This is a genomic window from Alteromonas sp. 5NS40-0096 (assembly GCF_057544385.1).
In genome coordinates this window covers 57,672-173,014 of sequence record NZ_BAAJLQ010000006.1, presented here as the reverse complement: position 1 = coordinate 173,014, position 115,343 = coordinate 57,672, and the positions used below count along the sequence as shown (strand labels likewise).

Sequence of the window (115,343 nt, the reverse complement as noted above, 5' to 3'; positions counted from 1 at the left end):
TGTCGTTTGAGTCAATTACGCCGTCTAAGTTCCAATCGATGTTCAAAAACTCGTCCCAATAGGGATTATTGACGCCAGGTTCGAGAGACAATGAGAAGGTTCCTCGTTGCGCGACATCATTGACAATAGCAGGAGTAAAGAGAAAGTCGTCATTCCCGGATTGCCCCGCCGACAAGATACCTGCAGAAGTAGCGGAATTAACAAGCCCCGTAATATCGGTCTCTTGATTCCCCTGTGACAAATTAGCGATGGTGATTTGTCCTGATGTTTGGCTCAGGTCAATGCCACTGCAAGAGTCATCACTATTGATTACCCATGCGTCACCATTAAAGTAATCGGCATATAGGGGAACGCGCAACGAGCTGTCTTCAGGACCGTAGGCATTCTCTAAACGCACACGACCATAACGCAACTCAGTACCGCCGATATTCGAGAAGGTAAAGGCTTCACAACCCGATGTTGGGTAGTTGCTTTGGTAGCACACCCCATCAGTATCGGTAAGAAATGTCATCGGCAACGTCAGGTCAATATCGGCATCGAATGCATTTGCGGGAGATGCGATTTTTTCGAACTGAACTTGTGAAGATCGGATGGATACCTCAACACCACCTGCCGAAACCGCATCCGAAATATTCACGACACCATTTTGCTCAACGCTTAGCGTCCCTGCATAGCTATTGTTGACACTGTACTCTAGTTGCCTTGTGTCAGGTGCTAGGCGAACCAAATCACCTCGATAGTTTTGCGTAATAACGCCTTGGGCGTTGTAAGCTATTACATTCAGTGTCGGTTCTTGCCCAAAGGCATAATCAAATGGCTGGCCAATATAGGTAAAATTGGTACATTGGTCAGCAAAACTTGGGGTTACCGCAGCGGATACATCAAAATACGCGGGAATAAAGGCCCCCAGTGACTGAGCAGACAATGCCGCAATCTGATTGCCTAAGTAACCACTGTCTTCAAATTCAAGGGTGTAGGTGCCCACATCAGATACACTGGCCTGATAGCGATAGCTGCCATTACTCCAATTGTCCAAGCTCACGTTTTGATACGTACTACCGGTTTGGCTCGTCAAAGCGACAACCGACGAGAGAGACAACTGCGCTTCAGCTGCTCCAGATACACTTGCATCTGGCAACACGCGAACGAATCTGGCACGCAAGTTCCCCGGTGAATAACTTGGCAAAACCGTTCCAGACGAACTGATTGCTGATATCGACAGCTCAAAGTCTGCTCCCGCCGTGTTTTGATTTTGTGTTGCAGCGCTCACTTCTAGCCCAAAAGGGATGCTATCAAGCACAACATTGCCCGATGAAATGGTAACGCCATCAACGGTTGCCGACGCTGAGAGATTCAGCCGGCTGGCATCTTCGTATGTCAGCCCAGACAAGGTCGTTTCACCATTGGCGTCAAATGTCAGATTCACACTTCCAGAAGAGACACCACTGCCGTCACCTGAAACGTTGATGCTCCCAAACGGCACTCTACATACGTCCGATGCATATTCGGTACCCACCGACGTTACACAATCAAAACCCAGTGAAACGGCTCGTTCACCACTGAGTAAAGCTTGGCATTGCCCGTTGTTGTTTTGCACTGCTCGTAAACCTACACGAGCGAGATTGTCCCCCGCCACAAATGCTGGAAGCGCCGAATTGTAAGGCAAACTTGCATCAAAAAACTGAAAACCGGCATTAACAAAATCGATAGTGCAATTGTTGGTACATTCGGTGACATTAGCCGCCATTGAGGCGCTATTTGCTCCCGTCACGGTAACCGTATGCTCACCTTCAGTTAGTTGCGATAGCGATACTTGCGTGCTGCCCGTAAAACTAATGGATTGTGAAGGACTCCAATCGCCATTGCTCAAGTTAACGGTGACTTCATTGCTGACGAGCTCATCGCAACTTGCATTTGCGCAGGCTCTAATCGTTACCTCTGCACTATCACATGTAAGAGATTGGCTAGGGTGAATCACGTCATAGTGACTTAACTCTACGCAGGTAGGCTCGATAGCCTCTTCGTTGTTATATTCTGTTAGTACCTCATCGGCACTGCGTCGATAGTCATAGACTTTTACGTTATCAAATTCGCCATTGGCCGCGTCATTTGTGCCATTGTAAACGCGATACGAGGAGCGATTGTCACCGATCACCAGTGTTTCAAGTTCCCCCATCACACTGCTTCTTAGGGTATTGACCGCGGTGCTGCCACCGAGTAATTGGCCATTAACATAGATATCTACGTCTCGGTTGCCAATGTTCCAAGCCAAAGTGATGTGCGTCCACACATCGGCGGCAATCGTATTGACATCACTCAAATAATGGAAGTCACCGTCGGTTTCGTCTTCCATACCAAACGAAAAGCGGCCTTGGCTAGTTATCGACAAGTAAAAATACTTAAGTGAACTGGAACTCGAAGCGTCTAATAGTTGCTTAGCACCATTGCCTACCCAGTTTTCATTGTTTTTGTACCAAAAGGAAATAGTGCCCGATGAACCCAATACATTCATATCTAAGCGAGAGTCGACGCCGTGAGTGTCATTATTAGTATTATCACCTACCGCCAGTACCGTACATGAAACTGGCGACTCTGAGGCGAAGGGTTGATTGCCGAACAACGCATTGCCGTTGTAGTTATTTAGCGTGTCAGAGACATCACCACTATTATCCCAACTGGTGTCATCAAATTCGTAATACGCCACTTGAGACCCAGTTTCTGCGGGCGCATCACCGCATATTGTTCGGTCATAAAGTTGATCAATTGAACTTATATCATAGTTAATGAAAGCGTCGCGATCGACACGGATATCTTCCGCATTCGCTGCGCCGGTCACGCGAATATTTTGCTTAAATCGAATTGAATTTTCAGCATGTAAAAAGCCATTGACTAGCATATCTCTCTCAAGAGAAATGCGGTCATAAGCCACTATCATCAGTTGTCCAGCACTCCCATTACCATTGAGGCGGACATTGCGCTGAGACGTCAGCCTATTGACGTAGATAACTACGGAATTACCGCTTTCCACTACAATATTCACGTCTCGTTCGATGGTAAAGTCACGGATATAGTAGGTGCCGCTCGAAAAATTTACGGTCGAATTTCGTCTAATTCTCAACGTGTCGAACCGATAGATTTGATCTTCGCTATTAAATGTCAGGATAGAATCTCGCTCCAGGCGAACATCATCATAATCGCCTGCGACCAAAGACACCCTAGAGTTGCGTTGAAATGTGATGTCGAAGGAAGAAGGTGAACTGTCAAAAACGGGCAAGTAAGGCCGTTTGGCTAGAACGCCTGATAGTTGGCATGCTCGTGTGACACAACTCGATCCTCTAGAATTGTCGCGAATGCGGTCGAAGTCGACCGTTCCATTGGTCCCTCCCAATATAGCGTTGCGCTCAATACGCAGCTCGCCAGCGCCAACTGATGAGGAAACTGGCCCAGTAAATATAGCTTCGCATTGATTAGCCACGACCCTGGAACTAACCAAAATCAGTACTATTGCTAACCACACTCCACGCATCAGTTTTGCTCCTGTATCGCATCGATCGCCACAGAACGGCTCACCCAAATATCACCCGATTGGCACACACCTTCACTATCAAAGCGATAAAAGTTATTAACTTGTCCTTCTTTTATCACCTCAGTCGTAGTGCAGCGGGCAACATAGCTACAATTTTCAAAGCCATCCAACTGAGAAAAATTCCCGTTACTTGTGATTGTAGTGTCACATTCCGCTATTGCACTATTAATAGGAAAGGCGGTCGCCGCAATTTGTTGCAGACCGGTTTGCGCAGCGTTAAGCGCTCTCGTCCCAAGTACCTCATAAACAACACTTTGTGAGGTGGCAGACAGCAGTTGCACCATGGTAATACCCAAAAATGCCATCACCAAGATGACGAAGATGGCAATGACTAACATGCTGCCTCGGTTTTTTTGTGGTCTCGAAAAAGGTCTTTGATTAAGGGACATTAGCTAAATGCACCTCTTGTTGATACCCGATAATTTCTTCGTTGTCTTCAAACCGCAATCGGATCTGAACGACAGCGTTGGCCTGCAGGGAAGCCTCAAAAATTCGAAACGGGTCGTCTGCGCCGGGAGCCAATGCAGGATTCGCCGACAACGTATTGACGACATGCTCAGCAATGATAGGTGAATTCACTGGCGAACTGGCTTGTGCCGCGACGATATCATTCTCGAATCGAACTAAGCGGCCCCCGGTGACACAAAAGCTCACAGAACGATTCACCAAATATGCTCTCGACGCTGGTGAAGCTTCTGGAAAGCTACTTGCCACAGTTAAATCCATGGTTTCCACACCATTTTCTTTTGTACTGCAATCCCCGTCGCCATCGTCGCTACAGGCACTAATAAGCTGACGTTTTTGGTTGCTGGCATCATACACATCACTTGGTCTTAATGGGTACACTACTGCAAAATTGTCACCGCCTGAAAACTGGAAAACGTTACCGTCTATGTCCGTTGGAAAAACAATTTCCAACAGGGTATCGGACGAAGGCTGCAATGGTAAAACGGTATAAACGGAACTCCAGTTTATCGGTACGAACTCAATACAATGCTCAGTACTATTTCCCGACAGCCGAACACTGTTTGGCACGGCAGTACGTAACTCTCTGGACAATCTTTCCAAGGCAAACCGACTTTCTGTAAGCAGCTGTTCACGTTCTCCTACATCAATGTAAATCTGCATGGAGCTTCGCACGAAGCTGGCGATACCCACTCCAACAACGCCTAGAATGACAACCACAACGATAAGCTCGATGAGTGTGAAACCTCGCGATCGGTTCATCAGAAATTCCACCTGTAGCGAGAAAACGTGATTTCTAGGTTGTCCGGTGTAGTAACAGTGATCACAACCAGCTTTGTGTTGCCGATTCCCGCATCTGCAATACCGTCAAGGTTATCATCGTAAAACACCGAAACTCTGGCGCTATACCCTTGATACAATGGCCTGCCATCCACTAGCATCGCGGTGCCCAGACTGCTCAGGATATTTCCGTCAGATTGATTGAGCCCATGGTAGTCATCGATGTCGTCATAATCCGCTCTACCACCTGCTGGAGCGACTTCATCAGCGTCTGGTCCAAGACTGCCACTAGTGGTACAGGGCGTGCCTTCATTGCACCGCTCACCACCGCCAGATAGATTCGAGTTTTCATCAAATGCTTTGGACATAATTTCATTTGTCAGTGACGATGCGAGCTCTGCTGCCCGCACCTGCCAAATCGGGTCTATGCTGCGCCGAGACTGAGACGCCACAAGATTAATCACGATGAGCATGACGACGCTAAACACGACCAAACCAGCAACGAGTTCGATCAGCGTGAAGCCAGAATGGCGCTTTTTGTGACTAACAGGCATAGATGAACCCCTGCTGCCCCACACAAACAGACACACTACTTTGACCAGTGAAAGTCAGACGGCAGTCTCCAGACTGACAGCTTGCTAGATTGGTAATAGGGCGTCCCAATGAATCAAAGCCTAGATAATTTATTCCAGAAGAAGAACCGTCTACGCCCGAAAACGATACCGATTCATCTGTAATTTCACTATCAGAGGTGCGTAAAAAATCCGCTACATTGACAAAATCAATCGTCGTCGCACAGCTGGTGGCTTGATTTGCGGGAGAGTAATCATTTGTGGGAGGGCCAAACGCGGCTGAACCCGCACCAAATTGAAAGTTAATCTGATGGCAAAACCCATCACGGGTATCTTGCATGGCGCGAGTTTGCGTGTGACGAAGTGCTGAAACCAGTCGCTTTTGAAAAGCATATTCTGGGTAACCTGAGCGCCCTTGAAAACGCGAACCTGCAGCAACAGCCAGAGTCGCAATAAGAATGAGCGTAATGATCAGCTCAATTAGAGTGAAGCCACCTTGACGTGGCTTCATCATAAACGGGGACTGAAACAGTCGATTCATTCCAACCGTTCAACGCTGTGATTAACAGCCGTCTGATTCAACAACAATAGTTGGTGATGCATTCTCAGACGCGGCCTCGGTGTACAACACTTGGCAAGCTTCTGCTTCTGTCGCGGTGTACGCTGTGCCTTGCTGCGTGATAGCGAAGAAGTCGTTGCCACCCGTGTCCGCGCCGCCATCTTGTAGTGTCAGTGTGAACTCGTTAGTAAAGTCTAAATCAGCATAGGCACCAATCAGTGCAGTTGTTGCTGCCGTCGCGTCAGGGTAACCGAAGTCTGTGGCAACGTTTTGACCATTTACTGTCACTGCAGCGCCAGTATCACCTTGTTCACCTTCAATGGCTGACTTAGCAAACACTAGCTGCGAGCCACCTTGCAAAGCCGCTCGAACCCCTTGGAGCACACCCGCATTCGCATCACTTTGTAGGTCGATAAAGCGAGGGGCTGCGGTGACAGCAAGAATACCGAGAATGACGATGACAATGATTAGTTCAATTAATGTAAAACCACGCTGTTGCATGTGCTTCTTCCTCTGGTTAGATAAGTTTATTATTCATGAAATTAGAGTTCAGTACAGTATTAACTCGTCGTATTAGACTAATTATTACTAAATACAATTACTTGCCCAATCCTAGGGTCATAAATAAATCCATTTCCCGCCGTGTTGTCCACAGGCTCGTTCACCAAATTTCTTACGGTTGCTGTTAAGTAGTAAACGCAAACGTCGTTACCACCAGCGCCAGTACCGACAGCACGGTTAGTAAAATAGCGATGCTCGTCAAAAGGTCGATTATTCCAATTCGAGGTAATCGTCGGCGCGCTTTGCATGATCAGATTGAAGATACTTTCACAATCCAAAATTGACATCACGTCATCTTCTGTACTGGCGTCTGTGTTGATTTGGCCTGTTGGATAACCCGTATCTCTGTCGACACCAACTTGAATACCTTCGATGGTCACAAATGTAATATTGGCCGCTTGGTTATCTTGAGGGCGAGACTCAATTTCCCATTGAGCACGTACCAAGCCGACCCCGGTCGCGAAGCCACCCGCCACACCTTCAACTGAAGCGTCTTCAGCATCTTCTGTCACATCCAAAAAGCGAGGAATAGCTACCGCTGCCAACAACCCTAGCAACACAACCACAATCACTAATTCAATGAGTGTAAAGCCCGACTGTGACTGTAGCTTTTGTCTACTCAATTGCTTATGTCCCATGCTCTGTGTTCTCCTACAAAAAAATGTCAATTCTGGACAGCCTTGTCGACGTTCCCAGAATATATGTGATAGTCAAAATACGCGCCCGTACTCAAGCGAAAGCGGCACCGCGAATTAAGCGGCTCATTGTTTACTAGTTCGCCTTGATAGTATTCTGGAATAATCCGAAAGCCATCAACGGTAAGGGGCAAATTCAGCAACATTTGCCACAACTTCCCACATCCCTCACTCGTTGGTTCCGTTTTTGGCCAGCCAAAATGCGCCATTTTCACTGGCCGTCTATCAGTTTCCTGATACGCGTCGTTGTAATGCACCAACATGATCATCGCCGGGCGTCCATCTGCCTGCCATTGCCAATGTGCATTTGTCACCGTGCGCTGAAACTGCTCCGCTAAGGTCAGCATAAATTGGCGATGCAAATTAGGTTCATTGCTATAAAGACGCACAATAAAAAAAACCATTAGTGCCGCAAATGCGACGATGACAAGAATATTCATCAATAATTTGCGCTGATTGTTTTCTGATTCTTCTTGAAGTTTCATACTAACGACCTTTTATCGCTCCCATCATGTCCCACATAGGCGTGAAAATGCCTAGAGCCAATACCAGCACCATTACTGCAACAACCGCTATCAGTAGAGGTTCAATTTTGGCAGTCAAACTCTTTAAATCGAAGTCTACTTCCCGCTCGTAGAATTCTGCGACTTCAGCCAGTAACTCGTCTACTCGCCCAGTTTCCTCTCCAACATTGATCATTTGCATCACCATTGGCGTGAACAAACCACTGGCTTGGGAAACTCGAGTCAGGTTTTCGCCTTTTTCTATACGTTGGCGCATTTCAATAATTCGAGCTCCCATGAACTTATTGTCTACTGCATCAGCGACCAAATTCAGGGCGGTGGTCAACGGCACACCGGAGCGCAGCATCATTGAAAAGCTTCTCGCAAATCGGCCTAATAATGAACGAGTGAAAATACTGCCTACAATCCACAGCCGTAACTTGGTTCTATCCCATTTGTAACGACCATCTGGTGAGTTGATATAGCGATAAATCGAATAACTAAATACGCCGATTCCCAAGATTAGCCAGTACCATTTAGTGGTGAAGAAATCCGACATCGCCAATAGGAATTTCGTCATCACGGGGAGTTCAGCATCAAACTTCGCAAACATATCGGCAAACTTTGGAATCACGGCCACATTCATTATGACAAATGCCGCGACAATCGCGATGATGACGAAAATAGGATACCGCGTTGCTGCTTTGATTTGTTTTCGCGTTTCTTGCTCGCGCTCGAGGTAATTCGCCAATTGTAGAAACGCTTCGTCAAGACGCCCCGTATTTTCCCCTACGTGAATCACACTGACGAACAGGTCATTAAAGATTTTAGGGTGTTGGTGTAGCGCCGACGAAAACGTTCTCCCTCGTTCGAGTTGCGAAATTACGTCCGTCAACGCCACTTTTAAGCGTAGGGAAGACGTGGACTCCGCTAAGCCACTAACCGCTCGTAAAATGGGAATACCCGCCTTGGTAAGCGAGTACATTTGTCGAGACAAAATCACTAAGTCGTCTAAGCTAACTTTTGGTGTTAAAAAATTAACGTCAGTTTGCCGTTCCGATTGACTTTGTTTTTGCGCCTGTTCTATTTGAATTGGCGTGACGTTTCTCGCCAGTAGCATTTTTGCTGCACTGGATTCATCTAACGCATCAATGGTGCCGGATGTAAGGTCTCCCGACGCCTCTCTCCCTTTATAGGTAAATTTAGCCATCAGGAATGTCCTCCAGGCTCAATCCTCCAGTATCGGGGAACTTGTCTTGTGGTTTCTCCGAAATGGGCTCACTGGCGTTAGTTGCAGACGCTTCCAAGGTTAAAGCCCCCGTTTCCGCATAGTCGTTTTGCTCCGACTGCGGTGCTTCAGCGACCATCTCTACCAGCTTCAATACTTCTTCGACGGTCGTAACGCCCATCTTGGCGTAAGTCAGAGCAACATGCGCTAAGGGTTGATAACCTGGGCTTTGTGCCGCGGCATGACCAAATTCAACGGTATCACCCGACTTGAGTGCATCCATCATTTTGTCTGTCATTTCGAGTAACTCAAAAACACCGACTCGCCCTCTGTACCCTGAGTGATTACATTTCTGACACCCAGCGCCTTTTTTGAAGGTCACATTGCGCACTTGTTTGTCGACATTACTCAACCAGAACCATTCGTCTTCCGTTGGCGTGTAGGTTGTTTCACAGTTATCACAGATTTTGCGCACCAATCGCTGTGCGACAATACCCCGCAACGAGCTCGCCACGAGGTAACCCGGGGCTCCCATATCGAGAAGACGAGTAGCAGAGCTCACCGCATCATTGGTGTGCAGCGTGGACAAAACTAAGTGACCGGTTAGCGCGCCTCGCAAACCGATTTCCACCGTTTCTTGGTCACGCATCTCACCCACCATGATAATGTCGGGGTCTTGACGAAGTGTTGTGCGCAATACATTGGAAAACGTCAGGTCTATCTTGTGATTTACCTGAACTTGGTTCACCCGTGGCAAACGGTATTCAACGGGGTCTTCAACAGTAATGATCTTGTTCTGGGGTTGATTGAGTTCGCTCAGAGCCCCATAAAGGGTTGTCGTTTTACCCGAACCGGTTGGCCCGGTCACCAATATCATGCCATGAGGACGGTGCAGTAAATTGCGAAAACGCTTGAGTAAAGGCCCGGGCATACCGGTCTGATCGAGCGTAAGCAGCCCCGCTGACTGGTCAAGTAGACGCATGACGACAGACTCGCCCGCTTGAATCGGCATGGTAGAAAGACGGACGTCAATGCGATGGCCCTTCACCCTGACGTGAGTTCTACCGTCTTGCGGCATCCTTTTCTCTGAGATATCCAAGCCCGCCATCAACTTGAGCCTGAGCACCAGAGCAGCGGCGATATTTTTTTCTGGAATGACGTTCTCTTGTAAAATACCGTCTACGCGTTGTCGAATGCGTAATTGGGATTCATCAGGTTCGATATGAATATCCGATGCCTTCGCCTGTACCGCATCCTCAAAGATCGATTGCAAAAGCCTTGCTACGGCTGTGTCTTGCTCGTTATCGACGCCAGACGTGAGGTCGAAATCCTCTTCCGCCTGATACTCCTCTGCCAATTCCTGTGCAAATGACGCGATTTCTTCGGTACGACGATACAAATCATCATAAGCATTGAAAAGCTGCTCTTCACTGACTACGGCTACTTCAATGGGCTTTGGTAAAATGTCAGACAGATTATCCACAGCGGTAAGATCCGCGGGATCACTCATCGCCACCAACAATGAGTCACCTTTATCATCAATAACCAAAGCTCGATAGCGACGAGCTTGAATTTCAGGCAACAACTTAACGGCGTTTGCATTCACGTTGTAGTTGTCGATATCAATTAGTGGTACGTCTAAGTGAGCAGACAGAATTTCGAGTAATTGATGCTCGGAAACGAGCCCCATAGCAATCAAAGTCGCCCCGAGCTTACGGCCTGTTTGACGCTGCTCGGCAAGCGCGCTCATCAACTGCTCCTCAGAAATTGCTCCCTGTTGAACCAGTAGATCACCTAAACGCACCTTCATTTTACTCACGGCTTTACCTCTGCTCGCAATTTTTTACCCAAAACGACAATGCGTTGATGCATAAAGCTCGTGACATCGTTATCGAGTTGCCCTAACGCAACGGCTTTCTGGTAGGCGTTTTCGGCTCGCTTAAGGTCGCCTTGTTTATCCGCGGTTACCGCCAAGCCAAGCCACCATTTTGCCGTCGCTGGCTGAATGTCTATCAGCCGTTGGTAGTCTGAAATGGCCTGCCCCAAATCTCCCAGTTTTTGTGCTAATGCCGCACGATTTGACAACACATCAATACCTGAGGTTGTGCCACTTGTTTGTAAAACTCGATAAGCCGCGGCATCTTCGCCTTGTCTAGTATGCAACCGCGATAACATAAGTTTTAGGGTGTCGTCTTCTGGCGCGACCGAATGAATCGCCGTTTCCAAGGTTTGCCGCGCAAGGGCCACATCACCTTGACCAAAATGCAATGCCGCCAACGATTTGTATGCTTCAACATTATCCGGTTCTTGGCGAATAAGTTGTTGCCATAATGACATTGCCACACTTGGGTTATTCTGATTTGTCGCCCTTCTTGCTCGCTGCAATAAACCAAGTTTAGGCGCACTGTCGCTATTTTTTGTAATGCTGAGCACGCTAGGTTCAGGCACCTCTTTTATTACTTCCTCATCACTATTCACTGGCTGTGAGGAGGGTGAAACCAGCGTTTGTGCAATATTGCGTGCGCTGGTATCCGTCTGTTGCTCTGCCTCTGCAGCAGGGGCTTGCGTTATCGCGCCGGTAGCATCGGGCGAAGTCTCAGGGATATCGTCATCCCCCTCTTCTGAAGCGGTTGAGACGTCAGAAGAAACCGATTCAGATTCTTCTGTTGACGCAGAAGACACGGCTTGTTGATTAATCGGCGTTACCGGCTGACTTGCCAAGGGTTGAGTATCTGAATGGGAATCATCAAATAAGTATATATAGCCAACAGTGGCGACACACAGCACCACCACCGCAATCCACACAATAGTGCGAATTGTCAGTGATTTTTTGGCAGGCGCTTGATAGTTTGCACTTGATGCTTCTTGCCCTTGGCGCTGCTCCAAGTCTTGTAGCATCTTGTTAACTACACTCACGTGATACCACCTTTCATCACTATCAAGCCTACGATTGACAAGGCAACCAAGCCGCCGAGCACCATCGCCAGTTTATACTTTGCGAGCATACCTAGCGGCTTTGCCGCTTCGGTATCTTCAGCCGCAGCCATCACGTGTCTGGGTTCAACCAGTTGTAGCCCTTCACCAAATGCCAGCATCAGCGCCTTGTGGCACAGCACGTTGACGATTCTAGGGGTTCCATCGCTCGCCTTGAGCAAAAGCTTGCAACACTGCCTGTCAAACAAGTCTTGTCCGAAGTAACCCGCAACAGACATACGATGGCGTACATATTGATAAATTTGGTCCTCATCCATCAACTTCAGACCATAACTGAACGTAATTCGCTGTTTTAATTGACGAAGCTCGGGCAGAGCGAGTTTTTCATCTAGTTCTGGCTGACCAAAAAGTACCACCTGTAACAATTTTCGCGATTCCGTTTCCAAGTTTGTCATCAGTCTTAATGCTTCGATACTTTCCATTGGCAAAGCTTGTGCTTCATCGATAATCAGTACCGCGCTGCGCTGCTCTCGATTGATAGCGATCAACTGTTCTTGAATGCGTTGTGTAAACTCTTGTTGATCACAATCTGGCGTGAGTTCTACTCCTAATTCACTGGCAACGGCTCGGCGTAATTCAACGGGAGACAAATACGGGTTAGGGATATAAGCCGTACGGAAATGATCCGGAAGTTCATTGAGCAATTTTCGGCATATCAATGTTTTACCCGTGCCCACTTCTCCTGTGACTTTGATAAAACCTTCACCGGTTTTTAGGGCCGTCATCAATACGGCCAAGGCCTCGTTGTGGCTTGGCAAACCAAAGAAATAGCTTGTATTCGGCGTGAGCGTAAAAGGTAACTCTTTGATGCCAAAATGATACAAGTACATGCTTAGTCCACGTACAACCAGTCAGCCATTTGGGCTCGACTTTTTTCGATTTCACTGGCCCAGGTACCCGGCCCCACCACTGTGGGTTTGAGCAAAATAATCAATTCCGTTTTGCGCTCTATCTCTCGGCGGTTTGTAAACAGTTCTCCCAACAAGGGAATATCACCCAGCAAGGGGGTGCGCGTATTAGCATCGGATATCGTGGTTTGCATTAACCCACCAATCACAACAATTTCGCCAGATCGCGCTCTGATAATGGTGTCAGATTCTCGAATCGTGCTCTGAGCCAATGGCAACACGATTTGTTCCTGGTTTAGCGTAACGACTTTTTCTTGCTCTTCCGTTTCGATAACTGACGGGTGAACATGCAGTAACACCGTGCCAGCTTCATCAATCTGAGGAGTAACATCTAAGGCGATACCGGAGAAAAAGGGCGTTAACTCGATATCAGGCACAACTGATGTGGTGGTGGAGGTAATTGTGTTTTGACTAGAGACATCGGTTACAAAATATTCATCGTCCCCCACTTTAATCACCGCCTTTTGGTTGTTAATTGCTGTCACCCTCGGACTAGACAGCACTTGCACATTACCTTGGCTAGACAACAGCGATAGCACCCCAGCAAAATCTTGGTTCAGAATCGACAGGCTTGAAACACCGCCTAAACTGGCTGACACCTGATTGCCAAACGTACCAGCGGTCGTAGCAAAATTAAAATTAGTACTGCCGACGTTAGCGACAATATCTGTCCAGTTGATACCTTGCTGGTACTCGTCATTCAAAATGACTTCTAGGATTCTCGCTTCAAGGATAACCTGGCGTTGCAGACTCTCTTCTGAAATGCTCAAAAAGCGCTTAATAGCTTTGATCTCATTGGGTAAGGCACGCACAGTTACCAGACCGGCTTGTGGCGTAACAAACACGGCTCGTCCCGCTTCTTCACCAATAATCCCTTTGAGACTCTCTTCTAAATCTTCCCAGAAATTGGTTTCCGTGCGGGTGCTAATGGCCGTCCCATTGTTATTGACATTGCCCGCTCCATTTCCGAAATTATTACTGTTCTGCGAGTTACCAGAGAAGTTATTAAAGTTACCTCCGCCACCATTTTGGCCATTGTTACCAGCTTGCGATACGCCGCCGGATATAATGCTGGTTTGCGTTTGACCATCTCGCTGCATTAGCAAGTAATTGATGCTAAATGTCTCCGTTTTCATTCCGGCAGGCTGTACCCGATACACAGTGCCTTTGCGCTCTATATCATAGCCATACAATTCGCTTATGAGTTCAAAAACGTGGTCCATGTCGACTTGTTTGAGACTTAAGGATACTGTGCCTTCGACTCCAGGATGTATCGCTACGCTGTAGGGCGTATCAGCAACCAAGCCGGCAAAAAAAGCTCTTACATCGACATTCTGCGCATTAATATCGTACTTCTCTGGGCCAAATAACGTCGTCTGCGCACCACCATCACCCGGAGCAGACGCCAGTGCATTCGTCACCGCACTCGGCAACGTCGCAAGCTCAGTACTAGCGGTGTTTTGTTGTTGCTCCAACGTCAGTTGTTCATCCAATTGTTGTTTGAGCGACGCTTCAACATAGGAAGGAGACGAAGATTGGCAAGCGACTAATGTCACCGTCAGTAAACTCAAAAGCGCACGTTGAAATAACTTATTGATTTTTGTCATCATCCACGACTATTTTTTTAATGTTGTCTTGCTGATTCAGAAGCAGTGTAGTGTCGGACCAATTACCATCGACTCGCTGCACAATTGTTACTTTATTCGGCTCGATAGCTTTGACCACTGCATCGAACACTTCATCACCTTCTCTTACACTGACGCCGTTAATAATAGCGCTGCGGGATTGAGGCAACACAAAGATAGCTTCAAGCACTAATGCATCGTCCCCAAGAGCCGGCACTTGGCCCTCGGTAACGAGTTTAAACGCACTGGGCCGAGTTGGATCGGATTCAGTGACTTGCTCAGCACTCAGGCTCTGAGTTGAAGTTAGCAATAGAGCGAACCACAGTATTTTATTCCACACCGATGAATGCCCTCTCCGTGCTCAAGGTATACACCTCTATTGCCACTTGGGCATTTGGATATTCCTCAACATGATATGTCATAGAGCGCCAGTAAACCTTTGTGGTTAAACGTTCCAATTGGGCGAGGAAATCCCTCACTTCGAAATACTTACCTGTAAACACTAGCTTCACGCCGTGTTGGTACAAAGCCACCCCTTCCATTTCTGGATTGTCAGCAAAAATATTCACTGGTGCTAAGGAACCCATCTCTACTAGGTCTAATGCTCTGGCTTGTTGAAAAACTTGTTCTATCAACACCGGCATCTGCGCAGGCAAAACAAGCTCTTGTAACTCTGCAGAAAACGCGTTTTCCAATTCTACTTGGCGTTTATCCAACTGGACCATAAGTTGATTTAGTTCTGCATCCGGATCTTCGAGATTGGCATCAGCAAACACCGCTTTTTGTTGTTTTAATGAATGCACTTGCATTTCAAGCCCGGCAATCTCAGAAGACATAAAACTATTGCGTTTAAATGCGGGCTCAACCAAAAAAGTGAAAAGCAAAAGGAATATCACGACGATACCCGCGACGAGTACCATTACCTTTTCTCTTTGAGAAATCGCGGCAAATTTGTCGTGAATCGTCACTGCATCACTCACCGCCTATCTCCTCTTCATCGCTGCTGCGTTCTGCTTTTAACTCAAAACGCAAAACATCATTGTCTTTGTAGACCCTTGCGGTATCGAATGTCTTTCCAGTAAAACTGCGAGTATTTGCGAGTCTTTGCAGCCATTGGGGAAAAGCTTCAGGGCGATTCACTTGGCCATCGAGTAACATATCCGTCTCACTGACTTCAATCCCACTTAACCACAAATCGCCTTTGGATTGGCTTGCCAAATCAGTTAACAGAGGGGCGAAACCTTGAGTCTTAATTACCTCTCGCTTTGCAAACTCTTGGAGCAGGCGCTCCTGTCGTTCGAGTACTTTTTGTTTGCTGGCCACTTTTGATTCGAGCACGGGGTCAGGCTTGCGATTTTCTAACGCCAATTTCAAGCTATCAACTTCAGCCTGCAACTGTCGCTGTTGGTTTTGCATCACTCTCAGTTCATCCGAAAGGCCTTGGCCGTTCCACGCTAACGCGGCCCATACCAGTGTTAGCAATATGGCAACTGCCGAACACATGCCCACTACACTGTTTAATGAAAGTAAATCGAGTTTAGGCGCTAGGTCCGGCGTATAGAGGTTTAAGCGATGCTTCATTCAGCCACCTCTTTTTTTGATTTCTTTTGCCGTTTTGCGTTGTTTGATGCCATCGCAGCACCTAATGCAACCAAATTTAAACGTGACGTATCTCCGTCAGACTCACTCTCTACATTCAATGCCAACCCGCTGACTGTCGCATTAACCGATTGCCCAATCAGATTAGCCAGGACATCAGCATGGGGGGTATCCAATCGAATAGCAATATTGCGAATTGGCGGTTGACGCAGTTGACTTTCGAAGTAGTCCATTGAACGTTGAACCTGTACACTAAGCGAATCCGCTAGTCCCATCTGCAACTCTTGACGACTAAAACTACCGAGATTCTCAAAACCTTTAAGCCGTCTGGATACATACAACTGGCCGTCTTTGACTACGTTGAGGCTTATCTCCTCGCCAGCTTCTTGAATCAACATGAGCAGTGGGTCTTTATCCGTTTCAACTAAGTCGCACGTTACAATTTCCGCTACTGAGATACTTTTTAAACACAAGCCGGCATTTATAACCGCCTCTATGACGGTTTCCACATGTGCATTGGGAATGGCCGCAACATTGACCTTCTTACTGCCCGCCAATGGCACAGGCAAATCAATATAGTCAAAAAGGAAGGGACCATCGGAACCAGAAATTTCCTTGATGGGGAAAAGGAGCGCGTCTTTTAACTCGTTGTCTTCTACTGGAGGGCGATCAATTTGCAGAAGTTGGTAGTAATCAATGGAAAACGCAACATGACAAGACGCAGGCCCAATGTTCTGACTATCAACCCACTTAGACAATTGCTCGGGCCATTTATCAACATTGAATATTTGTTCTTGGACAACGACCAAACGACCACTTTCACGTTTTAGCAAACACGCCGTGACGACTTCGTGCGCGACAGCGATTCCCACCGCATGAAACGCAGATTTCGTTCGTAATTTTTGCTTAAGAAAGGTACGCCATCCAATACGCATAAGCTTACTTGCTTTATTCTTTTAATTTCCCAATTACAACAGAGTTTTAGCCAAAGCGCCAGTGCCCCAAGGGGGGTATAAAAGGTATACTTTCGCCTAATTTTAGCAGATTAATCGACCGTACTGATTAAATTTTGCGCACCAAGCGATTTACTCCCCAATATTTGTCGTTCTTTTCAACAACATCCCAGCCTTTTTTGGCTAAGTTTTGACGAATAAAGCGGTTGATCATACCGTGTGCAAAAACCACCACTTTGCCGTGTTTATCTGCGTAAGTTTCGAGCAATTCAGCACCTTGTTGCGCTCTTTTTTTCGCATCAGCAAAACTTTCAAACGGCCCAGGCTTACCCAATATCCATCGAAGTCGGTTCCAGTAAACCCAGGTCCACGCTCGCACCCGCCAGTTCGAGGGGTAGTATGGTATGTCCATCTCTCGAAAAATCGGAAGCGATTCGGTTGGTAATCGTTGGCAATACACTTGAGTAGAGTCAATTGCCCGTTTCAAGTCGCTGGACAAAATATAGTAAGGCGTTAGATCCAACTTCTGATGGGGCTGGCTTGCCGAGTCGAGCTCACTCAAATCGTAGTCTTTGACCCATTGTTCAAAGCCGTCAGCGGTTAGTTTTTCATTGTGGGCAGATAGCGGCTTTCCATGTCGAATTAGAATAATTTCCAAAAAGAGAGTCCCTTGTTTAACATCAGGTGGCAGATTAGCGCAGTTTATTGCTGCATCCAACTCTTTGAGGAAAGTGATAGTTGTTGAAAAAAGAGCAGACCAAATCAGCCGCGCAGGCAATACATACCTTCGCGGAGAGTGATGAACATCAACCACTAAAGCGCACCCAGCTGCTCGCTCCGTACCTGCAACATTTAGGTAAGTGTTACATTGAGCAGGGCTTTGCGTTTAGTACTGGCCTCAACCTGAGTATCGAAGATGAGGTGTTTATCAACCACAATGTTTGGATTGACGACAGGCGACCGGTATCGATTGAAGCTGGAGCCTTTATCGGGCCTAACTGTGAGCTTGTAACACAAACCGATACGACTAGTGGCAGTATTTCTATTGGCCCAAGGGCATGGCTAGGTGCTAACGTGAAAGTCTACCCCGGAGTGAAGATTGGCGAAGGGGCTATCATTGGCGCTGGTGCTACACTAACTTCAGATGTAGCAGCACACGCCACGCTAATACAAGGTGACGTGGCGGTGTCATTTAAACATTCAACGGGGCATTCTGAACGTTAAGTCTGGTAGCGGTAATTGAATCGCGGTCGTGTTTAGTGCCTTATCCGCTAGAAACTGTTCAATCCGTTCGAGTACTTCAGGAGAACTCATCAACAAATTATGCCCAGCGTGCTCAACGATTATCTGAGTGGCATGGCTTAAGCCAGCAATGGCCTTGGCTTGTGATTCGGGATAGGTACGCCCGTCCAGCGTGCCACTGAACAAAATGGTTGGAATAGCCGCCTCAGGCCTCGTTCTGAATTCATCTCCTAGATCGAGATGGCCATCCACATTGATCAGTTGCGGCATTGGAAAGTTAAGCGCCAACCCCAGTGTCGCGTTTTGACTTTGAGTTTTTATCTGCGCTAAACGAGTGGGTGTTACCCCCGAGGCAATATCCATGGCTAGTGGCATTAGTCGAAAAGAGATTTTCTCATCAGCAAAGCCTACCCGTTGTAGCAGACCGACAAGCATATCAGTTACGTCGGCATCTAACGTGAGATAAAGTTGAATCAACATACTTAAGTTGATGCCGGGGTCAGCTATCATATAGCTTGAGAACCGTTGAAGTGTGTAATCACTTACATACACTTTCACCGTCTCTCCACTTTTCTTCTTCAACGTAATTTCAAAGGGCTTGGCCTGCGCTTTTTTGTGGACGCGGTGCATCAACGCTTTTAGATCGGGAACACGTTTCACTAGCGCTTGCTGATTGATAACAGCTTGCACACGCGACAGGTATACATCGGTTTGCGCGGGTAATTTAACGGTTTGATCTAGTCCTTCTGCACTGGCCAGCACCAATTTATGAATGTGATCAGGAAATAGCTTTGTTGCTGCCAATGCTAGGTGAGTGCCGTAAGAAATCCCCCACAACGTAACCTTTTCAGTACCTAGATGAACCCGTAGGTCGTTGAGGTCCATCGCATTTTGGACAGTATTGTAGCCGTATATATCTACTCCCTGAGCTTGCCAATGGGATAAGCAATGTTTAGCGGCGTCCTGATAACGGGTTAGGTAAGTGTCGGCTGAAATGTGTACGCCTTCTGGTAGTTGCTTATCAGGTTTACAGGCGTCGGCCGCTTCAGATGCGCCTGTGCCTCGTTGATCTAAAGCAATGACATCACCAAACTGTCGCAGCGCCATAAACATCGGAAAGCGCCGCCATTTGGCTGTAGCAATCCCTGAACCTCCCGGGCCACCAGATAAATAGACGATAGGAGGAGCGGTTTGCTTTCCTAAGCTTGGAAAGCGTACATAGTTGACGCGGATCTTACGGCTATTAGGGTTGTTTCGATTTTCAGCGACAAAGAAATGTCCTTCAAACGCATCCGTTTCTTCTCCACTATTGCTTTTGAACACGATTGGCTTTTCATTCTCAATGCCATGGGACACTGTCACGCCGCCCAAAAGTGTGAAAGCCGCTAGCTTGAGTAGATATAAAATTAGGGTTCGCATACTATTATTCCTCTTAACTCGTTCTTGGAATGAATGATGTTCTGGGTCGCGAAAATACCCTAGTCGTATTCGGTAAACGGTAGGCTAGGGCCCTGTTAAACCGCTAAAAGGTAGTAAATGTTCGTTAAACGGAAGGACAAAAACGGGAAGATTTTTCACATTTGCCTGCGTGGGGCAATACTCTTGTTTTGGCTACTAGCGATAATGCCATCATTCGCCGCTGACAACACGCAGCCCTACTTGAGCATCGGATTCAACCACATTGCCACTGTATGTGAGTTGGACGCACTCCCAACAGTGATAGACGTAGCGAATCAAACTCGCTGCACGGAAACGTCTCTTGGCAAGGTAAACCCTCAAGGTAAACTATTATTGGTCTCCCTGACGATAGACATTCCCACTGCTTTTACCGATGGCAGTTTCCCAGTTGGATTGTTTGTTTTTGGTAAAAACGCAAGCCATGTGTATCTCAACGACACTTTCCTTGGTGCGAATGGTATGCCGGCCCATGACCACTCAGAGATTGCCGGGCAGATGGACACAGTATATTTTGTGCCAGAAAACAGCCTTACCAAGGGAACCAATCAACTGTCTTTTGTCATGTCTGCTCAACACAGTCTCGTTGAACTGGGCAATCCATTGCACTTTGTGGCTGTAGGCATTTACCAATCGCCTCAATCGGTGATTCAGGAATTTAGCGAAATTGGATTAGTATTGATCGGCGTGTTCTTACTCGGTGCCGTCTATTTTAGCGCCTTGTGGTTTTATCGAAGAGAGCGTAAGCCTTTCGCCCTTTTCGCTTTAATGTGTATCATCGCAGCCCTGCAATTGGGAGCAGAAATATTCCGCGGACTTTTCAGTTACCCATACCCTATGCACGATGTCAGATTGATAGTGATCACTGCGTGCTCAGTTGTGTTTGGTCTCAGTTTATTGTTTTATACCGTTTCGCTTTCACGCAGCAAACACGCCCTTTTCTACTTTGCCATGGGTACGCTAGTCACGTTAAGTGCCGTATTTTTTGTGCCTGGATTTGATTTCAAAACCTTATTAGCATTGATTATTCCCATGTGTCACGGCCTAGTACTAAGTGTATCAGAAGCCTATAAACAGCAGCGCCAAGACCTATTGCATTGGGCTTTAGCACAATGCGTCTTTCTGATCACATCCTGGCTGGCAACATCAATGTTCCACGAGTTTTTGTACTATTTGTTAGTCGCAGGGCTATTGATGTTTTTGTTTTATCAACAAGCGAGAGATATGGCCCAAAAACAACAACAGCAGCAGTTGGACCAAAAAATTATTGCCAAGCTTGAATATCAGCTTGCCCAACGAGCCACTCACCAAACCCCAACTCGCATCGAAATTAGCATCGGCGGTAAAGTCGAGATGATCGAAAGTAGTCGTATTACCTTTTGCAAAGCGGCAGGAGACTACGTGGAGTTAATTTTAGAAGACGGCTCTGAGCGCCTGTACTCTGGTTCTCTAAAAACGCTAGAGACACTCTTGCCAAATACTTTTTTGCGGGTACACCGTTCGTATTTAGTTAACCTGTCTCATGTGGAGTCATTGCATGCTGCGACGCCCACTCACGCTGCGAGATTAGAACTGAAAAACAGTAGATTTGTGGACGTCAGTCGACGACTATTGCCCTCTGTAAGAGCGACGATTACCGCAAAGTAAAGAGAAAAGGCCTGATAACTTTGAAAACTTCAGGCCTGTACTCTTAGGCTAAAACGGATTACCGTCATTGAGCAAGTTCACAGAAATGCCAACGGCACTACCAGAAGAATATATGTTTTCTACGCCGCCAACGATTGGCTCAACACCGCATTCCGACGAATTCCAATATATACTGGCAAACCCATGATATGCCTGTGATGTCTTCCATACTGTAATTTTGCCGAACGAATTTGCAGGCATTATTGCTCCGTCATTGTCTAGTGGTGAATCATTCTTAAAAACACCAGCAAAAGCCTCTGGAGCTATGCTAACTTTTGAGCCCGTCGATTCGGCAAAATAAGTTGGTCTGTAATAGAAACTCACTAATCTATCAGACACATTGCTTACTTTAATACTAGCAAACCGAACATTACTGACCGACAAGTAGGGAATTTGAGAATACCCGGCGTAAAACACGGGTGTACTTTCGGTCACAAAGGTATGTACATTAGGATCGTAAACCACCAGATCGCCAGTTTGATCATAAATGTACTCAGTACCTGCGCACGCCTCTGTATCAATGACATAGGCATTCACGCTCGCAGAAAAACACACCAAACACCCCAGAGCTTTTACAACGCTTTTCATCTTATTATCCTTAATAACAATTCCACACATTGTCCTGATAACAACGTGCACATTCAAAAAATCTTGAATGTTTAGGAAGTGTAACCCTTTAATTATTTGAGAGAAATAGGCGTAAACCGAACAAGACATTATGTGAAAGATTTGCTCAAGTCGCCTTCAATCGATTTAATTGAAAGACAGTTTTGTGTTCGAAGATTTACTGTTGTGAAGGCAGTGGAGTTGATAAAAAAACCGGCTTAAAAGCCGGTACTTAAAGTCGGTAGCCCAGATGCTTGCCTTAAAACGATATCGCGTATTTTAGAACGGGATATCGTCGTCAAAATCAAAATCAGGCTCAGCCATTGGCGGCTGTTGCTGAGGTTGCTGCTGCGGTTTGTTTTGCTGTTGCTGGTATCCACCGCCCTGTTGTTGAGGTTGATAACCTCCGCCTTGCTGACCTTGTTGGTTGTAACCCTGATTGCCGCCTTGAGGACGTTGCTGATAACCGCCACCAGCGTTACCACCTTCTTGACCACGACCACCAAGCATTTGCATTTGGTCAACAATGATTTCAGTGGTGTAACGGTCTTGCCCTTGCTGATCCTGCCATTTACGGGTTTGTAATTTACCTTCTACGTAAATCTGCGAGCCTTTTTTCAAATACTCTCCCGCGACTTCAGCCAGACGTCTGTACATGGTCAGCCGGTGCCATTCAGTGCGCTCTTGCATTTGACCTTGCTGATCTTTCCAGCTTTCACTCGTCGCGATGCTCAAGTTTGCCACTGCATTACCGTTAGGCATGTATCTCACTTCTGGGTCATTACCAAGGTTTCCCACAAGGATTACCTTATTCACGCCTCTACTGGCCATGGATGTCTCCTGTAATATTATTCTGACAGAGCTAATACTGTATGGCCTTTGTCGGCGCAGAATATAGCTTTGCATTAGCCTTTAATAGCACGCCAGTATACTGCATTTAACTGCAACTGGGTATATCAAGTATGCATATAATGGCGCCAGTTTAGCACAGAATAAAAGGAACAAAACTGAACGGTTTAGCAGTGGTGCATTTAGTGAGTGACTTTACCGTCTACCACTAAAATACAATCCATTCCTGCTCTTATGGCTGCTTGTTCGCCGATGCTAGTGTCTTCAAATACCACACAGCGCGCAGGGTCGACCCCCATACGATGTGCGACTTTTAGAAAAGTCTCAGGATGCGGTTTACCATGCTCTACGTCGCTTGATGTAACGAGCACATCGAGTTCGTTCAATAAACCATGATGGCGTAATATTGTCTCAGCGTGGTAACGTTCAGCCCCAGTCCCCACACCAATATGTTTAAGTGGTCGATAGTATTGGAAGATCGCAAACGTATCATCAATCAATGGCGGATACTGGCTGTAGCTACTCCAGAGTTCTCGCTTTGTCCTTGCCACCGCCTCTGGACAATGACTCATGTCGTATTTTTGATTCAACATCTCAACGGTTTTCACTGTGGGAATTCCGCCTAGCGAATACATGTATTGTTTATCAAATGGGTAGCCAAATGCCTCACAGGCGCCTCGCCATGCGTCGAGGTGAAGGCTCATGGAATCAATCAAAGTACCATCCATGTCGAAGATAATGGCGTCATAATTGCTCAAGTCGATCATTACAGCATCCTCTATGTTGAACCCTTATTTTGCGCTCGATTAGCATGGTTTTCACCTATATAACGTATGCCGTTTTATCCATAGGAATATCTAAACCACAGTTTACTGAGCAAGGCTGGACGGTCTCTAGGGTAGATGTTAGGGTATCGCCAATTTCTATTACGTTGAACTATTCATGGATAATAACGAAAACTTCGACCAATACTCGCTTGATGAGCTAAAACAGATGCTCAAAAACTTGGATCGTCAGCGCTTTCCAGAGGACGTACGCAATATCGAAAGTGAAATTGCCAAACGCACCGGTGAGCCGTTACCCGAGCCTCTAGAATCAAACACAGAATCCAGTGACGCCGAGGCCGTAGTGACAGACACGCCGCCAGAGCCTGAACTCGTGTTTAATGTACAAGAGCCTGTTAGGCAGGAAGCACAAAGGCTTCAACGACTATTTGCCTCGATTATCGATACTTTTATTCAAATCATTGCCGTAGTTCCGCTGTTTTTATTCATTGGTGCTGAACGTTTTGAAGCCGCCCAAAACGAGTTTGATTTAGGGCTTGTCGTAGTCAGTTTTATCTACGGTATTGTCGCGATTATTGTCGTGCAAGGGTATTTTCTGCATCACTATGCCCAAACTATAGGCAAGCGATTTTTGAACATTCGCATTGAGAATCTCGATGGAACTAAGGCAACGTTCTCACGGGTACTATATTGGCGTTATATCCCCATATCCCTAGTCGCGCAAATTCCCGGTTTAGGGCCGTTGATTGGTTTAGTGGATGCCTTGTTTATCTTCCGTTCGGATAGACGCTGCTTACACGATCACATTGCGGGCACACGCGTGATGCAATGCCCACCAGAAGAACAAGAATCAGAGTAGATTAGGCGTAAGACAGGAGTTTTACGTCCATTACCATATAGTGTTGAGGGCCAACTTTGCTGCCGTTGCCCTCTTTACCCCACGCCAATTCAGGTGGAATTACAAATTCATATCGCGCACCTGTTGGCATCAATTGCAGACCTTCTTGTAGACCGTCAATGGCCTCTTCAATGTCGAATTCATCGGGTTGTTCATTTTCGTAAGTGTCATCAACAACTGTACCGTCTACCAATGAAATTTTGTGGTGCACTTTGACTTTATTTTCCGTGCTTGGCGGCACGCCATCACTGCCTTCGATCACGCGATACATCAAACCCGATTCTGTGGTTACTGTGTCGGTTTGCTTAATAAAATCGACAATAAATTGATAGTTCATAACACTAAATAGACTCTTGGGCGTTAACGACAAGCTGCGCTTGATTGATATCGAATTCAGCAGTGACTTTCAGATACACCACTTGGTCCTGACTTGCTACTGTGGTCTCTACCACGCCAGGTAGTTGCTCCAATGATTGTTTTACAACAACACTGTTGTCTTGTGAAAAATCGCCGTGCAACATTACCCGCTTCACTTTGTCGACGGGCTTCAGGCCAGCCAGTAACCACAGCCAAAACAGCGCGCCGACTATGCCCACTACGTATACCAATGACGGCGAATAGCTATCGCTGATCACACCCGATAACAATCCACCTAAAAACGCGCCGAAAAATTGAAAACTCGCATATATTCCCATCGCTGTGCCTTTCTCACCCGCTGGCGCTATACTCGAAACTAACGCGGGAAAATTGGCCTCGAGATAATTAAATCCAATAAAAAAGACCGTGACGGCAACAAAAACCCACCACCACTGCTGGGCAAAAACAAGCATGACGCCAAACGATATAGCCATCAAAGCAACGGATACCATTAAGGTTTTAGTCGGGGTCTTGCCCGGCGACATACGCATTAACACAGCCATCCCAACCACTGATAGCACCAGTGTTGGCAAGTAAAGGTGCCATTGAGAATCGAGCGTCATATCAAATGCCAGTAATGTCGTTGGCAATTGCACAAACAACAAGGTGATGTAGAGGTGCAAAATCATAACGCTCACGTTAAGACGCCATAATTGAGAAGAGAAAACCAAACTCTTGAGTTGCGAGCGCTGAGGCAGCATATCGCCACTTGCCAGTTGATTGATTGGGTTGGGTACCCCCCATTTCACCAAAGGTAAACAACACAGCGCCAAAATGCCGGTTACTGAAAAAATACCTGATAAGCCGAGGCTACTTGCCAATAAAGGCCCGACGAGAACCGCTAAATAGAATGAGAAGCCGATAGCAATCCCAATAATTGCCATCACTTTTGCGCGCTGAGTTTCTCGGCTCACATCCGAAGCCAGTGCCATAATGGCCCCAGCTATCGCGCCTGCGCCTTGCAGAATTCGCCCACAAATCATCATTGACATACTGTCGGCATAAGCGGCGACAAAACTGCCAAGAGAAAACACTACCAGGCCAAGTAAAATAACGGGTTTTCTGCCCCACCGATCAGAGAGCATTCCCATGGGAATTTGCAGCAATGCTTGGGTTAAGCCATAACCACCGATAGCCAAACCGACATACAAAGGTGAATAGTCAGGGTACGATTGCGCGGAAATGGCCAAGACAGGCATTACCATAAACAGACCTAACATTCGTAACACATAAACGACGGCAAGCGCAGATGCCGCGCGGACTTCTATCCCGTTCAACTTCCCAATACACCTCTTTTAAAATGGGGGCGAAGTGTACCACAAAATCACCTTTGTCATGAACAGGTGATCGCGTTACACCAAAAAACCGTAAATGTAGTTGTGTTCTGGGTGAGATACCCGCAACTTACATGTACAAATAAGGCTTACGTTTTGATGCGTTAAACGGAACAAAACCTTATTTTCTCCGCCGACTATGGCATACTTTCTTTTTTGGTCTGAATAGCTTTCGAATGGACAACATCGATATTCGGGGTGCTCGCACCCACAACCTCAAAAACATTGATTTGACAATCCCCAGAGACAAATTGGTCGTTATCACAGGCTTGTCTGGCTCCGGTAAGTCTTCTCTTGCGTTTGATACTCTATATGCAGAAGGTCAACGTCGTTACGTCGAATCACTATCGGCATATGCGAGACAATTCCTATCTATGATGGAAAAACCCGATGTCGATCACATCGAAGGTTTGTCTCCGGCTATTTCGATAGAGCAGAAGTCAACGTCGCATAACCCCCGCTCAACGGTGGGTACTATTACCGAGATCTACGATTACTTGAGGCTATTGTTTGCTCGAGTGGGCACACCTCGATGTCCTGATCATGACGTACCGCTCGATGCTCAAACAGTTAGTCAGATGGTTGACCGCGTGCTGGCGATGCCAGAAGGCACAAAGCTCATGTTACTCGCGCCAGTAGTCCAAGATCGTAAGGGCGAGCACATCAAAACCTTACAAGGGCTGGCCGCACAGGGTTATATTCGCGCAAGAATCGACGGCGAGGTATGCGATTTATCCGATCCGCCGGAACTGGATTTACACAAAAAACATACCATTGAAGTCGTTATCGATAGATTCAAAGTCCGAGATGACTTGCAGCTTCGCTTGGCTGAGTCCTTTGAAACCGCGCTTCAATTGTCAGGTGGAACGGCCAAAATCGCCGACCTCGATCAAGCAGACGCAGAAGAAATCGTTTTTTCCGCTAATTTTGCCTGCCCACATTGCGGCTACAGCATTACTGAATTAGAGCCGAGAATGTTCTCGTTCAATAACCCTGCTGGCGCATGCCAAACGTGCGACGGTTTGGGAACAAGGCAATTCTTTGATCCAGTGCGAGTTGTAAGTAATGGCGAGTTGAGCCTCTCCGGCGGCGCGATTCGCGGCTGGGACAAGCGCAGTTATTACTATTTCCAAATGCTGCAAGCGGTCGCAGACCACTATGAATTCGATTTAACGGTGCCCTTTGATGAGCTGGACAAGAAAGCGAAAGATGTCGTGTTGTATGGCTCAAAGGGCAAGTCAATTAACTTCAAGTATATCAACGAGCGCGGCGATATCATGGAGCGCAAACACCCATTCGAGGGCATTATCCCGAACATGGAACGGCGCTACCGAGAGACAGAATCCAACACTGTCAGGGAAGAACTGTCTAAGTTCTTAAGCCAACAGCCTTGTAATAGCTGTGGCGGAACCCGATTGCGATTAGAATCGCGCCATGTGTTTATCAATGACACCACTTTGCCGACCATTACAGATATGTCGATTGCCGACGCGCTTTCGTTCTTTGAAGGGCTTGAGTTGACTGGTCAAAAAGCTCAAATTGCCGACAAAATTCTCAAAGAAATTATGGATCGCCTGCGATTCCTAGTAAACGTGGGATTGAATTACCTAACGATGTCGAGAAGTGCCGACACACTCTCGGGTGGTGAAGCACAGCGCATCCGTCTAGCGAGCCAAATAGGCGCTGGACTTGTCGGCGTAATGTACGTCCTTGATGAGCCTTCCATTGGTCTGCATCAACGAGATAACGAGCGATTGCTAAAAACGCTCACACACCTACGAGACCTCGGCAACACTGTACTTGTCGTAGAGCATGACGAAGATGCCATAAGAGAAGCAGACTTTGTGATCGACATTGGTCCGGGTGCTGGGGTTCACGGTGGCCAAGTGATAGCCCAAGGCACTTTGGAAGACATTTTAAAAAGTGAAGACTCACTCACAGGTAAATACTTATCTGGTAGAGAAAAAATTGATATCCCTGCTGAGCGTACACCGACTCAAGACGGCAAATGGATTACACTCAAGGGTGCCAAAGGCAACAACCTAAATGACGTGACTTTGAACGTACCTATGGGTTTGATGACCTGTATCACTGGTGTATCAGGTTCGGGTAAATCCACGCTGATCAATGGCACCTTCTACAAAATCGCTCATCGCGCTTTAAACAATGCCACCACGTCAGAGCCAGCACCTTATGATTCCATCGAGGGTCTAGACCAACTGGATAAGGTTGTAGATATCGACCAAAGTGCAATAGGAAGAACACCCCGTTCAAACCCTGCAACTTACGCTGGTATCTTTACACCAATTCGCGAGTTGTTCGCTGGCACTCAGGAAGCGCGCTCACGAGGCTATAAACCCGGGCGTTTCAGCTTTAACGTCAAAGGCGGGCGATGTGAGGCATGCCAAGGTGATGGTGTCATCAAAGTCGAGATGCACTTCTTACCAGATGTATATGTGCCGTGTGATGTTTGTCATGGCAAACGTTACAATCGCGAAACATTGGAAGTGAAATACAAGGGTAAGAGCATTCATGAAGTCTTAGAAATGACAGTAGAGGATGCACGAGAATTCTTTGACCCCATCCCCTCAATCGCACGAAAACTGCAAACATTGATGGATGTTGGGCTGTCTTACATACGCCTAGGGCAATCTGCGACTACCTTGTCCGGTGGTGAAGCGCAAAGAGTCAAGTTGGCCAAAGAATTGTCGAAACGCGACACTGGCCAAACTTTGTATATCTTGGACGAGCCAACAACTGGCTTACACTTCCACGATATTAAACAGTTATTGGCAGTACTCCATCGTCTGAGAGATCACGGCAACACTGTCGTGGTTATCGAACACAATTTAGACGTAGTAAAAACGGCGGATTGGATTGTCGACCTGGGCCCAGAAGGTGGTTCTGGCGGCGGTTTAATTATTGCAGAAGGTACGCCTGAAGATATCGCTCAATCCGAGGTATCTCACACTGGTCGTTTCTTGAAGCCAATGCTGAAATAAGGATAACTATGACAACCCAATTCATGGAAGCCACTTACGATGTCCGCTTTTACGAAACGGATGCCCTGCAGCACGTCAGTAACACGGTACTCGTTGGCTGGTTCGAGTCGGCGCGAGAGCCTATTTTTCGTATGTTTACACCAGAACTCGACCTGCAAAACTGGCCGTTAATCTTAGCCAGCTACAAGGTCGATTTCTTGGAACAGTTATTTTATGGCCACTCAGTCACGGTTCGAACCATGATTGGTCGCCTGGGAAAAAGTTCGTTTGAGGTGTATCAGGAAGTCTGGCAGCAAGGTAAGTGTTGCGCTTCTGGCACCACAACCATGGTACATTTTGACTACAAAACCCAGAAGTCGGCACCAATTCCTGATAACGTCAGAACCGAATTGGAAACGTATTTAAAAAGTAGCGATTAAGTTCGGATGACAGACTTTATAGAAATTTATGATGACGCGTTGCCTGCAGCGCTATGTGAAGACATCATTGCAGCCTTTGAAACAGCGCCTAACCGCACTCAAGGGCGCACCGGCGGTGGTGTCGATACGACAAAGAAAAATAGTTTAGATGTGTCGTTTTCTGCAAGCCCGCATTTCAAAGACCAGCACCAAGCGGTGTTTAAAGCGACGGTAGACTGCCTGCTTGACTACCTCACCAAGTACTATTTTGCGCTGATTGGCCCGATAGGCCTCACAGTGAAAGACCCAAAAACGGGGCAGCCAGTTAAAGTCACGCAAGACAATTTTGAGCAAGTCGTAAAGCCACAAATTCTCTCAATCGTGAATTATCTGTTTAGAGTAGGTGATATTAACACTCAGCGCTATACCGCAAACCAAGGTGGTTACCCCTATTGGCATAGTGAAGTGTATCCCCAACTGCCTCACAATGACGCACTGCATCGCGTTTTACTGTTTATGTTCTATTTGAATGACGTTGAGGAAGGTGGCGAAACCGAGTTTTATTATCAAAACCGCAGCGTATCTCCCAAACGGGGCCGAATGGTTATTGCACCAGCTGGCTTTACCCATACTCACAGAGGCGTTATGCCCAGAAGCGATGACAAATATATTTTGACCTCTTGGGTTCTATTTAACCCTGCACAGCAAATATACACTCAGCCTAAATAATTAAAACGGTGCAACGGATTGCCCTGTTAAGCGGTAGCCGACAGAGGCAATTTCACCTGCCCATCCCTCGGTAGACAACACGCCGGTTACCCAGATCGCATCATAGATATTGTCGATAGCCACCGGCTTTTCGAATTTTACATAAACGATCTGATTCGAGGGCGGCGGAGGAACATGTATGCAAGCGCCAAAATACGGCACCAGTAAAAATTCACTGATGGTGTCGTCGGTACCTTCGAGTGGAACAACAAAACCAGGCACTTTGACTAACTTACCATTTAGTGCCTCAACGATCGGAGCGTCGGGCTGAACTTGTGTCATGTTACCACTGTGGTCAACCGAGCCGGGTAACGGCTCAAATCCAGCAGGTACAAGGTCTTCCCAGTACAGTTCCATTGGAGTTTCGGCCGCCAGTGACAATGTACTAAACATTGCCCATAAGCACAGGCCAATTATTTTCGCTTTCATGATTTTTCCGAAACAAAAAGGGCTCGCAAAGCGAACCCTCTAACGTTGTCTTTCACCCACTTAACACAAGCTAATAGGGTTAAAAGAACGATTACTCGCCTTCTTCGTAACGCGCAACACTTGCAACGATTTCCGCTTTTGCTGCAGCGGCATCAGCCCAACCATCGATTTTAACCCACTTACCAGGCTCCAGATCTTTATAATGAGCGAAGAAGTGCTCAAGCTGTTGAAGCAACAATGCAGGTACGTCAGATGTTTCTTTCACTTCGCGGTATAGAGCAGACAATTTGTCTACAGGTACAGCAAGTACTTTGGCATCTTTACCAGATTCATCCGTCATGTTTAATACGCCAACTGGACGACAACGAATTACTGAACCTGCCAATAGAGGGAAAGGCGTGATAACCAATACGTCTACGGGGTCGCCATCTTCTGACAAGGTATTCGGTACGTAACCGTAGTTCGTTGGGTAATGCATGCAGGTACCCATGAAACGGTCAACAAACAAAGCGCCTGTGTCTTTGTCTACTTCGTATTTTACTGGGTCAGCATGTGCTGGGATTTCGATGATGACATTCACTTCATCAGGAAGGTTTTTACCCGCAGGAACGGCGTTCAAACTCATTAGGAGTATCCTCGTTAAAATAAAATTTGGTCAAGTATACGGCGACTACGAGAAAATAAAAACTGATTACGACTGATGTCGCACAAGATTGAACAAATAATCGGCAGCACTCCCCTATTTACCGCTAGCCGTTTCATGCTAGCTAGCGGTTCAGGGGAAGCGTATCGTCATCCTTGACCTAGTCGAACTACTCGCCTTTTTCGTAGTAGCTCAAGCACGTTTCGACTTCTTCCTTCGAACCAATTAGAACGGGAACGCGCTGATGAATTTCCGTTGGCATGACTTCCATAATACGCCCAGCACCGGTATCCGCTAAGCCACCAGCTTGCTCCACCAAAAACGCCATTGGATTGGCTTCGTATAGCAAACGCAACTTGCCCGGCTTAGACGGGTTACGCTTATCAAACGGATACATAAAGATACCGCCCCGACACAGTACGCGGTGAATATCACCGACCATAGCCGCAACCCATCGCATGTTAAAGTCTTTGCCGCGAGGACCTTCTGAGCCAAGCATGAGATCGGCAATATAGTTTTGAATCGGCGCTTCCCAGTGACGTTGGTTTGACGCGTTTATTGCAAATTCCTGAGTTTGAGCAGGCAATTCGATATTGCGTTCAGTTACCAAGAAACCGCCATGGGTCTTATCCAACGTATACAAGTGAGTTCCGCGACCAGTAGTCATGGCCAGCATAGTCGAGGGGCCATACAGTACATAACCTGCGGCAACCATTTGTGTACCCGGCTGCAAAAACGCCGAAGGGTCATCTGCATCCATCCATTGCGGTGCATGTGCAACAGAAAAGATCGTACCAATTAAGCTGTTAATTTCTGTGTTTGACGAGCCATCTAGTGGGTCAAAACTCACCAAATACTTACCTTCTGGATTACAAGGCACTACGCTATCTTCCTCTTCTGAGGATATCGCCTTTACGTAACCTGATTCTCTCAATATGTCTTTCAAGATTTGATTAGAAATCACATCGAGTTTTTTCTGTGTTTCACCTTGAACGTTTTCACTCAACGTTGAACCCAGTACTCCCGCCAATGCTCCTTGACTTACCCTGAACGATATTTCCTTACAGCCCGCGAGAAGCGTACGGATAAGCAGAATCAATTCAAGTGGTGCGCCGTCCTTTTGCAATTGAGAATTTAAACGTTTCATTGTGTGCTATTGCCTTTTAAAATTTTGTAGGGATTTTGTCGCATTCAGTGCGCGACTCTTTATCATGCTGCTTCACACCAATGGCGTGGGTTGCGAGTCTTATTGTTAAGTGGGCATTTTACGCGGTTTACACTGCATCGCTGGTCTGCGTAGTCATCAGATAGCCTCATGCACTCAACACAAACTGCATGCCCACGTATAGATTGTAACCATGAATGACCCTAAGGGGAAATGAGATATACGCACATGGTCCTGTATTTGTTAAAGTAATTCTTCAAACAGTGTAAAAAGAAGAGCGCAGAATTTATATGCACGTCCATATCCTAGGTATTTGCGGTAGTTTCATGGGTGGCATCGCAGCAATTGCACAAGCGATGGGCCACAAAGTCACCGGTTCGGATACCAATGTTTACCCTCCGATGAGCACGCAACTTGAAGCAATTGGTATAACATTGACCCAAGGTTATGACCCCGCTCAATTTGACCCAGTACCGGATATCGTTGTTATCGGCAATGCCATGTCTAGAGGCAATCCAGCGGTAGAGTATGTACTCAATCGCAATATTCCATACACCAGTGGCCCACAATGGCTTCTTGAAAACGTACTAAAAGATCGATGGGTTATCGGCCTATCGGGGACACACGGCAAAACAACGACATCGAGTATGGTCGCTTGGCTACTAGAATATGCAGGACTAAACCCGGGATACCTCATTGGTGGCGTACCAGAAAATTTTGGTGTATCAGCCAGGCTCGGTGACAGCCCTTTCTTTGTTATCGAAGCAGATGAGTATGACAGCGCGTTCTTTGATAAAAGATCGAAGTTTGTGCATTACCGGCCGCGCACGCTAGTCATTAATAACCTTGAATTTGACCACGCCGATATCTTTGCAGACCTTGGGGCGATACAAACGCAATTTCATCACTTAATTCGCATGGTGCCTGGCAATGGTCTAATCGTCACCCCGAGTGACGTACCGGCAATTGAAGAAACACTAGATAAAGGCTGTTGGAGTGAACAACAGCAACTTGGTAAAGATTGGACTCACAAGGCGATTGAGCCGGATGGTAGCCACTTCGAGGTCTATTTTAATGGACAGAAACAGGGTGAGGTGAAATGGTCTTTGCTTGGCGATCACAATATCCACAACGGTTTAATGGCAATTGCAGCCGCTCACCACGCGGGGGTACAAATCGAAGATGCAATTGCTGGGCTAGCCGAATTTAAAAACGTTAAGCGTCGTATGGAGTTAAAAGGCACAGTAGACGGTGTTACCGTTTATGACGATTTTGCCCATCATCCAACGGCCATTGCCACCACATTGGCGGGATTGCGAAACCGCGTGGGAAACCAGAAAATTATTGCTATTTTAGAACCTCGCTCAAACACGATGAAAATGGGTATTCACCAACGCGAGTTAGTTAAATCATGGCAGCAAGCCGATCATACACTCGTGTTTGAACCGCAAAATCTCAGCTGGTCACTGGCTGACACCGCTAATTCAAGCGAGAGCCCCGCGAACTGTTTCCAGTCTATCGACGATATCGTGCAACGGGCATGTGAACTAGTCAGCCCAGGTGACCATATATTAGTGATGAGCAATGGCGGTTTCGGTGGGATTCACAACAAATTACTCGAAGCGCTGGAACAAAATAGAGGTAAATGAATGTTTAAAGGCAAAGTCACACTGGCTATTACTGGCGCATCTGGAGCTCCCTATGCATTGCGACTGATGGAGCTTTTGGTCAAGGCTGAGTATCAAGTCTACGTACTGATATCCTCAGCAGCAAAAGTGGTGTTCGCGACGGAAGAAAATGTAAAAGTCCCCAGTAAACCCGAGGCCGCGAGCGACTTTTTTATTCAACGATTTGCTGCGAAACCAGAGCAAATACGCTGTTTTGGTAAAGAAGAATGGTTTTCTCCTGTAGCATCAGGCTCAGCGGCTCCCAAACAAATGGTAATCTGTCCCTGCTCAACAGGTACGCTGTCGGCAGTCGCAATGGGAGCGAGTGACAACCTTATCGAGCGTGCGGCTGATGTTGTCATCAAAGAGCGAGGCCAGCTCATTATGGTGCCAAGAGAAATGCCACTTTCGACCATCCATCTCGACAACATGCTAAAATTGTCACAAATGGGCGTCACTATGATGCCTGCCTCGCCGGGCTTTTACCACAATCCAAAATCGATTAATGATTTGGTGGATTTTGTGGTTGCCAGAATCCTAGACCATTTAGGTGTAGACCAATCTATTATGGCTCGTTGGGGATATAGCAATGTCGAAAGGAACACACAATGAAAAAAACAACGACGAAATTAGTTGCGGCAGCAGTCGCTGGGGCAATGTCGATTGCCAGTTTACCCGCGTTAGGTTGGGGTCAAACGGGTCACCGTATTACAGGGGCAATTGCTCAGACGTACCTGAGTCCTGCGGCACAAGCGGCCGTTTCTGAATTACTGCCTTACGAATCGTTGGCAGAAGCGTCAACCTATGCCGATGAAATGCGCTCCAACCCGAGTCATTTTTGGCAAAAACAAGCGGGGCCATGGCACTATGTTACTGTACCAGAGGGTAAAGCGTATTCCGAAGCTGAGATTCCTGAAGTAGGGAACGCCGTAACCGCACTAGAGAACTTTGCCAGCGATTTGAAAAACCCCAATGCATCACGAGAGCAAAAGCAGTTAGCGCTGCGTTTTATTGTCCATATCATCGGCGATTTACATCAACCATTGCACGCTGGCAATGGTACGGATCGCGGCGGTAACGACGTGAAAGTACGCTTTTTCTGGCAAGACTCGAATCTCCACAGAGTTTGGGATTCAGAAATGTTAGACAGACGCCAACTGTCATTCAGTGAATGGACAGAACAGCTCAACCGAAAAATCACACCAGAGCAGCTCGAGGCATGGCACACCACCAATCCTGAAGATTGGATTGCGGAAAGTATTGCCATTCGAGACACCATTTACCCAGAAGACGCCAATAACATGTCGTGGCAATACCTGTACGACCATCTGCCAACAGCAAAACAGCGATTACAACAGGGTGGCATTCGCATCGCGTTGTACCTCAATGAGGTGTTTGAGGACGCAATTAAAGCGCAACAATAGCAAGTCTGAGGTGGCAGAGCATATCTGCTACCTTGCTTCTTAGTCTATATCAAGAGGCTCTGGTGACAGAATAACCCCAGTACTATCGGCGTAAAGGTGGTCTTCTGGAAGAAACGTCACGCCTGCAAAATTGACTGCAATATCAACGTCTCCCGTACTTTCTGATTCGGCATTAACCGGAATCGAAGCCACTGCAAGCACACCAATATCGATATCAGCCAACGTATCCACATCCCTAACGCTGCCAAAACACACTATGCCTTCCCAATCGTTATCAACAGCAAGTTGGACCGAAGAGGCGTCGACTAACGCGCGCCGTGTTGAACCACCGCCATCGATCAACAACACCTTTCCCGAACCCGGTTGGCCAAGTACGCGATCAATCAGCCCTCTGTCTTCGTGGCATTTGATAGTACTGATTTCCCCACCAAATGAATAACGACCACCGTAGCTAATGAAAATAGGATCAACGACATCGATACTATCAGCAAACAAATCACATAATTCTGAAGTGTTGTAGTCCATGGTAACGCCCTTTTTCTGTGACAATCAGCCTTTCACAATTCAAATTCAATGAAGTGTAAAAGCGCAGTGATACTTAGCCTAGCCATTCCATCAAGGTACGTGCAAATCACCTGTGTAAATTGCACATTTTTGCAGCAGTATTAGCATAGCATTATTTAGCACAATAGGAATCCCGCGTATTTCGACAAACTGAAGCGCAAACTGGTCAAAATTTGTCACAAAGGTTTCTTATTAATGTCACCCAATTTTCACACACGAAAATTAGCCTTATTTTCATACTGAAACAGTTATAGGCGAGTCGCTCGTGAGTATAAAATCTTTAACTAAGTTTGATACGCACCTGTTTTTCTGGCTATACAATATGACGGTTAAGCGCGATTGCCGCGGGATCATATTGCTGTCAAAGACGGGCGATGGCTACCTGTATTTAGTACTCGGCCTGCTACTTTGGGCGTTTGAACCCGACTATGGGCAGTTATTCCTATACACTGCGCTGATGGCATACGGTCTAGAATTGCCCATTTATGTGATCCTGAAAAAGCTTTTTAAACGGCCCCGTCCCTGCGATTTCCTACAAAATATGACAGCTCATGTCACGCCTTCAGATAAATTCAGTTTGCCTTCAGGTCACACTGCCGCCGCATGGTTAATGGCGTCTATAGTTGCGCACTTCTATCCACCTTTTGCCATTGTTGCTTATGTGTGGGCAACACTGATTGGCTTGTCCAGAATTTTACTGGGTGTTCACTATCCATCGGATGTACTCGCCGGCATGATGCTGGGAGTCACAATCGCATCATTGAGCTTGTCGATATTGGGGTAATATGAGAATTTTGTACGGCGTCCAAGGCACAGGCAATGGACACATTGCTCGAGCGCGAATTATGGCTCAAGCACTATCAAATAGGGATGATATTGACGTTGATTTTGTTTTCTCTGGACGAGCACCAGAGAAATACTTCGACATGGAGTGCTTCGGTAACTACCGTACCTTTGATGGTTTGAGTTTTATCACACACAATGGCCGTGTTGATCAATGGGCAACAGTCAAACAAGCAAAGCCATTGCGACTTATCAAAGACATTAGGAAATTTGACACCAATGGTTATGATTTGCTTCTCAATGACTTCGAACCTGTCACGGCATGGGCTGCAAAGAACAAAGGTCTACCCTCGATATCGATAAGTCATCAGGCTTCGTTTAGTCATAAAGTGCCAAAAGATGGCGACGGCCCAATGGATCATCTCATCATGAAGTACTTCGCGCCTTCAGATGTCCAACTTGGCGTCCACTGGTACCATTTTAACAACCCGATTATGCCGCCTTTTGTTGCCGATAAACCCGCCGACACGCCGAGCAATGCTCATGTTTTGGTTTATCTGCCATTTGAAGAAATTGAAGACATTCAACAAATGCTCGAACCGCTAAGTGATCAACTATTTCTGTGTTATCACCCAGCGCTAACTGAGGCGAAAAACCTCGGCCACATTCAATGGCATCCGCCATCGAAAAAAGGGTTTCAAAACGCACTTCAGCATTGTTCTGGTGTCATAGCCAATGGCGGCTTTGAACTATCAAGCGAAGCATTACAGCTGGGCAAAAAACTGCTTATCAAACCACTGCATGGTCAGTTTGAGCAGCTCTCGAATGTATTAACTTTGAGCAAACTCGATTTGTGTCATACCTTATTCCAACTCGATCCGGATATTGTCGAAGAGTGGTTAGTCGCTCCAGGAATCGAAGCTATCCACTACCCTGACGACCCGACACCCTTGATAGATTGGCTAAAAGCAGGTAACTGGAAAGACACACAAAGTCTGTGCGATACCTTGTGGGATCAGGTTGATTTTGGTGACAAGACTCGACAGAAGTTATTGTCACTTGCATTTTAATCTCGCGATGCGATGATACCCGCATATACAGTTAAATTTTTGCGGGTGTTGGCGTAGTGAAAAAGCGCTTTTTCTTGGGTTGTATTGTAGTTCTAAGTCTTGGGCTTTCTGCCTGTGGTTATCGAGGAGCCTTGTATCTTCCTCAAGACGCGGAGTCTTCACAATCAGACAAAGCGGAGAAAGAATCCACTACGCCTCAGCCTGAATCACCGAGAGACTCACAATAGATGGATTACTTTGCATATCGCGGGCAAGACCTGTTTGCCGAAGATGTAGCTGTTGCAGAGCTAGCAAAACAATACGGCACACCACTGTACGTGTATTCTCGCGCCACCTTAGAGCGCCATTGGCACGCGTTCGATGATGCGATTGGCGAACACCCTCATCTTATTTGTTATGCCGTAAAAGCCAATTCCAATATTGGTGTGCTGAGCGCATTGGCCAAATTGGGCTCAGGTTTCGATATTGTATCCGGTGGTGAATTAGCTCGCGTAATCGAGGCCGGCGGTGACCCAGCTAAAGTCGTGTTTTCAGGCGTTGGCAAAACCTCCGACGAAATTCGTTATGCACTAGAACAAGGTATCAAGTGTTTTAACGTTGAATCTGAGCCTGAATTACACCGAATCAATGCTGTTGCGGGTGAGCTGAGTGTCAAAGCGCCAATTTCACTGCGAATCAATCCAGATGTAGATGCGAAAACGCACCCGTACATCTCTACAGGCCTAAAAGCCAATAAATTTGGTATTGCTCGCGAAAACGCCATTGCCACGTATGAACTGGCAAACAGCTTAGAGAACCTCAATGTCGTGGGAATGGATTGCCATATTGGTAGCCAATTGACTGAAATAGGCCCGTTTGTTGACGCCCTTGACCGCTTACTCGTTCTCATTGATGAACTCGCTGATAAAGGCATCCAAATTGAACATTTGGATGTCGGTGGTGGTTTGGGTGTGACATACAATGACGAAGTCCCACCGCATCCAAAAGCCTATGCTGAAGCAATGGCTGAGCGTCTTGCTGGACGCGAATCACTCACCCTGATTCTTGAACCGGGTCGTGCGATAGCGGCTAATGCGGGTATTTTGGTCACAGAGGTTGAGTTCATCAAACAAGGGGAAGAGAAAAATTTCGCTATCGTTGATGCTGCCATGAATGACTTACTTCGCCCTTCGCTTTACGCTGCGTGGCAAGCCATTATTGAAGTGAACAAAAATAGCCAAACCCAATTACAGGTGTATGATGTTGTCGGTCCGGTATGTGAAACGGGCGACTTCTTGGGTAAAGACCGAGATCTTGCCATCTCTGCAGGTGACCTGTTAGCCGTAAGAAGTGCTGGTGCATATGGGTTCGTGATGGCGTCAAATTACAACAGTCGCTGTCGTCCTGCGGAGATCATGGTAGACAAATCTCAATCAATTGTAGTGAGAGAGAGAGAAAATCTAAAAGATCTCTGGAAAGGTGAGCACAAACTTACGTAAACTAGACAAAAAACAATAACTAGAAAGTAGTAAATGCAAGTTCAATTCTCAAAAATGCACGGCTTAGGCAATGACTTTGTTGTTATCGACAACGTCACTCAGAATGTTTTTTTCTCAAAAGAAAAAATCAAGCAACTTGCCGACCGCAATTTTGGTATTGGCTTTGATCAACTTCTCGTTGTTGAACCACCTTATGACCCCGAACAAGATTTCCACTATCGCATTTTCAATGCCGATGGTTCTGAGGTGTCTCAGTGTGGTAATGGCGCAAGGTGTTTTGCCCGTTTTGTAAAACTAAAAGGCTTAATCAACCGCAATAAAATTATGGTCAGCACCAAATCTGGCAAGATGGTGTTATACCTCGAAAAAGACGGTCACGTTACCGTCAATATGGGTAAGCCAAACTTCACCCCAAGTGAAGTCCCGATAAAAGCGAATAAACAAGAAAAAACCTACATCGTTAGAGCAGGCGAACAAACGTTTTTCACTGGCGCAGTATCCATGGGTAACCCCCACTGCGTTATGGAAGTAGAAGACGTACAGACAGCTGACGTTGAAAACATAGGACCTCTGCTAACCAAACACGAGCGGTTTCCAGAAGGCGTTAACGTAGGTTTTATGCAAATCATCTCGCCGAATCATATCAAGCTTCGTGTATTTGAACGTGGTACAGGCGAAACATTAGCATGTGGTAGTGGCGCCTGTGCCGCAGTCGCAATTGGGCAAGTTCAAGGCAAGTTAGACAAAGACGTAACCGTGGATCTACCCGGCGGTAGGCTTCGCATACGTTGGCCTGGTGAGGATTCTGCATTGAAGATGACGGGTCCTGCAGAACACGTTTACGACGGGTTGATGAACCTATGAGTGATTTTCAAAGCCAGAAAAAAGTTGCCGTTGGTATGGACACAACACTTGAAGCTTTGTCTGAGCTTTCAAGTCAAGAAGTCGCACACTACTTACAGCAACACCCTGACTTTTTTGCTCAACACCCTGAGCTATTAAACGCGCTCGTCATTCCACACAGCCACAAAGGCAGCGTGTCGTTGGTTGAGATGCAAAGTGAACAATTGCGCAAGAAAGTGCGTCACCTGACGAAAAAGCTCAATCAACTCTTCAGTGTGGCGCGTCAAAACGAAAAACTTTTTAGAGTGTATTCACAGCTCAATGTGCGCTTGTTGGGCTGTACTCAACTTGCCGAAATCGAACAAATCTTAGAAGAAGTGATGGTAGATGAACTGGGGTTGGCCTCGGTTGTCATCAAGTTGTATCACGGAGCTCATGCACTTCCGGAATTACAACAACGTTTGATCATCGAGAAGCGATTCCCCAGTGGTGTCTTTTTCTTTGGCCGATTAAGTCAACATGAACGACAACTTATGTTCGGCGACTTGACTGCCGAGTCTGTTGCACTGATGCAGCTTGGAAACGACACGCCACTCGGTATTCTTGCTGTAGGCAGCAATGATGCGGGTCATTTCACACCTGACATGGATACACTCCTGATAAAACAATTGCGAGAAGTGCTGAACCTCGTACTTCCGCCTATCCTGAATATTTAATATGACCTCTCCAGCGGCGACACCATCAGGTTTGTCTCCGAAATGCCAATTGTGGCTCGATAAGTTTTTACTCCATTTACAGGTCGAACGCGGACTGTCATCACACACCGTAGATAATTATCGCCGTCAAATCAGTTTTGTTGGCACATTTCTGCGCTTACGAGATTGGTCAGGCTTAGCCAACTCAGATATCAAGCGTGTTATGGCAGCGGACAAACGGGCGGACCAACATGCGAGAAGCATTGCCTTAAGACTGTCTGCGCTTCGCACTTTTTGTACTTTCTTACTCAACCACCAACAATTGTATACCAACCCAATGGACGGCATTCACGCGCCAAAACAAGGCAAACCCTTACCCAAACAATTGAGCGTTGATGAGATGCAGCAACTACTGGCTAGGGATGCAGATGAGGACATAGTATTTCGGGATCAGGCGATGTTCGAATTGCTCTACGGGTGCGGTCTTCGTCTTAGCGAACTCACCGGCTTGAATTTATTTGACTGTTTAGGAGATGGTACGATTCGAGTGACAGGGAAAGGCGCCAAACAACGTATTTTGCCACTGGGGAAAACCGCCACAACGTCGCTCCAAGCATGGCTAAAAGTGCGAGGGAACCTCGCCAAAGAAACGGAACCAGCAATATTCGTGAGCAAACGAGGCACACGGATATCAAATCGTCAGGTGGCTAATAGACTCAAACAAATGGCGACACATCAGGCAATAGATCAAACTGTCAGTCCACATAAACTGCGCCATTCTTTTGCAACGCACGTATTGGAATCCAGTGGGGATTTAAGAGCAGTACAAGAGTTGCTTGGCCATGAAAATCTATCGACAACCCAAGTGTATACCCACTTAGATTTTCAACACCTTGCGAAAGTTTACGACGCCGCTCATCCGCGAGCAAAAAAACGCAAAAAGCCTGGTCAGTAACATGCTAACCAGCGAATAGCTGAACTGAGGAATCAAGGTAATGAAGATATACCGAGCTTTGCGCCCGATCAAAGCCATGACATTCGATTTGGACGATACGTTTTACGACAACCGTCCCTACATACAGCACGCATATGCAACATTGGCGAATTATTTAGCCCAGTACTACCCGAAAACTGCGGCGTTGTCCGCTGGTACTTGGGCCACTATTCGGCAGGGATTCATCGACGCCGATCCTCGCTTAGAGTCTGATGTCAGCGCTTTGCGATTACTGACTCTCGAAAAAGCGCTGGCCAACGATGTGAATGACACTACACAGCGTAAACAGGCTACACAAGCTTGCTATGACGTGTTTTACGCTGCGCGAAGCGAGTTTAAAGTTAGCGACGACGTGCTCAAACTGCTTGCAACTCTGGCAGAACGTCTCCCATTGATCGCAATTACAAATGGCAACGTCGATTGTGATGCCGTGGGCTTAAGACCTTATTTTCAGGATGTTTTTCACGCCAGCGTAACGAGGCCCATGAAACCACATAGGCATATGTTTGATGAAGCTAGCCAGCGACTTGGCATCGCCAGCGAGAATATACTACACGTTGGCGATAACTTAGAGAAAGACGTAATGGGTGCTGTTCGAGCCGGTTACCAAGCGGCTTGGTATGCGGATGACAGGCCAATGAACCTCAACAATGAGACTGTTACTTTGCTACCTCATATCGAGCTAGCGTCATTGCAAGAGCTCGCGTTATTCTAGCGGGCTCTCGTCTTCGAGTACGTTTTGCATCATCGATTCGCACGGGCTTGTACACTTTGGTCTCCCTACGACCTGAGCAGGCACGCCCACCACAGTGACATGTGCAGGAACGTTGTCCAGTACAACACTACCGGCACCTACCTTTGACCCTTCACCGATCTCGATGTTACCCAGTATTTTTGCACCCGAGCCAATCATCACGCCTTGACGAATTTTGGGGTGGCGGTCACCAGATTCATTACCCGTACCGCCTAAAGTCACGTTCTGTAGGATAGACACATTGTCTTCTATTACCGCGGTTTCACCCACCACAATACCAGTCGCATGGTCGAACATCACACCTTTGCCAATTGCTGCTGCAGGATGAATGTCCACACCAAAAGCTTGCGAGTTCCGACTCTGCAAAAAAAGGGCGAGTTCATGACGGCCTTTTTTCCATAGGTAATGCGCCAATCGATGCACCTGCACAGCCTGAAAACCTTTGAAATGAATCAGTACCGTTAAATTTGCCTCTACCGCAGGGTCACGGTTAAGTACTGCTCTGATATCAGCAATGGCAGCCTCAGAAATCGCCGGGTCGACCATATATGCTTCATCAAAGACTTCGCGAATTGCCATCGCAGGCATCACATCATCCGCCATTTTATTGGACAAAATAAAACTGAGAGACGCCTCGAAGTTATGGTGTGTCAGAATGCAGGCGTGAATAAAGCTCGCAAGTAGTGGCTCTTTTTCAATAACCGACTCAGATTCGCGCTTTAAAGTCATCCAAAAATCATTTGATGGACGTTGTACTGGCATCATTCTAACCATCCTAATTAACCAAGATATCGAGCTGAAAGAGTAGACAGGAAAAGCTCAACAATCATTACATTGATGTGTGCAATTCGGATTTCAACTGAAGAGGCAGAATTTTAGCAGTAAAAATAAATAAATTCCTCCAAATACAGAGTAAAACGTCGCATTCAATGGCATACTAGGCGCATAATACTGGCTATAAACACAGGTAAAGTAACGATGGATGTATCTCGACTGCTTGACGACTTAAATGATAAACAACGTGAAGCAGTGGCAGCGCCACTTTCAAATATGCTAGTACTGGCTGGAGCTGGTAGTGGTAAAACTCGCGTATTGGTTCACCGCATTGCGTGGTTGATGGAAGTTGAGAACATAGCCCCTTATTGTATTTTGGCGGTAACCTTTACCAATAAAGCAGCCAAAGAGATGCGTGGTAGAGCGGAACATTTAATGGGCCGCGGGTTAAATACCATGTGGATCGGTACCTTCCACGGTTTGGCCCACAGACTATTGCGAAGCCATCACGCTGAGGCTGGGTTACCAGAGAATTTCCAAATACTCGATTCTGACGACCAGTACCGTCTTGTTAGACGGGTACTGAAAAGCATGAACTTGGACGAGAAACACTGGGCTCCAAAACAAATCCAATGGTACATCAACGGCAATAAAGACGAGGGCCTACGCCCGCAACACATCGAAACCCATGGCGATGCAGTACAAACTAAGATGCGTGAAATTTATGCGGCATATCAAGAGGCATGTGATCGCTCAGGTCTAGTGGATTTTGCTGAATTATTGCTGCGAGCTCACGAACTTTGGCTTAAAAACCCCGAGCTGCTGGCACATTACCAACGCCGTTTTAGAGCGGTCCTCGTCGACGAATTCCAAGATACCAACAACATCCAATACGCGTGGTTGCGCTTGTTGTGTGGTTCGGATAACAACATCATGATTGTCGGTGATGATGACCAATCAATATATGGATGGCGCGGAGCCAATGTTGAAAACATCCAGCACTTTTTGAAAGATTTTAACCAGCCAACCACCATTCGACTGGAACAAAATTACCGTTCTACCGGCACGATTCTAAAAGCGGCTAACGCCGTCATTGATCACAACGATGGCCGTTTGGGCAAAGAACTTTGGACAGATGGCAGTGACGGTGAACCTATTGCGGTTTACGCCGGCTTCAACGAATTGGACGAAGCCCGTTTTATTGTGGGTCAAATTAAAACCTGGTTGGGGCACGGCAACGCACTAAAAGACTGCGCGATTCTGTATCGCAACAATGCTCAGTCTCGTGTTTTAGAAGAGGCATTACTTCACGAAGGTATTGCCTATCGCATATACGGCGGTTTGCGCTTCTTCGAACGTCAAGAAATCAAAGATGCACTTGGCTATTTGAGAATGGTCAACCATCCCCAAGATGATGCTGCCTTCGAACGGGTTGTTAACACGCCAGCTCGCGGACTGGGAGACAAAACGTTGTCGCAAGTTAGAGAGGCCGCAAAGCAGTACAACTGCTCAATGTGGCAAGCCAGCGGCATGCTGATCGCCGAAGGCGGGTTAAAAGGTAGAGCGGCTAATGCCTTGCAAAGCTTTATTAATTTAATCAACGATCTGACTGCAGAAATTGATCAAGAAGCGCTCGAGAACCAAGCTGACAAAGCAATCAAACAATCTGGTTTATATGCGATGTATCAGGCGGAGCGAGGCGAAAAAGCCCAAGCGAGAATCGAGAACCTCGAGGAATTAGTGACGGCATGTAAGCAGTTTGTCGTACCTGAAGACGCAGACGAAATGACGCCTCTCGCGGCATTTTTGGCCCATGCTTCTCTAGAAGCAGGTGAAACCCAAGCAAAGACCGATCAAGATGCTGTGCAAATGATGACGATACACACTGCCAAAGGTTTAGAGTTCCCTATGGTTTTCCTTGCTGGTGTAGAAGAAGGCATGTTCCCCAGCCAAATGACAAACGAAGAACCGGGCAGAATGGAGGAAGAAAGACGCCTTTGTTATGTTGGCATGACACGTGCCATGCAAAAGCTTTTCATCACTTATGCCGAAACTCGTAGACTGTATGGTCAAGATAAATATCACACTGCATCCCGCTTTATACGTGAGATTCCGCCTGAATGCGTCGAAGAGATTAGACTAAAGAATACGGTATCTAGGCCTATGCCAAACCGTTTTAGTCGGGTAACATCACACGAACATTTCACTGGAACAGGCTTCCAGTTGGGACAGCGAGTGCAACATCGCAAGTTTGGTTACGGCATCGTATTGAACTATGAAGGGAGTGGCGACAGCGCTCGAGTCCAAGTTAATTTTGATGACTTTGGTACAAAGTGGCTGGTTCTAGCCTATGCTAAGTTAGAACATGCGTAACTTACGAAATAGTTGAGAAAGACAGATGTTGAAAGTCCTGATCATTGAAGACAGTTCAATGAGCATGAAGCTCATATCTAAACTGGTGAAACAAGCCAAGCTGAAGCCTGTCTCAGCTGCATCGCTTGTCGAAGCTCAGCACATATTCTCAACCAGTGCGCCAGAAGAGTTTTTGTGTGCAGTCGTGGACTATCACTTACCTGACGCACCCAATGGTCAAGCCATCGATTTCGCGATCGATGCCTTTATCCCAACGATAGTGATCACTGGGCATGTCGACGCTAAAACTCGGGACTCAGTGCTCGCCAGAGAAGTGGTCGATTACATCCCAAAAGAAAACGCACAGGTTTATGACTACCTGAGCAGATTGCTAGCTCGATTAGAAAAAAACAAGTCCATTGGCGTATTGGTCGCCGACCCTGATCGCAAGAGCCGGGGCGAAATGATATCTCTGCTTAGACGTCATAACTTTATGACGTATCAGGCAACCAATGGCGAAGAGACTCACGCTGTATTGGCCGCTCACCCCAACATCAAACTGTGTCTGGTCGATGCAGAGCTAGAGGATATTGCTGCCCCGCAGCTCGTTTCTGATTTACGCAAACGCTACGGTAAGGATGAGATGGCGGTAATTGGCCTCGCGCAAAACCATACCGATTTGTTTTCAGCGCGCTTTTTGAAAAGTGGCGCCAATGATTTTCTGCGTAAACCCTACTGTTATGAAGAGTTCTTGTGCCGCATGACGCAAAACTTGGAAATGATAGAAAACGTAGAAACCATACGCCGAGGTGCAAACTCTGATTATTTAACGGGTCTACCGAATCGCCGATACTTTTTTCATGCGACGAACGCATTTTTCGAAGCCAAGACAAAAGCCCCTTCTGCGTTGGCCATTATCGATTTAGACCACTTTAAAAAAATCAACGATACCTTCGGTCATGACGGTGGGGATGCTGTGCTTAAATCCATTGCAAAACGACTGGTTATGGATTTCAAAGACGCTGACATTGCCCGTTTCGGCGGTGAAGAATTCTGCGTATTCTTTGCCAATACCTCAGCTCGAGATGCACTCGTAAGAACAGAGAAGTTTCGCCAACATATAGAAGATTTACCGGTCAAATTTAACGGCGAATCCATCGAGGTAACAACCAGTATTGGTCTGACTGTTTATACAGCCAAGAGTATTTCACAAATGCTCTCTAAAGCTGATGACTTACTCTACGACGCCAAGACCAATGGTCGAAATTGTATTGCCAGTGATATCTCTAGAGAGAGCGCCGCTAGCTAAAGCGGCTTAACCTTGGCGCTTTGTTTGCCGATAACTGCGATACGAATCCCAACTAAATAACGCTAGTGCGCCCCAGACAAAACCAAATGTCACCAGTCGGGCATTGTCCAGCGGCTCGCCGTATAGCCAGACCGCAAGTATGAACATCAAACTTGGGCCTATGTATTGGAAAAACCCCAAGGTTGAATATCGAATGCGTCGTGCCGCCGCCGTAAAACACAGCAAGGGCGCAGTGGTAACCACACCAGCGGCAATCAACCATAAATTAAAACTCCACGTATTCGAGAACATATTGCTCGACGCGGTTCCCCATATGACCCAGTAGTAAATCGCAATAGGTAACATCATCATGGTTTCGATAAAAAGCCCAGGCATACTTTCAACCGACACTTGTTTACGCAGCAGTCCGTAAATACTGAAACTGACTGCGAGTACCAGCGCGATCCAAGGCAATTGGCCATAAGAAACGATAAGAATGACCACACCAAGGGCAGCCAAGCCAACAGCCCACATTTGTAACCGCCGCAACCGCTCTTGCAAGAAGAGGTAACCCAACAGCACATTTATCAAAGGGTTAATGTAGTAACCTAAACTGGCATCCAACAAGTGATCATTGTTAATCGCCCAGATAAACAACAACCAATTCGCACCCAGTAGCAATCCAGCAGCAAGCAATATGCCCATCACTCGTACAGAGCGCAGTGCCGTGATTACTTTATCAATTTGTTTGAGCGAAACGATGAGTATAACGAGTACCGCCGCAGACCAAACGACGCGGTGCATGAGTACTTCCATGGCCGACAATGCATCAAGGTATTTGAAGTACATTGGCGCAAAGCCCCACATGGTATATGCGGCAATCGCTGATAAAACCCCTACTTTCGCATCGTTGTTTTCAGTTTGAGACACTGACATTCTGCTCACATGGTATCGAAAAGAGGCTGATTGTGAGCCAATTCCATCAGTAGCTCAAGTGTTGGTTCGCCGTTCGCGTTAAGGTTAGGCACGACCAGCGAGCAACTGACGAAAATAAATTGCAAAGAAAGGCGCCTATCAGGTGAATCACACGCTAAAAACACGTAAAATCGCAACCGATGACTATTGCAACACTTGACGCGACAATACCTGCGAATTCTGACTCCCATTCTCAGCTACCCTCTCCACAAGATGTACTTGAGAGCGTCTTCGGCTATTCAGAATTTAGAACCGGGCAACAAGACATTATTGACAATGTGGTCAAGGGAAAAGACGCATTAGTATTGCTGCCTACAGGTGGAGGAAAATCCCTTTGCTATCAAATCCCAGCCATCTGTATGCAGGGTACTGCGATAGTCGTCTCCCCACTTATTTCACTGATGCAGGACCAAGTGGAACAGTTAAAGGAACAAGGAGTTCGCGCCGCCTATTTAAACTCAAGTCTTGATGAAGAAGCACAGCAACAAACATTGGCCGCACTTCAAAATGGCGATTTATCATTGCTTTACGTTTCACCTGAACGATTGCTGCAATATTATTTTCTCAATCAAATTAGCCAGGTAAAAATCAGCCTTTTTGCTATCGATGAAGCTCATTGCGTGTCCCATTGGGGTCACGATTTTCGCAACGATTATCGCAATTTACACCAGATCAAACAGCGCTTCCCCAATATACCGGTTATTGGATTAACCGCTACAGCAGATGTTGCCACTCAACAAGACATTATCGAGCAACTTAATCTCACTGATCCTTTTGTATTCAAAGGAAGCTTCGATAGACCCAATATTCGCTATCGTGTCATGAACAAATACAAAGCGTTTGATCAGGTACTCGATTATGTAAAACAACAAGATGGTAGCGGCATTATCTACTGCAACAGCCGCGCAAAAGTCGACGACCTGTATAAAAAGTTATACAAACAAGGGCTAAAATGCGCGGCCTATCATGCGGGCTTGCCCAATGACGAAAGAGAATATGTACAACGTCAGTTTTTGACCGACAAAATCGACATCGTCGTCGCGACCGTTGCATTTGGTATGGGTATCAACAAGTCGAACGTGCGATATGTGGTACACCACGACGTCCCGCGCAGTGTCGAAGGCTACTATCAGGAAACGGGCAGAGCGGGCCGAGACGGTTTGCCAGCAGAGGCCTTATTGCTGTTTGATGAAAAAGACAGTGCTAGAGTAAAGCAGTGGATTGAACAAGGTGATTCTTCAGAGCGCACGCCCATCGAACTTCAAAAATTTGCTGCGATGGAAGCGTTTTCTGAGGCGCAAACATGCCGCCGTCAGGTATTGCTTAACTACTTTTCAGAATACAGCGACAAACCTTGTGGTAACTGTGATATCTGCCTAGATCCGCCCCGTGAAATCGACGGCCTCGAGCTCGCGCAAAAAGCACTGTCTTGTGTACTGAGATTAAAACAACAAGCAAGCTCACAATACGTCATAGATGTATTACGAGGCAAAGCGTTAAAGCGAATTTCAGAAGCGGGCCACGACCAATTGAGTACCTATGGTATTGGCAAAGACAAATCAGATTCTTATTGGCACTCCATCATTAACCAGCTCATTCACAAAGGTCTACTGCGGGTAGATATTACTGCCTTTGCAGCGCTGAGATTGACCCCAGCAGCGAAGCCTGTTCTCAAAGCGGAAATTCCTTTGTCGCTAGCCTCACCAAGGCTGACCTTCAAGCCTGAAAAGAAAAATAGCGCACCGACCAACTACGACAAAAAGCTCTTCTCAAGGTTAAAACACTTGAGAAAAGCATTGGCAGAAGAAAATGATGTACCGCCATTTGTTATCTTTTCTGACGCTACCTTAGCTGATATGGCATCTAAACAACCCACTTCGAGTGAAACCATGCTTGAAGTCAGTGGTGTAGGCCAAACAAAACTGTCCCGTTACGGCGATGCCTTTATTCAACTGATCGATGATTACCTCAATCGGGACAGCTAAGAGAGTCAGAGCCTAGGCGTAAGCGTACTCGCCGCCTTTTTCAAGGGCAACTTTGTAAGCTGGCCGCTCATGGACTCTTGCTACATACGCTTTAACGGCCGGTAAATCGTCGGCTCGACCAGTTGCTACCAAAGACTCTAATGGGAAGATCATTTGAACGTCGGCACCCGTGGGTTGATCACCTGCAAACCATTCATTTTCACTCAAATAGCCCTCGATATAAGCCAAGCTGGTTTTTAAGTTTGGTCCGAAATAGGCACCTAAAATACCGTCCACTAGCTTGTTAACAACCCCTTTGATCAAGAAGCCGCTCGCTTTTTCTCGGGCTCTATTTAACACCAAGCTAGCCACCATTGGCGGCATCAAAGAACCTTCGGAGAAATGCAACCAAAACCAATAATTGAGTTCCGCTTCAGGCGCACTCGGCACAGCAAAAGCACCATTGCCATGGTGTTTAACCAAGTATTCAATGATGGCGCCTGTTTCTGCGATATCACCGTGTGGCGTACTCAAAATCGGGGAACGACCCAAAGGATGCACCGCCTTCAGGGAGGCTGGTGCTAAGTTAGTCGTACTATCCCTTTGATAGGTTTTTAGTGTGTAGTCGCAACCCAACTCTTCTAAGAGCCAAATAATCCGTTGAGACCGTGAATTGTTGAGGTGGTGAAGCGTTATCATTTATCGTTATCCTTCTGTTCTGACACCTGTAAACCTACACAACAATAAAGCCTACCCATCGATATTCAATTTGATTTGATGAATGAAGGTGGATAAGCAAATCATAGCGCGCGTCGTGTTGCTAATCCTGATACGGTGTGCAGTCGTATTTAGTTTAAGCGAGCATATGGCTTTTCATCGTGTTTCGGATTTGATAGCGTTCGTCGGAATCAACAGCCGCTATTGGCTTTGCGCTGAAAAGGCCCCTATTTTGAGAGAGTGATGCAGCAAATTACATTGACAGAATTTATCAATTCGATGGTAAGCCACGGCGACCACATAGTGTTGCATTTACCTCTGCCTTCTACCCTAGCTCGTGCTAGGCACTTGAGTGAGACGATTGCTCGCTTGCTCGACGCCACATTGGAAAATGAATACCTCGGAGCTGACCGATTTCAAGTCTCTATCGTGCATCCATCCTTTGCTGTGCACTTGTGCGTAGAGTGGTTGTGCGAGAGTGTTTGGTTGACACCAATTTCAGCGTCCGAGAGCGCTCTCAATGCCCTCGTCGACCATGCCAAAGCACAACAATAAGCTGTCAACGAGCTGAGGCAGGCAAAACAACACTGCGGTGACGAATTCACCAATTGCGTTTGCATTTATGCACCAGCCAGCACAATATAGTATGCAATACCGGTCGGTTAATGATCGACTTGGCCTAATAAAAAGATAGTGCTGGTAGCGCTTCAAAGTAAACGCTATTGGAAACTGACACTACTTTGCCGCATCAGGTGCAATACTGTTTTACCTAGGTGCGTGCCTAACCAATAAGTACAAGGACTGCATTGATGGCGCTCAATGGCGTAAAATATGTGCTGCTAACACTGTTACTGATTTCAGCTTTCGTGCTGTTCAACACGGTCGATAATACGAAGGAAAAGTATACCTCTGACCGCTCAGTCTCGTTGCAGGCCATTACGCTGCCGCCAGCCGAACTGAACATAGACGACGGTTTTATCGCCAAAGACCTCTACTCAGTCGCAGACATCGCCATCATTCCCAATGCCGTATCCTACGCCGATGTTTCCTTACAGTTTTTTGAATGGCCCGAGCCGCAAATCTATACGCCCATCCCCAAAGATGAACGTCAGTGGATGCGACTTAACGTCAAATACAATGGCGCTAGTTATAAGTCACTGGCACTAACGGTAGAAGACACTACCTTAGATGTGGTCGAGCTTTATGTGCTGGATGACAGGATGCGTATTCTCAGTGCATACAACACCGGTGCTTGGAAAGCCGATGCGATACACACTCATGACTCAAAAAGTTTTCATTTCCCTTTCACGATTAAACCCGGGCAAAAAGTCACCTTGTTACTTGGCATTAGTGATGGCGGGATGATGACAGCCCCAATAGCGCTGTGGGATGAAGAGGCCAGGATTGGCCATGAACGACGCTATCTATTACTCATAGGTACGCTGGTAGGCGCCTTATTTATATTGTGTGGTTACTCCCTTGTCACCTATGTGCTCAACCGAACTCAAGTACGCTTTTGGTTTGCCATTTCAAGTGTGCTGATGCTCTTCACTGTGCTCGCAACTGAAGGTTTTATTCGTGTTCCTGTGGTATCTCCAATAGCCATTGCGTCACTGAGTTTATTGTGTTTCTCACTGATGTTGGGTGCCATGGCAAAGGTTCATCACGGATTGATTGAAACTATCCCCACATGGTGCAAAGCACTCAATTTTGCATTGCCTTCCGCCCTATTTGTGTCGTCTTTTTTAAGCACAACATTTGAGCAAACTCAATTGAGTTTCTTTATTATTCCATTGGCTATCGCCACGCAATTGGCTTCCGCTCAATACTATTCCACTGGCAACAATACGACGGCTCAGCGACTGTTGTTTATCGGCTGGATGTTGTTAATTCTGGCAGGAGTCATCTGCGTTAATGATTTCCTCGGTTTTAAATCAAGCAGCAACGCTGACCGAGCGATTCTGATCGGTTTATTTGCGCTTGGTATGCTGTCGTTTGTCGTCGCGATTTCTGCTTCTGAACGTTTATCCCATCGCAACCAACTCACTGAGCAAGAACAAAAGATTCACGACCTTCATCACTTTTACGAATTATTCAAAAATTCAGCAGAAGGCCTTTACACTTCAACGCTTGATGGTGAGCTAATCAGTATTAATCCCGCTATGTGCCAGCTTTTTGGCTATGATGACGAAGCGAGTATGTTAGCCTCGGTAGGCTCAACGTCAGACTTTTATGCCAATGAAAACGACAGAGACTTATTGCTCGGGGAGCTGATTGAACAGGGCGTCGTTTTAGGCAGAGAAATCAAAGGCAAAAAACGCAATGGCGCCGAGTTTTGGTTTTCTCTTTCTTGTCAAATGCGCACAGAAAACGGCAGCAACTATTTGTATGGGTCGATTTTTGACGTTACTGAGAAAAAACAATCGAGCATTAGCCTCGAATACATGGCTACCCATGACCCGCTCACCGGCGTATACAACCGTCGGGAGTTTGAGCATCAGCTGCAATTAGCAGTCAAACGCCTACCCAATGAGACCGAGCCAACGGTACTGCTTTACTTAGACCTCGATCGCTTCAAAATCGTCAATGATACCTGTGGCCACAAGGCGGGAGATTCGTTGATCAAAGAGCTCGCCCAAATCCTACAGAATATTGTCCAAGATGCTGGCATTATGGCCCGTCTCGGCGGAGATGAGTTTGCTGTACTTTTGCCACGGCAAAATGAGGACGCCGCCTATTTAATTGCCATGCGTTTACTCAATGCCGTTCATCACTATCGATTTATCTGGGAAAATCGCATATTCACACTCGGTGTCAGTATAGGCTTAGTGGACTGTGCACAACATCGAAATTCTCCAGAACAGTTAATCAGTATGGCGGATGCCGCTTGCTACGTAGCAAAAGACATGGGCCGTAATCAGATTCATCGCTATCGCGCTGACGACGAAAGCCTGCAGCGCTATGAAGAAGAACTCAATTGGGTATCTCATATCAACGACGCGTTACAAGTCGATAAATTTGAACTGTATTACCAACATTACCGCCCGCTAAATCGTGAATTGGACGGTGACTATTTTGAGATATTGCTGCGCATGAATTTGGATGGCGACATCGTACCACCCAACGCTTTCCTGCCTTCTGCAGAGCGTTATGATTTGAGTGCAAAGGTAGATCGCTGGGTCGTAGAAAACACATTCAAGTGGATTCATAATAATCCCGAGAAGTGTGAAAATCTCCAGCGCTGCAATATCAACTTAAGTGGTCATTCATTGGCCGACAGAGACCTCAAGCTATTTGTACTCAATGCGTTTGAGAAATACGCCATACCCTACGAAAAAATCTGCTTTGAAATTACTGAAACCATGGCGATTGTAAAATTGGAAGAAACCTTACAGTTCATGCGAACCTTCCGCCAAATGGGCTGCAAGTTTGCCCTCGACGACTTCGGCAGTGGTTTCTCCTCTTATGCCTACTTAAAGTCTCTGCCCGTAGATTGCGTGAAGATTGACGGTAGCTTTGTGAGAGACATTTTAACCGACCACGTCGACTTGGCGATGGTATCCTCAATTAAAGATGTGGCAAAAGCCATGGGTATGGAGACAGTTGCAGAGTTTGTCGAAAACGAGAATGTCATGACACAACTGGGTAAGTTAGGCGTGGATTATGCTCAAGGTTATGGTGTTGCCAAACCTTCGCCCTTAGAGGACTACCAGTCTTTGTAAGACTGCACCACTTGCCTGAACCAAGAGTGCTATCTGCTATACTTTATGCAAGAACATCACAAGATTTGATAAGATAGCGACTTGGAAAAAACAAATTAGCCCCCAATTAAGTGACTCAGTTATGGGGATAGTAGTGTCATGACCAATCAACAACCAAAGTACGAATACGTTAGCTCAGCCAAATTACCTACGCGATGGGGCGATTTCCGCATTCATGGATTCGTCGAAGTCAGTGGGCAGGAGCACGTTGCCTTATCGTATGGTGAATGGTCAGACGATGACATTGTGCCTATTCGCATACACTCGGAATGTCTTACTGGCGATGCTTTGTTTAGCACGCGATGCGACTGTGGTTTTCAGTTAGAGCGAGCGTTGAAAAACATTACTGAAAATGGCCATGGCGTACTCTTGTACCTTCGCCAGGAAGGTCGAGGCATTGGCTTGCTCAACAAAATCCGCGCCTATAACTTACAAGACAGTGGGCTAGATACCGTAGAAGCCAATGAACATTTGGGCTTTGACGCTGACCTTCGCAGTTACGACATTTGTAAGTTAATGCTCGACACCCTGAATGTGAAACGCGTCGAGCTGATGACAAACAATCCTAAAAAGCTTAAAGCACTGAAAGATTTGGGTATCGACGTTGCCTCGAGAAAAGCAATCGACCACGGCCTGACAAAAGACAATAAACACTACCTAAAAACGAAAACGGAAAAGTTGGGTCACAAATTCGATCCACATATTTTCAAGTAATCGTTCCCGTCAGCTACGGTTCAGCAAAGGTTAATCTGTAAGCGCTTATAACTATAGGTAACATCACGTTACCACCAGCTTGGCTGGTATAGGAGCTTTTATGAAGGTATTAATCGCAAGTTTGCTAACAGCGACGTCGCTGGCGACACTTACCTACCCTCTCGCAGCGAATGCAACACCACCGCCCCCATCCGAGGTGGAGGTTAGAGCCTATTCCAATGCTGAATTGGATAGCTTGCTGGCTCCAATCGCGCTATATCCGGATACCCTGTTAACCCATATTTTCATCGCATCAACCTATCCGCTTGATGTCGTTGCCGCTGACAGATGGCGTCAAGACAATCAGCATATCGACGAAGATGATGTGCTTGATTATGTCGAAGATGAACAGTGGGATCCGAGTGTCAAAGCTCTAGCGCCATTTACAGACCTGCTTCACAGCATGGCCGATGACCTCGACTGGTTAGCCTCTCTGGGTGACAACGTCATTAGTGACGAAGCGCGATTGCTTGCACGTGTACAAGTGTTACGCCAACGTGCATTGGCAGCGGGTAACCTAGAAGACAATCAATACATGCAAGTTGAAGATGACGATGACGTCATTGTGATTGTTCCTCGTCGCCAAAAGGTAGTCTATGTGCCTTATTACGATCCAGCCATTGTGTACGGTAGTTGGTGGCACAGGAACCATTACCCCGTCGTTTGGCATCATCCACGACACTATCGTTGGCACAGGGGCTTCTATTGGGGGCCAAGAGTTAGCATTGGAGCCGGTTTCTATTTCGGCGGAATTCACTGGCACAACCGTTATGTTGTCGTCAGCCACCGTCCAGTAAGACACTATTACGGTGGCAGATGGAATCGTCATGTGCGCAGCCATCACTATTCACATTGGCGTCAACATCAACGTTACTCTGATCGCCGTTACGTAAGAAGCGTATCCTATAATCGCGCTCCAGTGAAACGGGTATCGTCTCGCTCGATACAACAAACGAGAACCCATCGTCCGGTAACCAGCGTAAATAGAGACAGACAAGTGAGACGTTATTCAACGAATGATCGCAAAGTTGTTCAAACACAGCGCAGTACGAGCCAACGTCCTGTGAAGCGTTATTCGACAGAACGTCAGGTGAGGCAAACCCACAAAACGGTGAAACCTCACACGATGCGCTCACAAAACGCGACAGCGACAACAAGAACTAAAGTGACACGCACCACTCGCAACAATTCGAAAACGGTCACAACGCGAAGCGTCGAAAGAACCCGTCACAGTGCTGGGAATAACAGCAGAACGCGGGCGACTCATAAAACGCAACGGCATGCGCAGCGTTAAGTTTTCTGAATGTATTGATGAAAGGCGTCCACAAATCTTTTGGGGGCGTCTTCATCTAAATTGAAATACAAGGACGGTTCAATTAATTCCAATTCCATTATTGCCCAACCACCATCCGTCCTCACAACGTCAACACGTGCGTACAAGGACGCTGATGGCATCGCATCAAGCGCTCGATTAGCCATTGCCAACACATCGGGTTGCGGCTGATATACTGCTAGCTCTCCACCGTGTTCCTCTTGCACCCTGAAATCCCCTGCTTTAGGACGTTTGACGATAGCGTGACTATATTGATTGTCAAAATAAAACAAAGAGTATTCTCCTTCTTCAACAATCGCTGCTAAAAAGGGTTGTATCATGAGTTCCCGTTGATGAAACAACGTCGTCAACGCATCGAATTGTTCAGTAAACGCCTGTCGATTCAAACGAAAAGTATCATCTGCGTTTGCGCTGAGAACCGGCTTAACAATGATGGTATCGGTTGAAAACGCCTCGAAGGCCGCATCAATTTGAGATTTATCAATTCCCGTTGCCCACAAAGTGGGTACGATAGCCACACCTTGGTTATCCAAGTCTTTTAAATACGTCTTTTTAATGTTCCAAGCCATCAGTGAGTAGGGGTTTATCAATACTGCCGAAGACGCTTCAATTTGAGCTAAACAGGTGAGAAAATCCTCCGGTGCTTGTTGGTAATCCCAAGTGCTGCGCACAATCACTGCATCATATTGGTTCCAGTTAATCGTTTTACGCCAGGGAACAGTATCAACCTCAACACCCGACGCAGCAAAATGGGGTAAAGTAAGTTCGTCATAAACAAAGAAACCTTCGAGGTCACTTGTCGATAAAAAGGCAATTTTCATTGAAGACTCTTCCGTCAAAGCACGCCATCAGGAACGACGCTATACGTAAGTAAAAAAGTACTAGAGGCGCTCTTTCCTCTAGCGGCATTGTACAAAAAAGCGCATAACAACGCTTCGGTTTGCCAGATATATTTTCTGTGTGTCACTCATCATACCTGCTTAACGGTCGATATAAGGTATTAAGTGCGCCTTAGCGCAACTAACACATAGAGTATTTTTCATCTATGTTTATAGATGAACCGAAAAAAATGCACGGATGCGCTAATTCAATACGTCAAATGAATAAGTAGAGGTAACATCTGTGATCTATCCTTGGATACTCGAAGGGCACAAAATATTCCGCATTGTTTTGGTCGTCCAATTGGTCTTGTCTATTATCATTGGTATGGTAACCGGTGAGCTGTTAGCCGCATTTCTTTTTGGTATTCCTATCGTAGCAGTTCCACTGTTTCTCAGTATTCAAAACCCCAATGCACCAATAAGCCGATACGCTATGGCGATTGGTACTGAGTTAATGGGGGCTCTGCACATTCATCAAGCATACGGCCTAATAGAACTGCATTTCGAAGTCTTTGTATTACTGGCTTTCGTCGCCTATTTTCGCGATTGGAAAACCGTAGCCGTTGCTACCGCCACAGTTGCAGTTCACCATATTGCCTTTTTTGCACTGCAAGCGTCTGGTGCGCCCGTTTTTGCGTTTGAAGAGGGGCATTTAACGTTTGGTATTTTGCTTATTCACGCGGCTTTTGCCGTCACCGAAGGCACAGTATTAATGTTTATGTCCCATGCCTCACACAAAGAAGGAGTCAGTGCTGCGGCTATCTCACAGGCTATGGACAAAATTCTCGCGAATCCAGAAAAGATCAATTTTAATGTTGAAATTGATGACAGTAATAAGATGGTGAAGCCGTTTGCGGACTTTATTGCCACCATTAAAAAGCTGGTCTTTGACAGCAGCAAATTGACCAATGACGTTGCAACCTCTAGTGACGTTATTCGACAGGCAACCTCACAGCTAACCGAAACTAGCCACCAAAGCTCTAATGAAACCGCGACTATTTCCGCGGCGGTGGAACAAATTGCAGTCACAATGGAGCTGTCCAGCGAGCGAACCCAAAGTACGAATGAAGTGACTGAAACCGTCCGACAGAACACTGAATCTACCTTAAAAGCGATTGAATCCGCCAAGCAGACCATCGCGTCCTTACGTGACCGCTTAAATGATGCTGCGCAAACCAATCAAGAACTCAATGAACGCTGTGCAAACATTTCTGATGCCATGCGGTCCATCACTATGGTAGCTGAACAAACTAACTTACTGGCATTGAACGCAGCAATTGAATCCGCAAGGGCTGGCGAGCACGGACGTGGATTTGCTGTAGTAGCTGATGAAGTGAGAACGCTAGCAATACGTTCGAAAGAAAGTGCCGATGAGATTAGCGGTATTACTGAACAACTCGTTAGCAGTACCGCAAGTTCAGTAGAGCAAATGAATAGCTGTGTTGAGATTGTAGATAATGCGGTAACAGAATCAGACAATGCCGCTACGACTATGCAAACCATAACCAGCCAAATTAATCAGGTCTCAGAAAACATGGCCGAGGTCACCAGTTCGGTTCAAGAACAAGGTACCGCGTCGTCATCAATCGCTGAGAGCTTGTCGAAACTGCATGAGTTTGCTCAACAAGAAGCACAAACCGCCGTTGAACTTGAGTCACAAGTCGATGCGTTGGCAAACTTGTGTATGGACATGCACATGACAATGCAACGTTTTGAGGTGCAATAGGAAGTGAGAAAGGCCTTTTGGGGTTACGCTTTATTGGGAGTTTGGGCCTGCTCGATTATCGGCGGGCTCTTAATCTACAGTGAAAAACAACTCCGTCCCTTTGATCCACAGCTGGTGTTAACGGATGCCGCTTTGCAAAAAGACTTTGATAAACGCGTGTCGACGATGCTCATTGAAGCAGGAGCGGCACCGGGGTCAGTGGTTCGGCTAACCCATTCGCAATACTGTTATTGCGATACGCTTGTCGGTGCACACCAAACCGATTTGCTCGATGAACTGGGCCGGGATCACTATGCGAATATCACACTGCAATTAGACAGCTCACCGGATCTAGCGGCGTTTATTCCCTCTTATCCGGCACTTGCCATCTTGGATGAAAATGCCAAGCTACGCTATTTGGGACCATACGCAAAAGGCTATGGGTGCTTTAATGGGAAGACCTTAATCAATCAGATCGTGTCGTTGACACAATCTGAAGATTATTATGGCGCGGTTATCAATACCGATGCAAACGGATGCTTTTGCCGGCAACATCAAGCCTAGCCATTTTTGGTCAGCCACGTCCCTATCAACGCTCATGCATAGTGTTCAGAAAGTTTTTCTAACCCTCTAATATGCGCAACCATGCTGCGGCCTAAGGCACTTAAATCATAGCCGCCCTCTAGCATACTCACTATCCGGCCATCGCAACACTCATCCGCGACATCCCGCAGAGATTCACTGATCCAGCGGTAATCTTCTTCAGTTAGCCGCAAATGCCCTAAAGGGTCTTCAGCATGAGCATCAAAGCCCGCGCTGACTAGGATTAACTCAGGATCGAACTGACGAATACTATCAAACCAATGGGCGACAGATTCTCGATATTCAGCACTGCGAGTTCCTGCATCCAAAGGCACAACATGAACATTGTCAGCGCCACTAGGTATGCCACTGAAAGGGTAAAAGGGATGTTGGAAGGACGAGTAAAACTGAATTCTACTGTCATTCGCTACGATATTGTGAGTACCATTGCCGTGGTGCACATCAAAATCAACTATCGCCAACCGGGACAATTGATAATGTTCGATTGCCCAATAAGCTGCAATGGCGATGTTATTGAATACACAAAAGCCCATTGCTTTGTCATATTCTGCATGATGACCCGGAGGCCTGACTGCGCAGAACCCTCGCCTGTCTTTTGCCGACATCACGTAGTCTACCGCAGCGACACCTGCGCCAGCTGCCTCGGTCGCAGCCTTTATGGTATTTGGAGTCATCGCGGTATCGTCATCTAACCAGATGGTCTCGTGCGTCGGCGCTTGTTCAAATATTCGGTCTACGTAGTTATCGTCGTGAGCCAGTTTAATGACTTCTGCAGTAACAGGCTGAGCATTGACATGTTCAAGTACCATGTCTAACCCTGAGATAAGCAGCTGGTCATCAATGGCATAGAGTCGGTCCGGGCTTTCAGGATGACTCGCATCAACTTTATGAGTAGCACACGACGCGCCCCGAAATATTCTCATGGTCATGGTTACTCTCCTAGTTTCAGCACAAGTTCAACTTCACTTGGGTCACCCGTGACCAAACGCTGAAAATTTTCATTCTCAAAAATATTCCGCATCGGTTTGTTCTCTGCTCGAACAAACGCCATCATGCGACTTATCTTTCTTGCCTTAGCTATCTCAATCAACTGAGCCAACAAGCGTTTTGCCATACCTTTTCCTTGTTGCGTCTCACGAGTGACAAACGCCACTTCGCAACTATTGTCCTCTGGATAGTAATAAAAACGGCCGACAGCGTGAATTGTAATCCGAGAGCCTTCTTGGCGTACAAAACACAAGGCAGCATCAGTACTTTGATCCACGCTCACTAAGTTACAGCTTTTCTCGCGAGACATTTGCTTAGGGTCGTAGTTATACCTGAGCCTGAGGGTCTCTTTGGTATGCGAGTAAAAAAACTCTTGTAAACGCCGCTCATCAGCCGGATTTAAAGGACGCATGTAAAAGGTTTCGTCGTGTATATCAATGCGTTTCAACTGAATCGCACCGAGCTCAGGAATGTCTGTTGGATATTTTTCTTGATAGTGAGGTACCCAGTAATGTTTGCGTACCTCTGCTAATAATTCCGCTCGGAATTTAGGATGAGCTACGCGAATCAGTTCAAGGGCGCGTTCACGAATACTTTTGCCGCGAAGAGAGGCAATACCATATTCGGTGACGACATAGTGCACGTTCCCCCTAGACGTCACAACTCCTGCACCTTGGGTAATTTGCGGAGTAATACGCGAAACCGTTTCACCTTTGGCAGTAGATGGCAAAGCAATGATTGGTTTACCCCCTTTGCTGATACTGGCACCAGTGACAAAATCGACTTGTCCACCGATACCAGAATAAAAATCATAACCCAATGAATCGGCAACAACTTGGCCGGTTAAATCAACTTCTAACGCACTATTGATGGCAATCATGTTGTCATTCTTTGCGATATTGGTCGGCTTATTAACGTAACTGCTAGGGTAAAATTCAATGTGAGGATTGTTGTCGACAAAGTCATATAAGCGCTTGCTACCAATGCAAAAACTCGTCACGATTTTACCAGGGTGAAAGGTCTTTTTTCGATTCGAAATAGCGCCAGCTTCAATGACTTCCATTATGCTGTCGGTTAGCATTTCGCTGTGGATACCTAGGTCTTTGTGTTGACTCAGATACTTCAAGGTCGCACTGGGAATTTTACCAATGCCAAACTGCAAGGTTGCGCCATCTTCAACCAACATAGAAACGTATTGCCCAATGCGCTCGGTAACGGAATCGATGGGCGGCGTTGATACCTCTATGAGTTCAGCGTCTTGCTCAAGGCAAGCGTCAAACTCGCTAATATGGAGATAGGAATGACCTGCGGTTCTCGGCATCTGCGGGTTAATTTGCGCCACAACGATACTCGCTTGACGCACCGCCGACATCGAAATATCAACCGAAACGCCCAATGAACAATAGCCAAACTCATCGGGAGGGCTCACCATCACTAAAGCGACATCAAGAGGCAGGGTGCCGTCGCTAAACAAACTGGAAATTTCAGACAAGAAACAGGGTGTATAGTCAGCTCGTCCTTCATCCACGGCTTGCCTGACGGTATCTCCACCAATAAAAAAAGTGTTCACCTTAAACAGGTTTTTGTGTTGCGCATCAGCCCAATAGGTATTCCCCAAAGCCAACATATGAATGAGCTCGATATCACTCAACCCTTGACTGTGGGTAACTAAATCATCAATCAACCCATAAGGCACGGCGGCATTGGCGCCGACAAAAACACGTGACCCCGATTTGACCAACGCTTTCCAATCGGGCGCTGGAGGTAAGGTGAAAGCCATACACACTCTCCAATTTCGCTATAACGCTAAGTTCACCATCCATAGTGCCACAAACCTAAGGAAACTACTTGACCTTGAGCAATAAAATGCCCTTCACCTTGACACGCAACTAGGCCACAAATTGAATGAATGCTGACGCCAAGATTAGCCAGCCAACGTAAGCAAAATCTCGAGGTGTACTACCCTTTTTCAAACCCCAATAGTCATTGTTGAGTTCAATAGCAGCGCGAGGAAACATAGCAATGGCGAAGCCAATACTGGGTAGTACAAAACAGACAAAAAATCGTGAATCTCTGCCTGTGTAGTCGCCGTAGAGCCAATAAATGTCGGCCTTACCCAAGCCGATTGTCAAGCCAACGTAGAATACGAATATCAGAGCTGCGACCTTTTCTCGTCGCCCCCACACTCTGGGATTGTCGAATGACTCAAATTCTCGAAAGTGGACACACCCAAGAATCAAAGGACAACATAGCAGCACACATAGTGCGAAGACCGACTCCATCAAAAAATGACGCTCCTGTGTCTTCTCGCAATGAAGCTAGGGGGAAATTGCTGTTCTACCAATCGCAGCAGATACGCAGGGGATAACTTCATAACCATACCCATAGTCTGCTTCGGTATCTCGCCAAATAGTCAGAATCTCATAGTCATTCAATTCGATAACTCTAGTGTTTTCATCATGTTCGCATCGAGAGTAAGTATCAGCCTCGAAGGTGTAGATAAAGTCAGCCAGCAGTGTTTTCTGAATTTTGGCGTAATTCTCCGCTCCTTGTACTGTGCTATTGATAAACTCTTCAAGTTCCTCATCTTCATCTTTAGGCTCACTAGGTTCGCTCTGTACTGCAGCGTCTTGCTCCACCGACGCTATAGGCGCGTCCTCAGGAGTCGTGTTTTCTGTATCCGTTTGTGGCACTGAAGCAGCTTCGGTACGCGTCGAATCCACCACATAATCAACCTCATTTGTCGTGTCGTCGCTGTTATTCTTTGCGAGTTCATCGACCAAGGCGGTTATAAACGCAGGTGGTTGCTCTGGAGCCTTTTCCTCGGCAGGTTCTTCATATTCACTTTGAACGCCGACGTTGATCGAGCCAAAAGGTGTCGAAGTCCGAGACTGAAGGCCATTGTCAATCATCACCGTTACGATGACAGCTACGGACATCATCGTTAACACGAGTCTCAGTAACGCCGTTGTGAAGACATACTTGTACTCAGGTTTGTGCCAAATACTATGTACGCCAAATGGTTTGAGCATTAAAAGCAACATCAGATAAAAAAATGAGGTCGTCATATACAGCAATAGCCCAAAAACCGAGGTGCCAACAAACCAACTCGGTAAATTCAGAATAATCGCAAAATTATGACTATAGGGAAGTTTGTCGGCGGCAACACCAGACACCTCATTGACCAACCCAGCCGCATTTGCCATAGCAAAATTCGCAACAATAGCGTAAAAAAGTAGAATCACTGCTTTGCCGTACAGACTGTTCCAAAGTTCAGAGAAGCGCTCTCCAAACTCTTTGACCAATGCAATCACGGTTAACAGCATAGGTATCAAAAGCGCACCTACATCAGTCCAGCCTTTAATATAGAGAACGGCGTACAAAACGAATGCGACAAAATAAAATCGTTGGACTTGATTTAAACTCTGCCAACGACGACGCCATTTGTTCTCCTTTTCAGGCTCAGTGAAATCGGCTTCACCTTCTTCTCCTGGCGTTAGTCGCTTGAATAAGTTAGTAATTTTATCAGGTAGTAAGTACATGGCATTGTTGAAAAAATAAGCTCAATGCTCAGACTACAACAAAGTACTAAAAGGTAACAGTGCCTCCCGTTGCCAGAGCAAAAATTACCTGAATTAAGCAAAATATAACTTTAGGCCAATCAGCTATTATGCAACTTTTGGAACAAGTCATTTCCCTTTTTGCACATTTATCATCAATCACTCTTTCCCGTACATTTCGGCGTTAACAATTCATTAACGCGTACATAAGAGCAAATCACACATGACACCTTTGAAATCAGCCCAATACTGCGCAATGGCGGCGCTCACCCTACTCCCCTTTCATTCGGCTTTAGCGGTCGACTTATTGAACACCACCATTGATGGTGAACAAACCAAAGTCACACTCGGCGGCTATGCCAAAGTCGATGTTCGCCATGTTAGCGGAGACATCGCATACCAAGACTACTGGGTGGCAAACTTTCCGGGTGGACGCCCAATCGAAACCTCTCATACTGGGTTCAACGTCAGAGAATCGCGCATCAATTTCAAAGTACAACACGGCGAAGTATCGGGCTTTTTCGAAATTGATATGTACGGCGGTGGCGGAAATGAAGTGGTCAGCAACTCGTCTAACCCAAGACTTCGGCACTATTACATCACCTATAAAAATTGGATGATCGGGCAAAATTGGAGCACCTTTATGCCGTTGCATGCTCTGCCCGAAGCGCTTGATTTTGGCGGCCCACACGTTGGAGAGGTATTTATCCGAGAGACCCAAGTTAGGTATACCTACGGCAATTGGCAATTCGCGATTGAGAACCCTGAAACCAACGGCGATGGTGACATAGGCACGCCGGCGAGTGCCGTGGGTCTTACCGGCGACGAAGCCGATCCCGATGAGAGCATCCCTGACTTTATCGCAAGGTATAACATGCGCAAAGATTGGGGATTGGTGTCGTTTGGCGCACTCGTCAGAAAGATCGATCAAGGTGGCATGGATGAAGTCGGCGCTGCGTTTAATATTGCCGGCAAGGTTTCAACAATGGGTAAGGATGATTTTCGCTTTCAAGCAACCTTTGGTGAGGCGGGTAGGTACGTAGCAGCTGGCCTAACACCGGATATTGTTGTCGACCCCAGTGACGATCAAATGGCAGTCGAAAGTACCATCGCCTACGCCGTGTCTTATCGACATTTTTGGACCGACACTATGCGCTCCACAGCATTCTACGGTGCAGCGGAAACAGACGTACTCGAGCGCAAACGCTCACATTGGGGTATCAACCTGATAGACAGTGTCACTGACCATTTGGACGTGGGTGTAGAGCTGGGTAACTACGCCATCGATGATGCTAACATCGAAGGCGTCGATTCCCATTATTTGCAGTTTTCCGCAACCTATAAGCTGTAATCAATAAAAATAGGCTCGTTTATCCTGAAATGCCTGTCTGAAGTGTTCGACAATCAGCGACAGTTTTTTGTCTGGTTGTCGACTCCTTGGATAAACGGCGTAAATACCTAGATCTCTATCGACGAAATCGTCCAGTAAGGTAACCAAATCGCCATTTAGTAAGCTCTCATGAATCAAGGCTCTAGGTACATGAGCAATGCCAAAATCGGCCAGTGCTGCCTGTTTAAGCGAATCGAGATTGTTGGTATAAAATCGACCACTCACTTCGATACAGTGCTCATTCCCTTCAGATTTAAATCGCCATTGATTTGCTGCTACACCTTCCGATTTGTACAGTAGACAATGGTGATTGACCAGTGCATCTGGATGAGTTGGTTTGCCATTTGCTCTCACGTATCCTGGGCTGGCACACAACATCCAATGGGAATCAACTAAGCGCCTTGCAATCAATGATGAGTCTTCTAAATGCGCTGTACGAATGGCTAAGTCAAAACCATCATCGATCAAATCAACTAGGTCGTTACTTACCGTAAGTTCTACTTCCACTTTAGGATACTGCTGACAGAAGGTAGCAATAGCCTCGCTCAGTACCAAACTGGCTGACACGACAGGTGCAGTAATCTTGATCTTGCCCTGCACTTCCTCGCCGTAACCCGTTACTGCATTCTGAGCGTCTTGCAAGGCTTCTTTGGCCAAACGCGCTTTGCCGTATAGAGCTTGGCCGGCATCAGTTAAGCTGAGCTTTCTCGTTGTCCGATACAACAGTTGAACATTGAGAGCCTTTTCCAAACGTCCAATTCTTTTACTCACAACGGAATTGGTTAATTCAAATTTCTCTGCGACTTTAGAAAACGAACCTTCGTCTACCACATTGACGAATAAGAAAATATCATCTGCTTTCACCATGGAAATACACGCCGACCTTTTGATTATGTCATTTTTGGAAAAAAACTATCTCTTTAATGAATATATATCAAGAGTACTCAACCAAGTAAAGTCCGCTTACTATTTGTTAACCCATATTTAACAAATGTTGAGTGGGAATGGGTAAACAACATAAAAACAACGAGGAGACCCATTGTGAATGAATTAACGCTCGGCCTCTTGGCCCTCACACCTATCGGACTAGCAGCACTCTTATTAGTTGGCTTGCAATGGCCAGCCAAAAAAGCCATGCCCGTTGTATTGGCTTCGACGGTGCTATTGGCATTTGTCGCTTGGGACATGTCGGCGCAACGTATTAGTGCATCGATTATTCAAGGTTTAGTGATCACCTTGTCGGTGATGTGGATTGTGTTCGGTGCACTATTCCTACTGAATGTGCTCAAGCAAACAGGCGCTTTGTCCGTAATCAGACAAGGCTTTACCAATATTTCTCCCGATAGAAGAGTGCAAGCCATTGTGATCGCCTGGTGCTTCGGTACCTTTATCGAAGGCGCATCTGGATTTGGTACGCCCGCGGCGATAGCTGCCCCCTTGCTCGTTGCCATAGGTTTCCCAGCCCTTGCCGCCGTGTTGATGGGAATGATGATACAAAGTACACCTGTCTCTTTCGGCGCTGTTGGCACGCCTATTATTATTGGTGTCAATAAGGGGCTAGATACCGAAGCAATAGGCCAACAACTTTCCACACACGGCTGGCAATGGGAGCAATACTTACAACTTATCACCACCGAAGTAGCCATTATTCACGGTATTGTTGGTACACTTATGCCAGTACTTATGGTGATGATGCTCACTCGTTTCTTCGGCAAGAACAAACGCTGGCGTGAAGGTCTCGAAATTCTGCCATTTGCGCTATTTGCAGGGGTCTCTTTTACCGTACCCTATGCATTAACAGGCATCTTTTTGGGGCCAGAGTTCCCCTCTTTGCTGGGTGGCCTAGTCAGCTTAGCTATTGTCGTCAGTGCAGCAAAACGCGGCTTTTTGATTCCCAAATCATCGTGGGATTTTCCGCCAAAATCAGAATGGGAAAGCAGTTGGCTGGGCAAACTTCAAATCAACGACGACGCACCCGCAACTGGAAAATCCATGTCGCAATGGGTAGCTTGGGTGCCTTACCTTGTCGTCGCGGTCTTGTTGGTGTGTTCTCGCGTGTTTGGAGAGCTAAAATCGGCATTGGCGGGGGTCAGTATCGGCATGTCTAACATTCTTGGTGAAACGGGTATCAATGCGGCCTTCAGTCCACTCTATTTGCCAGGTGGCCTACTGATAATCGCAGCCCTATTGGCGTTATTTATACAAGGTCAACGCCACCACAGAAAGCAGGCCTTTACCGCCGCATTTGCCGCTTCGAGCAAAACCATTTTGGGAGCGGGCTTTGTATTGATGTTTACGATTCCTATGGTCAGACTCTTTATCAACTCAGGCGTTAACCTGTCTGATTTGCCAAGCATGCCAATGGCCAGCGCGCAAATGTTTGCGAATTGGTTTGGTGATGCATTTCCGCTTATCAGCCCGAGCATAGGTGCGTTGGGAGCGTTTATCGCCGGTTCTAATACTGTCTCTAACATGATGTTCAGCCAGTTCCAGTACGAAGCGGCAATGAGCTTGAACCTATCTCCTGCGCTTATCATCGCGGCTCAAGCCGTAGGTGCAGCAGCAGGCAATATGATAGCAATACACAACGTAGTCGCAGCAAGTGCTACGGTTGGTCTATTAGGCCAAGAAGGCACAACTTTACGCAAAACGGTATTGCCAACCTGCTACTATGTGGTCACTGCAGGCGTACTCGTAATGGCAGCGCTTTATATCTTGGGTATCAATGGCCCATTGAGCCAGTAACGCGGCACTAATTTATCCCCTTCCATTGACGGAGGGGGGCGGAGAAAAATGACATGAACTCACATCCCGCAGTACAGGAATTTATTCGTATCCTAGGCTCGGAACACGTCGCCGTCGGCGACCGAAAAACGGAGCATTATCGCACTGGTTGGCGTTCCGGTGGCGGCAGTGCCTTAGCGGTAATTTTTCCACAAAACTTAGTTAGTTATTGGCGTTGCCTTGAAGCCTGTGTCGCCAACAACTGTATTATCATCATGCAAGCTGCCAATACTGGCCTGACCGAGGGTTCGACTCCCAGTGGTGAAGACTATGACAGAGACATCGTTGTCATCAACACGCTAGCGATGGATAAACTCATTGTGCTTGACCAGGGACAGCAGGTGATCAGCCTACCTGGCACGACGCTACATACGCTAGAAAAGACCCTCAAACCTCTCAATCGTGCTCCACATTCCGTTATCGGTTCGTCTTGTTTAGGGGCATCCATTGTCGGTGGTGTCGCGAACAACTCAGGTGGGGCATTAGTCAAACGCGGGCCTGCGTATACCGAGTTGTCGTTATATGCATGGGTAAATGAAAAAGGTGAGTTACAGCTCGTCAACCACCTTGGTCTGATGTTGGGAGATACACCCGAAGAAATACTGTCCAACTTAGAGCATGGCCGATATGAGATAGAAGACAATAGCTATCAAATCCCCGCTTCAGCCAGAGATTACGAAGCCAAAATCAGAGACATTGATGCCGATACACCAAGCCGCTTCAACGCCGATGAGACACGCTTGTTTGAAGCAAGTGGCTGTGCTGGCAAGATTGCAGTATTCGCCGTGCGACTCGATACGTTTGACGTGCCGAAAAAAGAGAAAAGTTTTTATATCGGTACAAATGACCCAGCAACTTTAACTTACTTACGCCGGGCAATGCTTAGCCAATTTACCGTGTTGCCTGACGTCGGCGAATACATACATCGCGACGTTTTCGATATTGCTGAAGAGTATGGCAAAGATACGTTTTTAAGCGTCAAGCACTTGGGTACGGATCAGTTGCCTAAGATGTTCGCCATGAAAGGCAAGATTGACGCGTATCTAAATAAGCTCAGTTTCGTTCCTGACTATCTCACCGATCGCGTATTACAATTTTGTTCTCGTTTGTTGCCACAACATATTCCAAAACGAATGCTGGCATTCAGGCAGCGCTACGAACACCACCTTATCCTTAAGATGGGTGATGAGGGCATTGCCCAAGCACAGGCCTTGCTACACGACTACTTCGATGGGCATGCCGAGCGTGGAGGCTATTTCGAGTGTGATCCAGAAGAAGCGCAAAGTGCTTACCTACACCGCTTTGCCGCAGCAGGCGCGGCTGTCAGGTATCAAACCATAAAAGCGAAATCGGTTGGTGACATTCTGGCATTGGATATTGCCTTACGTCGAAACGATTCAGACTGGGTAGAGACGCTTCCCGACGCTATCAACTCGCAAATCGAAAAACGTTTGTACTACGGTCATTTCTTTTGTCACGTGTTCCATCAAGACTATATTTTAAAAAAGGGCGCTGACCCGAAAAAGGTCAAAAAAGACATGCTGGCATTGCTCGACAGCCGAGGGGCAAAATACCCAGCCGAACATAACGTGGGGCATTTGTACGAAGCCGAACAAACACTTCAACGCTTCTATAAATCACTGGATCCCACCAACACATTTAACCCAGGAATAGGGAAGATGGAAAAGCACAAACGCAACTGTGCTTGTTGTGCTTAAACACGCCATAAACCCAGAGCAAAATTAAAAAAACCCAGCAACTGCTGGGTTTTTTAATGCTTATTCGTTACTTGACGAAAACGCGATAACCAAACGGCTCAATCGTTAACGCTGTTGTGGGATCAATAGTGGTTTTCGCTTTGCTAAACCACTCGCGATAAACACCAACTTGGGCATTTTCATTGAAGCTTACGGTTTGTGGCTGGTCCGAGAAATTCAGTACTGTAAACACCTTACTTTTGCCTTTCTGCCTAACAAACGAAAAAATGGCCTTTGGTTGAGAGTTAGGTACAGGAATCATTTTTCCGCCCCAGTTTCCATTCCACAAGGCGGGGGTATCGTGTTTTAGCTCAAATAAACTGGTGTAAAGATCGCCAATCGGATGAGGTTGCCAATCAATTTGGTCCTTCTCAAAAAAGGCAAGTTCTCGGTCTAGCCCCGCCTCTTGGCCACTGTACAACAAGGGCATCCCTTCTGCCGTAGCCGTCAGCACAACACTCGCAGGAAGATAGTCACCAAATCGCTCAAACATGGTTTTTTCCCACGAATTTTTATCGTGGTTATCTACAAAGTTCATGGTGATCGCATTGTCTGGCCAGGCATTTAGATCATGGGCAAAGTGCAGATAGATTGCCGACGCGTCTTTTTCACCGATGGCGACCTCATGCATCACGTCGTGAAGTTTCCATGCGTAACTCATATCAAACGCATTTTTGTGAAGGTCTCGTGCATCCCATTCCGCTAACATGAAAACCGGTTTGATTTGATCGAGTTCAGCCCGCACGTTGTCCCAAAAATCCGTAGGAATAAATCCAGCGACATCCGCTCGGTAGCCATCAATCCCCACTTCTGATACCCAATACTTCAAGGACTCAGTCATGTATTCACGCATTTCAGGGTTGTTGTAGTCAAAATCGATAATATCAGACCAATCCCACCAAGGTGTCGGTTGGAAATTGCCATTGTGATCTTTGGTGTACCATTCTGGGTTCGACTCTGTCAGAGGATTATCCCATGCTGAGTGGTTAGCAACCCAATCAAGAATGACATACATCCCCATGTCATGGGCTTTTTTCACTAGTGCTTTTAGATCATCCAACGTACCGAATTCTGGGTTTACCTCACGATAATCTTTTACTGCATAGTAACTGCCTTTCTCACCTTTACGGTTTTTTTCACCAATAGGGTGAATCGGCATAAGCCATAAGATGTCGACGCCCATAGACTTCAGTCGAGGTAAATGCTCAGCGAAAGCATTGAATGTACCTTCAGGCGTGTATTGGCGAACATTAACTTCGTAAATTGTCGCGTTTTTGGACCACTCAGGGTGCGTCAATTCGACGTATGGCTTTGGCGCGTAAGGATTTGCCTCAGCTGGATTTTGATGGCTCGCTTCACTTTCCACTTGGCTACATCCTCCCAACGCTCCCGTGGCCAATAAGGCTGCCAAAGCAACCGTTTTCACAATTTGTTGTTTCATCTACTCGGCTCTTGTGATTGTTCTTACGTCATATTTAATTGTTCTTAATGAAACTGTAAAATAAAAACATTGTTTACATATATGAACAATCAAGGACATTATGAAACTTGAAGCCATGCGCATATTCGCGGAGGTAGTCAAGCATGGTGGGTTCACCCATGCTGCAGCACATCTGAACGTATCTAAAGGGTACGTTTCACAACAGGTAAGCAGTTTGGAAAAGCAGCTAAACAAGCAATTGTTGTTTAGAAATACGCGTTCAATGCGCCTAACGTCGGCAGGTGAGGTGGTGTATGCACAAGCACTTAAGCTCACGGTGTTTTTCGAGCAAACTAAATCCATGCTCGACGCCAGTGAGTCAATGCCGTCGGGACAAGTTAACATTACCGCCCCTGTAGGGGTGGCTCAGCATTTGATCTGGCCACATATCAACCAATTGCGCAAAACCTTTCCAGGCATTACGTTTGATTTAGACTGTGGAAACACGAAGCACAATCTAACCGAGGACAATTTTGATATCGCCGTAAGATTAACCAATAGCCCACCCGTGGACATGGTTGGCAGGCACCTAGTCGATATCCCCTATCTGTGTGTTGCGAGCCCCGATTACTTAAAACTAAAGGGCACGCCTGCAGCGCCAACAGACTTGGAAGCTCATGATATTCTTGCTCTCGCTCACTGGAAACGCTGGTCTTTTTTTGATGGTAAAACTGTGAATTTAGACCTAACACCTAGTGTGAGTGCCAGTGATAACCACATACTAAGGTCGCTCTGCATTAATGGTGGCGGTATAGGTCGTTTTCCTTTTTACATGATTGAGCAGGCGCTTGCTAAAGGAGAGTTAATAGAAGTCTTGCCCGGATACAGCAATGAAAAGCGCGGTTTGTACTTGATTTATCCACAAATGACCCAGCGCCCACAACGCGTCCAAGTTGCCATTGACGCCATTATTGCGGGGTTTGATAACGCAAATGACGGCTCAGTACTCGATAAGCTTGTATGACACGCTCTGCTTGAGCATTATTCCCGCCTTTATCAGGGTGAACTCGATGTAGCGTTTGACGATAGTAAGCCTTTAACTCTGTCTGAGATTGAGGAAAATCAGACAAGCCTAGTTGCAACAACGCCTCATCGAGTAACTCTGGGCTGTCTGCATAACCGAACCCAGCCTCCATCTGTTGCCAGAAACTGTCGATGAGGTCACTGACATCTTGCTCTGATGTTTTTGTTAAGTTGTCTAAATCAAGGTAGTAGTCACGCACGGCATTGTATTCGTTAAGACAATTTCCACTTTGGCCTGCTTCTTCTGGAGCATGAGGCAATAAGACGATGTTAGTGGTAAAAATATCCAACTCACCTTGTCCTTGTGCACGCCATTGTTCACTTAAGCGATATAGTGCGTGAAACAATAAAAAATGTGCCTGAAACATCGATAGGTTATCGCGTAAGGCGGTATCGCTAAAAAATTCGAATGGAGGTTGCTTCAACCGCCCTAGCAGTTCAAATTCAGAAATCCCTTGTTCAAATTGAGGGCGCATTGTCGCGAGAGCCTGAATCAATACCGTCAGCTTTTGAAGATAGCTAGGTGAGCCCATTTATTTTGCCTTTTCTCTCAATGCCAGCGCTCTTGGATGCCCCTTTTTCGCATGGTAACGGACAGCGTGACGGATAAGCCATTTCCTCTCTTTGGAAGCGCCATCCAACCAAGCTTCACATAAGGCGAAGACCCAGTCTTCGTTGTCTTTGCTGATGTCACCTAAACTGTTGGCAACGCTCCGCCTGACATACAGTTCAGGATCATCCTTTAACGTATCAAGAATGGGATGCAGCGGATTGGGGTCTTCGACAAAGGCCTTTAACCGCAGTCCCCACGGCAGCTTTGGTCGTGTTCCTTCCGAGCACAATCGGCGAACGTGTGTATCGTCGTCATTCAACCACTGATAAACCACTTTGAGAGTGCGCTTTTGATCAGCAATAATAAATGGGCGAAGGCAAAATTCTGCAGAAAAACGCTGAGTTAGTGCATGTTGCGCCTGCATAGAACTATCAAATGGATCCTTCCCCTCATTGTATTCGGGGGAAATACCAAATTGGGCAATAAAGAAACTATGAGGTAAATAGAAAAACCCTGCGAGACCAAATTCTGTCGTCGAAGGCTGGGGTGAAGCCATAGACTTTACGAGAATTGCCAATCCTCGCTCGTAAGGTTTTGGCAAATGGCTGAAAAGCGCATTCGCAATGTGTCGACCTCTGTCCATCAAGGCCAGTGGTTCCAAATCTGTTACTGCTTCTGCTACAAAAGCTTCGACGTTGAATTCGGGCTCGACGATTTGTATGTTTCTCGCTAAGTAGGCAATGGCCTCTTGCCCGAGCAATACCGCTAAAGACTTACCTTTTTCAATCGCTCTAGGTGCAAATGGTACACTCGGTTGATCGTAATTGGGTAGCGAAATAGGATTCATGTTTCATCCGGCTGTTGGTCAAAAATATCACTGAGATAACGAGTGATCATTTGTTTCATATGGTGTTTGAATACGCTCGCTTGATGAGGCTCTAGGGCGAGCAAAGTGGGCATCAAATTACTTGTCATTTCACAAACCATAAACATGGCATCTGCCATTAACTCATGGTCGATCTGTGGGAAAAAAGCACCGACGCTTTCGCACAACAAACACGAATTGTGTCGACTATCCTCAATATCTTTCTGTTTGAATGCCAGTGTGCCCTGCAATCCTTTCCATACCGCAACAAAGGCCGGGTGGGACTGAAAAAAATCTAAGTACCCCTCAACAAGTACGTCAACAACATGCTCAATGCTGCTAGTTTCCGCCGCCTTAATTTGTGCGGCTAGCAGGCGTCGATACTGCACTAAATAGTCATCTAGCAACCCCATTGCCAATGCTGTTTTATTGGGGAAATAGCGATAGATCGTAGCGATATTAACCTGAGCTCGTTGAGACAAGGTATTCATTTTAAAAGCATCAAACCCTTGCTCCAGCATCAAGGTTTCAGCGGTCATTACTATGTGCTTTAGCCTTTCTTGTGCCCTAACCTGTGTGGGTGTTTCACGCAAGACCTTACTCCTAGTTTATGTTGACTCAAATATCACGGGTAACACTTTACCCAGTTTACCTTTGATCTTATGAAAATGACACCTATTATAAAAGTAATACTTACTTTTATATTTCAGTGAAATCATGATCGACTAAGTAGAAATAATAGATGCTGACCCGTCGGGTTTAGCACTAGCTAGGCAACTAAAAGCGGCTGGTATTGCATTTCGAATACACGAAAAGCATGGCCAAATTTAAACGACAAACACTTTTTACAAGAAGGGGAATAGAAGGATGGCATCACTTATTTTTACTTACAAAATGAAAATTGGCTTCACCTTGCTGTGTTGGTGTTTACCTTTGTTGCTATTCCCAGCTTTGATAGTCGAGGCACTCGGCACAGAAGCCGAGATAGTCACGGTACTGCTCAGGCTCTTAGGGTGGGCGTACTTAGCATTGTGTGTTGGCTATTTCATTGGCATGAAAAAGGCCTATCAAGGCGAATACCATGAGGCCCCCATTTTTGCGGGAATAGCAAGCAATAGCGGGGCGAGCCTTTTACTCACCTGGATGGCGTTGGGATATGTTGATGTTGAGAGCCAGACATCGCTCTTCGTTTTTTTGTTGGTATCGGCAACAGGAGCTGGCTATGTAACACTCCAGCTAGTCAGACATGCCTACCGCTTGAAAGTGCAGCCGCAGGAAACACAAAAAGGTGTGTAAAACACACCTTTTTATCGTAATTTATAGCGTCAGCGAGACACTCGAAAACTGTTTATCGAATGCTATTTGATCAAACAACAAGTAATCACTTTTGACTTTATCATTCGCAATCTCAAGTAAACTCATAAATGGTAATCTTACACGCTGAACGCCATCAGCCGTTGGAACATCCCCTTCCAAGTTCCATTTCAATGCAAACCGGTTGCCCGCATCGCCATCACAAATAATGTCTTCAATTTGACAATAATGGCGGGTCACCTGATTGAGCTGTTGTGACACAAAACCAAACAGTCCTTCTGCCGACGTACTCTCCACTTTTCCTGGCAAGTAGATTTCACTATTCTGATCATACATCTGCCAAATGTGACTAAGTTGCATGGTTTGCCATACTTCCCACCACTGCTCTAATGTACTCAAATTGGCGGGAGCGGTATCAAAAAAATCCGATGGCGAGGCGTGGGATGTTTTGGGATGTAACTGCTGATCATAGTCACTAATGATAAGCGGGTCCGGATTCGGCCACCACTCGTCCAGTGGCTGCCCAGCATCCCCAAGCCCATCTTGCAACAAATGCGTATCGACCGACACATCTACCGCCTTAATATGGCTACCGTTATGTTGTAGCCAAAACATGGCTCTCGTAGGTAGGCTTGATTTAGCAGGGTTCATTTCAAGCAAAATTGCTGTGCGCCCATGGCCACTATCTACTTGGCATACCTTCGCAATATCGGAAATACCACACTGGGTTAACCAGTTGATCCACAAGCGGCTGTGCTGACTTTCGCCATAAGCCGTAAACTGACCTTGTTGCCAAGACGAACTGTGCAGCAACAGCTCTCTGATGCGCTGCATGTTGCCTTCGGTATAGATACCGCTAATCACCTCAAATGCAATTTTATCCATATTAACGACCGCTCCCATTTGGCAATTGACGAATCAAATTAGCAATCGATGCCACTTCATCGAAAACCGTCCATTCTTGGATAATTTTGTTGTTTTTAATGCGCATATGTGACCCTGCCAGAATAAACTGAGGTAATCCGGCAAACTCCATCAATTCAGTGTCTCTTGGGTTAAGTTTACCCGCGAGCGACCAGCGAATTGCCACATCGATGGTGTCATCATCAAATGGCACGACAGCAATATGGTCGAGCACCGCATGGGCGTCAGGGCATTGGGCTAACCATTGAGTAAAAATGCCTGAAATGCCAGGCATACCCACAGCCCTGCGACCGCCAGGCCACTGTACTTTGGCATTGAGATGATAAAACTGCGCTAATTGGTTGAGGTTCTTGCGATTGAGTAAAGTATCAAGCCAATCCGACATAAATTGGAAGACATCAGCGTCTACACCCGTAGCAATATCATCGGCAAATACCTGTTTGTCACTGACTCTTTGATATTCTTGATTAATCCACTCACTAAACTCGTTCGGCACAACGCCCTGAGATTGATGTCTTGCTGCATCTAAAGGCGATATACCTAACTGCTTCACCAGAAAGCTGTTATCTCGCATCAACCACTCATAAACGATGCGATTTTCTTTGCATACGCAATCCGCAATGGTCGTCACGCGGCCAGTAGTCCCGGTCGCTGGACCAAATTCAGACGCGCCCTTGTTAGTCATCACACTCGTAATACGGTGCGATGAATAGTAACTGCCATCTTGCTCTTTACTCCACACCACGTTCTCACCAATCAAGGAGCGATCGGGGAAAGCGGCAATCGTTTTCAGGGTGTTTTGGACAACGACATCAACGTCATCACAATATCCACCAAGAGTATGCACCGGGCAATATTTGGCGTAGTAGTCGTAACACAGGCCAATATCTTTTTGTTCCCATATGCGATGAGTTATGCGAATGATGTAATCAACGATGTCGACAAACTCGTCATCAAAGCCGACTAATTCTTGGCGACGAGGACCGTCCGGGTGCAAGAGCTCGTCCAGCGTTTTCCAATAAACCTGTGTAATCGCAGGTGAAGTTGCCATAGTTAAGACTCCTGTCCAGGGCCGCTCAATAAACGCATCTGTGCGAACACATCGAGGCCAAGCTGATACAACATATGAATAATGTCGATGCCAACCCAGTTTTCTACGAGTAGGTCGCCTTCGCGACGCCAGATATCCATTACGCGAAGACTAATATTCTTGTTGGTAGGTGCCAGACCAAGCCAGTGTGGGCCTGAGTGTGTACCGTGCATGTGTGGCCATCCGCCAGTTGCAGCATAATTGCCGCTCTTGAGTGTTGCCACATGGTGGTCAATACTGCGATCGGGGAACGCAAACACAAACGGCCCCTGATGATGCTGCCTAAAACCGTTGATACCACGAGTTGTTCCGATGCCCGCAGGGCCATACCACATAAAGTCTGGATGCCAGTAGTTCTCGAGTTTCATGCTTTCAAGTGATTTGCCGTCGAATCGGCCTAGTTCAGCAAGCATGTCATTTACTAGGCTTACGGTTTTTTCACCTTGTTCCTGTGTCGCATCTGGGCGCGATAGCCCATCTTGTGTAGCGGGAGCTGGAATAATGCCAGCGTGCCCAAGGCTCTTGCGAATTGGATTTACACCTACTTGATTCATTACATCTAAGAAGTCGAGAATGACATAACTTTCTTGAATCTTGCCTTGCGCAACTGATGTCATCTCGGTGTAGCGCAAGTACAAGGTTCTACCCGATGCCGGAATGCCGAACAAAGGGGCTGTAAAGGTACCGACGAAATACCCGGTTTCACATACCCAAAGCGAACCGTCGACCTCTTCTTCGACGGATATCAAAGGCTTGCGCTCAATATCAGGCAACGCCGCTTTCAGTGGCTGCCAATACGCGCTCACAACCTGTTCTGCGCCAGATAAATCATTGATCGGGTGAGAGGCGCCCCACTTTACATCTGCGGCAAGGAAATCATGCACGCTCTGGTTTGTGATCAAGGCTTGATAAAATGCATCAACTATCTGTGTCATAATAAAAACTCAACTAGAAAAGGTATTGAGCGACGGCCAAGAAGGCGACGGTCAATACAAAGAAGCTAAAGAGTAGATAGTTCACTTTATCGACCTTCCCAGGTACTAAATACCAACCACCTTCTTTTTCAGCTTTATTGTTTTCGGCAAACCAGGCTTGCTGGCCTTTTACGGAATATGGCGAATAGTTTTGTTGTTTTCCGTCAATCAAAATACTCGCAATTATGGAAACTGTGATGTTGGCTGCTGCACCAATAATGCAGTACCAAGGCCAAGCAACATCGGTAAATAAAGCCACTAACGTCACCGCAATAAAGCCAACCAATGTGCCCACTAGTAAGCCATTTTCCGTGGTTTGCTTAGAGAAGAATCCCAATGCAAACATACCGAGCTGCGCGCCAACAAAGTACGAACCCACCTTACTGAGCACTTCTAAAATCGACCCTTCGCTGTACAAGTGATACATGATAGCGGGAACAATAATGATGACCGCCCATACAAAGGTGAAAACACGTGAAGCATTTAGATAGTGCTCTTCACTCTCGTTAGGTTTGAAATATTTTCGATAAAAATCAATTGTCGACACCGTGGATAGGGAGTTGAATGCCGAGTCAAGACTTGACATCGATGCCGCCATAACCGCCGCGGCAATGATTCCCATCAGCCCCGGCATACCGTATTCGGTCGCAAATTGAAGAATAATAGTATTGCTATTTTCAAAGGTTTTACCTTGGTAATAGCTATAGAACAACACACCCATCACAATAAAGAATAGGTAAATAAAGAACGCACAGAAGCCCATCAACAAGTAAGATTTTTTTGCATCGCCGATGTTTTTCGCTGCTAGCGTACGTTGGACCATCATCTGATTAGTGCCGTAAACCGTGATGTGGTAGAAACTCATGGCAATGACACCACTCCACACTGTGGTTTGTGACGTGAAATCCCATTCCCAGTTGAGTGGATCCAACTTACCTTGGCTTTTTAGTTCTCCAAGCGTATCGAAAAACGGCATGGAAGATAGGTCCAATAAGGCATACATGATAATGCCAGCGCCTAGGAACAGAATGATTGACTGGATCACGTCCGTCCAAATTACCGCAGTAATCCCGCCCAACATGGTATAAATCAGGGCGATAACAGTGACGATAACAATTGCCCATACGACAGGCACGCCCGTAATAAAACTTAAAACGAGAGAGGTCGCGTACAATACTGCGGCGGAACTCATAGTTTGGCTGACTAACCAAATGCCAGAGACCAATCCCCTTGCCCGCTTTCCAAAACGTTTTTCTTGATACTCATAAATTGACGCTACACCAGCGTTGTAAAAAAACGGGAAAAAGAAGATAACAACAGCCATGATGACGAGTGGGTAATTCAAATGAAGTGCAATGACGCTAATGCCTTCGGAGTACGCCCATGCTGGCGCACCCAAAAATGTCATCGCGCTCACGTAGGTAGCGATAACCGATATGCCTATCGCCCACCAAGGCGTTTGTTTTTGGCCGAGATAAAAATCATCAGCCGTCTCAATTTTTTTCCCTATAAACAAACCCAGGGCCAAGTTTGCGAGGGTATAAAACACCAAAATCGCCCAGTTTAGTGAACCAAATTCACTCATAAGTCACCTTCAATACCTGTTCTTACTACAGTTTTTTATGGCGGCGTGCTGTTGATCGAATACATGGTTTACACTGTATTTTTAACATTACGCTCTTGTCTTTTTTAACGACTATATTACAAATTGACTTCGAAGTCATTATTCAATACCATCAAATTTCAAGAGTCAATACTTTCGATTAAAAGTGAGTTATTCATGTCTGGATATAGTGAAGAAAAGCAGCTCGTCAGTGCACTCTTTGATGCAATGGCCTCGGCGACTGCCGACAATATAGGAGAAAAGATTTCTCCTTTCTTGGCCGAGAGTTACACCATGTATGCGTGTTATCCGTTCAACCAGTTAGAGGATAAAGAACGTATATTCAGTGAAGTCTGGGCTCCCATCTACCAGTCATTCGGGAATATTCAACGCCGCCAAGATGTTTTCATTGCGGGAACGAGTGAGATAAATGGGGAAAACTGGGTCATGAGCATGGGCCATTTCATGGGCCTGTTTGATCAAGACTGGTTGGGCATTCGTGCGACAAAACAAACTGTAATGTTGCGTTATGCAGAATTTTATTGCGTTGAAAACGGTGCGATTACCAAAAGCAGCTTTTTTGTCGATATCATTGGTTTGATGCAACAAGTTGGGTTAAATCCGCTGCCGCTACAAACCGGCGCTTCCTTTTTGGTTCCGGGCCCTGAGACACATGACGGTTTGCAATTCGACGAAAAAGACCCACAAGAATCGGTAAAAACACTCGAGTTACTCAATCGTATGATTGACGGCTTGTCTGAACTCAACAAGAGTGGCAATGACAATTGTCCGCCCTCTTTCTTAGCGCAAACGTGGGATGACAATATGGCTTGGTACGGGCCAGCGGGTATCGGCTCCGTCCATACTATTGAGCGTTATCAGCAACATCATCAATATCCTTTCAGAGAGGGCTTGAAGGGTAAGACATTCAATGGGCACCTGTGTCGATTTGCAGAGGGTGACTATGCGTGCTTCTTTGGCTGGCCAAATTTGACCAATACTGCGATCGGTGGCTTTTTAGGATTGACAGGTTCGGAGCAACCAGCTGACATGCGTGTTGTTGACGTCTATCGTCGGGAAGGTGACAAGCTAAAAGAGAACTGGGTGATCATTGATTTACCTTACTGGTTAAAGCAACAAGGCCTGGATATATTGGAACGCACGGCAAAAATAGCTAACCCGAAGTAATTCGAAGTACAAAAAACACCGCGATAGCGGTGTTTTTTTCAAAACGCAGTACTCCAGCCAATCGACCTAAGGTGATAGCAATTAGTTACCTGCAGCCTTGTCGAAAGTCGCTTTCAAAGATGCTGCCCCAGCCAACATAAAGTTGTGATCAGAAGCCAACAGGAACAATGACACACCTTTTTCAATCCAATGGGGAAGCTCAGACAGGTCCCCAACGAACATGCCTGTTGTTTTGCCGTGCCGATTGGCCGCCTCGATAATAGTATCCAACGCTGTCATCACACTGGGCGCACTCGCATTCGTCTCTCCCAGCGCCACGGTTAAGTCCATTCTGCCAATGAATAAACAGTCCACGCCATCCACCTGAGCAATTTGCTCTATGTTGTCGATGGCTTCTAAATCTTCTATTTGTGCGACCACTACCGTTTGCTGGTTCAACGCCAAGTTTTGCGTAATGTTCTGAGTGGTGTAGCCAGCGGCACGAGTCGAACCTGCATAGCCGCGCCCTTTGTCACCATAAAAACTCACTTGCACGATATTTTGTAGTTGTGCAGCGGTTTTTACATGAGGTATCACTATGCCTGTTGCGCCTATATCAAGCGCATTCAAAATAGTGGCAGGTGCATCGTCAGGAACGCGAATCAATACAGGTTTACTCTCGGCGCGGCACGCCAATACGCAGGCATCGAGAGCGTCCCTTGCAAAAGGGGCGTGTTCTGCATCAAGACACAATGTATCCAGGGACGTCTTGCTCAATACCTCAGCAACGTGGAAATGAGGCGTCTTAACAAAGGTGCCCACTAAAGGGGTTTGGTTAGCCAGTTCTTGTTTGAGTGAAGTCACGTTTACATTCTCCCTGCAAGCCAAGTTAACAAATGCTGATTCACCGCTTCAGCACTTTCTAGTGTCACGAAATGACCGCATCCCTTGAGCAAATGCAATTCGCTTTGTGCATTTAATTCATGCATCCGTTGCTGTTCAGCAGGTGGACATAAGGGGTCTTGTTCACCGCCTAAAATTAGCATAGGGCAAATTGCTGTGCTCATCGTTTCCGACGAATCCGGCCTATCCGCCAACACTTCAAGCTGCGCTTCAAATACTTCAAGGCCCAATTGCTCTGCCATTTCAACAATTAGCGTTTGATGCTCAAGCGCTTGGTGATGGAGATAATTTGGCATATAGAGCTCGCGAATTAACTCTCCTAAACCGTTTTGTTGTGCTTGCACTAGATGGCTTTGACGCAACTCGGCACGACCAGGAAGGTCTGCATGAGCATTGCTGGCAAGCAATACCAAAGACTCAATTTGTTGAGGAACTTGTCGCAGTAATTCGAAGGCAACCATGCCGCCCATAGAAAACGCAACGATACCAAAAGGGCGATTACCCACTTCGGCTAAAACGCGATGAGTCATTGCTTCGACACTACTAGCCACACTAAAGTCGATGCAATGGCAGATATATCCTGCCTCTTCTAACGCGCTAAGTTGTTTTGAAAAAACAGCACCATTACACAAGGTGCCGGGGAGTAAGACTAATTCTTTTTCATTCATTTCTTCCTCGCTGCGGCCACGGACGTCCCCTCAACAAGGGAACCAGACCAGAAACGGGTCTCAGCGGGATTATCCGGATTTTCAATTTGGTCGAGCAAGATGTCGACGGCTGCTTTCGTCATTTGACTTATGGGCTGTTTAATCGTCGTCACTTGATAGCTATACCAGGTCGCGGCGTTGATACCATCAAAACCGACAACGGAAAGCTGGTCAGGCACAGACAAGCCATGGTTTTCTCTTGCTTCATCGACGACGCCAATTGCCATGGTGTCATTACCTGCAATGATCGCCGTCGGCGCATTATTTTTTGCTAGGTAAGCGTTAAGCGCTTCGCGGCCAGACTCGTATGAGTAGTCTCCTTCCACAACAGGAACCTCTGTAATGCCATGAGCTTCTAACGCTTTTAGTGCATACATTTTACGGTCATTTGCCACGTCTGAGTCTGCTGGGCCGGCGATAATGAGAAAATCTTGATGGTCATGACTAACCAATAAATCAACGAGTTGTTTCAAACCATGCTCGTGATTGACACAAACTGAACTTACCGAATGATCGTCCACTTGACGGTTGTATAAAACCACGGGGATTTGGTGCTGTTCAAACTCTTGAATACTGTTGTGATCAAAGTGAGCGGCCAAAGCTATCACGCCATCCACTTGGAAAGTCCACAATTGTTCCAACAGGTCACTTAAACCCTCTGCGTCATCCAGTGTGAACAACAAAACGCGTTTATTTCTTTCTGCAATCTGCTTGTTAAGCAAGCTCAACACTTCTGGATAGTTGAGGTTGGCCCTTGAGGACACGATAACCGCAACCATTCCAGAGCTTTGCGTAATCAACATTCGAGCAATCGCATTCGGCTTGTAGCCCATGCGCTTTGCCGTTGCCAATACCTTTTCTCTGGTTTTTTTGGAAACGCTCAGCCCTGGCCGAAAAACCCTAGATACTGCAGATTGCGAAACGCCCGCTTCGCGGGCGACGTCGTAAGAAGTAACGCGTTTTTTATTGTTCAACTATTTCTTTCCGTATCGTCTCAAACGAATATCGGCTTGTTCTTTATGCCCTGCAAAACCTTCTACCGCACATAGGCGTGAACAATACTCGCCTACCACAACTGAAGCCTCTTCAGTTACGCGTTGGAACGTACAGGTTTTAAGGAACTTACCGACCCATAGTCCACCAGTATAGCGCCCTGCACGTCTGGTTGGTAGCGTATGGTTTGTTCCAATACATTTATCACCGTAAGACACGTTAGTTTCTGGGCCGAGGAACAAGGCACCAAAGTTGCGCATGTTCTTTTGGAAATAAGGGATATCAGCTGTCATGATTTGAACGTGCTCGAACGCTATATCATTTGCCACTTCAAGCATTTCATCGTAGGTATCACAGACGATAACTTCACCGTAATCTCGCCATGCAGCACCTGCAATTTCTGCGGTAGGCAGAATCGTCAACTGGCGCTCTACTTCTTTCATGGTTTCTTCAGCGAGGGCTTCGCTATTTGTCAGCAAGACGGCTGGAGAGTTGGGTCCGTGCTCCGCTTGGCCAAGTAAGTCAGCTGCACACAACTCACCATCAACCGAATCATCTGCGATAACGAGCGTTTCTGTTGGCCCCGCAAACAAATCGATACCGACACGGCCGAATAACTGACGTTTAGCTTCTGCGACAAACGCATTGCCCGGGCCGACGATCATGTCAACAGGAGCGATGGTCTGGGTGCCAACAGCCATAGCGGCAATGGCCTGTACACCACCGAAACAATAGATTTCATCCGCACCAGCCATATCCATTGCCACAACGATTGCTGGAGAAGGCTCGCCGTTAAAAGGCGGGGCGGCGGCAATCACGCGTTTAACGCCGGCAACCTTTGCGGTAACCACACTCATGTGAGCAGATGCAACCAGTGGATACTTACCGCCAGGTACATAACAACCTACGCTATCCATCGGAATATGCTTGTGCCCGAGGGTAACACCGGGGAGCGTCTCCACTTCGACATCCTTCATAGAGTCTCGTTGGACTTGCGCGAAGTTTCTTACTTGAGTCTGTGCCCATCTGATATCTTCTATCACCGATTCTGGCACTTTTTCATAACACGCTTTAATTTCTTCTTCTGACAACCTAAATGACTTCGGATTCCATTTGTCGAATTTTTCAGAATAGGTTGCTACAGCTTGATCGCCGTTGTCTTCTATATCTTTAATGATACCTTCAACAATATCTCTTACTTGCTGATTTTCATCATTTTTTTCAGTCTGACTTTTGCCTTTCTTTAAATATCTGATCATCTTGTGGGTACTCCATAATTATGGGTTAACTCAATAAAGTGAGGATTTTTATTGTTGTGTTTGTGAGCAATCTACATAATAATGACTTCGAATGCAAAACCTTTAAAAAGGAAAAATCATGGCGTTTTCAAATGACCTTCTCAGCGACAAGACCATTCTCATTACAGGAGCGGGAAAAGGTATCGGTAGAGAATGTGCGCTAATAGCCAGCGCTTGCGGTGCAAAAGTAATTGCGGTTGCACGAACCGAAGCAGATTTACTCAGCTTAGAAAAAGACGCACCAAATACGGTTGAGCCTTGGGTTTTTGATGTCGCTGATTCAGCCTTTCACCAGAACATCCGTGAATTGACGAAACTAGATGGTCTTGTGAATAACGCTGGTACCAATCGCGTAGCACCGATGCATCAACAAACCGATGAGAATATCGACGATGTTATCGACCTCAATATTCGTTCACTGTACAAGGTCGCTCAAGCTGCGCTTACTCCCATGCTTGCGAATAAATCTGGTGCCATCGTCAACATGTCTTCGCAAATGGCTTTTGTCGGTTCGCCGGGAAGAACCTTGTATTGTATGAGCAAACACGCTGTGGAGGGGTTAACTAAAGCCATGGCGGTAGAACTTGCACAACACAACATTCGAGTAAACACCGTTGCCCCTACTTTTGTCCGCACGCCTATGACAGAGCCCATGTTAGCGGATCCGGATTTCCATCGATTTATTCTTGGCATGCTGCCAATGCGCGAGCTAGCCACCCCTGAAGACGTTGCAAATGCCACTATTTTTCTACTCAGCCACTTGTCCGCAATGACAACAGGTAGCTGTTTGAAAGTAGACGGTGGCTGGACAGCACGTTAGTCAAACCCTGGAGTATTTATGAATTTGCAAGAACGACTCGTACCCTACGCAGACCTTATTCCCTGTAAAAATGCGTTTATTGATACCCGTAGTCCCGGTAGTGATAAGAAAGAAAACTTCACCATTATCGGCCCAGGTGTCGCAGAAAACCCCGATCAACATGTCCATATTTCGATTCCTCATGGATTCAACATTGGTGGAGCCAGGCAACCTGCAGGCTGTCTCAACAGTCAACATAGCCACTTAACGGAAGAAGTATTTGTAGTTCACAGTGGCAGCTGGGCTTTCAAAACAGGTGTCAACGCTGACGATGGTGTAATTGTGCTTAACAAGGGCGATATCATTTCAATTCCAACCGACGTATTTCGCGGTTTTGAAAACGTAGGAGATGATATTGCATACCTCTATGCCGTGTTAGGTAGCGATGACCCAGGGCGTGTATTGTGGGCCCCAAGCGTATTTGAGCTCGCTGAACAATACGGTCTAGTCTTGCTAGAAAACGGCGCTTTGGTAGATACGAATTTGGGCCAAACTGTGCCTGATGACATTGCGCCTATGCCTGTAACCACCGAAGCACAGATTGCCGAACACCGTGTGATTACCAGTGAAATGCTTGAAGACATTATTATTCGCCGAGAAGACTTCCAATGGACCAACAGCTCGCTTTTATCACAGTTTGAAGGGGTTTCTGAAGCACCATTAGTCGGCCCAGCAAACCCAGATGAAGGCCTCGAGAAATCGAAACTAGGTTGGGAGCACGATTTTGTCGTTCGCGCACTGGCGTTGCAAAGTGCTGCATCCGTCCCGGTTCATATTCGTCACGAGGAAGAAGTCATTTTTGTATTGGAAGGTGAATTGTCACTGAGTGTGGACAATACTCAATTTGTGATGACGGCGGGCGATACCTTTACCACACCAATTGGAACTGTCAGACAGTTTAAAAACCCAAGTGACACCACGACGACCCTTTACATAACGCGCCGAGGCAATACGCCCAAAGCGCCCGAATTTTTGTGAGATAAAGTATGGCTGAGTTAAATTCAAAATCGGCATCTACACGGCACCTCCTCGATGGTTTTCGCCAAGCCCAGTACAATTTTGACTTAACCGAATTACGTCCAATTGGCCAATCGTTGTTTGCATCTGATGCGCTGATCCAGTATTGCCACCCATTTGGCAACTTGCAGAATGTCGATGCGCTGATTGATAAGGTTTACGAACCATTGTTGTGGGCAATCCCCGACGTAGAACGCAGAGACACCATTGTGATGGACGGCACATCGGCCGATGGCACGCTGTGGATAGGTTGCTGTGGCTATTACACTGGACAATTCACCAATGCTTGGTTAGATATTCCCCCAACAAATCAGCAGGTAGCGATTAGATTTCACGAATTTTATCAAGTAGTTGACGGGAAGATTTCAGAAGTCCAAGCCATTTGGGATATTCCCGATGTCATGATGCAGGCTGGTGTGTGGCCCTTGTCACCGAGCCTTGGTAGAGAATGGCACGTTCCTGGCCCCTCAACCCAAGACGGTTTATCTCGCCCGGTTCGAGACGAACACCAATCTCAATTGAGTGTGAAGCTAGTTGGCGATATGTGCGCAAGTTTAGGAAATTATGCGACAGGTGGTGTCGAGGCCATGGAGCTTGATAAATATTGGCACCCGCATTCCAGTTGGTATGGTCCCTCAGGCATAGGTACAGGTCGAGGCATTCAAGGCTTCAGAAAACGTCACCAAATTCCCTTTCTCAATGCACTGCCGAATCGAGTGGGAGACACAAACAAAGGGTATTTGTTCGGAGATAATGACTACGTCGCCTTTACCGCTTGGCCAGGAATGCATATGAGCATTACTGGTGACGGCTGGCTTGGTATTGCGCCCGCTGGGCAAGAGATCACTATGCGCAGTTTGGATTTTTGGCGTTGCGAAAACGGCAAGATCAGAGAAAACTGGGTGTTGATAGACCTGTTGGATGTTTACCGTCAAATCAACGTCGATGTTTTCGCGCGCATGAAAGAGCTGATTCGTTAATTCAAACTTATTACGCTTGGGCCGCGAGTTCGACAGAACGCAATGAACGCCTCTTTAAGAGGCGTTTTTCTTTTTCGCCAAATGAATTCCCGCCAACATACACCTTACAGAACCACCGGCAAGCTCAATAGTCGGAATAGCAAAGGGCACAATATCAACCCATTGCTCAAGTTGCTCTCTCTGTGATTGAGTGAATGCCGTTAATGCACTTTGCGACATGGCGAGTATCGATCCACTCGGTGTGACCAGCTCTAAAGCATTGGCAGCAAACTCACTGATCTGTGCCTCGCTAAGTGAAATAACGACTTTTCCAGTGCTCTCCAATCGCTTTCTTAATGCCACTTTTTGTTCTACATTAGTTATGTTTTCCAAAGCAACAAGTGCATAGTGAGTACCTACACACATCATGACATTTGTGTGATAAATCGCGACACCGCGGTTGTCCACTGCATCAAAGACTACAGCTTCATAGCCGAAATCCTGACAAAATTGCGAGAGCATAGCGTCATTCATACGATGAGAACGCGCGGCATACGCCACTCTACTTTGATGGTCGAGCACGAGCGCACCAGTCCCTTCTAAAAATTGACCTTGGTTCTCGAACGCAGAATAGTCAATAACACTCGATACGAGGTAATGTGAACGCAGAAAATCGATGATGTCTTGTCGGCGCTCGCCACGGCGATTTTCGCAAAACATTGGATACAAACCCAGTTTGCCATCGGCGTGAGTCGTCAACCAATTGTTGGGAAATACTGAGTCCGGAGTACTGCGGCTTCGGTCTTCAAACAGGTGAACATCAACTCCTCTATCTGCCAACACGTTGGCCACTTGCGACACTTCTTCATAAGCTCGCTTCGCAACGTCGACGCCCTCGCTAGCTTGGGCCTGAAACGCATTGTCTTTCACGGTTTGAGGGTTAGGAGTAAAGTGGTGTGGACGCACCATTAACACTGCACTTGGGGCTTGGCTCACTACTGCTGGACGTTTGTATTGTTCGAAAATCATGATGCTACCTACGCATTAACCTTCGACACAGTATGACAAGACTGGATGTGACAAATAAGTCCAAAAATAAAGTCAATTCGTCAGAATTATGACATTTTGTAAAGCTGGTTTGACAAATTGTCAAACCATAACACGGCTATAGCGATGTAGATTGAGAACGGTAAGACGACAACAAAATACTGGTTTCTGATTGCGTAATATCTTTAATTGCTCGTAATCGACCTAAAGCCCGATCAAAAGAAGCTAAATCTTTGCTTTGAAGTTCAATAATAACGTCCCATCGACCATTGGTAGTATGAATGGCAGTCACCGCAGGCTCAGACAATAGTTGGGTTTGAATACTTGACACTGAGCAGCCATTTAGCGACGCACACATGTGAGCTCGCACCCCGGTCAGAGATTCATCTGCATGAGAGCCTATCAACGCGGTATAACCGGTGATGACACCATTGGATTCAAGCTTTTGGATACGATTCACTATGGTTGCACGAGATACACCAATTGCCGTTGCAACGGCTGACACTGACATGCGAGCGTCTTGCCTTAGTAAGCCAATCAACTGACGATCTATCTCATCTACAATCACGTGTTACTCTCTCCCATCATTCCATTCTCCATTAATATCACGGCGAGAGAATCTGTGAAACTCACCATTGGCGCTAATTATGGGTTGGGCCTGTTAATTTGCAAATTTATTGGCCATAATAAATTTTTATTTCTAGCAAAAGGAAGAATTAATGATTGTTGTAACCCGCCACCAGGTAAAGGCGGCTTAATCAGCTAGCAAACATTTAGCTGCTCCTTTCCCCGGTGGTTCAGTAAACCGGGAACACATTGTATTGTTTCGCTCGCCCACTAGGGTCGAGGTTCCCTTTCTGTTATCTGAATAAAAATCACGTTGCACGTCGCAAGGTGATGGGAAACACAATGAATACAACATCATTAATTAACTTAGGTTGGCAGCCTTTTTTTCAACAACAACTCACTTTAGATGAACTTGAAGCCACGAGCCTAGCGAGAATCACGGCTCATCACAGGAGTGAATTTATCGTGAAAGCAGAAAACCACTCTTTCACTCTGCCGATAACGAATGCCCTAATCGGCCTTACCCTCGGAGACTGGATCCTGATAGATGAAGCCGATGGCTATATCAGGCGGTTAGACCGCAAGTCTTTTTTCGCACGAAAAGCAGCGGGTACTGGCCGTCAGGAACAAGCCATTGCGGCTAACATCGATACAGTTTTTATTGTCTGCTCCTTGAATCACGATTTTAATCTCAATCGTATCGAGCGATATCTAGCGCTTGCACATGAAGCGGCAGTTGAACCTGTGGTTGTGCTGACCAAGGCAGATTTATGTGACGATGTGGACGCCTATCGACAAGCCGTTCAATCACTTTCACCACTGTTGATGGTAGAGGTTTTAAACGCCTTGGATAAAGATGCATGTAAAGCGCTACTACCTTGGTGTAAGGCCGGACAGACACTCTCTCTATTGGGTTCGTCAGGGGTTGGAAAGTCGACACTAGTAAACAGTTTGCTAGGTAACCCCATCCAAGCCACCGGCGGTATTAGAGAAGATGACAGCAAAGGGCGGCATACGACTACCGCGAGGTCCATGCATCAGCTTCCACTTGGTGGGGTAATCATTGATTCTCCTGGAATGCGCGAACTCCAACTTACTGATTGTGAAAGTGGTGTTGCTGCGACGTTTGCCGATATTGAGCGTTTAGCGCTAAAGTGCAGATTTTCAGACTGCCAGCATAATAACGAACCGGGTTGCGCCATCAAAGCGGCAATTGAGCAAGGTAACCTAGATACGAGACGACTGCACAACTATCGCAAGCTGCTTACAGAACAGGCGAGGAATCGTGCTCAACTTCACGAGGCTCGCGCTAAGGACAAAGCCTTTGGCAAGATGATAAAGAATGTCACTTCGATCTCTAGGCAATTGAAAAGAGGGCAAGAGTAAAAGACAAAAAAGCGGTGGAAACACCGCTTTTTTTCACATCGATTTCACGTCAATGACTTCATGATTGAGGTGTTTTTATTAGGAACACCTTTATGAAAAGATTGCTTTTAACAGTGGCATCAACGCTACTGAGTTCGATTTGTTTTGCCACACCAAACACCATGCAAAGCGAGGCATTACAAGGGGCGGTAAAAAACGCCATTATGAAATTCGAGCGCACCAATAGACTTGATTGGGCTTACACGGTGAATCGCTACGAAAATGAAGAAGGTGATGTCTCTGAATCGGTAGAGGCATTTGATGGCAGCCTGCCCTACGCAGAACGTTGGCAACTATTATCTGTTAATACTAAAACCCCAACAGCCGACCAAGTTCACGACTATCAGAGGCGCAAAGCGGAGCAAGAGGATAGCGCTCAACATATCTCAATCAAACTCGCAGAACTGATACAAATACCCACTTTGACATTGATTTCTGACAACAATGGGGAGGTCACTGCAGGGTTTGATGTCTATTTGTCACGTCTAGGCGATGAGGCTTCGGCGTCATTACGCGGTCAGCTAATTCTGAATAAAGAGTTGAGCTTTATTCGTCGTATTGCGATTACGAATACTAAAACATTTTCTCCTGTATTCAGTGCAAAGATAGAAGACTTTACTCTGACCATAGACTTCATTGCCATTAACCAAGCCATACTGCCGAAAGCCCAATCACTTGAGATGAAAGGCTCATTTGCTTTTTTTACCGAAATTAATGAAACCTCTCAAGATACGTTTAGCCAATATCGCAGAGTATCATCAGGCCAAGTCGACGCGCTTGAAGAGAACTAAAGCGATTGAAAATACCAAAACATCTTGGCTATTCACGCTTTAAGGCGAGTATATACGCTTAGCAACGGGAATTTATTCACCCCAAAGTTGACGACGATAGAGAGCGTTTCTTTGGCCTCAAACACTTGGCTGATAGCATTGGGGTGAATGCGGTCGCCATCGCCAACCAATGCCATGATTTGTGTTTGATTGAATGTGCGCCGCCCGGAAGCTTGGTTTTTCAACGTGACTACTGCCCACCGTTCCCCTACTTCATTACTCATGGGCACAAAATTCACAACTTCAAAATCGCTAATCTGAGGGGCAAGTTGCTGATCATTGGGGAATGCCAGTGCAACATTTTGGGGCACACGTTGCTCTATAGTAAGTGCGTCTTCTTGCGCATGAGCAGGCATCGAAAGCCATAGTAAAAGTCCACAACACAACACGATCCTAATCATTTTTTTGTCTCTATTTCTCAATGCTATAGGCTATTTTATTTCTAATTCTGCGTCTTCTATCAGCGTAAAGAAGGCTTCATCCTGAGAGAGTTGTAGATCGATAGACATCCGAGGGTTAGCCTCGCTATTTAGGGTGTTATTAAAACCGGCTCCTACGGTAAGAGAGCCTTTTCGTTCGGGTTTATCAACAAGTAGTTGTTGGATCTCGGCAAAACTTTTAAGCCCAGCATCGGACACTTTGAGCAGGTATTGTGTCTTTTCGGCTGAAGAAGAGAATAAACCGTGTTCCGCAGGCACAGTCGTTTTCGAAATTAACTGCAAGGGAAACGTGAATCGACGAAAACCTTGCGCAGTTTCAAGCTCCATTGCTAGTTGGGTTTGTTCGAGATTCAATGTATGAGGTTCGGTTACCGTTACCTTAGCTCGGATCTGATGCCCATCAATCGCTGCGAGGCTGGTCGCGTCAAAACCACTAAATTTCAGCATCGTTGCGATTGGAATATTGGCACAACCGTGTAGCAACACAGCTACCAATATCAAACCCATCCTTTTCATCATACATCCCTTAATTTTGTAGCATACCAAGATTGCACTATTGGTTTGTTGGATGGGCTAGGTTGTATTTAGTTCCGTCCACCTGAAATGAGAGAATTAGACCAACATCGTTTGCACTGAGTGACTATACATTGCCTTCTAACTTCACAGTGATCTTGGTGCCCGTGAAACTTTCAACCTCGAATTGCCAGCCTTGATGTTCGCACAAACGGCTCACAATAGATAAACCAAAGCCGAAACCCGTACTTTTGGCACCTTTCACAGCGGGGTCAGTTACATGCATAGAAATTGAAGGATCTATGCCTGGGCCTGTATCCTTGATTGTCAGTACACCCTGTGCATAATTCACTTCAACTACCCCGGCCTCGGTATACTGAAAAGCATTACTCAACACGTTATCCAACAAGACTTTGAGCATGCCTTCTTGAATAAAAAGTCGCTGCCGACATGAATCGCTGATTTCAACGTCTACCGCTTTACCAACTAATAACCGACTGTGGTCTAGTACGCTGCGCTCCACTAGCGCCATTAAATCAACATCCGTTTTAGGTGTTTTTACATGTGACTCTCGGGCCAGCATCAACAAGGTAGACACGGTCTTTTCCATTTGTTCCGCTGCCTCTTCTATGCGTTGCAACACAACTTGCTGCTCACCATCCAGTGATGTTCGAGAACGAATCAATTCCGCGCCATTGCTGATCACGGCTAACGGGCTGCGCAGTTCATGACTGACGTCATGGGTGAAGCACTTCTCTCTCGCTAAGGCGTCGGTAATCCTCGTAAAACTAGACTCTAATGCCTGTGCCAATATACCGATTTCATTGTTTGGATAGGCTTGTGCAAAGCCTTTTGGAATATGTTCAGGTGCGGCACCATCAAACAAGGCCGCGAGGGCTTTCAGTGGGCGAGTGGTTTTACGTGCCACAACCCATGCAAAAAAACAGGCTACGACACTGACCAAGATACTGCTAAACGCCAGAAACTGAACTACACCGTTGCGAATGGGGCGTACTAACAGGTCAGCGCTAACCTCTGAAACCAAATACCAATTCGCGATATCAGGCTCAGTATAGAGGTGATAATGACGCCCTTCTTGGCCATAGAATTCGTGACGGTCGGGCTCTTGAATGGCAATTTCTCGAATGTCTTCTGGAAACGTTAATTTAGTAAAATGCAACGTCATGTTTGACTTACGAGGTGCTTCCCATTGCCCCGTTTTTTGATGAATTTCTATGAGGTAATCCGCTTCTAATCGAATGTCGCGTACGATAAATGCATCTTCTAATGTGTACATCAAAATGAAGGATATAAAGCTAAATACTGCCGATATTGCTAGCGTGAAAAGACAGAAGTAAATCACAATTCGACGGCCTAGACTGTGGTAAGGGCCTTGGTTCGCTCTCATGATTGCACCTCCTCACTGTTGATATCCAGCGCAAATCCGACGCCAAACACGGTTTTCAGCACTGGAGTATCGAAAGGCTTATCTAACACGGCCCTAAGTTGATAGATGTGAGAACGCATTGCGTCGGATTCGGTAGGTTCATCTCCCCATAGCTTGTGACTCAGCTCAGAGCGGCTCACCACCTGCGGGTGTGCTTCGGCGAGAATCGTCAATATCTTGTACCCCATAGTGCTGAGTTCAAGTACTCGGTTCTCTCGAGAAACCTGTTTGCGTTTGCGGTCGAAAACCAATGGCCCCAGCGTCATTTTGTCTCTGGTGTTGAGTAAGTGTCGTTTAGAAAGTGCCAAGCATCGCACCTCTAATTCTTGGAGAGAAAATGGTTTCGTCAAATAGTCGTCTGCGCCCACAGTAAACCCATCGACTTTGTCGTCAATACTGTCCCGCGCAGTTAACATGATAATGGGTATGTGCCTATCGGCCTGCTGGCGAATATGCTCACATACTTGCAGACCATCCATTGTCGGTAAGTTTAAATCCAGAATAATCAGGTCGTAATAAGTTTCTAGGGCCATCGACAATCCCTGCTGGCCGCGATCTGCGAAGTCCAATATATGGCCTTTTTGCTCAAGATAGTCTGCAATGTTCTGCGCAATACTGAGCTGATCTTCTACCAATAATATTTGCAATGGTGATGTCATCCTAAACTCCAAATTACAACCTGTACTTAAGTTAATTGCTCAGCGTTTTAAGCATATCAGACGCGGGTTGGAAGTCTGGCTTAGTGGCTAAAATATCATTGAGCATTGCTACCGCCGCCGTGTTGTCGCCAAGTGCCTTATGTACTTTAGCAATTTGTAGGTCTAGCCTCGGATTATTAATGATATCTCTCGCTAACGTCATCAACAATAACGCATTTTTAAAAGCGTCCTTATCTTCAGCACCTTGAGTGTAATAGTAGCCATACATACCAATGAGTGGCATTTGGTAGTCGTTTGGCGATTGGCGAACCGCATCGATGGCGTCAGCGTCTCCCGCTAAGATTTTAGCTACCAGTGCCAAGGTTGCATCATCTTGAAACGGAGCAAGTGGCTTAGGTGTAATGCCTAAATCGTTGACGAGTGCTGTCGCAACTGCAATGGTCGAAGACGGGTTTTGTCCAGTTATCAGTCGCCCGTCTTTAGCAACATGACTAAGCATAATATCGCTTGACTGGAATGCCCCTCCACGGGCAATGAGTTTATCTTCTAACATGAAATCGAATGTTTTCACCCATTTTTTACCAAACAACTGCTCTTCCTTGTTGGTAAAACCATTGACTGTTTTGCCGGCAATCAAGTATTCGCCATTGCTCAGTTTCACGTCTACCAAAGCTGCAGGGCCATGACAAACCGCAGCAACAACGCCTTGTTCTTCATAAATGTTGGCTATCATGGCTTGTAGTTTTTCGTCTTTGGGTAAATCAAACATCGCGCCTTTTCCACCAACGACAAAGATACCATTGTAATCAGACGCCTCAAGCGCTCCTACTGACAAGGTGTTTTCGAGCTTTTGCATGGCGACGCTGTCGGCGAGTACTTGAGCATTGTAGGGTTTGTTGGGATCGTAGTTATCAGCCTCTACGGTTCCACCCAACGGACTCGCAACGTCCACATCTACACCATTGTGTTTAAATACAAGGTAGGCTTTAGCGAATTCATCAAACTCGTATCCAGGCTTTTCTTCGCCCTGCTTCTGCCCATATCCACTCACAACCATGAGTACTTTTTTTGTCTCAGCCGCCATACTGTTGATTGCTATGGTTGAGAGCAAAACTGCTAACAACCATTTCATTTTTAATAGTAAATTCTGTTTCATAACATTGTCTCCTTTATTCTGGTTCACAGTGTTTCAAACACCCTGTGAAAGAGATGTGAAACTACTCCGCCATCAGTGTTCGAACTGAAGCTCGGAGACTGTTTTTGCTCGCGACAATACCCAAGGACGTCACGGCCGTGAGAATGATCAATAACGTAGTGAATAACCATCTGAAATCGGGCTGGTAGTTGAGGGAGAATTGGGATTGATAGATCAACAACCCAGCGACATAAGTCCCCACAATGGCGCCCGTAGCCGCAATAAGTGCAGTGACACCCCATTCGATGGCGTTAAGTTTCAGGCAAGTGCTTGCGTTAAACCCAAAGCTCAGTATGACGCTGTTTTTCTTTTTTTCTTTGGCTTCGAGCCCTTGAATGGACGAGACAATCACGATCACAGCCAAGAGACTAATCAGCATTGAAAACCCGCTAATGACATCGGTCACAATGGCTAAAATGCGATCGAATCTTGCCGTCATCTCTTTTAATGAGACCATTCTCAGCGTTGGGTGCTCTCGCCAAAGTGGCGCAAGCATTGAGAATTGGTTTTGCTCAAGCTCTAAACTCGCCATGTGATAATGAGGGGCAGTAATATGAGAGACCGCTTCAAGCGGCATCTGTATCCAGAAGGTTATCGAACCCGCCCCCGCTTGGTATACATGACTCGCTGCAACAGCAAAATTTAGCGTTTGATCACCGATAGCAAACGTCAGCGTATCACCAATGCGTAAATCTAAGTCCGTCATGACTTCTTCCTCGACCGATACTTGTTGCCAATTGGCATCGCCCGCTTGCCACCACTGCCCATCAACCACGCGATTATTAGCAGGCACAGCTTCGCTCCAATGCAAGCGAATAGCCGACTGCATTGTTGTTAAACTTTCACTCGGCCTATCGGTATAGTCTGACAACATTTGCTGATTAATGGCGACCAAGCTGGCGTAAACATAAGGTTTGCTTTGCCTTATTTGCATCCCCTCGCGGTGTGCTAACGAGCGAATATCCGTCATCTGCTCCACTGACGCTTGTGACACCAATAAATTACCATCGTGTTGGCGTGAATAAGCGCTCATGGTATTCCCCAAATCGCGCATCAACATTAAGGTAAACAGCAGTAAAAAGGCACACAAACCAACGCCCAAAACCTGCGTGGTTTTACTCATTAAACGCTGCCTCATCATGTAGAGCGCGAAAGGCACTAAACCAGAAAATGTGCGACTTAGCCTCTCACTCACGGTCAAACCTAACCAACTCACCACTAAAATAAGTGCAATACATACGCCCACAGATACCAGCACCATGAGCGTGAGCAAACCATTATCTGAATAGAATGTTGCAACAAGTGCCAAAACTAACACTGCACTAAAGGCGGATAGCCAAACTGCCATCGACGATTGGACTTGCTGGATCAATTTCGCGACTGAACTGCGATAAATCGACCACCACACTGGCAACTGGAATACGAGAAACAGAGCACTGACCGCCCCAAAGGCCTTCAACGCAACCACCCCGTGCCATTGCCAATGCAAGTCAGCAAATGAATGACTCAACCAATCAATCAGCAACCAATGCAAACTTGACGACATGGCAAATACGATAGGTAAAAGAAACAAAAGTTGAAGGAACCACTTGATAAGGGCCAGACTCAATCCAACTTTTCGGGAGGCCCCGACACTCATCAATACCGCCGATAGAAACTGTTCTCTTGCTATTTTCACGCGAGTGAGTTGCTCGATAGCAATGGCAGCCATGAAAAACAAGATAATGGAGCCAAGTCCAATGAAGTTTTCTGTTCGTTGCCAGAACAATGCTAGAGGATGAGCACCTTGAGAATGATAAAGCTGAGCGGCAGGCAGATGATTTTTTTGCCAATCGATAAGTTCAGAAACTTGTGTCGACTCGATATTGAGTAAATGACGATACTGCACCGTATCTTCTGCAATGCCCAATGTGTTGAAGTCAGCTGAATTGAGCATCGCATACATATCAACAGAATGGCCTTGCATCAGTCTATCGGGTTCGTGAAGCAAAACACGGCTAATGACAAAGGATTGCCCTGCCAAACTAATCGAATCTTGCACCTTCGCCCCTAAGCTAGAGAGCAAGCGTGGCCCCAACCAGATTTCACCCTGAGCGGGTCCGCCAAACTCAGCTTTTTCTGGTCCGCCGAGACTCATGGAAACACGCATCTCACCCTGCAACGGGTAGTGTTGATCTACACCTTTTAGCTTTGCAGACTGCCAATTGTCACCAAACGTCAATGTTGTTGTAACGGTTTGCACCAGTGCTTGTTCATTAGCCAGTTCACTGAGTCGACCCTGCTGTGATTCGTTTAATGGTCCCCGTTGGCTAACAACGGCATCTGCGCCTAAAAGGTTGGCTAAGTTTTCCTGTAAATACTGCTGAACGCTATAGCTAGTTAAGCTCAGAGTGACGATAAAAATCATCAAGGTTAATTGAGCCAAGTACATCAGGGCTTGAGACAGTTGGTGATTTTCCTGAGTAAAAAAATGCCAAGCTAGATGCCAATAGGTATGAATCATTATGCAATCTCCGCTTGTTGAACTGCGGACAAACACTCACCGTTTTTCAACGATAATGTATGGGTAGCGCGAGCGGCTAAATCTAAACTGTGAGTCACGACAACTAACCCAGCCCCTTGCTGTTCGCAGGCATCAAACAGTAAATCTGCAATGCCGTTTGCACTCGTCTCGTCAAGGTTACCCGTTGGCTCATCGGCAAAAATAAACTTGGGTTGAAAAATCATTGCTCGAGCAATCGCGACTCGCTGCTGCTCACCGCCACTGAGCATTTTCGGTTTGTGTTGCAAACGGTGGCCCAATCCTACTCGCTCTAGCCATTCCACGGCTTGGCGTTCCGCGTTTTTAACACCACGTAGCTTCAGTGGTAATGCCACGTTGTTTAGCGCTGTTAGCTCGGGTAACAAATGGAATTGCTGGAAGATAAAGCCAATATGATTGCGTACCGAAGTCAGTGGGAACTGACCTGTTTCATCTCGGTAACTACACTCACCGGATGACGGACTTTCTAGCCCAGACATCAGCATCAACAAACTCGACTTACCAGACCCAGAAGGACCAGTAATCGCATAGGATTGACCTTGTTCTATGGTTAAGTTGAGATGCTGGAACAACTCCACCCGCCCCTCATTGGTTGAAAAAGACTGCCCTAGCTGTTTAAGTTGGATCTGACTCTGTAAAACGTGACTCATTTTTAGGCCCACCGAATTGATTTTCGGTTAGCTTAAAAGTGACTTTGTGAAATAGGTGTGAAACGCGAGAAGCAACGATTCGACAAATTTACCACTACATAACTTGCCAACACTTACCACCTTGGGCACGCCGTGCTAGAGTGAGCACATCACTCGCTTCAATGACAAGGCAAACCAACATGAAAACACGCGCCACACTGATATTAGTACTAGGCATATCACTAAGCTCACAGGTTCAGGCAGAAGGTTTTTTCGATTCTCTCAAAGAATTTTTTGGTATCGGAGACACCGCAACCCAAACCGTTGAACAACCCACTGTAGACGGATTATTGTCGGCGTTGACTGATAATTTGAATGTGAGCTCAGATCAAGCAGAGGGTGGGTTAGCGTCGTTGTTAAACTACGCAAAGAACAATGTCGATTCAGACACGTTTAACCAGTTGAAACAGCAAATCCCTGGCATCGACTCTGTTATGGGTAATCTGCCAGACATCAGTAATTTGCAGCAAGATGGGTTAGGCGGCCTGCTCGATAAAGCTGCAGAATATAGCGAATCGCTCAAAGCAGTAAATGACTTAAAAAAGCAGTTTGAAGCCCTTGGCCTCGAGCCACAAATGATAATGAGCTACGTAGATCAAGCGAAGGCTTATCTAGACACAGAAGAAGGTCAGCAAGCCAAACAATTGCTCACTCAGGCGTTATCATCAATCAAACTTTGATCAGTACAGAGCTCACTTCGGTGAGCTCATCACCCATCAGAGGAATCTTTACATTGAGTCCTTTTGTTGACCTCAGAAACCCAACCGCTGCCAAAACGACTTACTCTTCGGTTTACTTCTCATAACAACCGCACCTGAATCATCAAGTAGTGTCGCATCCAGAGAATTTGCGATATCAACCAGAGCATCATGTTCTGCACTAGATTGGTCAGAGATGTAGATGGTATCTTGCTTGAAATGCAGCTCGACCATATTGTCGTGATTGTCCAATTTAAGGTAAAACAGATATTCTGCACTCGACTCTTCAACAATGTCTTCAAACTCGCCAGAAGCATGAATACTATTGACCTCATTTAAATACGCGACGTCGGGTGTATTGGCATAGGCTGAAGACGTATCAGTAGGCATGTACAAGGTAGGGTTAACATCTGATTCATGTATCACTTCGTGCAGTTTTATTGTGCCAAACGCCTCTACCTGTTCCTTGGTTCTTACTATTTTCATTTTTCTTTCCTTATCATTATGCTCGAGTCACGAAAGAGGCTACTACTGCCAAGATTGACACAATGCTCCAACATCCGTTCACATTGAGACCACTGAGAGAGCAGTAGACGTTCATGAAAAAGCTCTGCGCAAATGGCTTCAGCTGCTTGACTCTGAACGCAGCGGTGATGCGCCTTACTCAAAAGCTCTCTCAGGCAAATTTTATTGTTCTTGACACTTACACCACCTGCCCAGCGGCCCAGCCGCTAGACCAAGCCCATTGGAAATTGTAGCCTCCTAGCCAGCCGGTTACATCTACGACTTCGCCAATGAAGAATAATCCTTCTACTTTCTTTGCCATCATAGTTTTTGACGAAATTTCATCTGTATCTACGCCACCTAAGGTGACCTCAGCGGTGCGATAGCCCTCTGTACCATTGGGTTTCACTTGCCAGCGGTTTAACGCTTCACCCATGGATTTAAGTTCACTGGGGTTGAATTGCTTAATGGGTTTGTTCGGCCATTCGAACCACTCCAACAAGGTTTGTGCAACGCGTTTGGGAAACAGCGAAGACAAGCACGTAGACAATAGAGAATCAGGATTCTCGTTTCTTTTTTCGTTTAACCAAGCCTCGCCGTCACATTCTGGCGCTAAATCAATATCGACCTCGTCGCCCGGCTCCCAATACGATGAGACTTGTAACATCGACGGGCCACTCAACCCTCTATGTGTGAACAACATAGCTTCTTTGAACTGTGTGTCATTCGCTTGTGCAGTCACATCAATAGCAACCCCACTGAGCTCTGCCAGCTTCTCTTTGTCCTTGTCGTGCAATGTGAAGGGTACTAATCCTGCTCGAGTGGGTAAAACTTTGAGGCCAAATTGCTCGGCAATCTGATAGCCAAAAGGAGTAGCGCCCAACTTCGGCATACTCAAACCGCCTGTTGCGATTACCACGCTTTCACACTCATAGTCACCCAAAGACGTTTTCAGCAAAAAGCCTGAATCTTGTTTTTGCAACGATAGAATTTCACAACGCGTGGTCACAGTAGCACCCGCTTTATCACACTCTGCCATCAGCATTTTCACGATATCGTTAGCAGAATCATCACAGAACAATTGACCCAATGTTTTCTCGTGATAAGGAATTCCATATTCGGCAACCAATCCGATAAAGTCCCATTGGGTATAGCGACTCAAAGCGGATTTACAAAAGTGAGGGTTAGCACACAAGAAGTTTTCGTGGCTAGCGTACATATTGGTGAAGTTACAACGTCCCCCGCCCGACATCAGGATTTTACGGCCGACTTTCTTGGCGTGATCCAGTACTTCTACACTGCGGCCTCGCTTACCCGCTTCTGCAGCACAAAATAAACCCGCGGCGCCTGCGCCTATGACAATTACGTCTCGTTTGATCACACTCGTTCACCTATAACTATTGCGATGGGCATTATAGCAGTGAGAGACAATTTTGGAGGGAATTATTGAGAAAGGCTTGCGGGTAACAAGACGTTACCCGACAACGATTTATTTTACAGCGCGTCGAGCATCGTTTCAGCGTCACTAACTTCAAAACGGCCCGGGTCTTCAACAAAAACTTTGGTAACGACACCGTCCTCTACTAGCATCGAATAGCGCACTGAGCGCACGCCACCAAAATCGCCTGTTTCCATGTCCATACCGATCTCTTTGGCAAACGTACCATTGCCATCGGCGATCATTCGAATGTGCTCTGCATTCGCTGTTTTGCCCCATGCATCCATAACAAAAGCATCATTGACTGAAATACAGATAATCTCATCAACACCTTTCGCTTTAATCTTGTCTGCTAGTGCTACATAGCCAGGTAAATGGGCGGCTGAGCACGTTGGTGTAAAGGCCCCAGGGACCGCAAACAACACTACTTTTTTGTCGCCGAACAGGGTATTGGTATGAGGGTTAGTCATTTCACCGTCTACAAGTTGACTGAAGGTAACTTCAGGCAAGGTACATCCCACTTCTATCATTATTATCTCCGCGTACTAACTTATTATATAAACATCAAAACGATGCTTTTTACTTGTAATAGCCATTGACGGTTGTACCCCTGCAAGGACATCAGCCGCGTTGGGCCGCTTCACCACTACGCGCTTATTTGCTAGTGCCCTCGCCGGTTCAAGTAAATCATCGGCGTCTTCATCTGGGCCTAACAACTGCTGAAACAAACGCATTTCTTTCTTAACTAAAGCAGACTTTTTGCGATGTGGAAACATCGGATCCAAATAAATTGCATCTATGTCATCACCTTGCCAGTGTTTCATTACCTCTGAACTATTGCCGTGAACCAGTGAAAACAGGCTGTGAAGTTCAGGTGCAGCGACGGCCAATCTGCGCAAACCATCTTCGAGTAAGGCAGCAACGACAGGTGAACGTTCGACCATAGTTACATGGCAGCCTAAACTGGCCAATACAAATGCATCACGCCCCAAACCGGGTGTCGCATCGAGCACTTTAGGTGTCGCCTCACCTTTTACCCCTATGGCCTTGGCGATAGGTTCTTTTTTGCCCCCACCATGTTGTTTGCGATACAGCGACTCACCAGACAAAAAGTCAACGAACACGCCACCGGTTTTGGGAGCTTCGAAATCCACCAGCGACAGCTTGCCATCAACAAAGCTCATCGCAAGCCCTGAAGCTTGTTCTGCTAGCTCGAATGGCCAACGGGATACAATATCCAGAGACATTGCTTTGTCAGCATCACGCGCATCTGGGCTGACAACCAAAGGGAATACGCTAGGCATTACTGTATTGCTCCTTATGGCCAATCCATCGATTGATGATCGCCTGTGCATGACTGGGGTAATCTTCCCATAGCTTGGCGGCAATATTTTGAACTTGAGGTATCAATGCATTATCTCTGACTAAATCGGCAATTTTGAGTTCTGCCATCCCTGTTTGCCGCGTTCCCATTAATTCTCCCGGTCCACGAATTTCTAAGTCACGTTGGGCAATATAGAATCCATCATTGGATTCTCGTAGTACGCCAAGACGCTGAGTTGCCGTTTTTGAAAGCGGGCTTTGGTACATCAATACGCAATGGCTTTCTACCGCACCACGGCCCACTCGACCTCGCAACTGGTGCAACTGCGCTAAACCCAAACGTTCAGGGTTTTCAATAATCATTAAGCTTGCATTAGGTACATCAACCCCGACCTCAATCACAGTTGTCGCAACCAATAAGTCCAACTCTCCCGCCTTAAAGGCACCCATCACTTGCTGCTTCTCGGCTGCCTTTAAACGCCCGTGTACCAAGCCAACTTTGAGTTCAGGCAAAGCGGTACTTAGAATAACCGCCGCATCTTCTGCGGCCTGGCATTGAAGCACTTCGGACTCGTCGATTAACGTACACACCCAGTAAGCCTGCCGCCCCTTTTGTGCGCAAGCTTCTCGCACTCGTTCTATGACATCTCCACGGCGACTATCAGGCAGTGCGACGGTTGTTACTGGCGTACGACCCGGAGGTAGTTCATCAATAATAGATGTATCCAAATCCGCATAAGCAGTCATTGCCAAAGTGCGGGGAATGGGAGTTGCGGTCATGATAAGTTGATGTGGGAAACGCCCTTGCTTCTCACCTTTTTCACGCAATGCTAGACGTTGATGAACACCAAACCTGTGCTGTTCATCCACAATGACTAGCGCGAGTTGGTCATACTCTACTTGCTCTTGAAAAATCGCATGAGTCCCGACTAAAAACTGAACCTCGCCCGAAACTAGCCTGCTGAGGACCTCGTTTCTCGCACTGCCTTTGAGCTTACCTGCGAGCCATCCAACCTCGATGCCCATAGGCTCAAGCCAACCTCGGAAATTGTTTGCGTGTTGCTCGGCTAGTAGTTCTGTAGGCGCCATTAACGCCACCTGATAGCCAGCGCCAATTGCCGACAGCGCGGCGAGGGCAGCGACCAATGTTTTACCTGAGCCAACATCGCCTTGGACTAGTCGCATCATTGGCTGGCTGAGCCGCATGTCAGTTTGTATCTCTTCAACCACGCGCTGCTGAGCGCCTGTTGGGGAGAAGGGGAGTTGGTCGAGTAGTTGTTGAATCAACTCAAGATTTACATCGATAGCAATACCCGGCTGGGCTTTCGAATTTTGTCTGACTTTCAATACGCTTAAGTGATGGGCTAACAATTCCTCAAGAATCAGGCGTTTTTGCGCGGGGTGCTCACCCGCTTCCAGTTCGGCTACCGAAACATCTGGGGTAGGGCGGTGTGCAACCCTCAGAGCATCCTTCAAGCTCACTTGCTGGGCGTACATACCATCGGGCAATAGGTCGCTTAAGGCGCCTTTTTCCAATAGCGCCAGTGCCTGATCCGTCAGGTTTCGCAATGTGAGTTGTTTCACCCCTTCAGTTGTGGGGTAGACGGGTGTCAGGGTCTCTTCCACCAGTTCTGCATTTTCATCAACTAACGAAAACTCGGGGTGCATCATTTCAATGCCAATTTTACCCGTGCGTATTTCGCCAAAACACCGCACCGTATTCCCCGGTGTCATCATAGTGCGTTGGGGCGCGCCAAAATTAAAGAAACGCAATGTAATAGTGCCGCTTCCATCAGCTACCTTCACCACCAACATTCGCTTTTTCCCGTATTGAATATTGGCATTTTTTACTTCCCCTTGAATACTCACGTGGGTAAAAGGCCGACAGTCTGCAATAGCGTAAATACGCGTGCGATCTTCATAGCGCAAAGGCAAATGAAAAAGCATGTCTTGTACGGTGCTAAGCCCCAGCTTCTGTAGTTTTTCTGCGACTTTTGCCCCTACGCCTTTTAACGTAGTAATGGGAGACTGGGCCAAGTTTTGACCCGCTATAACTGATGAAGAGATAAGCTTACCCTACCGAAATAACAGATTATTGCTTTGATAAACGTGCGGCATGGTACAGCAATTGAGGTTCAATGCGTACTTTGTAATTAGGGTTAACGTATTGAAATAACACTAAACCAGTGGAGTCGACGACAAACGCAGCCGGTACAGGTAACACGACTTTCTCATCGCCTTCGGGCGTTGTTAACCTTGCTCCCACCTGATCCCGTAAGAACTTCACCATTTCATCGGCGACGTAATAACCCAAGCCAAATGCCTCTATTGCTTCCAAGTTGCTATCAGATAGTCGCATGACAGCAAAGTCATTGGTACTGACCCGTTGTTCATAGAGACGTTCGGGGGAATCAGGCGAAATTGCGACAATATTGAAGCCGAGATTGAGAATTTGTTGCTCAACTTCAATCAGTCCAGACATCTGACGGTTGCAATACGGGCACCAACCACCGCGATAAAACAAGATCACCGTCGGCTGGCCTTCTATTAGCGATTGTAGGCCAACGTCTTTACCATCAATGTCTTGTACTACGACATCCGGTATAAACTGACCGTTGAGAATAGGGGATACTTCAATGGCTGACGGTGCAAAGTCTCGTTGTGCCTGCGCACCAAACGCCACACTCACTGTCAGTAAAACAAATAACATCCATCTGAACATAACTCACCTTTTTGATAAGTCTTAGTTTGATAATGTGAGAAACGCTTCTCAGATGTTTACAAGATATGCGGGCAGAGAAAGAAGGTCAAGCCCATGAAAATTCATGGGCTTGCGATAGGATTATTTTCCTAACTGTAACGCCGTAGCGGCAGCAAGGATAAGATCTGCCGAAGGGCGAACCTTGAAGTCAGGGTTAACATAGCTAAATTGTACCTGACCTTTTTTGTCTAACATAAAAATAGCGGGAGCCGGCAAGACAGGGCGACCTTCTGCACTTTTCGTTAGGCCAATGCCATATCCCTTGTATTTTTCTTCGGTTTTTTCATCAACGTAGAAGCCGATACCAAATTCACGAATCGTGTCGAGTGACGCATCAGATAACAAGGTAACAAGAAACTCAGTTTCTAATTTTTGCTCTTGTAGACGCTCAGGTGTTTCGGGCGAGATAGCCAGAATTTGATAGCCTTGGTCGACTAAATCTTTTTCAATGTCTTTTAGTTGAGCTAATTGACGATTGCAATATGGGCACCAGCCACCGCGGTAGAACAATACAATTGTTGGCTTTTGCATCGTAAGCGCTTTTAAGCTCACAGGAGAACCATCTGCCATTTTCAATGCCGTATCAGGGGCTACCTGACCATTCAACAGAGGTGTTACCGCATTCGCTTCATCCGCAATCGTGGCTCTATCCAGAGCAAACGCATTGCCCACACTAAGAATACTGCCGAGCATTAGCACGGCAATAGCAGCAAATTTTTTCATTAGATTCTCCCAAGGTACATGTTATGTGCGTCGCGCAATTCGCGCTGAGCAGATTGAGACCGAGGGATAAAATGAAATCTTTCAAAGATCGACAAACAGAATGAAAAAAGCCAGCTTTGAGCTGGCTTCTAGCAGGTGATTTACTCTTCTTGGGCTTCGGAGGCAGACGCTTCAATCTCGTCCATCGCGGCTTCTGTCATTTGCATGCGCTGCCACCACTCGCCAGACGCCTGAATATGGCCCTCTTCGTCAATTTGAGGGTAAGGCAAACCTTTGCGTTTGCATACGCGCACTAACGTTGGGTAACCGCCTTCAAATAGCAGGCGTTGACACTCTTCCTCTGGCAATTGCTGCTGCTCGTACATACCCGCATTCTGGCGCTGGCGTTGCGCTTCGTATAACACTAGGGCTGCCGCGACAGATACATTTAAAGACTGCACCATACCTACCATAGGAATGATAATATCTTGGTCCGAATTAGCGATGGCTTCGTCAGTGACGCCGTACTTTTCTTGCCCAAAAATAATACCTGTTGGCTTGGTGTAATCGATTTCGCGATAGTCCACTGCCGTCTCTGACAAATTGGTTACCAGTACCTGCATGCCTTGGCTTTTCATTTCAGCAATGGCGTCACTGATGGTCTCGTGTGTGTCGAGGCGAACCCATTGTTGGCTCCCTGCCGCAGTACCACCTTTCAATCGGTTGCGTTCTTCCCATACGGCGTGAACTCGATGTACACCAACTGCATCTCCGGTACGCACAATAGCCGACACATTGTGCGGCTTGTGAACATTTTCCATACAGACGGTTAGGTCAGTTTGACGTTTAGCTAATACTTCGCGGATGCGGCGATAACGTTCAGGTGACATGGGTTACTCCGGTAACTCCATAACGCCATCAATTTCAATTTGCACACCCTTTGGCAGTGCACTGATTTCGATTGCTGCACGTGCAGGGTAAGGTTGAGAAAAATACTTCGCCATGATTTCGTTAACTGTCGCAAAGTTGCCCAAATCAGTTAGGAAAATATTCACTTTGACCATGTCGTTGATGCTGCCACCCGCGGCTTCACACACCGCACTTAAGTTTTCAAAAACTTGTGTCGCTTGCTCGGCGAAGTCTTCAGAAATCACTTCCATGGTTGCCGGTACCAAAGGGATTTGGCCTGACAAATAAACAGTGGTTCCAGCTTTTACCGCTTGGCTGTATGTACCAATAGCCTGTGGCGCTTTATCAGTTTGAATGATCGATTTAGCCATGAGAATTCCTTGATTAAATAATTAGAGCCGAAGCTGGCTATGTCGTGACACTTTCTGCACTTCAGGCATTGAGCGAATGCGCTTCATCACACGGGCCAAGTGCACACGGTTGTGTGTAGTGAGCTCTAAGTCGATGAAGTAAACGTTACTTTCTTTCTCTTCGGTCTGTAGACCAACGATGTTCGAATCGGCACCAGAGATCGTATTGGTCAATGTGGCCAAGGTCCCTTGGTGATTGAATAGTTCAATTCTCAAGGCTGCCTTGAACTCACCTTGAGGCTCGTCATCCCATTGCATGGGCAACACTCGCTGAGGTTCTTCTCGCGATAATTTGCGAATATTTGGGCAACCGACTTGGTGTATGGCCATACCCTTACCCGGGCTCAATACCGATACAATCTCGTCATCAGGAATAGGATGGCAGCAACGAGAATAAGTCACGAGTAAGCCTTCCGTACCACGAATCGCAACATTGCCTTTTTTATCAGGTAAGTCGTCACTTTCGCCCATTAAACGACGAGCCACAATTGCACTTAACTCATTACCCAAACCAATATCGGTTAGCAAGGAATCAAAATCAGTGTGCTTCGTTTCCGCTACTACACGATCGATATCCGCTTGCGGAATATCATCAAGTTTCACGGTACCTAATGCATGGCGTAACAAGCGATTACCCATAGTAACGGCTTCTTGAGAATGCTGTTTGCGCAAATATTGGCGAATACGAGTTCGGGCTCGTGCACTGACCACAAAATTCAGCCAGTTAGCATTGGGTTTTGCTTTCGGCGACGTGATAATTTCTATAGTTTGGCCATTTTCGAGCGGCTTGCTCAAACTGAAGTTGCGGCGCTCTACTCGCACCCCTACACATGTATCACCAATGTCGGAGTGAACCGCATAAGCGAAATCAACGGCAGTCGCGCCCATTGGCAACTCAATAATGCGACCATCTGGTGTAAATACGTAAATTTCGTCTGGGAAGAGATCGGTTTTAACACTCTCAATAAATTCAAACGACGAACTTGCGCTTTGTTGCAGTTCGAGAAGTGATTGCATCCACTTACGTGCCCGCAATTGCGCCGTCGTATCTTTATCGCCAGGGGCTTTGTATAACCAGTGAGCGGCAACCCCTTTATCGGCCATATGATCCATCGCCTCGGTGCGAATTTGTACTTCAACAGGAATACCATGTGGCCCCACTAAGCTCGTGTGCAGCGATTGATAGCCGTTGGTACGAGGGATAGCGATATAGTCTTTGAAGCGGGTTTCAATGGGCTTGTACAGGCTGTGCATTGCCCCCAGGGAGCGATAGCAGTTATCCACCGAATCTACCACGATACGAAATGCATAGATGTCCATCACTTCGTTGAACATCAATTCCTTATTGCGCATCTTGCGGTAAATAGAATACAAATGCTTCTCACGACCCGTGACTTGGCCCTGTATCCTGTATTCGCCCAAACGCGTTTCGAGTTCGTCTCGAATGTTATCGATAATTTCTTTTCGATTGCCACGAGCTTGTTTTACCGCCGATTTCAGCGCGCGATGTCGCATAGGATACATCGCTTGAAAACCGAGGTCTTCTAGCTCGTTTTTAATATCGTGAATACCCAAACGGTGAGCGATTGGTGCATAAATTTCGAGCGTTTCTAGTGCAATTCTGCGGCGTTTATCAGGCCGTAATGAGCCCAGCGTTCGCATATTGTGCGTACGGTCTGCAAGCTTGATCAAAATGACGCGGATGTCTTGCACCATCGCCATCATCATTTTGCGAAAGTTTTCGGCTTGTGCTTCTTGCTTACTGCTAAACGCGATTTTATCTAGCTTACTCACACCCTCAACCAATTCTGCTACCGTATCACCGAAAGCTTGTGCCAAATCATCTTGGCTGTAATGGGTGTCTTCAATGACGTCGTGCAACAAGGCCGCCATCAAGGTTTCATGGTCGAGATGCATGTCAGCCAAGATACTGGCTACTGCTACGGGGTGAGTAATATAAGGGTCACCGCTAGAACGCATCTGACCATCATGAGCCTCATGTGCGAGGACAAACGCATCCTGTACCAACGCTACGCGATCACTCGGGAGGTACTCTGCGACTTTCTGTTTTAACCCTTCAAACAAATACACGGTTGCTGAAATTTTCCACTTAAAGGATGAGATTTAAGGATAAGGGGTTTTTGCACGGGTTGCCAATGCTAAAACGCCAGGGTTTTCATAACCCTGGCGTTTTATTTTAAACGAGAATAGCGTGTTTACTGGTCAGCTAAGATATTAGCAACAGATGTAAACTCAGCGTGCTCTTGTTGTTGCTCATCACGCAATTCTTCTTGTTCAATAGATTGAGCGTCTACCAAACCTTGTTCAATTTCGCGCAATGCGACAACAGTTGGCTTATCGTTGTCCATTTCAACTTTAGGATCTTTGCCTTCAGTTGCGATCTGGCGAGCACGACGCGCTGCAACTAGGACTAGATCAAAACGGTTACCAATTTTATCGACAGCGTCTTCTACGGTCACGCGAGCCATGTAATGTATCTCCGATGAGCAAATTTAATTCAAAAGCGGCCGCGTAGTATAATACAGCGCGGCGTGATCTTTAAGTGTTTTGTTCACTTTTCTAGCAAATCAGATCCGCCAGTAGATCCTTGTGGCGTATCGCTTGTTTTGCTTGGCGCATCCTCTGACTCGTCACTAGGGTGTCTAACGCAGAAACCGATGTTTCAAAATCGTCGTTGATCATCACATAATCAAATTCGTCATAGTGAGACATTTCAGAAACAGCCTCACTCATTCTCGATGCAATCACGTCTTCAGAATCCTGCCCGCGGCTTTGCAAACGCTGACGCAATACTTCTGTCGAAGGCGGCAAAATAAAAATACCGACGGCATCTGGAATGTGCGATTTCACCTGGCGTGCGCCTTGCCAGTCAATATCCAAGAATACGTCAATACCCTTGTGCAAGGTGTCTTCGATGGTAATTCTCGACGTTCCATAATAATTGCCAAAAACTTCTGCCCATTCAAAAAACGCCCCTTGTTCTATCAAGGATTCGAATTCGGACTTGCTCACAAAATGGTAGTGCTCACCATTTACTTCACCCGGTCTGGGAGCACGAGTAGTATGAGAAACAGACACTTGCATTTTATCTGCCTGGCCAGCGTTCTTCGCTAATAGCGCCTTGATTAAGCTCGATTTACCAGCGCCAGATGGTGCTGCAAGAATGAATAGGTTTCCAAGTAATTGACTCATAATAGGGAAATTTCGTTTTACAGGGTGATGAACCAAAAAGGCAATGGTAGCATACTGATAAAGGAACCAATAAATGAATAAGTGCAGGATGCCTTGACCGTAAACATGGAATGCCACTTATTTACTCATTGGCAATACAAAGATAACAACAATTAGAATAATAAAATTGAGGAACACACAAGATGGCTAACAACCTTCTACCCTACGTTGAGGTAGAGCCAGCATTGCCCGCAAAAGCTTGCGTCATTTGGATGCACGGACTTGGCGATTCAGGGCATGGCTTCGCTCCGATCGCACCAGAACTCAAATTGCCAGAGGCGTTGGCGGTTCGGTTTGTATTCCCACATGCACCCGAACGCCCAGTGACAATCAATGGCGGCATGCGAATGCGAGCGTGGTATGACATCAAATCATTGGATTTTAACAGTCGCGCTGATATTGATGGTGTCAGGGAATCTGCGGCACAAGTGGAAGCGTTAATTGCGCAGCAAGTTGAAAAGGGCATTCCCCACGACAAAATCGTCCTTGCAGGGTTCTCGCAAGGTGGCGTGATTGCTCTACACTTGGCGACAACTTTCGGACACAAAGTAGCAGGCATAATGGCGCTGTCTACCTATCTATGCGAGCCAGACAACTTGGCAGAGCGAGCGGTAGATGTGAACAAGAGCACACCGATCATGATGGCTCACGGTGAGCAGGACGAGGTCGTCCCGGTGTTTTTAGGTCATGCCGCACATAAAATCTTGTCTGAAAACGGATTCAACGCCACTTGGCAAACCTACACCATGCAACACAACGTGTGTTGGCAAGAAATCCAAGATATTTCGCAATGGCTACAACAGGTTCTTGCCTAGTATTCTATGGGCCTGCTAGCCCCAGGCCCCGCATTTTTGTTAGAATGACCGCAATCTAGCAATTTCCATGTTTCAAGGTTTATCTATGTCTTCTACCCTTCGTTTCGATCGAACTCTGCGCATTGCCACGCGCAAAAGCGCATTAGCCATGTGGCAAGCCGAATATGTCAGAGACGCCTTGCAAGCTCACTACCCTGAGTTACAAATCGAATTGGTACCAATGAGTACTCAAGGGGATAAAATTCTTGATACGCCACTGGCCAAAATCGGCGGGAAAGGGTTGTTCATTAAAGAGCTTGAAGTGGCTATGCTCGAAGGTAGAGCCGATATTGCCGTTCACTCGATGAAGGACGTACCGGTTGAATTTCCCGAAGGCTTTGGATTGCATGTAATCTGCGAACGAGAAAATCCATTCGACGCGTTTGTTTCGAATCAGTACGCCAGTATAGACGACCTGCCAGAAGGCGCAGTAGTAGGTACTTCAAGCTTGCGTCGTCAGTGTCAATTGCGCAAACGACGCCCCGATCTTGAAATTAAAGACTTACGCGGCAACGTCAATACGCGGCTTGCCAAACTAGATGCCGGTGAATATGACGCTATCATCCTAGCTTCAGCAGGCCTAATTCGCTTGGGAATGGAAGCGCGCATCGCTCAACCAATTAGCGCCGATGTCTCTCTTCCCGCGGTAGGGCAAGGCGCAGTAGGCATTGAGTGTCGTAACGATGACAGCGACCTGATTGAGCTTATTAGCGTTTTGAATCACCAAGACACCGCGACAAGAGTTACCGCCGAGCGGGCGCTTAACGCTCGTCTGCAAGGGGGATGTCAGGTGCCTATAGGCAGTTTCGCCGAACTTGAGAATGGCCAATTAACTCTGCGTGGCATGGTGGGAGCAACCGACGGCTCTAAGCTTATTTTTGCCCAAAGTTCGCAACCTGCAGACCAAGCCCATTCCCTTGGAGTTGCTGTCGCTGAGTCACTTTTAGCACAAGGCGCTGGCGACTTATTGGCAGCACTTCACGACTGATGCTTCTGATTACCCGCCCTAAACCCAAACTCGCCGCCAGTGTCGCCGCGTTTGAGTCGGCGGGGTTGGCTGTGGTTGGTGTAGCTCCGTTCGACATTCAACCTCAAAATGAGGTGCGGGAAAAACTACAAGAGACGCTATCACAGCGAGTTAATAAACGGCTCTTGATTGCCACCAGTAAATTTGCGGCAGATGCCTTAGTTGATTGCGTGAGGGATGTGCCGTGTCACACACCTGTAGTGGCAGTGGGCTTGACGACAAAGCAGGCACTAGCCAACTGTTTTAGCCATGTCATCACGCCACATACCAGTGATTCAGAGGGCATCCTTGCGCTCGCTGAACTTGAGCAAGTTAACTGTGAATCCGCTATAGTCATCAAAGGCGTTGGAGGACGAGACCTAATTGAAACACAATTGGCCGAACGCGGGATTCAAGTCATTGTGTTTAACGTGTACCAACGCACGAAATTAAATCCCGTTTATTCATCAGCAAAATGGCAATGGCAAGATGTCACAGGTATTATCGCAACTAGTGGTGAAATGGCGCTTGCATTGATTGAGCAATACGGATTTGAGCAAGTAAAATCAAAACCTTGGCTCACAGTAAGTAAACGTGTCGCCACCTTATTGAATCAGCAAGGCATTTCAGCCGTGCAGGTTTGCAGCGGCGCTTCAGATCCGCTGTTAATAGAATGGGTCAAGGAGAATTGGGAGTAATACATGGCAGAGAGTAAAGAAATGGTTGTCGAGAATGATGTCACACACACAACTGAGTCCACCAGCTCTCCGAAATCAAGGAATACAGCATCCCCGAAAACGGGATTGCTCTGGGTATTTGTCCTTTTTGCTATGTTGCTATCACTTGCTGGTATTGGTGGTGGCTATTGGTTCCTCGAACAGAAATTGGGTGCCGTCACTACACTTGAGCAAACCAATGCGCAGCAGCAGTCTACGCTTAATGCACTAAACGCCCAAAATACAGCGCTACAGAGCGAAATAGACAGCGTTAGAGCAGACAATGCGCAGCGCCAGCAGGCCATTTCCGCTTTAAACGACTCAACTTTGGCCTTAGAGCAACAAAACGCTGCTCTTCAAGACAAACTTGACGGCATTAACGGCCGCAGACCCAGTGATTGGTTACTTGCAGAAGCGGATTACCTTGTACGCATGGCAGGCAGAAAGCTATGGCTAGAACACGATGCCAGAACCGCCATCATGTTACTCGACAGTGCTAATGCAAGACTGAGCGAATTGGGTGATCCATCAATTCTTCCCGTTAGAAGCTTGATTGCGCAAGATATACAACGATTGAAACAAGTCAATGAAGTCGCTCACGTCAGTATTGCCCTGGCATTGTCGGGATTGCTTGGCCAAGTCGACGCTTTGCCATTGGACTATATTGACTTCCCAGATCCGAATGCCGGTACACCCAAAGCCGAAATGTCCGAGTCGGTCTCCGATTGGCAGGAAAACTTGGCGGTTGTATGGCGCAATATTGTTGACGACTTTATTTCACACGAGCGCGTTGACACACCCATCAAGCCATTTATGAATCAACAGCAACGCTGGCTCGCTAGGGAACAATTGTCATTGTACTTACTGCAGGCTCAAGCTGCTGCAAACAAGGCACAGAACACCCTTTATCAACAATCGCTTCAACAGGCTCTGGGTTTAATGGTTGAACACTATGACCTTTCTACGCCCGAAGTGTCAGGTTTTATGGGCAGCATTCAAAACCTGTTGGAAAACGATGTAAGCCGAGCACTACCCACAGAGTTGCAAGCACAGCGCCCACTTTCAGATTTACTTGCTGATCGCGTAGACAGTGTGATTGAACGCGGAGTGCAGGCACTATGAAAAG

The 115,343-nt window shown here is 46.6% G+C and carries 113 protein-coding genes (2 of these 113 cut by a window edge); 43 read left to right on the top strand and 70 right to left on the bottom strand.

From position 1 onward, the window contains the following. From AC27G9_RS17590 to AC27G9_RS17505, 18 genes are all read right to left on the bottom strand, one after another. Positions 1 to 3,526: the 5' portion of a DUF6701 domain-containing protein gene (locus tag AC27G9_RS17590; protein WP_487075788.1), read on the bottom strand. 77 nt of this gene lie to the left of the window's left edge; 3,526 of the gene's 3,603 nt are visible here — the first part of the coding sequence; its start codon is at positions 3,524 to 3,526; its stop codon lies off the left edge, out of view. Next, complete coding sequence (locus AC27G9_RS17585) at positions 3,526 to 3,924, bottom strand: type II secretory pathway protein (RefSeq protein ID WP_487075787.1); 399 nt, start codon at positions 3,922 to 3,924, stop codon at positions 3,526 to 3,528. The genes AC27G9_RS17590 and AC27G9_RS17585 overlap by 1 nt, the downstream gene beginning before the upstream one ends. A gap of 40 nt (positions 3,925 to 3,964) precedes the next feature. After that, positions 3,965 to 4,813, bottom strand: coding sequence for a prepilin-type N-terminal cleavage/methylation domain-containing protein (locus AC27G9_RS17580; protein WP_487075786.1), 849 nt, complete (start codon positions 4,811 to 4,813; stop codon positions 3,965 to 3,967). Beyond that, entirely contained in the window at positions 4,813 to 5,385 is a 573-nt protein-coding gene (locus AC27G9_RS17575) for a type IV pilus modification PilV family protein (RefSeq protein WP_487075785.1), read from the bottom strand. Before AC27G9_RS17575 ends, AC27G9_RS17580 begins: the two co-directional genes overlap by 1 nt. Next, complete coding sequence (locus AC27G9_RS17570; protein WP_487075784.1) at positions 5,375 to 5,944, bottom strand: prepilin-type N-terminal cleavage/methylation domain-containing protein; 570 nt, start codon at positions 5,942 to 5,944, stop codon at positions 5,375 to 5,377. The genes AC27G9_RS17575 and AC27G9_RS17570 overlap by 11 nt, the downstream gene beginning before the upstream one ends. Positions 5,945 to 5,965: 21 nt before the next feature. Next, positions 5,966 to 6,463, bottom strand: coding sequence for a prepilin-type N-terminal cleavage/methylation domain-containing protein (locus AC27G9_RS17565; protein ID WP_487075783.1), 498 nt, complete (start codon positions 6,461 to 6,463; stop codon positions 5,966 to 5,968). 77 nt (positions 6,464 to 6,540) lie between these two features. Beyond that, the gene (locus tag AC27G9_RS17560) at positions 6,541 to 7,161 is read right to left on the bottom strand and encodes a prepilin-type N-terminal cleavage/methylation domain-containing protein (protein ID WP_487075782.1); all 621 of its coding nucleotides are present in this window, start codon (positions 7,159 to 7,161) and stop codon (positions 6,541 to 6,543) included. Between the two features lie 26 nt (positions 7,162 to 7,187). Further along, positions 7,188 to 7,703, bottom strand: coding sequence for a hypothetical protein (locus AC27G9_RS17555; RefSeq protein WP_487075781.1), 516 nt, complete (start codon positions 7,701 to 7,703; stop codon positions 7,188 to 7,190). A gap of 1 nt (position 7,704) precedes the next feature. Beyond that, a complete protein-coding gene (locus tag AC27G9_RS17550) occupies positions 7,705 to 8,931 on the bottom strand; it encodes a type II secretion system F family protein (RefSeq protein ID WP_487075780.1) in 1,227 nt (408 codons plus the stop codon). After that, entirely contained in the window at positions 8,924 to 10,759 is a 1,836-nt protein-coding gene (locus AC27G9_RS17545; RefSeq protein WP_487075884.1) for a GspE/PulE family protein, read from the bottom strand. Before AC27G9_RS17545 ends, AC27G9_RS17550 begins: the two co-directional genes overlap by 8 nt. Positions 10,760 to 10,764: 5 nt before the next feature. Next, positions 10,765 to 11,865 (bottom strand): tetratricopeptide repeat protein, encoded by a 1,101-nt coding sequence (locus tag AC27G9_RS17540; protein ID WP_487075779.1) that lies wholly within the window; start codon positions 11,863 to 11,865, stop codon positions 10,765 to 10,767. Further along, positions 11,862 to 12,773: an ExeA family protein gene (locus tag AC27G9_RS17535; protein ID WP_487075778.1), complete on the bottom strand. Its 912-nt coding sequence runs from the start codon at positions 12,771 to 12,773 to the stop codon at positions 11,862 to 11,864. The genes AC27G9_RS17540 and AC27G9_RS17535 overlap by 4 nt, the downstream gene beginning before the upstream one ends. A 2-nt stretch (positions 12,774 to 12,775) precedes the next feature. Continuing rightward, on the bottom strand, positions 12,776 to 14,458 hold the full coding sequence (gene mshL / locus AC27G9_RS17530) for a pilus (MSHA type) biogenesis protein MshL (protein ID WP_487075883.1): 1,683 nt from the start codon (positions 14,456 to 14,458) through the stop codon (positions 12,776 to 12,778). Continuing rightward, complete coding sequence (locus AC27G9_RS17525; protein ID WP_487075777.1) at positions 14,442 to 14,816, bottom strand: hypothetical protein; 375 nt, start codon at positions 14,814 to 14,816, stop codon at positions 14,442 to 14,444. Before AC27G9_RS17525 ends, mshL begins: the two co-directional genes overlap by 17 nt. Further along, positions 14,806 to 15,456, bottom strand: a complete 651-nt coding sequence (locus tag AC27G9_RS17520) for a hypothetical protein (protein ID WP_487075776.1) — start codon at positions 15,454 to 15,456, stop codon at positions 14,806 to 14,808. The genes AC27G9_RS17525 and AC27G9_RS17520 overlap by 11 nt, the downstream gene beginning before the upstream one ends. Next, positions 15,449 to 16,057 carry a hypothetical protein gene (locus AC27G9_RS17515; RefSeq protein WP_487075775.1) on the bottom strand — a complete coding sequence of 203 codons (609 nt, stop codon included), beginning with the start codon at positions 16,055 to 16,057 and terminating at the stop codon, positions 15,449 to 15,451. The genes AC27G9_RS17520 and AC27G9_RS17515 overlap by 8 nt, the downstream gene beginning before the upstream one ends. Next, positions 16,054 to 17,010, bottom strand: a complete 957-nt coding sequence (locus AC27G9_RS17510; RefSeq protein WP_487075774.1) for a type IV pilus biogenesis protein PilM — start codon at positions 17,008 to 17,010, stop codon at positions 16,054 to 16,056. The genes AC27G9_RS17515 and AC27G9_RS17510 overlap by 4 nt, the downstream gene beginning before the upstream one ends. A 127-nt stretch (positions 17,011 to 17,137) precedes the next feature. Then, positions 17,138 to 17,686 carry a histidine phosphatase family protein gene (locus tag AC27G9_RS17505; RefSeq protein WP_487075773.1) on the bottom strand — a complete coding sequence of 183 codons (549 nt, stop codon included), beginning with the start codon at positions 17,684 to 17,686 and terminating at the stop codon, positions 17,138 to 17,140. 83 nt (positions 17,687 to 17,769) lie between these two features. Here AC27G9_RS17505 and AC27G9_RS17500 point away from each other — a divergent pair, with 83 nt between their 5' ends. Continuing rightward, positions 17,770 to 18,252, top strand: a complete 483-nt coding sequence (locus AC27G9_RS17500; RefSeq protein WP_487075772.1) for a DapH/DapD/GlmU-related protein — start codon at positions 17,770 to 17,772, stop codon at positions 18,250 to 18,252. On the opposite strand, the gene AC27G9_RS17495 is transcribed toward AC27G9_RS17500, so the two are convergent. Further along, complete coding sequence (locus tag AC27G9_RS17495; RefSeq protein ID WP_487075771.1) at positions 18,229 to 19,689, bottom strand: alpha/beta fold hydrolase; 1,461 nt, start codon at positions 19,687 to 19,689, stop codon at positions 18,229 to 18,231. The two genes, AC27G9_RS17500 and AC27G9_RS17495, sit on opposite strands and share 24 nt — an antisense overlap. A 204-nt stretch (positions 19,690 to 19,893) precedes the next feature. Here AC27G9_RS17495 and AC27G9_RS17490 point away from each other — a divergent pair, with 204 nt between their 5' ends. Next, complete coding sequence (locus AC27G9_RS17490; protein ID WP_487075770.1) at positions 19,894 to 21,372, top strand: LytR/AlgR family response regulator transcription factor; 1,479 nt, start codon at positions 19,894 to 19,896, stop codon at positions 21,370 to 21,372. Positions 21,373 to 21,420: 48 nt separating this feature from the next. Here AC27G9_RS17490 and AC27G9_RS17485 read toward each other — a convergent pair whose 3' ends face one another. The 3 genes from AC27G9_RS17485 to AC27G9_RS17475 form a co-directional block, all read right to left on the bottom strand. After that, a complete protein-coding gene (locus AC27G9_RS17485; protein ID WP_487075769.1) occupies positions 21,421 to 21,999 on the bottom strand; it encodes a hypothetical protein in 579 nt (192 codons plus the stop codon). Between the two features lie 297 nt (positions 22,000 to 22,296). Beyond that, positions 22,297 to 22,848, bottom strand: coding sequence for a single-stranded DNA-binding protein (gene ssb, locus AC27G9_RS17480; RefSeq protein WP_487075768.1), 552 nt, complete (start codon positions 22,846 to 22,848; stop codon positions 22,297 to 22,299). 200 nt (positions 22,849 to 23,048) lie between these two features. Further along, on the bottom strand, positions 23,049 to 23,633 hold the full coding sequence (locus AC27G9_RS17475) for an HAD family hydrolase (protein WP_487075767.1): 585 nt from the start codon (positions 23,631 to 23,633) through the stop codon (positions 23,049 to 23,051). Between the two features lie 175 nt (positions 23,634 to 23,808). On the opposite strand from AC27G9_RS17475, the gene AC27G9_RS17470 reads away from it, so the two are divergent. Next, complete coding sequence (locus AC27G9_RS17470; protein ID WP_487075766.1) at positions 23,809 to 24,510, top strand: RDD family protein; 702 nt, start codon at positions 23,809 to 23,811, stop codon at positions 24,508 to 24,510. Between the two features lies 1 nt (position 24,511). Here the strand turns inward: AC27G9_RS17470 and AC27G9_RS17465 are convergent, their stop codons facing one another. Together AC27G9_RS17465 and AC27G9_RS17460 are read right to left on the bottom strand one after the other, a co-directional pair. Further along, positions 24,512 to 24,886, bottom strand: coding sequence for an FKBP-type peptidyl-prolyl cis-trans isomerase (locus tag AC27G9_RS17465; RefSeq protein WP_487075765.1), 375 nt, complete (start codon positions 24,884 to 24,886; stop codon positions 24,512 to 24,514). Positions 24,887 to 24,890: 4 nt separating this feature from the next. Further along, on the bottom strand, positions 24,891 to 26,243 hold the full coding sequence (locus AC27G9_RS17460; protein WP_487075764.1) for an MFS transporter: 1,353 nt from the start codon (positions 26,241 to 26,243) through the stop codon (positions 24,891 to 24,893). A gap of 233 nt (positions 26,244 to 26,476) precedes the next feature. On the opposite strand from AC27G9_RS17460, the gene uvrA reads away from it, so the two are divergent. The 3 genes from uvrA to AC27G9_RS17445 are packed head-to-tail and all read left to right on the top strand — an operon-like array spanning position 26,477 to position 30,429. Further along, on the top strand, positions 26,477 to 29,302 hold the full coding sequence (uvrA, locus tag AC27G9_RS17455; RefSeq protein WP_487075763.1) for an excinuclease ABC subunit UvrA: 2,826 nt from the start codon (positions 26,477 to 26,479) through the stop codon (positions 29,300 to 29,302). A gap of 8 nt (positions 29,303 to 29,310) precedes the next feature. Beyond that, a complete protein-coding gene (locus AC27G9_RS17450) occupies positions 29,311 to 29,721 on the top strand; it encodes an acyl-CoA thioesterase (protein ID WP_487075762.1) in 411 nt (136 codons plus the stop codon). A gap of 6 nt (positions 29,722 to 29,727) precedes the next feature. Continuing rightward, positions 29,728 to 30,429, top strand: a complete 702-nt coding sequence (locus tag AC27G9_RS17445) for a 2OG-Fe(II) oxygenase (RefSeq protein ID WP_487075761.1) — start codon at positions 29,728 to 29,730, stop codon at positions 30,427 to 30,429. On the opposite strand, the gene AC27G9_RS17440 is transcribed toward AC27G9_RS17445, so the two are convergent. The 3 genes from AC27G9_RS17440 to AC27G9_RS17430 form a co-directional block, all read right to left on the bottom strand. After that, entirely contained in the window at positions 30,430 to 30,897 is a 468-nt protein-coding gene (locus tag AC27G9_RS17440) for a DUF3299 domain-containing protein (RefSeq protein WP_487075760.1), read from the bottom strand. It abuts the gene before it with no gap. Positions 30,898 to 30,988: 91 nt separating this feature from the next. Continuing rightward, entirely contained in the window at positions 30,989 to 31,522 is a 534-nt protein-coding gene (ppa, locus tag AC27G9_RS17435; RefSeq protein WP_487075759.1) for an inorganic diphosphatase, read from the bottom strand. A 187-nt stretch (positions 31,523 to 31,709) separates the two neighbouring features. Next, a complete protein-coding gene (locus tag AC27G9_RS17430; protein WP_487075758.1) occupies positions 31,710 to 32,687 on the bottom strand; it encodes a class 1 fructose-bisphosphatase in 978 nt (325 codons plus the stop codon). Between the two features lie 308 nt (positions 32,688 to 32,995). Between AC27G9_RS17430 and mpl the strand changes: the two genes are divergently transcribed. Genes mpl through AC27G9_RS17415 form a run of 3 tightly spaced genes read left to right on the top strand, consistent with a single transcriptional unit; the run spans position 32,996 to position 35,796 of the window. Then, the gene (gene mpl / locus AC27G9_RS17425) at positions 32,996 to 34,354 is read left to right on the top strand and encodes a UDP-N-acetylmuramate:L-alanyl-gamma-D-glutamyl-meso-diaminopimelate ligase (RefSeq protein ID WP_487075757.1); all 1,359 of its coding nucleotides are present in this window, start codon (positions 32,996 to 32,998) and stop codon (positions 34,352 to 34,354) included. After that, entirely contained in the window at positions 34,355 to 34,984 is a 630-nt protein-coding gene (locus tag AC27G9_RS17420) for a flavin prenyltransferase UbiX (protein WP_487075756.1), read from the top strand. After that, positions 34,981 to 35,796: a S1/P1 nuclease gene (locus tag AC27G9_RS17415; RefSeq protein ID WP_487075755.1), complete on the top strand. Its 816-nt coding sequence runs from the start codon at positions 34,981 to 34,983 to the stop codon at positions 35,794 to 35,796. The genes AC27G9_RS17420 and AC27G9_RS17415 overlap by 4 nt, the downstream gene beginning before the upstream one ends. A 39-nt stretch (positions 35,797 to 35,835) precedes the next feature. On the opposite strand, the gene rraA is transcribed toward AC27G9_RS17415, so the two are convergent. After that, entirely contained in the window at positions 35,836 to 36,321 is a 486-nt protein-coding gene (rraA, locus tag AC27G9_RS17410; RefSeq protein ID WP_487075754.1) for a ribonuclease E activity regulator RraA, read from the bottom strand. A 310-nt stretch (positions 36,322 to 36,631) separates the two neighbouring features. On the opposite strand from rraA, the gene AC27G9_RS17405 reads away from it, so the two are divergent. Genes AC27G9_RS17405 through AC27G9_RS17370 form a run of 8 tightly spaced genes read left to right on the top strand, consistent with a single transcriptional unit; the run spans position 36,632 to position 42,938 of the window. Beyond that, a complete protein-coding gene (locus AC27G9_RS17405) occupies positions 36,632 to 37,144 on the top strand; it encodes a phosphatase PAP2 family protein (RefSeq protein ID WP_487075882.1) in 513 nt (170 codons plus the stop codon). A gap of 1 nt (position 37,145) precedes the next feature. Continuing rightward, complete coding sequence (locus tag AC27G9_RS17400; RefSeq protein ID WP_487075753.1) at positions 37,146 to 38,213, top strand: MJ1255/VC2487 family glycosyltransferase; 1,068 nt, start codon at positions 37,146 to 37,148, stop codon at positions 38,211 to 38,213. A 56-nt stretch (positions 38,214 to 38,269) separates the two neighbouring features. Then, a complete protein-coding gene (gene lptM / locus AC27G9_RS17395; protein WP_487075752.1) occupies positions 38,270 to 38,440 on the top strand; it encodes an LPS translocon maturation chaperone LptM in 171 nt (56 codons plus the stop codon). Continuing rightward, positions 38,441 to 39,691, top strand: a complete 1,251-nt coding sequence (gene lysA, locus AC27G9_RS17390) for a diaminopimelate decarboxylase (RefSeq protein ID WP_487075751.1) — start codon at positions 38,441 to 38,443, stop codon at positions 39,689 to 39,691. It abuts the gene before it with no gap. A gap of 33 nt (positions 39,692 to 39,724) precedes the next feature. Continuing rightward, complete coding sequence (dapF, locus tag AC27G9_RS17385; RefSeq protein WP_487075750.1) at positions 39,725 to 40,555, top strand: diaminopimelate epimerase; 831 nt, start codon at positions 39,725 to 39,727, stop codon at positions 40,553 to 40,555. Continuing rightward, entirely contained in the window at positions 40,552 to 41,250 is a 699-nt protein-coding gene (locus tag AC27G9_RS17380) for a DUF484 family protein (RefSeq protein WP_487075749.1), read from the top strand. Before dapF ends, AC27G9_RS17380 begins: the two co-directional genes overlap by 4 nt. Before the next feature lies 1 nt (position 41,251). Beyond that, a complete protein-coding gene (gene xerC, locus AC27G9_RS17375; RefSeq protein ID WP_487075748.1) occupies positions 41,252 to 42,184 on the top strand; it encodes a tyrosine recombinase XerC in 933 nt (310 codons plus the stop codon). Between the two features lie 40 nt (positions 42,185 to 42,224). Beyond that, positions 42,225 to 42,938, top strand: a complete 714-nt coding sequence (locus tag AC27G9_RS17370; protein WP_487075747.1) for an HAD-IA family hydrolase — start codon at positions 42,225 to 42,227, stop codon at positions 42,936 to 42,938. On the opposite strand, the gene cysE is transcribed toward AC27G9_RS17370, so the two are convergent. Then, positions 42,930 to 43,739: a serine O-acetyltransferase gene (gene cysE, locus AC27G9_RS17365; protein WP_487075881.1), complete on the bottom strand. Its 810-nt coding sequence runs from the start codon at positions 43,737 to 43,739 to the stop codon at positions 42,930 to 42,932. The genes AC27G9_RS17370 and cysE overlap by 9 nt on opposite strands. Before the next feature lie 216 nt (positions 43,740 to 43,955). On the opposite strand from cysE, the gene uvrD reads away from it, so the two are divergent. Then, positions 43,956 to 46,124, top strand: coding sequence for a DNA helicase II (gene uvrD, locus AC27G9_RS17360; RefSeq protein WP_487075746.1), 2,169 nt, complete (start codon positions 43,956 to 43,958; stop codon positions 46,122 to 46,124). A gap of 25 nt (positions 46,125 to 46,149) precedes the next feature. Then, positions 46,150 to 47,412 carry a GGDEF domain-containing response regulator gene (locus AC27G9_RS17355; protein WP_487075745.1) on the top strand — a complete coding sequence of 421 codons (1,263 nt, stop codon included), beginning with the start codon at positions 46,150 to 46,152 and terminating at the stop codon, positions 47,410 to 47,412. A 6-nt stretch (positions 47,413 to 47,418) separates the two neighbouring features. Here the strand turns inward: AC27G9_RS17355 and rarD are convergent, their stop codons facing one another. After that, positions 47,419 to 48,327, bottom strand: coding sequence for an EamA family transporter RarD (rarD, locus tag AC27G9_RS17350; protein ID WP_487075744.1), 909 nt, complete (start codon positions 48,325 to 48,327; stop codon positions 47,419 to 47,421). A 179-nt stretch (positions 48,328 to 48,506) separates the two neighbouring features. On the opposite strand from rarD, the gene recQ reads away from it, so the two are divergent. Further along, complete coding sequence (recQ, locus tag AC27G9_RS17345) at positions 48,507 to 50,351, top strand: DNA helicase RecQ (protein ID WP_487075743.1); 1,845 nt, start codon at positions 48,507 to 48,509, stop codon at positions 50,349 to 50,351. A gap of 12 nt (positions 50,352 to 50,363) precedes the next feature. Here recQ and AC27G9_RS17340 read toward each other — a convergent pair whose 3' ends face one another. Continuing rightward, positions 50,364 to 51,029, bottom strand: a complete 666-nt coding sequence (locus tag AC27G9_RS17340) for a glutathione S-transferase family protein (protein ID WP_487075742.1) — start codon at positions 51,027 to 51,029, stop codon at positions 50,364 to 50,366. A gap of 261 nt (positions 51,030 to 51,290) precedes the next feature. Here AC27G9_RS17340 and AC27G9_RS17335 point away from each other — a divergent pair, with 261 nt between their 5' ends. The 4 genes from AC27G9_RS17335 to AC27G9_RS17320 all read left to right on the top strand — a co-directional run bounded on the left by AC27G9_RS17335 (position 51,291) and on the right by AC27G9_RS17320 (position 56,855). Then, complete coding sequence (locus tag AC27G9_RS17335) at positions 51,291 to 51,602, top strand: DUF3630 family protein (protein ID WP_487075741.1); 312 nt, start codon at positions 51,291 to 51,293, stop codon at positions 51,600 to 51,602. Between the two features lie 254 nt (positions 51,603 to 51,856). Then, positions 51,857 to 54,769, top strand: coding sequence for an EAL domain-containing protein (locus tag AC27G9_RS17330; RefSeq protein WP_487075740.1), 2,913 nt, complete (start codon positions 51,857 to 51,859; stop codon positions 54,767 to 54,769). 138 nt (positions 54,770 to 54,907) lie between these two features. Further along, entirely contained in the window at positions 54,908 to 55,522 is a 615-nt protein-coding gene (gene ribA, locus AC27G9_RS17325; protein WP_487075739.1) for a GTP cyclohydrolase II, read from the top strand. A 100-nt stretch (positions 55,523 to 55,622) separates the two neighbouring features. Next, positions 55,623 to 56,855, top strand: coding sequence for a DUF3300 domain-containing protein (locus AC27G9_RS17320; RefSeq protein WP_487075738.1), 1,233 nt, complete (start codon positions 55,623 to 55,625; stop codon positions 56,853 to 56,855). On the opposite strand, the gene AC27G9_RS17315 is transcribed toward AC27G9_RS17320, so the two are convergent. Beyond that, positions 56,852 to 57,715 (bottom strand): ATP-grasp domain-containing protein, encoded by an 864-nt coding sequence (locus tag AC27G9_RS17315; RefSeq protein WP_487075737.1) that lies wholly within the window; start codon positions 57,713 to 57,715, stop codon positions 56,852 to 56,854. The genes AC27G9_RS17320 and AC27G9_RS17315 overlap by 4 nt on opposite strands. 301 nt (positions 57,716 to 58,016) lie before the next feature. Here AC27G9_RS17315 and AC27G9_RS17310 point away from each other — a divergent pair, with 301 nt between their 5' ends. Next, positions 58,017 to 59,501 carry a methyl-accepting chemotaxis protein gene (locus AC27G9_RS17310; protein ID WP_487075736.1) on the top strand — a complete coding sequence of 495 codons (1,485 nt, stop codon included), beginning with the start codon at positions 58,017 to 58,019 and terminating at the stop codon, positions 59,499 to 59,501. 3 nt (positions 59,502 to 59,504) lie between these two features. Continuing rightward, positions 59,505 to 60,044: a DUF6436 domain-containing protein gene (locus AC27G9_RS17305; RefSeq protein WP_487075735.1), complete on the top strand. Its 540-nt coding sequence runs from the start codon at positions 59,505 to 59,507 to the stop codon at positions 60,042 to 60,044. 32 nt (positions 60,045 to 60,076) lie between these two features. Here AC27G9_RS17305 and AC27G9_RS17300 read toward each other — a convergent pair whose 3' ends face one another. The 4 genes from AC27G9_RS17300 to AC27G9_RS17285 all read right to left on the bottom strand — a co-directional run bounded on the left by AC27G9_RS17300 (position 60,077) and on the right by AC27G9_RS17285 (position 64,612). Beyond that, positions 60,077 to 61,012 (bottom strand): histone deacetylase family protein, encoded by a 936-nt coding sequence (locus tag AC27G9_RS17300; RefSeq protein WP_487075734.1) that lies wholly within the window; start codon positions 61,010 to 61,012, stop codon positions 60,077 to 60,079. Positions 61,013 to 61,014: 2 nt separating this feature from the next. After that, the gene (locus tag AC27G9_RS17295; protein ID WP_487075733.1) at positions 61,015 to 62,850 is read right to left on the bottom strand and encodes a GNAT family N-acetyltransferase; all 1,836 of its coding nucleotides are present in this window, start codon (positions 62,848 to 62,850) and stop codon (positions 61,015 to 61,017) included. Positions 62,851 to 62,959: 109 nt separating this feature from the next. Then, positions 62,960 to 63,352 (bottom strand): hypothetical protein, encoded by a 393-nt coding sequence (locus AC27G9_RS17290; RefSeq protein WP_487075732.1) that lies wholly within the window; start codon positions 63,350 to 63,352, stop codon positions 62,960 to 62,962. A gap of 36 nt (positions 63,353 to 63,388) precedes the next feature. After that, entirely contained in the window at positions 63,389 to 64,612 is a 1,224-nt protein-coding gene (locus tag AC27G9_RS17285; protein ID WP_487075731.1) for a hypothetical protein, read from the bottom strand. A 241-nt stretch (positions 64,613 to 64,853) separates the two neighbouring features. Between AC27G9_RS17285 and AC27G9_RS17280 the strand changes: the two genes are divergently transcribed. Further along, positions 64,854 to 65,981: a DcaP family trimeric outer membrane transporter gene (locus AC27G9_RS17280; RefSeq protein WP_487075730.1), complete on the top strand. Its 1,128-nt coding sequence runs from the start codon at positions 64,854 to 64,856 to the stop codon at positions 65,979 to 65,981. Here AC27G9_RS17280 and AC27G9_RS17275 read toward each other — a convergent pair whose 3' ends face one another. Beyond that, complete coding sequence (locus AC27G9_RS17275; RefSeq protein ID WP_487075729.1) at positions 65,982 to 66,887, bottom strand: LysR family transcriptional regulator; 906 nt, start codon at positions 66,885 to 66,887, stop codon at positions 65,982 to 65,984. It abuts the gene before it with no gap. Between the two features lie 174 nt (positions 66,888 to 67,061). Between AC27G9_RS17275 and AC27G9_RS17270 the strand changes: the two genes are divergently transcribed. Together AC27G9_RS17270 and dld are read left to right on the top strand one after the other, a co-directional pair. Next, the gene (locus AC27G9_RS17270; protein ID WP_487075728.1) at positions 67,062 to 68,765 is read left to right on the top strand and encodes an L-lactate permease; all 1,704 of its coding nucleotides are present in this window, start codon (positions 67,062 to 67,064) and stop codon (positions 68,763 to 68,765) included. Positions 68,766 to 68,818: 53 nt separating this feature from the next. Then, the gene (gene dld, locus AC27G9_RS17265; RefSeq protein WP_487075727.1) at positions 68,819 to 70,522 is read left to right on the top strand and encodes a D-lactate dehydrogenase; all 1,704 of its coding nucleotides are present in this window, start codon (positions 68,819 to 68,821) and stop codon (positions 70,520 to 70,522) included. 67 nt (positions 70,523 to 70,589) lie between these two features. Here dld and AC27G9_RS17260 read toward each other — a convergent pair whose 3' ends face one another. Beyond that, positions 70,590 to 72,002, bottom strand: coding sequence for an alpha-amylase family glycosyl hydrolase (locus AC27G9_RS17260; protein ID WP_487075726.1), 1,413 nt, complete (start codon positions 72,000 to 72,002; stop codon positions 70,590 to 70,592). Positions 72,003 to 72,102: 100 nt separating this feature from the next. Between AC27G9_RS17260 and AC27G9_RS17255 the strand changes: the two genes are divergently transcribed. Beyond that, a complete protein-coding gene (locus AC27G9_RS17255) occupies positions 72,103 to 73,005 on the top strand; it encodes a LysR family transcriptional regulator (protein WP_487075725.1) in 903 nt (300 codons plus the stop codon). Here the strand turns inward: AC27G9_RS17255 and AC27G9_RS17250 are convergent. Genes AC27G9_RS17250 through AC27G9_RS17240 form a run of 3 tightly spaced genes read right to left on the bottom strand, consistent with a single transcriptional unit; the run spans position 72,950 to position 75,075 of the window. Beyond that, the gene (locus AC27G9_RS17250; protein WP_487075724.1) at positions 72,950 to 73,597 is read right to left on the bottom strand and encodes a DNA-J related domain-containing protein; all 648 of its coding nucleotides are present in this window, start codon (positions 73,595 to 73,597) and stop codon (positions 72,950 to 72,952) included. The genes AC27G9_RS17255 and AC27G9_RS17250 overlap by 56 nt on opposite strands. Then, positions 73,598 to 74,464, bottom strand: coding sequence for a DNA alkylation repair protein (locus AC27G9_RS17245; protein WP_487075723.1), 867 nt, complete (start codon positions 74,462 to 74,464; stop codon positions 73,598 to 73,600). It lies immediately after the preceding gene. Beyond that, positions 74,461 to 75,075, bottom strand: a complete 615-nt coding sequence (locus AC27G9_RS17240) for a TetR/AcrR family transcriptional regulator (RefSeq protein WP_487075722.1) — start codon at positions 75,073 to 75,075, stop codon at positions 74,461 to 74,463. The genes AC27G9_RS17245 and AC27G9_RS17240 overlap by 4 nt, the downstream gene beginning before the upstream one ends. A gap of 274 nt (positions 75,076 to 75,349) precedes the next feature. Between AC27G9_RS17240 and AC27G9_RS17235 the strand changes: the two genes are divergently transcribed. Continuing rightward, positions 75,350 to 75,778, top strand: a complete 429-nt coding sequence (locus tag AC27G9_RS17235) for a hypothetical protein (RefSeq protein ID WP_487075721.1) — start codon at positions 75,350 to 75,352, stop codon at positions 75,776 to 75,778. Between the two features lie 21 nt (positions 75,779 to 75,799). Here AC27G9_RS17235 and AC27G9_RS17230 read toward each other — a convergent pair whose 3' ends face one another. Genes AC27G9_RS17230 through AC27G9_RS17215 form a run of 4 tightly spaced genes read right to left on the bottom strand, consistent with a single transcriptional unit; the run spans position 75,800 to position 80,369 of the window. Beyond that, complete coding sequence (locus AC27G9_RS17230; protein ID WP_487075720.1) at positions 75,800 to 76,681, bottom strand: hypothetical protein; 882 nt, start codon at positions 76,679 to 76,681, stop codon at positions 75,800 to 75,802. Position 76,682: 1 nt separating this feature from the next. After that, complete coding sequence (locus tag AC27G9_RS17225) at positions 76,683 to 77,771, bottom strand: ester cyclase (RefSeq protein ID WP_487075719.1); 1,089 nt, start codon at positions 77,769 to 77,771, stop codon at positions 76,683 to 76,685. A 2-nt stretch (positions 77,772 to 77,773) separates the two neighbouring features. After that, positions 77,774 to 78,745: an ester cyclase gene (locus AC27G9_RS17220; protein ID WP_487075718.1), complete on the bottom strand. Its 972-nt coding sequence runs from the start codon at positions 78,743 to 78,745 to the stop codon at positions 77,774 to 77,776. Positions 78,746 to 78,758: 13 nt separating this feature from the next. Then, positions 78,759 to 80,369 (bottom strand): sodium:solute symporter family protein, encoded by a 1,611-nt coding sequence (locus AC27G9_RS17215; RefSeq protein ID WP_487075717.1) that lies wholly within the window; start codon positions 80,367 to 80,369, stop codon positions 78,759 to 78,761. A gap of 195 nt (positions 80,370 to 80,564) precedes the next feature. On the opposite strand from AC27G9_RS17215, the gene AC27G9_RS17210 reads away from it, so the two are divergent. Next, entirely contained in the window at positions 80,565 to 81,575 is a 1,011-nt protein-coding gene (locus tag AC27G9_RS17210) for a nuclear transport factor 2 family protein (protein WP_487075716.1), read from the top strand. 81 nt (positions 81,576 to 81,656) lie between these two features. On the opposite strand, the gene AC27G9_RS17205 is transcribed toward AC27G9_RS17210, so the two are convergent. From AC27G9_RS17205 to hisD, 4 genes are read right to left on the bottom strand one after another with little or no spacing between them, the layout of a single operon-like run. Then, a complete protein-coding gene (locus tag AC27G9_RS17205; protein WP_487075715.1) occupies positions 81,657 to 82,418 on the bottom strand; it encodes an HpcH/HpaI aldolase family protein in 762 nt (253 codons plus the stop codon). Positions 82,419 to 82,420: 2 nt separating this feature from the next. Further along, the gene (locus AC27G9_RS17200; protein WP_487075714.1) at positions 82,421 to 83,125 is read right to left on the bottom strand and encodes an alpha/beta fold hydrolase; all 705 of its coding nucleotides are present in this window, start codon (positions 83,123 to 83,125) and stop codon (positions 82,421 to 82,423) included. After that, complete coding sequence (locus AC27G9_RS17195) at positions 83,122 to 84,138, bottom strand: LacI family DNA-binding transcriptional regulator (protein ID WP_487075713.1); 1,017 nt, start codon at positions 84,136 to 84,138, stop codon at positions 83,122 to 83,124. The genes AC27G9_RS17200 and AC27G9_RS17195 overlap by 4 nt, the downstream gene beginning before the upstream one ends. Further along, entirely contained in the window at positions 84,139 to 85,416 is a 1,278-nt protein-coding gene (hisD, locus tag AC27G9_RS17190) for a histidinol dehydrogenase (protein ID WP_487075712.1), read from the bottom strand. A gap of 118 nt (positions 85,417 to 85,534) precedes the next feature. Between hisD and AC27G9_RS17185 the strand changes: the two genes are divergently transcribed. The 3 genes from AC27G9_RS17185 to AC27G9_RS17175 are packed head-to-tail and all read left to right on the top strand — an operon-like array spanning position 85,535 to position 88,311. Further along, the gene (locus AC27G9_RS17185) at positions 85,535 to 86,275 is read left to right on the top strand and encodes an SDR family NAD(P)-dependent oxidoreductase (protein WP_487075711.1); all 741 of its coding nucleotides are present in this window, start codon (positions 85,535 to 85,537) and stop codon (positions 86,273 to 86,275) included. Positions 86,276 to 86,293: 18 nt separating this feature from the next. Beyond that, positions 86,294 to 87,292: a cupin domain-containing protein gene (locus tag AC27G9_RS17180; RefSeq protein WP_487075710.1), complete on the top strand. Its 999-nt coding sequence runs from the start codon at positions 86,294 to 86,296 to the stop codon at positions 87,290 to 87,292. Between the two features lie 8 nt (positions 87,293 to 87,300). Further along, positions 87,301 to 88,311: an ester cyclase gene (locus tag AC27G9_RS17175; RefSeq protein ID WP_487075709.1), complete on the top strand. Its 1,011-nt coding sequence runs from the start codon at positions 87,301 to 87,303 to the stop codon at positions 88,309 to 88,311. 54 nt (positions 88,312 to 88,365) lie between these two features. Here AC27G9_RS17175 and ctlX read toward each other — a convergent pair whose 3' ends face one another. Both ctlX and AC27G9_RS17165 read right to left on the bottom strand, forming a co-directional pair. Further along, the gene (ctlX, locus tag AC27G9_RS17170) at positions 88,366 to 89,319 is read right to left on the bottom strand and encodes a citrulline utilization hydrolase CtlX (RefSeq protein ID WP_487075708.1); all 954 of its coding nucleotides are present in this window, start codon (positions 89,317 to 89,319) and stop codon (positions 88,366 to 88,368) included. A 136-nt stretch (positions 89,320 to 89,455) separates the two neighbouring features. Beyond that, the gene (locus tag AC27G9_RS17165; protein ID WP_487075707.1) at positions 89,456 to 89,905 is read right to left on the bottom strand and encodes an Lrp/AsnC family transcriptional regulator; all 450 of its coding nucleotides are present in this window, start codon (positions 89,903 to 89,905) and stop codon (positions 89,456 to 89,458) included. 341 nt (positions 89,906 to 90,246) lie between these two features. Between AC27G9_RS17165 and rsgA the strand changes: the two genes are divergently transcribed. Next, the gene (gene rsgA / locus AC27G9_RS17160; RefSeq protein ID WP_487075706.1) at positions 90,247 to 91,290 is read left to right on the top strand and encodes a ribosome small subunit-dependent GTPase A; all 1,044 of its coding nucleotides are present in this window, start codon (positions 90,247 to 90,249) and stop codon (positions 91,288 to 91,290) included. A 92-nt stretch (positions 91,291 to 91,382) separates the two neighbouring features. Continuing rightward, on the top strand, positions 91,383 to 92,120 hold the full coding sequence (locus AC27G9_RS17155; protein WP_487075705.1) for a hypothetical protein: 738 nt from the start codon (positions 91,383 to 91,385) through the stop codon (positions 92,118 to 92,120). A gap of 32 nt (positions 92,121 to 92,152) precedes the next feature. On the opposite strand, the gene AC27G9_RS17150 is transcribed toward AC27G9_RS17155, so the two are convergent. From AC27G9_RS17150 to AC27G9_RS17120, 7 genes are all read right to left on the bottom strand, one after another. Next, positions 92,153 to 92,560 (bottom strand): hypothetical protein, encoded by a 408-nt coding sequence (locus tag AC27G9_RS17150; protein ID WP_487075704.1) that lies wholly within the window; start codon positions 92,558 to 92,560, stop codon positions 92,153 to 92,155. Between the two features lie 30 nt (positions 92,561 to 92,590). Then, positions 92,591 to 93,118 carry a hypothetical protein gene (locus AC27G9_RS17145; RefSeq protein ID WP_487075703.1) on the bottom strand — a complete coding sequence of 176 codons (528 nt, stop codon included), beginning with the start codon at positions 93,116 to 93,118 and terminating at the stop codon, positions 92,591 to 92,593. 121 nt (positions 93,119 to 93,239) lie between these two features. After that, entirely contained in the window at positions 93,240 to 94,520 is a 1,281-nt protein-coding gene (locus tag AC27G9_RS17140) for a sensor histidine kinase (RefSeq protein ID WP_487075702.1), read from the bottom strand. Beyond that, positions 94,517 to 95,218: a response regulator transcription factor gene (locus AC27G9_RS17135; protein ID WP_487075701.1), complete on the bottom strand. Its 702-nt coding sequence runs from the start codon at positions 95,216 to 95,218 to the stop codon at positions 94,517 to 94,519. The genes AC27G9_RS17140 and AC27G9_RS17135 overlap by 4 nt, the downstream gene beginning before the upstream one ends. 31 nt (positions 95,219 to 95,249) lie before the next feature. Then, positions 95,250 to 96,374, bottom strand: coding sequence for a type 1 glutamine amidotransferase domain-containing protein (locus AC27G9_RS17130; protein WP_487075700.1), 1,125 nt, complete (start codon positions 96,372 to 96,374; stop codon positions 95,250 to 95,252). 61 nt (positions 96,375 to 96,435) lie between these two features. Further along, positions 96,436 to 98,916 (bottom strand): ABC transporter permease, encoded by a 2,481-nt coding sequence (locus tag AC27G9_RS17125; protein ID WP_487075699.1) that lies wholly within the window; start codon positions 98,914 to 98,916, stop codon positions 96,436 to 96,438. Further along, complete coding sequence (locus AC27G9_RS17120; RefSeq protein ID WP_487075698.1) at positions 98,916 to 99,605, bottom strand: ABC transporter ATP-binding protein; 690 nt, start codon at positions 99,603 to 99,605, stop codon at positions 98,916 to 98,918. Before AC27G9_RS17120 ends, AC27G9_RS17125 begins: the two co-directional genes overlap by 1 nt. 179 nt (positions 99,606 to 99,784) lie before the next feature. Between AC27G9_RS17120 and AC27G9_RS17115 the strand changes: the two genes are divergently transcribed. Beyond that, complete coding sequence (locus AC27G9_RS17115; protein ID WP_487075697.1) at positions 99,785 to 100,324, top strand: DUF2780 domain-containing protein; 540 nt, start codon at positions 99,785 to 99,787, stop codon at positions 100,322 to 100,324. A 72-nt stretch (positions 100,325 to 100,396) separates the two neighbouring features. Here the strand turns inward: AC27G9_RS17115 and AC27G9_RS17110 are convergent, their stop codons facing one another. The 12 genes from AC27G9_RS17110 to gmk form a co-directional block, all read right to left on the bottom strand. Beyond that, entirely contained in the window at positions 100,397 to 100,828 is a 432-nt protein-coding gene (locus AC27G9_RS17110) for a hypothetical protein (protein ID WP_487075696.1), read from the bottom strand. Positions 100,829 to 101,045: 217 nt separating this feature from the next. Then, positions 101,046 to 102,227, bottom strand: a complete 1,182-nt coding sequence (locus tag AC27G9_RS17105) for a BaiN/RdsA family NAD(P)/FAD-dependent oxidoreductase (protein ID WP_487075695.1) — start codon at positions 102,225 to 102,227, stop codon at positions 101,046 to 101,048. Positions 102,228 to 102,340: 113 nt separating this feature from the next. Then, the gene (locus AC27G9_RS17100) at positions 102,341 to 102,814 is read right to left on the bottom strand and encodes a redoxin family protein (protein ID WP_487075694.1); all 474 of its coding nucleotides are present in this window, start codon (positions 102,812 to 102,814) and stop codon (positions 102,341 to 102,343) included. 15 nt (positions 102,815 to 102,829) lie between these two features. Next, positions 102,830 to 103,588 (bottom strand): class I SAM-dependent methyltransferase, encoded by a 759-nt coding sequence (locus tag AC27G9_RS17095; RefSeq protein WP_487075693.1) that lies wholly within the window; start codon positions 103,586 to 103,588, stop codon positions 102,830 to 102,832. After that, a complete protein-coding gene (gene recG, locus AC27G9_RS17090; RefSeq protein WP_487075692.1) occupies positions 103,581 to 105,644 on the bottom strand; it encodes an ATP-dependent DNA helicase RecG in 2,064 nt (687 codons plus the stop codon). The genes AC27G9_RS17095 and recG overlap by 8 nt, the downstream gene beginning before the upstream one ends. A gap of 55 nt (positions 105,645 to 105,699) precedes the next feature. Then, complete coding sequence (locus AC27G9_RS17085) at positions 105,700 to 106,329, bottom strand: peroxiredoxin-like family protein (RefSeq protein WP_487075691.1); 630 nt, start codon at positions 106,327 to 106,329, stop codon at positions 105,700 to 105,702. Positions 106,330 to 106,449: 120 nt separating this feature from the next. Further along, a complete protein-coding gene (locus AC27G9_RS17080; protein ID WP_487075690.1) occupies positions 106,450 to 107,091 on the bottom strand; it encodes a peroxiredoxin-like family protein in 642 nt (213 codons plus the stop codon). 140 nt (positions 107,092 to 107,231) lie between these two features. After that, a complete protein-coding gene (gene trmH, locus AC27G9_RS17075; protein ID WP_487075689.1) occupies positions 107,232 to 107,960 on the bottom strand; it encodes a tRNA (guanosine(18)-2'-O)-methyltransferase TrmH in 729 nt (242 codons plus the stop codon). A gap of 3 nt (positions 107,961 to 107,963) precedes the next feature. Next, entirely contained in the window at positions 107,964 to 108,350 is a 387-nt protein-coding gene (locus tag AC27G9_RS17070; RefSeq protein ID WP_487075688.1) for a RidA family protein, read from the bottom strand. Positions 108,351 to 108,371: 21 nt separating this feature from the next. Further along, positions 108,372 to 110,480: a bifunctional GTP diphosphokinase/guanosine-3',5'-bis pyrophosphate 3'-pyrophosphohydrolase gene (gene spoT, locus AC27G9_RS17065; RefSeq protein WP_487075687.1), complete on the bottom strand. Its 2,109-nt coding sequence runs from the start codon at positions 110,478 to 110,480 to the stop codon at positions 108,372 to 108,374. A 125-nt stretch (positions 110,481 to 110,605) separates the two neighbouring features. Continuing rightward, the gene (gene rpoZ / locus AC27G9_RS17060) at positions 110,606 to 110,878 is read right to left on the bottom strand and encodes a DNA-directed RNA polymerase subunit omega (RefSeq protein WP_487075686.1); all 273 of its coding nucleotides are present in this window, start codon (positions 110,876 to 110,878) and stop codon (positions 110,606 to 110,608) included. Positions 110,879 to 110,969: 91 nt separating this feature from the next. Further along, a complete protein-coding gene (gene gmk, locus AC27G9_RS17055) occupies positions 110,970 to 111,602 on the bottom strand; it encodes a guanylate kinase (RefSeq protein WP_487075685.1) in 633 nt (210 codons plus the stop codon). A gap of 182 nt (positions 111,603 to 111,784) precedes the next feature. Here gmk and AC27G9_RS17050 point away from each other — a divergent pair, with 182 nt between their 5' ends. The 5 genes from AC27G9_RS17050 to AC27G9_RS17030 form a co-directional block, all read left to right on the top strand. Continuing rightward, positions 111,785 to 112,456, top strand: a complete 672-nt coding sequence (locus AC27G9_RS17050; RefSeq protein WP_487075684.1) for an alpha/beta hydrolase — start codon at positions 111,785 to 111,787, stop codon at positions 112,454 to 112,456. 85 nt (positions 112,457 to 112,541) lie between these two features. Beyond that, positions 112,542 to 113,483: a hydroxymethylbilane synthase gene (hemC, locus tag AC27G9_RS17045; RefSeq protein WP_487075683.1), complete on the top strand. Its 942-nt coding sequence runs from the start codon at positions 112,542 to 112,544 to the stop codon at positions 113,481 to 113,483. Next, a complete protein-coding gene (locus AC27G9_RS17040; protein WP_487075682.1) occupies positions 113,483 to 114,199 on the top strand; it encodes a uroporphyrinogen-III synthase in 717 nt (238 codons plus the stop codon). Before hemC ends, AC27G9_RS17040 begins: the two co-directional genes overlap by 1 nt. A 3-nt stretch (positions 114,200 to 114,202) precedes the next feature. Beyond that, a complete protein-coding gene (locus AC27G9_RS17035) occupies positions 114,203 to 115,339 on the top strand; it encodes a uroporphyrinogen-III C-methyltransferase (protein WP_487075681.1) in 1,137 nt (378 codons plus the stop codon). Next, positions 115,336 to 115,343: the beginning of a heme biosynthesis HemY N-terminal domain-containing protein gene (locus AC27G9_RS17030; protein WP_487075680.1), read on the top strand. The gene runs 1,162 nt beyond the window's last position; only the first 8 of its 1,170 coding nucleotides appear in the window; its start codon is at positions 115,336 to 115,338; the stop codon falls past the right edge of the window. Before AC27G9_RS17035 ends, AC27G9_RS17030 begins: the two co-directional genes overlap by 4 nt.

Bases quoted from the DNA above. Each gene is read 5' to 3' on its own strand.
- AC27G9_RS17465 (WP_487075765.1), bottom strand. From the start codon at position 24,886: ATGAACTATCAATTTATTGTCGATTTTATTAAGCAAACCGACACAGTA.
- AC27G9_RS17225 (WP_487075719.1), bottom strand. From the start codon at position 77,771: ATGGCAACTTCACCTGCGATTACACAGGTTTATTGGAAAACGCTGGAC.
- AC27G9_RS17095 (WP_487075693.1), bottom strand. From the start codon at position 103,588: ATGCCTAGCGTATTCCCTTTGGTTGTCAGCCCAGATGCGCGTGATGCT.
- lysA (WP_487075751.1), top strand. From the start codon at position 38,441: ATGGATTACTTTGCATATCGCGGGCAAGACCTGTTTGCCGAAGATGTA.
- AC27G9_RS17235 (WP_487075721.1), top strand. From the start codon at position 75,350: ATGGCATCACTTATTTTTACTTACAAAATGAAAATTGGCTTCACCTTG.
- AC27G9_RS17510 (WP_487075774.1), bottom strand. From the start codon at position 17,010: ATGCGTATTGGATGGCGTACCTTTCTTAAGCAAAAATTACGAACGAAA.
- AC27G9_RS17245 (WP_487075723.1), bottom strand. From the start codon at position 74,464: ATGAATCCTATTTCGCTACCCAATTACGATCAACCGAGTGTACCATTT.
- AC27G9_RS17300 (WP_487075734.1), bottom strand. From the start codon at position 61,012: ATGACCATGAGAATATTTCGGGGCGCGTCGTGTGCTACTCATAAAGTT.
- AC27G9_RS17545 (WP_487075884.1), bottom strand. From the start codon at position 10,759: ATGAAGGTGCGTTTAGGTGATCTACTGGTTCAACAGGGAGCAATTTCT.
- AC27G9_RS17415 (WP_487075755.1), top strand. From the start codon at position 34,981: ATGAAAAAAACAACGACGAAATTAGTTGCGGCAGCAGTCGCTGGGGCA.
- AC27G9_RS17275 (WP_487075729.1), bottom strand. From the start codon at position 66,887: ATGGTGAAAGCAGATGATATTTTCTTATTCGTCAATGTGGTAGACGAA.
- hisD (WP_487075712.1), bottom strand. From the start codon at position 85,416: ATGATCAGATATTTAAAGAAAGGCAAAAGTCAGACTGAAAAAAATGAT.
- AC27G9_RS17440 (WP_487075760.1), bottom strand. From the start codon at position 30,897: ATGAAAGCGAAAATAATTGGCCTGTGCTTATGGGCAATGTTTAGTACA.
- AC27G9_RS17295 (WP_487075733.1), bottom strand. From the start codon at position 62,850: ATGGCTTTCACCTTACCTCCAGCGCCCGATTGGAAAGCGTTGGTCAAA.
- ppa (WP_487075759.1), bottom strand. From the start codon at position 31,522: ATGAGTTTGAACGCCGTTCCTGCGGGTAAAAACCTTCCTGATGAAGTG.
- AC27G9_RS17100 (WP_487075694.1), bottom strand. From the start codon at position 102,814: ATGATAGAAGTGGGATGTACCTTGCCTGAAGTTACCTTCAGTCAACTT.
- AC27G9_RS17335 (WP_487075741.1), top strand. From the start codon at position 51,291: ATGCAGCAAATTACATTGACAGAATTTATCAATTCGATGGTAAGCCAC.
- AC27G9_RS17555 (WP_487075781.1), bottom strand. From the start codon at position 7,703: ATGAAACTTCAAGAAGAATCAGAAAACAATCAGCGCAAATTATTGATG.
- rarD (WP_487075744.1), bottom strand. From the start codon at position 48,327: ATGTCAGTGTCTCAAACTGAAAACAACGATGCGAAAGTAGGGGTTTTA.
- AC27G9_RS17485 (WP_487075769.1), bottom strand. From the start codon at position 21,999: ATGAAAAGCGTTGTAAAAGCTCTGGGGTGTTTGGTGTGTTTTTCTGCG.
- AC27G9_RS17155 (WP_487075705.1), top strand. From the start codon at position 91,383: ATGAAAAGATTGCTTTTAACAGTGGCATCAACGCTACTGAGTTCGATT.
- AC27G9_RS17430 (WP_487075758.1), bottom strand. From the start codon at position 32,687: ATGAAACGTTTAAATTCTCAATTGCAAAAGGACGGCGCACCACTTGAA.
- AC27G9_RS17450 (WP_487075762.1), top strand. From the start codon at position 29,311: ATGACAACCCAATTCATGGAAGCCACTTACGATGTCCGCTTTTACGAA.
- AC27G9_RS17115 (WP_487075697.1), top strand. From the start codon at position 99,785: ATGAAAACACGCGCCACACTGATATTAGTACTAGGCATATCACTAAGC.
- AC27G9_RS17330 (WP_487075740.1), top strand. From the start codon at position 51,857: ATGGCGCTCAATGGCGTAAAATATGTGCTGCTAACACTGTTACTGATT.
- hemC (WP_487075683.1), top strand. From the start codon at position 112,542: ATGTCTTCTACCCTTCGTTTCGATCGAACTCTGCGCATTGCCACGCGC.
- AC27G9_RS17575 (WP_487075785.1), bottom strand. From the start codon at position 5,385: ATGCCTGTTAGTCACAAAAAGCGCCATTCTGGCTTCACGCTGATCGAA.
- AC27G9_RS17370 (WP_487075747.1), top strand. From the start codon at position 42,225: ATGAAGATATACCGAGCTTTGCGCCCGATCAAAGCCATGACATTCGAT.
- AC27G9_RS17280 (WP_487075730.1), top strand. From the start codon at position 64,854: ATGACACCTTTGAAATCAGCCCAATACTGCGCAATGGCGGCGCTCACC.
- AC27G9_RS17040 (WP_487075682.1), top strand. From the start codon at position 113,483: ATGCTTCTGATTACCCGCCCTAAACCCAAACTCGCCGCCAGTGTCGCC.
- AC27G9_RS17150 (WP_487075704.1), bottom strand. From the start codon at position 92,560: ATGATTAGGATCGTGTTGTGTTGTGGACTTTTACTATGGCTTTCGATG.
- AC27G9_RS17475 (WP_487075767.1), bottom strand. From the start codon at position 23,633: ATGATCGACTTGAGCAATTATGACGCCATTATCTTCGACATGGATGGT.
- AC27G9_RS17560 (WP_487075782.1), bottom strand. From the start codon at position 7,161: ATGGGACATAAGCAATTGAGTAGACAAAAGCTACAGTCACAGTCGGGC.
- uvrA (WP_487075763.1), top strand. From the start codon at position 26,477: ATGGACAACATCGATATTCGGGGTGCTCGCACCCACAACCTCAAAAAC.
- AC27G9_RS17215 (WP_487075717.1), bottom strand. From the start codon at position 80,369: ATGAGTGAATTTGGTTCACTAAACTGGGCGATTTTGGTGTTTTATACC.
- AC27G9_RS17565 (WP_487075783.1), bottom strand. From the start codon at position 6,463: ATGCAACAGCGTGGTTTTACATTAATTGAACTAATCATTGTCATCGTC.
- AC27G9_RS17035 (WP_487075681.1), top strand. From the start codon at position 114,203: ATGGCAGAGAGTAAAGAAATGGTTGTCGAGAATGATGTCACACACACA.
- AC27G9_RS17110 (WP_487075696.1), bottom strand. From the start codon at position 100,828: ATGAAAATAGTAAGAACCAAGGAACAGGTAGAGGCGTTTGGCACAATA.
- rraA (WP_487075754.1), bottom strand. From the start codon at position 36,321: ATGGACTACAACACTTCAGAATTATGTGATTTGTTTGCTGATAGTATC.
- AC27G9_RS17380 (WP_487075749.1), top strand. From the start codon at position 40,552: ATGAGTGATTTTCAAAGCCAGAAAAAAGTTGCCGTTGGTATGGACACA.
- ssb (WP_487075768.1), bottom strand. From the start codon at position 22,848: ATGGCCAGTAGAGGCGTGAATAAGGTAATCCTTGTGGGAAACCTTGGT.
- dld (WP_487075727.1), top strand. From the start codon at position 68,819: ATGAACTCACATCCCGCAGTACAGGAATTTATTCGTATCCTAGGCTCG.
- AC27G9_RS17080 (WP_487075690.1), bottom strand. From the start codon at position 107,091: ATGAAAAAATTTGCTGCTATTGCCGTGCTAATGCTCGGCAGTATTCTT.
- AC27G9_RS17070 (WP_487075688.1), bottom strand. From the start codon at position 108,350: ATGGCTAAATCGATCATTCAAACTGATAAAGCGCCACAGGCTATTGGT.
- AC27G9_RS17220 (WP_487075718.1), bottom strand. From the start codon at position 78,745: ATGACACAGATAGTTGATGCATTTTATCAAGCCTTGATCACAAACCAG.
- mpl (WP_487075757.1), top strand. From the start codon at position 32,996: ATGCACGTCCATATCCTAGGTATTTGCGGTAGTTTCATGGGTGGCATC.
- trmH (WP_487075689.1), bottom strand. From the start codon at position 107,960: ATGTCACCTGAACGTTATCGCCGCATCCGCGAAGTATTAGCTAAACGT.
- gmk (WP_487075685.1), bottom strand. From the start codon at position 111,602: ATGAGTCAATTACTTGGAAACCTATTCATTCTTGCAGCACCATCTGGC.
- AC27G9_RS17250 (WP_487075724.1), bottom strand. From the start codon at position 73,597: ATGGGCTCACCTAGCTATCTTCAAAAGCTGACGGTATTGATTCAGGCT.
- cysE (WP_487075881.1), bottom strand. From the start codon at position 43,739: ATGCCAGTACAACGTCCATCAAATGATTTTTGGATGACTTTAAAGCGC.
- AC27G9_RS17355 (WP_487075745.1), top strand. From the start codon at position 46,150: ATGTTGAAAGTCCTGATCATTGAAGACAGTTCAATGAGCATGAAGCTC.
- AC27G9_RS17315 (WP_487075737.1), bottom strand. From the start codon at position 57,715: ATGAAAATTGCCTTTTTATCGACAAGTGACCTCGAAGGTTTCTTTGTT.
- AC27G9_RS17230 (WP_487075720.1), bottom strand. From the start codon at position 76,681: ATGGATAAAATTGCATTTGAGGTGATTAGCGGTATCTATACCGAAGGC.
- dapF (WP_487075750.1), top strand. From the start codon at position 39,725: ATGCAAGTTCAATTCTCAAAAATGCACGGCTTAGGCAATGACTTTGTT.
- AC27G9_RS17180 (WP_487075710.1), top strand. From the start codon at position 86,294: ATGAATTTGCAAGAACGACTCGTACCCTACGCAGACCTTATTCCCTGT.
- AC27G9_RS17125 (WP_487075699.1), bottom strand. From the start codon at position 98,916: ATGATTCATACCTATTGGCATCTAGCTTGGCATTTTTTTACTCAGGAA.
- rsgA (WP_487075706.1), top strand. From the start codon at position 90,247: ATGAATACAACATCATTAATTAACTTAGGTTGGCAGCCTTTTTTTCAA.
- AC27G9_RS17535 (WP_487075778.1), bottom strand. From the start codon at position 12,773: ATGTACTTGTATCATTTTGGCATCAAAGAGTTACCTTTTACGCTCACG.
- AC27G9_RS17130 (WP_487075700.1), bottom strand. From the start codon at position 96,374: ATGAAACAGAATTTACTATTAAAAATGAAATGGTTGTTAGCAGTTTTG.
- AC27G9_RS17340 (WP_487075742.1), bottom strand. From the start codon at position 51,029: ATGATAACGCTTCACCACCTCAACAATTCACGGTCTCAACGGATTATT.
- rpoZ (WP_487075686.1), bottom strand. From the start codon at position 110,878: ATGGCTCGCGTGACCGTAGAAGACGCTGTCGATAAAATTGGTAACCGT.
- ribA (WP_487075739.1), top strand. From the start codon at position 54,908: ATGACCAATCAACAACCAAAGTACGAATACGTTAGCTCAGCCAAATTA.
- AC27G9_RS17085 (WP_487075691.1), bottom strand. From the start codon at position 106,329: ATGTTCAGATGGATGTTATTTGTTTTACTGACAGTGAGTGTGGCGTTT.
- recQ (WP_487075743.1), top strand. From the start codon at position 48,507: ATGACTATTGCAACACTTGACGCGACAATACCTGCGAATTCTGACTCC.
- AC27G9_RS17120 (WP_487075698.1), bottom strand. From the start codon at position 99,605: ATGAGTCACGTTTTACAGAGTCAGATCCAACTTAAACAGCTAGGGCAG.
- AC27G9_RS17185 (WP_487075711.1), top strand. From the start codon at position 85,535: ATGGCGTTTTCAAATGACCTTCTCAGCGACAAGACCATTCTCATTACA.
- AC27G9_RS17175 (WP_487075709.1), top strand. From the start codon at position 87,301: ATGGCTGAGTTAAATTCAAAATCGGCATCTACACGGCACCTCCTCGAT.
- AC27G9_RS17470 (WP_487075766.1), top strand. From the start codon at position 23,809: ATGGATAATAACGAAAACTTCGACCAATACTCGCTTGATGAGCTAAAA.
- AC27G9_RS17550 (WP_487075780.1), bottom strand. From the start codon at position 8,931: ATGGCTAAATTTACCTATAAAGGGAGAGAGGCGTCGGGAGACCTTACA.
- AC27G9_RS17445 (WP_487075761.1), top strand. From the start codon at position 29,728: ATGACAGACTTTATAGAAATTTATGATGACGCGTTGCCTGCAGCGCTA.
- AC27G9_RS17515 (WP_487075775.1), bottom strand. From the start codon at position 16,057: ATGAAGCATCGCTTAAACCTCTATACGCCGGACCTAGCGCCTAAACTC.
- AC27G9_RS17400 (WP_487075753.1), top strand. From the start codon at position 37,146: ATGAGAATTTTGTACGGCGTCCAAGGCACAGGCAATGGACACATTGCT.
- AC27G9_RS17135 (WP_487075701.1), bottom strand. From the start codon at position 95,218: ATGACATCACCATTGCAAATATTATTGGTAGAAGATCAGCTCAGTATT.
- uvrD (WP_487075746.1), top strand. From the start codon at position 43,956: ATGGATGTATCTCGACTGCTTGACGACTTAAATGATAAACAACGTGAA.
- AC27G9_RS17140 (WP_487075702.1), bottom strand. From the start codon at position 94,520: ATGAGAGCGAACCAAGGCCCTTACCACAGTCTAGGCCGTCGAATTGTG.
- AC27G9_RS17050 (WP_487075684.1), top strand. From the start codon at position 111,785: ATGGCTAACAACCTTCTACCCTACGTTGAGGTAGAGCCAGCATTGCCC.
- ctlX (WP_487075708.1), bottom strand. From the start codon at position 89,319: ATGATTTTCGAACAATACAAACGTCCAGCAGTAGTGAGCCAAGCCCCA.
- AC27G9_RS17585 (WP_487075787.1), bottom strand. From the start codon at position 3,924: ATGTTAGTCATTGCCATCTTCGTCATCTTGGTGATGGCATTTTTGGGT.
- AC27G9_RS17495 (WP_487075771.1), bottom strand. From the start codon at position 19,689: ATGCGAACCCTAATTTTATATCTACTCAAGCTAGCGGCTTTCACACTT.
- AC27G9_RS17255 (WP_487075725.1), top strand. From the start codon at position 72,103: ATGAAACTTGAAGCCATGCGCATATTCGCGGAGGTAGTCAAGCATGGT.
- AC27G9_RS17285 (WP_487075731.1), bottom strand. From the start codon at position 64,612: ATGTACTTACTACCTGATAAAATTACTAACTTATTCAAGCGACTAACG.
- AC27G9_RS17145 (WP_487075703.1), bottom strand. From the start codon at position 93,118: ATGATGAAAAGGATGGGTTTGATATTGGTAGCTGTGTTGCTACACGGT.
- xerC (WP_487075748.1), top strand. From the start codon at position 41,252: ATGACCTCTCCAGCGGCGACACCATCAGGTTTGTCTCCGAAATGCCAA.
- mshL (WP_487075883.1), bottom strand. From the start codon at position 14,458: ATGACAAAAATCAATAAGTTATTTCAACGTGCGCTTTTGAGTTTACTG.
- AC27G9_RS17490 (WP_487075770.1), top strand. From the start codon at position 19,894: ATGCCATCATTCGCCGCTGACAACACGCAGCCCTACTTGAGCATCGGA.
- AC27G9_RS17290 (WP_487075732.1), bottom strand. From the start codon at position 63,352: ATGGAGTCGGTCTTCGCACTATGTGTGCTGCTATGTTGTCCTTTGATT.
- AC27G9_RS17580 (WP_487075786.1), bottom strand. From the start codon at position 4,813: ATGAACCGATCGCGAGGTTTCACACTCATCGAGCTTATCGTTGTGGTT.
- AC27G9_RS17200 (WP_487075714.1), bottom strand. From the start codon at position 83,125: ATGAATGAAAAAGAATTAGTCTTACTCCCCGGCACCTTGTGTAATGGT.
- AC27G9_RS17420 (WP_487075756.1), top strand. From the start codon at position 34,355: ATGTTTAAAGGCAAAGTCACACTGGCTATTACTGGCGCATCTGGAGCT.
- AC27G9_RS17320 (WP_487075738.1), top strand. From the start codon at position 55,623: ATGAAGGTATTAATCGCAAGTTTGCTAACAGCGACGTCGCTGGCGACA.
- AC27G9_RS17570 (WP_487075784.1), bottom strand. From the start codon at position 5,944: ATGAATCGACTGTTTCAGTCCCCGTTTATGATGAAGCCACGTCAAGGT.
- AC27G9_RS17260 (WP_487075726.1), bottom strand. From the start codon at position 72,002: ATGAAACAACAAATTGTGAAAACGGTTGCTTTGGCAGCCTTATTGGCC.
- AC27G9_RS17210 (WP_487075716.1), top strand. From the start codon at position 80,565: ATGTCTGGATATAGTGAAGAAAAGCAGCTCGTCAGTGCACTCTTTGAT.